Source organism: Mycolicibacterium sp. lyk4-40-TYG-92 (assembly GCF_030209435.1).
Taxonomy (GTDB): domain Bacteria; phylum Actinomycetota; class Actinomycetes; order Mycobacteriales; family Mycobacteriaceae; genus Mycobacterium.
The window spans coordinates 630659-719883 of sequence record NZ_JARVRX010000003.1; the positions used below are offsets into that span (position 1 = coordinate 630659).

Consider the following 89225-nt stretch of genomic DNA (forward strand, 5'->3'; position numbering starts at 1 on the left):
GTGCCCGGCGCCGTGTGAGGCGTCGTGCGTCCTCGGCATCAACCAGGACCCGGTGACCATCAAGCAGGTCGAGGTCGAGCTGATCGACAACGCCTTCGACCAGGGCTGGGTCAAGCCGATGATCCCGGATGTGAAGACCGGCAAGAAGGTCGCCGTCGTCGGTTCCGGACCGGCCGGCCTGGCCGCTGCCCAGCAGCTCACCCGCGCCGGCCACGACGTGACCGTCTTCGAGCGGGCCGACCGCATCGGTGGTCTGCTGCGTTACGGCATCCCGGAATTCAAGATGGAGAAGCGGCACATCGACCGCCGCCTGGAGCAGATGGCGGCCGAGGGCACGCAGTTCCGCGCCGGCGTCAACGTCGGCGTCGACATCACCGTCGAGCAGCTGCAGGACGACTTCGATGCGGTGGTTCTGGCCGGCGGCGCGACCGCATGGCGTGACCTGCCGATCCCGGGCCGCGAGCTCGAGGGCATCTACCAGGCCATGGAGTACCTGCCGTGGGGCAACCGGGTCCAGCTCGGTGACGACGTCCTCGGACCCGACGGCGAGCCGCCGATCACGGCCAAGGGCAAGAAGGTCGTCATCATCGGTGGCGGTGACACCGGCGCCGACTGCCTGGGCACCGCGCACCGGCAGGGTGCCGAGAGCGTCCACCAGTTCGAGATCATGCCGCGTCCGCCGGAGGAGCGTGCCGAGTCGACCCCGTGGCCGACCTACCCGCTGATGTTCCGGGTGTCCTCGGCACACGAAGAGGGTGGCGAGCGCGTCTTCTCGGTCAACACCGAGGAGTTCCTGGGCGCCGACGGCAAGGTCTCCGCACTCAAGGTGCACGAGGTCGTCATGAAGGCCGGCAAGTTCGAGAAGGTCGAGGGTTCGGACTTCGAACTCCCGGCGGACATCGTCTTCCTCGCCATGGGCTTCGTCGGCCCCGAGCGTGAAGGCCTGCTGACCGAACTGGGTGTCGAGCTCACCGATCGCGGAAACGTGGCCCGGGACAAGGACTTCCAGACCACCGTGCCCGGCGTCTTCGTCGCCGGCGACATGGGCCGCGGCCAGTCGCTGATCGTGTGGGCCATCGCCGAAGGTCGCGCCGCGGCCGCCGGGGTGGACCGCTACCTGATGGGCGAGTCGGCACTGCCGAAGCCGATCAAGCCGACGGCTGCACCGCAGCGCTGATCTGACAATCAACCGAGGCCCGGTGGTGCGATGCACCGCCGGGCCTCGGTTTCTGCGAGATTGGTGACGGGCGTCTCGTGCACTGCTCGGTAAAATCGGTCGGTGGATAGCGGGGGAGGGCAGACGCGGCTGCCGCGTCTTGTGGTGCTGGGTGCGGTCGCTGTCGCGATATTGGCGTTGGTGGCACACAACCAACTGGTGCCGTTCGACGTCAAGTTCTTCGGATTGATGGAGAACGACTTCGACCTGTCGACGTACCGTGCTGCGGTAGATGGGCTTTGGGACGGTAAGCCGCTGTACGAGACGCCGGCGTTGAAAGAGGCTTGGTTCGTCTATCCGCCGTTCGCGACGGTGTTGCTTGCTCCGCTCGCGTGGGCCAGTTTTGAAGTCGCGAAGTGGTCGCTGGTGGTCCTGTCGGTGGGGCTGTTGGCGTTGTTGGCTTGGCGCATCATGCGATTGGCAGGCGTTCGTGCTGACTGGAGACTGGCGACGGTCAGCGCCGCACTCGGCGTGACGGTCATGGATGTCGAGCCGGTGCAGGCCACGCTCTGGTGGGGCCAGATCAACGTGGTGCTCATGGCGATGGTGCTGCTGGATCTGTTGCGGCCCACAGGTTCCCGTGGACGAGGTTTCGGGTTGGGCCTGGCGGCAGGTATCAAGCTGACTCCGCTGGTGTTCCTACCGTACCTGCTGCTGACGCGGCAATGGCGCGCTTTTGCCGTTGCCACAGGGACTTTCGTTGCGACCGTGGTGGGTACCTGGCCGTTCCTCGCGAGGGACAGTGGCTGGTTCTGGGCTCATCTCGGAGATACCACGCACATCGCCCATATCGATCACCTGGCGAACCAGTCGATCAATGGCTTCCTCGCTCGCTTCTTCGCACCCCTTCCACGGCCTGAGTGGTTGTGGATCATCTTGAGCCTCTTGGCCCTTGCTGCCGGACTGGCGGTGGCGTTCTGGGCCCACCGCCGCGGCGAACAGGCACTCGCGCTGGTGGCGGTGGGCCTGACCGGTTGTGCCGTCTCGCCGTTCAGCTGGGCGGCGCACTGGGTGTGGTTCGCACCGGCGATCTTCTGGCTCGTCGGGAAAGCCTGTACGACGCAGGGTGGTTGGGCTCGCGGCTGGGCGTACCGTGCTGCTGGTTTGTTCGCCATGGTATTCATGTGGACACTGCACAAGCCCGGCCGAAACAACACCACGATGTACTTCAGCGGCGTGTACTGGAATTTCCTTGACCTGCGGCCGTTCTGGATCGGCCAATTGATGAGCGGATGGTATCCGCTGGTGTATCTGTGCTTCCTGATCGGTGCGGTCGGCTGGTTGCGGTTGAGCACGTCGGAGCCGCCTGTGGTGGGCGCGATGCCCATGACTGCCGACGATCTCGGGGACTACCCGCCGGACTTCCTTGACGACGAGGTGGCTGCTCGCGCGTAGAGAGGTGCGGTTATGGTCGCCCTTGCGTGCATTGTCGACGAGACTGACCCCGTCCTTGACCCCGTTGACCACGCCGCTGGCGATCTTGAACGGCGCCTCGAATACCTCGGTCAGGCTCTCGACCATGCCCATGGCAAACACCCCTGAATTCCCCACAGCGAGCGTGACCGGGTCGCGGACAGCTCGCGAACGGCAAGTTCACAGCTGCCTCGTGCGCCCCCGGGACGGCGTTGGTAACGACTCGATACCGCCGGGTGTGTCGCATGAGGCTGGTGTTACTGAAGTTGCACAATTGATCGGTTCAGGTCCTGATCGACCAGAACTGAATACTTATGGCGAACTACTCCACTACACCCGGATCCCTGTTCGCCGGCTCCGAGCTGAGCCGGCGACGCTTTCTCGTGGGCTTGTCGGCCTCGGTCGTGGCCGGCGTGGGCCTGGCGCGGTGTGCTGTCGACGGGCCGTCGGCCACCGTGGCCGCGGCGCCACCGAAGCCTCTGAAGGAACCGGCGAAGCAGGGCATGGGGTTGGCCTTGCCCGGGGGCGGCGAGCTGAGCAGCCTGCCGGGCGTGGCCGGAAACCGCGTGGCGATCACGCTCGATGACGGTGTGAGTTCTGAGGTGGTGCGTGCATACACCAAGCTCGCACGGGACACCGGAATGCGGCTCACCTACTTCGTCAATGGTCGGTACCAGTCGTGGACCGAGAACCGGGACCTGATGTTGCCGCTGGTGGAGTCGGGGCAGATTCAGCTGGGCAACCACACCTGGTCGCATCCGGACCTGGCGAAACTGTCCAAGGACGAGATCGTCGACCAGCTGGAGCGCAACCACAAATTCCTGCAGTCGACTTTCGGCGTCGACTCGCGGCCGTACTACCGGCCGCCCTACGGCAGTCACAACGCGATCGTCGACCGGATCGCGGCGGAACTCGGCTACTCGACGCCGACCATGTGGACGGGATCGCTGGGCGACGAAAACATCGTCAGCGAGGACTACATCCTCAAGATGGCGGGCAAGTACTTCACGGAGCAGACGGTGGTCATCGGTCACCTGAACCACTTGCCGGTGACGCACGTCTACGGCCAATTGGTCGAGCTGCTGAAGGAACGCAATCTGCGGACCGTCACGCTCGACGACGTGTTCCGGAAGCCGCGCGAGTTGCCTGTCTGAAGTGGCCAAGTGACGTAGCTCATATTGTCTCGTGGGTCACTTGGCCCGAGGGTGCGCTCTTAAATTAAGAGGACTTTAAGGGCTTCTCGCGCAACAGGAATCACACCAGTCACATCCGACACGCCGACGTTACTTACGGCGCGCCTCCAAAGGTTTGCCGATGCCCGGCGTTGTAATGAAAACGCGAGGGCCGTGCGATAGTCTGGCCCCACGGTGCAACCAATCGCCGACCGCAGGAGTGATCACCGTGTACAACAACCCGCTTTCACGTTCGCGCATGGGACGTATTGCCTGGTCCCTGTTCCGGCACCCGGTGAAGAGCCGCGAGTTTCCGGCCAAGAACGAGCGCCTGGTCACCGCCGCGGACATGGTCCGCTTCGGCGTCTAGCGCCCGATCGACCGCGCCGGCCGACGGTATTCGGCGGTAACGTCAGCTGATTTGCTGACCGTTATCGATTTGTGACCTCCGCGATAATTAAGAACGCACGCCCGCCCGGAACCGAATTTTCGGCTCCGGGCGGTTGCCGTATCTCACGCGGTCAGTAGCCCCGAGTCCCGGATGGCTTCTGCCAATGGCTCCAGCACAGCCGGGTCGTGCGGTTGCGGGATGTAGATGATCGCCAAGTCCAGTCCTTCAGCGCCCAGGCCGGCAGCCTCGTCGACGACCTTGCGGTAGTCCCGGTCATGACCGAGCCGAACGTGCGCCGACAGGGTGATCTCCTTGGGATCGCGGCCGATGTCGGCGCAATGCGCGGCGAGCACGTCACGCTTGCGGGCAAACTCCTCCGGCGTTCCGCCGACGAAGTTCCAGTGATCGGCGTACTTGGCGGTGATCTTCAGGGTGCGCTTCTCGCCGCTACCGCCGATGCAGAACGGCGGATGCGGCTGTTGCGGGCCCTTCGGCTCGTTGCGGGCGTCCTTGAGCTGATAGAACTTGCCGTCGAAGGTCGTGGTGTCCTGGGTCAGTAGGCCTTTGAGTACTTCGCAGGCCTCTTCGAAACGGTCGAACCGCTCCTTGATGGAGCCCAACTCGATGCCGTAGGCGCCGGACTCTTCTTCGTTCCAGCCGGCGCCGATGCCCAGCTCGAGCCGGCCGTTCGACACGATGTCCAGCGCGGACGCCATGTTGGCCAGCACTGCCGGGTGCCGATAGTGAATGCCGGTGACAAGAACGCCGACCCGCAGCCGTTTGGTGGCCTGCGCCAGCGCGGTCAGCGTGACCCAGCCCTCCAGGCACGGGCCGGTCGAGTCGGAGAAGATCGGATAGAAGTGGTCGAAGGTCCAGCCGGACTCGAATGCGTCGATGTCGTCGGCGGCCTGCCAAACGGCGAGCATGTCCGACCAGGTGGTGTCTTGCGGTGAGGTTTTGAAGGCGAATCGCACGTTTATTGAAACTAGTCACGCCCGGCAACTAATTCCTGTGAGTTTCCTCGGCGCGTTGGCAGACTGGACGCCATGGACCCAGTGGCCGCGCTGCGGGAGATCGCCTTCTACAAGGACCGCGCACGTGAGGAATCCCGTCGCGTCATGGCCTATCGCAAAGCCGCGGACGTGGTGGAGGCGCTGACACCGGAACAACGCGAGAAACTGGGCCGGACCAACGGCTGGCAGACACTCGCCGGCGTCGGCCCCAAGACCGCCGCCGTGATCGCCCAGGCCTGGGCCGGTCGCGAGCCCGACACATTGGCCCAACTCCGCACGGCGGCAGCCGATTTGGGCGGGGGAGAACTGCGCACGGCGCTGAAGGGCGACCTGCATCTGCACTCCAACTGGTCCGACGGATCGGCGCCCATCAGCGAAATGATGGCCACTGCACAGCGTTTGGGCCACGAGTACTGCGCACTCACCGACCACTCGCCGCGGTTGACCGTGGCGAACGGCCTCAGCGCGGACCGGCTCCGTCAGCAGCTGGACGTCATCGACGAAATCCGTGACCGATTCGCGCCGATGCGCATTCTCACCGGCATCGAGGTCGACATCCTCGAAGACGGCTCGCTCGATCAGGAACCCGAGCTGTTGGAGCGGCTGGACGTGGTGGTGGCCAGCGTGCACTCCAAGCTGTCCATGGACGCTGCCGCGATGACGCGGCGCATGGTGCGCGCGGTGTCCGATGGCCAGGCGAACGTTTTGGGCCACTGCACCGGTCGCCTGGTCGAGGGCTCTCGCGGCACCCGGCCGGAATCGAAGTTCGACGCGGCCGCGGTATTCGCGGCATGTGTCGCCAATGATGTTGCCGTGGAGATCAATTCACGTCCCGAACGGCGCGACCCGCCGACGCGTCTGCTGAATCTGGCGTTGGAGACCGGGTGTCTGTTCTCGATCGACACCGATGCGCATGCTCCCGGCCAGCTGGACTTCCTGGGCTACGGGGCGCAGCGGGCACTGGATGCCGGTGTGCCGCAGGAGCGGATCGTCAACACCTGGCCGGTCGAGCGACTGCTGTCATGGGCCGCCGCGTAGCGTCTGGCCCATGGTTCTCGGTACCGCAGCCGCCATCACACTTTTTGCCGCCGGCCTGATCTTCCTGCTGGCATTGATTCTCGGCATCTGGAAGTACCGGCAGATGGCCGTCAATCCGGACCATCTGGCGCACCCTTACGTCGACATCGCGCACCGCGCCGCACTGATGTACTCGTTCGCGACCCTGCTGGTCGCGGTGTTCGTGCAGCTCAGTGCCTGGCCCGGGTGGGTGAACCTCACGGCCGCAATGGTTTTGGTGTTCTTCTTCGTCGCTGCGATCGCCGCGTACATTCAGCACGGCTTCCGACAGGACACCACCAACCAGTTCGCGCACCCCAGTGGTGGTCTGCACGCCGGCATGGCGGCACTGATCCTCGGTGAGGTGGGCGGATTCCTGGTGCTGTTGTCGGGTTTCGTGGTTGCCCGGTTCTGAACTCGGCGCGCGGGCATACTGATTCATCATGGCTGGTCGATCGACGCCGCGATGGGCCGCACTGCTCACGGCGGCATGCTTGCTGACCTCGTGCTCGGTGCACGTCGGCGGCGGGGTGACCACCATGTCCAAAGGCCAGTTGGAGACGGCCGTCAAGAACAATCTGGGCACCAAGACCAGCTCGACCATCGACTCCGTGGTGTGCGACGGCGGTCTCGAAGGCAAGGTGGGAGCGGCTCAGATGTGCACTGTCGTCACCGGCGCGAAGTCTCGCCGGGCGACGGTGAGAGTCGCTGACGTCCGCGGATCCGACATTGCGCTCAGCGTCGAAATCATTCCCGGTCAGTGACGCTTCGCGATCGTCTGCTGCAGCTGAATGTGCCGGCACGGCCGTGGCTGATCCGCGACGGCGCTCCGGAGGGCGTCGACCTGGTGGCCGAGTGGAAGTCCGGTGACCCGGACTGGCGACAGGTGCTCGAAGACCTGGCGGTGGCGCTGACCTTCCAGATCCATCTACGACTGGATGCCGAGAACCGGCTTCTGCACGCGGTGGATCACCTCGTCGAGTGGCGCCAAGATGCCGAAGGTCAGTGGATCGAATGTCACGACACCGGCGACCTGCAGCTGTTCTGGTCGGGCAATTCGAATTGCATGCATCACCTGATCACGACCGACGACATCAAGGTCCCTATACAGCAGTGCGTCGCCGACGCGGGATGGACGTACCGGACCGGTTAGTACTCGCCGCGCAGGTAACGCGCGTTCGCCTCAGCCTCGGCCCCGGCTGCTTGATCCGACGTCGGCAAGTTCATGTATTCGTCCACGTAGTCACGGGCCGTGTGGCTATCGGCGCCTTGCCACATCAGCATGTCCTCAACGAGGGTCCGCTGACTGGCCTGGCCCTTCAGTCTGGCCAGCTCGGCGGTGGCGATGATTTCCCGAGCCAGTTCTGCCTCGTCGATGGACGTCACGTGTGGTGCCAGCTCGATACTTTGTAGCCAGCCGCTGATGGTCGCTGTCGCGGTGACGGTCTCCGCGGCATTGGTCACGCTGACGGTGAGGACGATCGGGGCTGTGGTGTCGTCGACTGGCATGGGAGCGCGTGCCGAGTCGGACATGTTGTCGGACTTTGCCGTCTGACGGTCGGTGTCGTCCGCTACGACATCGAAGTAGCTGGGAGGGGCGACGTAATCATCGAGGTCTCCGTCGATGTCGTCGGCCCAGTCGTCGTACTCGCCGGATCGGTCACTTTGCAACGTGGACCCCTGAGTGCTTTTTCGAATCCGAAGAGATTCTCCTGCCTGACATGACATTAGCAGCGCTGACAATTGCGGATCGCGGCGAATTTTGTGCTGATCAGGTATACGCGGCGGCGTTAATGTTGATGAGTGGAGGCCGCAGAAGTGGTTATGGCGCGCAAGGGGGACGCATGAGCGAATTGAAGGTCGATCCGGCCGAGATTCACTCATCAGGTGTCGAGGTGGGTGAGATTGCCGCGAGGACGAGATCGGCATTCGCCGACAGTGACACAGCGATTGCGTCCGCGCAGTCGGGTTGGGTAGGCAGATCCGCCGGCGCACTTACGTCGTTGGCCGCGGATTGGCGGGAAGCGACGGCGTTGTATCCCAAGAACCTTGTCGAGCACGGTGAGAAGTTCGTCGACGCCGCAGAGAAACACGTTCAGTCCGACGAATCGGGGGCGGCCTTGGTAAGGAAAGCGGCCCCGGATATTGGGACCCGTTCGCGTAGCTGAACACCTTGCTTTGACCGGCCGCCTCGATGCCGGTCAGCGGACGGGCGTCAGCCTGAAGTAGCCATAGATATGGACCTGCTCATCGATCGGCCCCGGCGTGACGGGCTGCTGTAAAGCGACGGCAAGGATTCGGTCGTTGGTGTTCGGTCGCCAGAACTTGCTGTCGCGTCGCCATAGGATGTAAGCAAAGTCGATTTCACGCTCGGGGGTTTGGCCGGCGCGATCCACCGAGTAGCCTGCCCTCTGCAGATATCCGCCGGCCTCGCTGCGAATCGAATCCCAGGCAAACCCGCCCTTGCCGGCCAGGAATCGGTTGTCGGCGACGACGTAGCCGGAATCGACTGTCGAAGCAAACTGCGTCAACGCCTGCTCGGCGCGGGTCCGGACCGCTGAATCAACACTGTCGATCGGAAGCGACGCTCCTCGCATCTGATATTTTTCGTACGGATAGGCGGGAATGTCCGCTAATGGCATGACCGGCCGCTGCGCAATTCGATACATCGTGATTCCTCCGGCGACAATAACGATGAATGCTACAACGGTGAAAACTGTCCACATCTTTTTCGTCGACCGTTTCATCCTAGTGATCCAATATTGACGACGTTAGTGGGATGATGCCCGTTGATGCCAGGTATTCCAGAACCGATGAGATCGCCAAGCCTTACAGTGACGATTGGATTCTCATTGTCGCTGTTCCATGGATTGCGTAGCGTGACTTGAGCGTCACTGCCTGTTCCGGTGATTTTTTCGACCATATATGCGTGGCTATTGTGTATCGGGCTGCCATCCGGCGTGCTTCCAATTGTTACCCTCCCACTATCGGCCTCCGCGGCCGCATTCGCGCGTGCGGTACTTGCCGCACCTACTGCAGTGAGCGAATCCGGATTCCATTTATCAACGTCTGCAATCGATAACCCCATCGTGCAGCCGGCCTAGGAGATGTTCTCAGCCGTTTTGCCGATTGGACTCGCCCCAAAATCAGCAGCTATGTCGCAGACCGCCGCTGTGGAGATGAACTTCTCACCCACACGCCCCCAGTGCAGTCGACACTAGACCCTCAACCGAGCCTAACCCGGCCCGTTGGGCCCGACTTGCACCAATTTGGGACCAGTCGGCAGACCCTTCGGCCACATATCTCTTGACGCAAATAGTTTCTGAGGCTGCGTCTTTCACTCCATCAAGGATCCGGTTGTCAGACCTCGTCGGAGAAATCGGCCGTGAGCCACCGGTCGGGGCGGATGGTGAACAAGACGGTGGGAACGCCGGCCATCGAACGGACGAACTCGCGCCCGGCTTCTTCGCCCAGATAGCGGATCGCGATGGCTTCCCGCGCGTCCTCCGGCGCGGGTGTGGCGGTGTCGACGACCGAGCCTTCGACGATCACGTACTGGTACGGCGGCTCTTCCCGCTGGACCACCAGGGAGACCACGCCTGCCTGCTCGATCAACTTCGCCTTGCGGCTGCCGGCGCCGGTGTTGACCCGGATCAGTCCGTCGGGGGTGTAGTCGTACCAGATGGGGACGCTTGACGGCGGTCGGCCGTCTCCGGCGGCCACGGACAGCACCGCTACGTGCTTGTCGGCGAGGAACTGTTCGCGCTCTGCTTCGGTCAGGTTTCTCGGCATGAACCCGGCAACATCGCGTCGTCCCGCGCTATTCCGGCAGCATCGGCATTTCCCAGCCGGGGTCCTTGCCGACGAGCACCCCGCGGGTCAGGCAGGCGTTGCCGAACTTCTGACGCACCAGGTCGACGGCGCAGTCCACCGCGGCGGTGTCGGGCTCGCCATCGAAGGGCAACTCGAGCTGTTCGGTACCGGCCGTGTCGACATTCGACACCGCGAACCCCATCAACGTCAGTCCGTGTTCGGCGATGAGCGGCCCTGCCGCGGCCACCAATCCACGTGCGGCCGTGAGGATTTCCTCGGTCGATGCGGTGGCCCGGCGCATGGTGTGGGAACGCGTGGCGCGGCTGTAGTCGTCGAACCGCAGCCGCAGGACCACTGTGCGGCCGGTCCGCCCGCTGCTGCGCATGCGGCGGGTGATGCGGTCGACCAGGTTGATGATCATGGCATCGATGTCGTTGTCGGACATGGTGTTTCCACGACGCCCGACCGCGCGCTGGGCGCCGACAGAGCGACGTCGCACACCGGTGGTGACGCGTCTGCGGTCGATGTTGTGCGACAACGCGAACAGTTGGCGTCCCATGGCCGCGCCCACCATGGCGCCCAGTGCCGACTCGGTCAGGGCCGCGACGTCGGCGACGGTCTCGACGCCGTGTTCGCGGAGTTTCTCCGCGGTCTTGGCGCCGACGCCCCAGAGGTGTTGCACGGGAAGCGGATGCAGGAACGCCAGCTCGCGGTCCGGTGGTACCAGCAGTAGTCCGTCGGGCTTGGCTTCGCGGCTCGCGACCTTCGCCAGAAACTTGGTGCGGGCGATTCCGACGGTGATCGGCAGTCCCACGCGCTCCCGGACCGCCTCGCGCAATGCCGCGCCGATCTGCACCGGGGTGCCGGACACCCGGCCGAGACCGCTGACGTCGAGGAAGGCCTCGTCGACCGACAGCGGCTCGACGAGCGGCGTGGTGTCATGGAAGACCTTGAAGACCTCACGGCTCGCCTCTGAATAGGCAGACATCCGCGGGGGCACAACGATGGCCTGGGGGCACAGGCTCCGCGCCTGGTGCCCACCCATCGCGGTGCGCACGCCGAACGCCTTGGCCTCGTAGCTGGCGGCGAGCACGACGCCGGCGCCGACGATCACGGGGCGGCGGCGCAGCGCAGGATCGTCGCGCTGCTCGACCGAGGCATAGAACGAGTCGAGGTCGGCGTGCAGGATGGCTGCCCCGGCGTGTGCTTGGACGTCCAACACCAGCCTAGTTTCGCACACATGTTCGATGTGCGAAAGGTCAGCTGCCGTAAATGCTGGTCAACCAGATGTGGGTGAGGGTGTTGACGACGTCGTCGTGCGCGACGGCCCCGGGCTCGCCGGTCAGGGTGGCCATGATCATGCGTTCGTTCATCAGGTTCAGCGAAGTTGCGAGGTCCCGGGCGGGCAGGGTGTCCGGTGCGGCGCCGCGTGAGCGCTCCGCGGCGATCAGTGCGGCGGTGAGGTTGATCCACTTCTGCATCAGGCCGGCCCAGAACTCCCGAAGTTCGGGCACTGCCCGCACCGCTTCGACGCCGGCCCGCGCGGTGGCCGGGTGGGACCCGAATGAGCTGAAGAAGATCTCGATGCCGTGCCGGATGGCCTTCTTGGGGTCGGTCGGCATGTCTTCCAGCGCGCCGTCGAAGCCGGTGTCGGCGCGCTTGATCAGTGGATCGAGCAGCGACAGCAGTACCGCTTCCTTGGACGCGAAGTAGAAGTAGAAGGTCGGGCGGGAGATGCCGGCGCCTTTGGCCAGGTCATCGACGGAAATTTCCGAGAAGGAGCGCTGCTCCAGCAGGGCGGTCGCGGTGGCCAGGATGGCCGCTTCGCGCTCGTCGCCAGAAGGTCGTGCCGCGCGTCGGCCGCGGGGTGCGCGGCTCGCGCTGGCGGTGGTCATAGCGTCGATGGTAGCCGGAAGGCGCAGTTTTCGACAGACCGTTGACGTTGTCGACACTGTGTTGATACCGTCGGTACCATGATCGAACACTTCGATGTTGTCATCGTCGGTGCCGGTATCTCCGGCATCAGCACCGCCTGGCACCTCCAGGACCGCTGCCCCACCAAGAGCTACGTGATCCTGGAGCGCCGGGAGAACATCGGTGGCACCTGGGACCTGTTCAAATACCCCGGCATCCGCTCGGACTCCGACATGTTCACCCTCGGCTTCCGGTTCAAGCCGTGGGAGTCGGCCAAGTCGATCGCCGACGGCCAGTCGATCTGGAACTACATCAACGAGGCCGCCGACGAGAACGGCATCCGTCAGCACATCCGCACCGGTCAGCACGTCACCTCGGTGGACTGGTCGGACGCCGAGAACCGCTGGACCATCAACATCACCGCCGGTGGCGAGGAAAAGCAGATCACCGCGTCGTTCCTGTCGGTGTGCAGCGGCTACTACAACTACGACGAGGGCTACTCGCCCGAGTTCCCCGGCGCGGCCGACTTCAAGGGTCAGATCGTGCATCCGCAACACTGGCCCGAGGATCTGGACTACACCGGCAAGAACGTCGTCGTGATCGGTTCCGGCGCAACGGCTGTCACGCTGATCCCGTCACTGGTGAACGGCGGCGTCGGGCACGTGACCATGCTGCAGCGCTCGCCCACCTACATCGGCGCGCTGCCGCTGGAGGACCCGGTGGCCAAGCAGACGAACAAGTACCTGCCGAAGCACCTGGCGCACTTCGCAAACCGTTGGAAGCAGATCGGTTACAGCACCGCGCAGTACCAGCTGGCCCGCAAGTTCCCGGCCGTGTTCAAGAAGGCGCTGCGCCAGATGGCGACCCGCCGCCTGCCTGAGGGCTTCGACTACGACAAGCACTTCAGCCCGCGCTACAACCCGTGGGACGAGCGAGTCTGCTTGGCGCCCAACGGCGATCTGTTCAAGGCCATCCGCTCCGGCAAGGCCGGCGTCGTCACCGACACCATCGAGACCTTCACCGAGAACGGCATCAAGCTGACCTCCGGCGAGGAGCTGCAGGCCGACATCATCGTCACCGCAACGGGTTTGAACATGCAGCTGTTCGGTGGCGCGACCGCCAACCGCAACGGTGAGCCGATCGACCTGCCCTCGTGCATGACCTACAAGGGCCTCATGCTGTCGGGCGTACCGAACATGGCGATCACTTTCGGCTACACCAACGCGTCCTGGACGCTCAAGGCCGACCTGGTGTCCGAGTTCATCTGCCGTGTACTGAACTACATGGACGCCAACGGATTTGACCGCGTCGAGGCGCAGCACCCCGGCGACAGCGTGGACGAGCTGCCGTTCATGGACTTCACCCCCGGCTACTTCAAGCGCGCCATGGACAGCCTGCCCAAGTCGGGTTCGGAAGCGCCCTGGAAGCTCAAGCAGAACTACTTCTTCGACATGCGGACCATCCGGTACGGCAAGGTCGACGAGCAGGCCCTGCAGTTCACGAAGCACCGGGTTGCCGTGAACGCCTAATTCACTGCCGAGCAGACGCGAAAACCCCCAAAATCGCTGCATTTTGGGGGTTTTCGCGTCTGCTCGCGGGGCGATACGGGCTGGAAGGTTCCCGCGACAAGGACACGCCAGTAGCCCGTCAGGGCGTCACGACGACGATGCCGTCTTCGTCGCAGTAGGCGATGTCGCCGGGGACGAAGGTGACGCCGCCGAAGGTCACCTCGACGTCGCGTTCACCCGCGCCGGTCTTGGTGCCCTTGCGGGGGTTGGTGCCGAGCGCCTTGATGCCGACGTCGATGGTGCGCAGTGTCGACGCGTCGCGCACCGGTCCATTGACGATGACGCCCGACCAACCGTTGTCGTGGGCCAGGCCGGCGATGATGTCGCCGACGAGGGCGGTGTGCAGTGAGCCGTCGCCGTCGACCACCAGGACGCCGCCGTCGCCCGGCGTCGACAGGATCGACTTGAGCAGAGCGTTGTCCTGGAAGCACTTCACCGTGGTGATGCGGCCGGCGAACATGATCTGACCGCCGTAGTTCTGCAACTGCAGATCGCAACTGCGGACGTCGGGATAGATCTCGTCGACGAGGTCGGCGGTGGCGCGGGGTTCGATGGTCACGCGCCGATTATCTCAGGGGCGGTGTCAGCCTGCGGCGCGGCGTCGGGCCAGCAGCACGACGAGCAGAGCCAGCACGCTCGCGGCGAGCACCACGGTGACCGGCACCGGCGAGCGCTGCGGTACGGGCGGAGTCAGGTTGAGCACGGGCAGCGGTGCGGGCGCTTGGGGCTCGGGTGCCGGGGGTTGGGGAGCAGGAGATTCGGAAGCCGGAGGCGCGGGTTGCGCTGGTGGCGCGACCTTCGGGGGAGCCTTCTTCGCGGGCGCTTTCTTGGCCGGGGCAGTGGTGGCGGCCTTCTTGGCCGGCGTTTTCTTCGCCGGCACCTTCTTTACAGCGGCCTTCTTCGCCGGGGTTTTCTTCGCCGGGGCTTTCTTGGCTGGAGTCTTGTCGGCCGGCGTCCCCTTGGCGGGGACGCGGGGCTCCGACTCGTCCGGGGGACTCTGCTCGTCTGCCATGCGGGTGCTCCTCCGGGTTACGACACTCCGAGGCGGGCCAGGACGTCTGCGTCGATGCCGTTGAGCTGGCTCTCGATGGCTGCGTGTGCGGTCCGCCGCTGCGGGGCCGGCATGTTCTCCGCGGCAGTCACCGCGGCGGACAGGTCGGCCAGCTTGCTCGACAGCGATGCCACGAACTGTTTGGTCTCGGCATCCTTGGGCTTGTTCTCGGCCACCTGGCGCAGCGAGCGCTCAGCGCCGGCGATCCGGGCGGACAGCGCGCCGCCGGCGCCGGAGAACTGCCCGATCTGGCTCAGCGGAACACCCAGCTGATCCGCGCGGCGCTGGTCGATGAGGCCGCGTGCGGCAATGGCGGCGCGGTACGCCACAGGCACGACAACAGGGGTGAGGATTCGTGAGACCAGCAGCAGCCGGCGAATCTTGGTCGGCGACAGGAGCTTGCCCTCACGGACGGTCTGCAGCTGCGCTTCAGCAACCTTGAGTGCCATCTTGTCGCTGTCCCGCTGTGCTTTGACGCCGGCGCGGTCCCGTTTCGTTTGCCGACGGCCGTCAGCCTTGATGCGCCGGGCCTCATTCTTGGCAGACAGCCGGGCCTCGAGTTTTGCCTTCGCCTTGATCGCCTTCGCCTCGGCGCGGCGGGTTGCCCGGCTCTTGCGTCGCTTGAACAGGCCCATTCCGGCTGACCTCCCGGTCGTCTCGACACGTGTGCACGATCTTGCTGCGATGGTGACGTCACCTTATCGTCCGTGGCCCGGAATCGGGCACCGGGTCGCGGGTCGAATTCCGCCACAATTCCAGGGTGGAATTTCCCACAATTCTGGCTACTTTATCCAGCAAACAAAGTCCGGCGGCTGTGCGACAATTATTCCGAATTCATCGGAGCGGGTTTTTCATGCCATGAAAGCGGAGGGGACGATGGCGCCACGCCAACGAATAGCTACAGCTGCCGCGCTGATGGCATCTGGGCTGTTGATCGCTGGCCTGGGCGGCGCGAACGCCTTCGCTGATACAGCAGCTTCCGGTAGTGGCTCGAGTGGCCACGGAGGCGGAGCGTCCCACGAGGGTACGAAGCCCGGTGGCAGCTCAACCGCTGGTGGCGGGCAGAAGTCCCCCGCGCGGCCCGCCAAGCCGACGGACGGCCAGTCGCAGACGTCGTCGACCGGCAGTACGGGTTCGGGCGCGAAAAAGGATAAGCGCGGCGCATTCGGCGGCGTTGCCAAGAGTGGTTCAGAAGCCGGTGGTAATGACCCCGGCAAAACCGGAGAATCCGGCAAGAATACATCTGAAGGCAATGCCCCCAGCAAACAAAACAATGCCGATTCTCCGGGGCGATCCGAAGATTCTGGGCCGTCAAACCCGGTGGCTGGCGAACATCAGCCGTCCACCGGCTCGGCGACCCAGCAGCCGGCGGCCGGTACGACGACCGGCACCACGGCGCCCGGGGCGACCGGCGGGACGAGCCAACCGGAACCGGCCGCCGCAACCGGCCCGTCGACCGCGATGACCATCCCCGGCATCCGGCTCCCCAGCCTGCCGAACATTCCAAACCTGTTGGGTCTGCCGGCTCTCTCCGGCCTGCCCAAGCTGCCGGGCCTGCCGGCTCTGCCGACCGGCGGCGTCAAGCCCGGCAGCGGTTCGGACAGCCCGGCATCACCGACAACGTCGCCGACCAAGACGCCCGTCAAGGCAACCCCGACCGGAGCGACCACCAGCATCAACCTCATGGGGCTGACGTTCTCGCTGCCGAAGGCAGCCGTCCACACGTCGCCGACCGGTGCCGTACAGAGCATCGATCTGACGAAGATCCCGCTGGCATCGCTGGTACCGCGGTTGCCGCGGTGGGATCAGCTCCCGCAGCTGCCCGACATGTCGAACATCCCGGTGCTGGCGCAGCTCGCCGCGATCCCGGTTTTCGTCCTCGCTCACATCGAGCCGGTCTATGACTTCGTCGCCGGGCTCACCAACGCGACGCTCGACGCCGCGACGTCGCTGCCGTTCATGCAGACATCGCTGTCGATGCTGAGCGCGCAAGTCGTACCGACCATGAACGTGAATCTCGGGCGCCCCAACCGCATGCCCGTGCCGGAGGCAAGCCTGCCGATAACACCGGCACAGGAGGCGCCGGCGTTCTCCGCGCTCAAACTGGACAACCCGGTCGTGGTCAGCGCCCCGGCGGAAGTCCCGGCGGTCCGGTCACCGCAGCCGACGACGTTCGGTGCCAAGAACGAGATCATCGCTGAACCTGCGTTCCGCGCCGGATATCCTGACTACCTGCGCGCGGCCGGTCTCAGTGAGGTGGCGGCGGTGGCCGTCCCCGGCTTCACCGGCATCCTCATCCTGACCGGTGCCGGTGGCCTGGTCGGGTACCGGCAGGCGCGCGCTGGTCACGTGGTCCGCCGCAGCGGCACTGCACGTTTTATGACCTGACGGAATGGTCTGCGGCACAATTGATGGCAACCGTGCCAATCGCAGCGAAAGGGGGTTCGGCATGCCCGCGAGCCGCCGTGTCACACGCGCAGTCAATTCGGTGCTGGATCTAGCCCCGCGACGTGGTGAAGTCTCACTTGCCCGTCTCGTCGACGCGGTCAGCGAGGATCGTGGCCGCCCGATCGAGGTGACCATGGCCGACCTGCCGCCCGGGGTCTGCGGGCAGTGGCGCCAGTACAACGACCGCGACGTGTTTCTTCTCCAGAAGGGTCTCCCAGCCGGAGATCGGACGCTTGCCCATGAGCTCGGCCACCTGGTTCTCGGTCATGAGGGCGTCTCGGTCGTCGAAGCCGCCCGGGATTCCATGGAACTGGCGAGTTCCGACCTCATCGGTTACATGCTGAATCAGCGGACCGGCTGTATGGGGCCGGCCGGAGAGGAAGCCGAACAGGAGGCCGAGGACTTCGCCGCGTTGCTGATCCACCGGCTGGGCCGGCTGCCCTCCGACCGCTCCTCGATTGTCCAGATCCGTCTCGGCGAGGCGTTTGGTTGATCATCTGGGTAATCGCCGGCCTGCTCGGCCTGGCGACCGGCCTGCGTATCGGTTGGGCACTCGTCAACAAACAGTCGCTCGTCAGCGCAGCGATGATCGTCGCTCTCGGCAGTCTTGGCTTGGTCGCGGCACTGAACTGGGAGCCGCTCACGCTGCTACTCGACACGATCCTGCACTGGCCGAACGTGTCCAGCATGCTCAGCCAGGTCGCGCTGATCGCCTGCGCCGCCGGCAGCTGCGTCATGATCACATCGGCGTCGTCGAGCCGTAAGCCGCTCGCGATCCGCCGGATTGCCTTGGCGCAGTACAGCGTTGCCGCGGCGATCGCGGCACTCACGCTGGTGCTGTTCTTTCTGACGCCGCGACAGCCTGAAATGGCGCCCGAGGAGTACCTACGCCGCAATCTCGGTTCGGGCGGCAACTCGTTGTCGTGGCTGCTGCCGTTGTTGTATGTGCTGCTGGCGCTGACGCTGGTCGCGTGGGCCGGTGTGCGTAACTCCAACCGGACCCGGCGGGGCCGGGCCCTGTTCGTCTTCAGCGTCGGCATCGTGCTGATCGTGTTGGCCAGCGCCTTCATTTTGTTGCGGGCTGTGGGCAGCACCCAGTTGGTCGGCGTCGGCGCGGCAGCGACCATCCTCGGCTGCGCCATGCTGGTCGTGGCCAGTGGCTCGCTGCTGCCGAGCGTCGAAGACTGGTTCGGGGCGCGGCGCGAGCTGCGGACCATCGCTCCGCTGCTGGCCGAATTGAGCCGCCGTCATCCGAATATCGGGATCGGCGTGCGCCCCCGCGGTCCGCTGCTCTTCCGGGTGGCCGAGCAGATGTCGCTGATCTCCGACGCGCTGTACCTGGAGGCCACCGAGGTTCTGGACGGCGGTGCTGGGGACGGTCAGCGCGTCGATGTGGCGCCGGATGTCCAGGCGCGGCGGGTGGCCAGCTGGATTTACGACGGACGCAGCGGCCGGCCGAAGGGCGGTTCGCGAACGAGGTTCCCCGGGCCGAGCTGGCTCAGGCAGCCCGCGACGTATTCGGACCGGGAGTGGATCCTGGCGATTGCCGCGCAGTACCGCGAGCTGGATCGGCAGGGTAAGGCTGACGCGACCGGAACCGCCGCCAAGGCGTCCGTCGGTCGGGTGAAAGCAGTACGACCAGCGGATTAACGGCATCCGCTGGTCGCAATGTGGTCGAGCCCGGTCGGGCTAACCGATTCAGCTGTCGAGGTTCTCCTGGCGACGCAGCTCGTCGACCTTGTCGGCGATGTCCTTGCGGGCTTCCGGGGACAGGCCCACGGTGCGAGCGGCAATGCGGCGGATGCCCTCGTCGCGCATGTTCGCGAGCCAGGTCAGCTCCTTGTCGAGCTTCTCGTAGTACTCGTCGTCGGTGAAGTAGGCCGGCTTGATCCGGAAGAAGTTGGCAAGCGCGGCCATGGTCGCGACAGACGGGTTGGTCCGGTTGCCCGAACGCAGCTGCGAGAGGTACGGGGCGGACATGGTCACACCCTCGGCCTTGAGTGCGGCGATGACCTCTGCAGACGTGTGGGGGCCGCGTCCGGGCGGGTAGACGGTGTCAAACAGCCGGTTCAGCCGGGCGGCGAACGTCATGCTCATCGGTTATTCCTCCACTTAGCGATATCTGCAGGCGTCAGTGTCACTATTTGCTGACTATCGTAGCGAGAGTTGCGCCGAGAGCCAAGTGCAAACCACGGAAAACTCGGTTCAGCTACCAAATTTGTCGGTTCAAAGGGCTGCGAGCTGGGGTTCTGAGGGGGATCCCCGTGCCTGACCCGCAGCCTGATGAGGCAAATTTTGACGCATATGCTATTTTGCCCGGACCTCGACTGCACGTCGCGTCACAGGCTCGGTCGGGCAGTGGGCGATTCAGCAATCCGGGTACGGGGCGGTCGGTGTCGTCCAAAGTGTTTGCCGTCAGCGTACCGGCGGTTAACCGGAGTGGCGGGATGCGGCAACCGCCCACGCTGCAAGGACGGCGCGCAACGCCGCGGGGCGGTGACGTGCGGAAATGGCCGACTTCTTTGCTGTTAATCCGCTGTTGGGTCAGGCGGCAAGCAGCATCGCCAGAATCGCCGTATCGGGGTGGCTGATGGGATCCACGCCCACCCTGCTGACCATCGAGGTGATTGTGCCGTCCGCTTCGGCCTCGACCCAGGCGGCTCGATGATCCAGTCCCAGGTAAGGCAGTCCCGGCAAGAGCAGGCATCCGGACGCGGCGCCCCGGCACTCGGGGAGGGACGGTGTCGTCTCGGCGGGCGGGTGGAGCATCAGCAGCGCCGTCGGCTGGTGATCGGCGAAGTATCCGGGTGGCACCGCTGCTTCGCCAACAACGGGACCTTCGGCCAGAACGAGACCGACGGTTCCTGGCTGTGGATGTTCTGGCAGTTCTTCCCGCGTGCCGAAGATGGTGGTGGTTGCCAGCAAGCCGGGCAGTGAGGCGACCCGAACGGCGACCATCAGTAGCTGGGCCCACTCTTTGGTGGAATCCGGCCACCGACCGGAGACCACGAACCCCTTCAACGCGCCGCCGGAATGGAACGGCGCAATCTCAACGGCTTGGCCAGACCCGCTCTCCATGGCTGCCTCCGGTGCTCAATCAGCAATCGTGCCGATACGACAGTGGATCGCTGATTCCAGGGTGCGGCAGTGACGGGTTAGCACGCAAGAGCGCCCGAGTGCCAGAAGTGTCACGTGAGCTGGAAGTGGCTTTCGGCTCGCGCGGTGCGGGCTTCGGTGGTAACGAGAACGGGGCGCCGCGCACAAGCGCGACGCCCCGTTGCCCGGAAACGCGAGATCAGCCGAAGATCAGACCGTTGGTCTTGGTCGTCGCCGCGGCGAAGCGCTCCTGCACGTCGGCCCAGTTAACGACGTTCCAGAAGGCCTTGACGTAGTCCGCCTTGACGTTCTTGTACTGCAGGTAGAAGGCGTGCTCCCACATGTCGACCTGCAGCAGCGGGATGATGCCGAGCGGCACGTTGGCCTGCTGGTCGTACAGCTGGAAGGTCAGGAGGCGGCCGCCGAGGCTGTCGTAGCCCAGCACTGCCCAGCCCGAGCCCTGCAGGCCATTGGCGGCCGCGGTGAACTGCGCGCGGAACTTGTCGAACGAGCCGAACTGGTCGTCGATGGCCTGCGCCAGTTCGCCGGTCGGCTTGTCGCCACCGTTGGGGGACAGGTTCTTCCACCAGATCGAGTGGTTGACGTGGCCGCCGAGGTGGAAGGCCAGGTTCTTCTCGTTCAGAAAGATCGCGGCGTGGTCGTCGCCGGCCCGCGCCTCTTCAAGCTTGGCCACCGCATCGTTGACGCCCTTGACGTAGGCCGCGTGGTGCTTGCTGTGGTGGATTTCGTTGATCTGACCGGAGATGTGCGGCTCCAGAGCGCCGTAGTCGTAGTCCAGTTCCGGCAGGGTGTACTCAGCCACAGGATTCCTTCCTTAGATGATCGCGTGCGGGATCAACGACCCTAGTTGGGGTTCGTCCACAGATCCGAGACCACATTGCTCCATCCCCGCGCGCACCGCAAGGACACCCCCGTAACAGGGGTGGGAACAGCGCCTGTTGGGCCTTTAGACCAGAACGATCAGAACGAGCACGACGAGCAGGAACAACGCGATGATGCCGGCGCGGACACACGCGACGAGTTGGCTGTGGGTGCGCGATGGAAACGCGGATTGCCACTCCGGCGATGCGCCCGATCCCGGACGCAACGGATGTGCCGCCATTGCATACTCCCTGACCTGCCAGAACAACCCTGAGTTCCCGATTTCGAGCGGAGTGAGGATTGTCACAACCCGATGTTGTGACGCCGATCATAGCCGTTTGCCAGCGGGGCGGGGAAATCGGGCGCCATCGGCGGCGGGTCCGGTCTTCGGCCCCAGAAGTACTTAGCTCGCCAAGCTTTTTCGCTCACGCCGCGTGTCGCCCTGTTGATCAACAGGGACCAATGGCCCTTGTTTATCCCCAGTCAATATCCCGTTCGGCGCGCTGTGGCCGGTACGGCCGCCAGCGGGCGTCACGCCGCCCTGTGGATGAACCTGTGGAAACTGTGGATAGTTCTCCGATTGCTGTCATGGCGTGCTGTGGTCGCGCGAGTGCTACCCGTGCCAGCATGTACGCATGGACGATGTGCACGTGCCCCAGATTGACGTCGATCAGTTGCCCACCGAGTTCGACTCGGCGGCGGTCCTGCTCGACGTGCGGGAAGACGATGAGTGGGCCCGTGGCCACGCCGCAGGCGCGCAGCACATCCCGATGAGCGAGGTGCCCGCCCGGCTGGGGGAGATCGACGGCGATGCCGCGCTGTACGTCATCTGCCATGCCGGTGGCCGGTCGCTGAAGGTCTCGCACTACCTGGCACGCAACGGGTTCGAGCCGACCAACGTCAACGGCGGCATGCTGGCCTGGGCCGGGGCCGGTCGCGCGATCGTCACCGACGACGGCGCCCCCGGCGCAGTCTGACTGGCCCGTAGGCTGGTTCCGTGATCCAGGTCTGTTCCCGGTGCTCGACGCGTTGGAACGTGCGTGATCGCCAGCGCCAGTGGTGCCCCCGCTGCCGCGGTCCGCTGCTGGCACCCGCCGCGGAGACGCCGGCCGCCGGGCAGACGAAGTCGGCGCGCGGATATCGCTGGATCGCCGTCCGGCCGGGTCCGGCACCGAAGCCGCGGCGGCACCAACCGCCGCTGGGGCCGACCCCGCATTACGACCACATTCCGCGCTGGGGCCTGACCGAAGAGTTCGCCGAGGCCCCCGGGCAGGCCGTCGAGCAGGAGCAGGCGCATCGTGGCCCGTCGACCGCCGTGGTGCAGACGGTTGCGGCCATCACGATGATCGCGCTCGGCGCCGCCGCGCTGATGCACGTCGTGCGCTACGTCCTGCTGCTGATCAACCGCACGGTGCTGCTCAACCCGTGGGTGGCACTCGCGGGCAGCTGGCTCGGTGTCGCGGCCAGCGTCGTCGCGTTGTTCGCGGTACTGGCGACGGCGATCGTGTTCACCAACTGGCTGATCGCCCGCCGCGCGGCGGCCTACCACCGCGCGGGCACCACCGAGCCCCGCCGCCGCTGGGTGCTGTGGGTCGGCTGCCTCGTCCCGGTGGTCAACATGTTCCTCGCGCCGGTGTTCGTCACCGAGATGGCCACAGCCGAGAACCGCATACGCACGTTGCGCCGCCCGATCGGCATCTGGTGGGCGATCTGGGCCGTTTCGGGTCTGGTCGTCGTCTGGTCCATCGTGGGCATGTTCGCGACCGACCCGCAGGGCATCGCCGACAGCACCGAGGTGACGGTCCTCGCGTACCTGATGGGCATGCTGGCGCTGGCGCTGGTGCTGCGCGTCTATCACGCCTTCGAACGGACGCAGGCCGACGCACCCGCACAGCGTTGGGTCGTCGTGGGCGCCGAGCAAACCGAAGAATCAGGTGCCCAATCGGCGGTTCCGGTTGAGCCCACACCGGAGGAACCGGCAGCATAGGACCATGGGCTCGGACGGGCAGGACGGCACACTCGGTCACCCATTCGTGGTGGCACACCGTGGCGCATCGGCCGAGCGGCCCGAGCACACGCTGGCGGCGTACGAGCTGGCCCTGAGCCAAGGCGCCGACGGCCTCGAATGCGATGTCCGGCTGACCAGGGACGGCCACCTGGTGTGCGTGCACGACCGCAAGGTGGACCGCACGTCCAACGGCACCGGCCTGGTCAGCGAGATGAGTCTGGCGCAGCTGCGCGAATTGGATTACGGCGCATGGCATCCCAGCCGGGCCGACGGCGGCCAGAGTTCGGCCGGGCTGCTCACCCTCGACGACCTGATCCGGCTGGCGCTGGACTGGGGCCGGCCGGTGAAGCTGTTCATCGAGACCAAGCATCCCGTGCGGTACGGCGCGCTGGTGGAGAGCAAGGTGCTCGCACTGCTGCACCGGTACGGCATCGCGGCACCGGCGTCCGCCGATCTCGCGCGCGCCGTCGTGATGTCGTTCTCGGCGGCGGCGGTGTGGCGGATCCGCCGTGCCGCACCGATGCTGCCGACGGTGCTGCTCGGCGAGACGTCCCGGTACCTGGGCGGCAGCGCGGCGACGACGGTCGGCGCGACGGCAGTGGGCCCGTCCATCACCACGCTGCGCGAGCACCCCGAACTGGTCGACCATGCCGCCGCGCACGGGCGTGCGTTGTACTGCTGGACCGTCGACCACTACGAGGACGTGCGCTACTGCGCGGATCTCGGTGTCGGATGGGTCGCCACCAATCACCCCGGCCGGACCAAGGACTGGTTGCAGAACGGGTTGACCGGCGCGGGCCGGGACGCCGGCCAGGACGCGGAGGCCTGACGGCTAGAGGTTGCCGCCGGCGGCTTCGGGCGCGGTCGGGTCGGCGGCACCCGTGCCGGCCAGCTCACGGGCGACGAAATCCTCGAGATTGAACAGGTTTTCGCCGGCCCGGTCGGCGATCTTCACCAGGGTGTTGATGGTGGCGACCTCTTCGACCTGTTCCTTGAGGAACCACTGCATGAACTGCTCGCCGAGGTAGTCGCCCTCTTCCCGGGCCACGCTGGCGAGCCGGCTGATCTGCTCGGTGACCACACGCTCCTGGGTGAGCGCGAGCTTGAGGGCCTCGGTCGGCGAGGCGAACAGGTTCCGCACCGGGTCGACGCCCGGGATCTCGACCTCGATGTCGCGGTCGAGTAGATACTTCACCAGCATCATCGCGTGATTGCGTTCTTCGACGGCCTGCGCATAGAAATGCTTGGCGAGCTGAGGGAGGTCTTCTCCATCGAAGTAGACGGCAACCGCAATGTATTGCTGAGACGCGCCGAATTCGCTCCGAATCTGTTCCTGCAGGAGTTGGTGGAATTTCGTTTCGAGGCGCGTCACTTCGGTCATGAAAATGAAGATAGTGCAGGTCAAATGGCCTTGTCATGCAAGGTCAACCTAATTCAGGAAAGCATATCCTTACCCGATGTGACGCATGCAATATCCATTAATTCGAATTGTCGAATACGAATAAAGGTAAGGCTTGGCTGCTGCGGGCCGAATTACGCCGGGTGTAGCCAACCCAAATGGCGGGCGGCCAACGCGTAACCCACGAATGCCACCGCATCGATCACGCCGTGCCCGATGATCAACGGCCACAGCCGGCCGGTGCGCCGCCAGGTGTACCCGAACACCAGGCCCATCGCGACGTTGCCCAGCCCGGCGCCGAAACCCTGATACAGGTGATAGGTGCCGCGCAGCAGAGCCGACAGGATGAGTGACTTGGTCGCGGAGACGTCCAACTGGCGCAGCCGGGTCAGCAGGAATCCGACGACGATGATCTCCTCGGCCCAGGCGTTCGCGAACGCCATCAGCAGCAGGACCGGAATGCGCCACCACGTGTCGCCGAGCGTGCTCGGCACGACGTCGACGCCGATGCCCAGCGCCCGGCCGGCGACGTACAGGCCGAGGCCGGGCAGGCCGATCAGCGCGGCCAACCCCAGGCCGCCCAGCAGATCGGGACGCCAACGGAAGCGGCCCAACCCGATCGCCGCGGGCCGGAAGCCGGTGCGCCACAACAGGTACAGCGCCAGGAAGCCCCAGCCGACCAGGGTGAAGACCGGGCTGAGGTTGAGCAGGAAGTCGATGAAGTCGATCGGGGAGCGGCGGTGGTTGAGTGCGACCTTCTGCCCGGACAACCCGAGGATGACGGCCTCGGCCAGGCTGACCACCGCCGTGTAGGCCGACAGGCCGAACGTCACCGCCAGCACCACGGCGATCTCGATGCGCACCGCGCGACGTTCGGTGTGCTCCTGCTGCGGCCCGGTCATCGCAGCTACGGTAACCGGCGCTTGTCTACTGCTCTTCGCGCAAGCGGCTCATCGGCGCCGTCAGATCTTGCGCGCGCGGAGCCCGTTGAGGAACGGGCAGCCCATCAGGGTGCGGATGGCCCGGCTGAGCGCGGTGACGTCGTCGACGGGCTTGGTGAACGGCAACCGGACGTCGTGGTCGCCGTCCTCGCGTTCGATGCGCAGCTGGACGCCGTAGCGGTCCAGGCCGAGCGGCCGCACGTGGCCGTGGCGCAGCGGCACCGGCAGCCGGCTGGCGAGCCGGTCGACCATGTCGCGGTGCGCGCTCTCCATGTGCTGCACCCAGTGCGACTCCATGGCACAGAACGGATCGGGCCGGGCTTCCAGGAGCGCGCCGACGGGCACTGACTCGGCGCCGGTGGCGTCGGCCACCACGACGGATTCGATCTCGAGGCGGACGAGCGTGTAGGGCGTGTCGGTTTCGGCGGCCCCCGATCCGGTGTTGACCTGGAGCAGTGCCGGGTGCGGGTTCTCGGATGCGACCAGGTCGAGCATGGCCGGGACGCGAGCCGCGGGTACGTCGTGGACGCGGCCGCGGAACCAGACCAGTGCGCGCACCCGTTCGCGCAGCGGCAGCGCGGCCAGATCGGTGAGCTCGAGCATGGCGGCGACGCCGCCGGTCCCGGCGGCCGTGACGGTGGCGGCCAGCAGGCCCGAGGCGGGCACGGTCAGGACGACGGAGCCGTCGGCCAGCAGGTGGTGCACCGGCGTGGTGGTCGGCGTGACGCCGTCCGCGGCCAACGTCGCGTCGGCAGCCCGGGCGCACGCGCTGCGGACGCGTTCGGCTGTGGTCGGTGCTGCGATGGTCGTCGTGAGGTCGCGCATGTCCCGCCTTCGCTAGTAAGTGAGGTAAGCCTAAGTTAACTACCGGGCGGTGTCGGCGCAAGGCCTATCGAAAGGTCCGCGTCGCGGGCCCTGGCCGACCGGCAGCCAGTAGGGTTGCGGCGTGGCACGCATCGCCTATCTCGGGCCGCAAGGCACCTTCACCGAAGCGGCCATGCTTCAGTTGGCCGCCGGCGACCCGGATTTCGAACCGGTCGCCTGCGACAGCTCGAGCGCAGCCGTGGAAACCGTCCGGACCGGCGCCGCGGACTACGCGTGCGTGCCGATCGAGAACTCCATCGAGGGCTCGGTGCTGCAGACCATGGACAGCCTGTCGTCCGGCAGTGGGGTGCAGATTTTTGCCGAGCACACGCTCGACGTCGCGTTCAGCATCGTCGTCCGGTCTGGGGTCACCGCCAAAGCGGTGTCGACCATCGCGGCGTTTCCCGTGGCCGCGGCCCAGGTTCGCCGCTGGCTGGCCGACCGGCTGCCGCACGCCACCGTGGTGCCCGCCATCTCCAATGCCGGTGCGGCGCAGCAGGTTTCCGAAGGTCTGGTGGACGCCGGTGTCAGTACCGCGCTCGCCGCCGCGCGGTGGAGACTGGACTCATTGGCCGACGGTGTGGTCGACGAGCCCAACGCCAGAACACGTTTCGTGCTCGTCGGCCGTCCCGGTCCGCCGCCGCCGCGCACCGGTGCCGACCGGACGTCCGTCGTACTGCGGTTGCGCAACGAACCGGGGGCCCTGGTCTCCGCGATGACCGAGTTCTCGATCCGGGACATCGATCTGACGCGTATCGAATCTCGGCCCACCCGAACGGAATTGGGTACCTATATCTTTTTTCTGGATTGTGTCGGACACATCGATGACGCGCCGGTCGCCGAGGCGCTGAAGGCGTTGCACCGGCGGGTGGCCGACGTGCGGTACCTGGGGTCGTGGCCGACCGGGGTGGCTGCCGGTGCGGTGCCGCCGGTCACCGATGAGGCGACGCAGTGGTTGGCGGGGTTGAGAGAGGGGCAACGCGGATGAGTGGCCGTTTGGTTCTGGTGCGGCACGGGCAGTCGGAGGCGAACGTCGCCAAGCGGCTGGACACCCGGCCGCCGGGGGCGTCGCTGACCCAACTCGGTCGTCAGCAGGCCCGTGATTTCGGGATCGACTGGGCGCATCCCGTCGGCCTGGTGGTGCATTCGGTCGCGGTGCGCGCGCAGCAGACCGCCGCCGAGATCGCGGACGGGCTGGGCCTCGATCCGGTCGAGGCACACGGCATCCACGAGGTGCAGGTCGGCGATCTGGAAGACCGCAGCGACGCGGCCGCCATCGAGCAGTTCGACGGCATCTACGAGGAGTGGCAGCGGGGCAAGCTGGATGTCGCCATGCCGGGCGGCGAGACCGGCCGCGAGGTGCTGGACCGGTATGTGCCGGTGCTGACCAACCTGAGGGTGCGCAGCCTCGACGATCACGACTGGGTCGGCGACATCGTCGTGGTGAGCCATGGTGCGGCGATCCGGCTGGTGGCCGCCCACTTGGCCGGGGTGGACGCCGATTTCGCGTTGGAGCACCATCTGCTCAACGCCGAATGCGTCGTGCTCAGCCCGATCACCGACGGGCGGTGGAGCTGCGTGCAGTGGGGCGCGAAGACGCCGCCGTTCTACCCGGGCCACGACCCCGAAGCGCCGGCGGCGCCCGACCCGATGGCCTGATCAGCCCGCGACGCGCAGGCCCGTCGCGGGCTCCGCGCAGCCGCATCCGACCACGTCGCAGTCGATGCGCAGGGTGTGCTCGGATTCGGGCAGCGCACACGTCTCGTCGGTGCATTCGGCCGGCAGGCCGGCGTGCACGATGACCGTGCCGTGGCAGTGCGCCAGCCCATCCACGCAATTGCGGCAGGTGGTGCTCATGAACTCTGTTGTAGCACCGCGATCCGACAAAACCATGGTGCCGCGCTGCTCAGCCCCAGCCCAACTCGTGCAGCCGCTCGTCGTCGATGCCGAAGTGGTGGGCGATCTCGTGGATCACCGTGATGGCCACCTCGTCGACGACGTGCTCCTCCGAGTCGCACATGTCGAGCAGGGCGTCGCGGTAGATCGTGATGGTGTCGGGCAGCGCGCCCGCGTAGAACGAATCGCGTTCGGTGAGGGCGATGCCTTCGTACAGCCCCAGGATCTCGGGATCGTCCGGGTTCCGCGGCTGCACCAGCACCACGACGTTATCGAGCGCCGCGGCGAGCCGGGGCGGGATCAGATCGAGCGCGTCGGACACCAGTTCCTCGAACCGCTGCTGCCCCATGCGTACGGGCATGACTACGGAGCGGGCGGCGGCGCCACCGGCCCGGGGGGCGCACCCCCGCCCACCGGCCCGGCCGCCGGCGGCGGTGCCGGCGCCTCTTCGAGCGGAGGGCCGTCGAGCGGCGCGCCGAACCCGGGCGGCGGCGCGGGAGCGGGCGGCGGGCCGTTGAGGAACGTGTTGCCCTGCTGCTGCTGAGGGGTACCGGGGGCGGTGTTGCCGTGCTGGCCGGAGCTGTCGGTCTGGCCCGGCATGTGCTGGTTGCCCTGCGGCGACTGCGACGTCTGCTGGCCGCGCTGGTTCTGGCCCGACTGGCTCGACTGACCGGACTGCGAACCCTGCGACGATGACGACGACGAGCCCTGCGACGACGTGTCCACCGGCGGCTCGATGACCGGGATCGGCGGCAGGTTCAGCCGTTCCTCCGGGATGGCCGGCGGCGCGACGGGCGACTGCCCGTTGACCAGCAGCGGACCCTTGGCACTGTTGACCAGCGTCGACCAGCCGCCGTTGCCGAGCGACGAGCCGATGCTGCACGACACCTGGCGGCTGCCGGCGGTCCAGCTGGGCAGCGCGATCGAGCTGTAGATCAGCGTCAGTGTGGTGCCCCGCAGCTGAACCGGGGCCAGGTACTCATCGGTGGTCTTGGTGCAGCTGTCCTTGATGTACGCCAGCTGGTCGGGCTCGGCCGGCATGGCGTCGTGGTACTTGTCGGCCAGGTTGACCGCGCCGGTGACCTCCATGGCGTGCGGCGCCGAGCAGTCGACCGGGATGTCGATGGGCTGATTGGTCGCCGGGTCGATGCCGAGGCAGGTGCCGGCCGGCCACACCTTGGACTGGTCGACGTCCGCGACCTTGCCCTTGTAGGCCAGCTGCTGGCTGTTCGGGCCGAGCAACTGCAGGCCGCACAGCATCCGGCGCTGCCCCTTGGTCTTCCACGCCTTGTCGCCGGACCAGACCAGGCTGACCGCGAACTTGCCGTTGGGGTCGTAGCGCGGGCCGAGGTAGTCGCGCGCCGCGTTCTGGCACTGCTCCTGGCTGATCTGCTTGATGCGGGCGTCCGACGGCGGCGCCGCATCGGGACCGTATTCGCTGCCCGGGAACGTCCGCATGTCCAGGGACTCGGCGACCTCGAAGCGGTGTTCGTTCTTGCAGTCGACGATCTCGACGGCGTCCGGCGAGCGGTCCGGCCAGTTCAGGCAGTCGCCGGGCTTGGCGTGGTCGAGGGTGTCGCTGACGCGACCGGCGTTGACGCGGCCGGTGCCGAAGCCGAGCCCGGCCGGGCCGAGCGAGCCGTCCGGCAGGACGGTGAGGACACCGGCGATGAGCAGTCCGCCGAGCGCGGTGAGGACGAGCGCGCGCTGCGTCCCGGTGACATGCATGCCGTGCATGCGCTGTCGCCAGGTGGTCGTCGTCTTCGGCGCGTCTGGGGGCGTGTCCAGGCCCTGTTCGACCGCCGGGGGTGCGTCCAACATCGGCTCCATTGTGACAGCCGCGGCTGGAGCTGTGACAAGAGTTGCAGTTGTACTGTTATGTGGTTGTGGCCAGGCACCGCTACGGGCCCTCGACATTCCACAGCCGCGGCGACAAAAGTAGTGTGACGCCCGTGATCGACCTCAAGCTGTTGCGCGAAGATCCGGACCGGGTGCGGGCATCGCAGCGATCCCGTGGCGAAGACCCCGGCCTCGTGGATGCGCTGCTGGATGCCGATGCGGCCCGGCGCGCCGCCATCTCCGAGGCGGACACCGCACGTGCCAACCAGAAGGCGGCGAGCAAGCTCGTCGGTGCGGCCTCCCCGGAAGAGCGGCCGGCACTGCTGGAGAAGGCAAAGGAACTCTCCGCGGCGATCAAGGACATCGAGGCCAGGCAGGCCGAGGCGGAGGCGGCGTTCACCGCGGCACACATGGCCATCGGCAACGTCATCATCGACGGCGTCCCGGCCGGTGGCGAGAGCGACTTCGAGGTGATCGAGGTGGTCGGCACACCGACCACCCTCGAGGCTCCCAAGGACCACCTCGAGCTGGGCGAGGCCATCGGCCTGCTCGACATGGAGCGCGGCGCCAAGGTGTCGGGCTCGCGGTTCTACTTCCTGACCGGCCAGGGTGCCCTGTTGCAGCTCGGTCTGCTGCAGCTCGCCGTCCGGCTGGCCACCGAGAACGGCTTCACCCTGATGATCCCGCCGGTGCTGGTGCGTCCGGAAGTCATGCGCGGCACCGGATTCCTCGGCGCGCACGCCGACGAGATCTACCGCCTCGAGGCCGACGACCTGTACCTCGTCGGTACGTCGGAGGTGCCGCTGGCCGGCTACCACGCCGATGAAATCCTGGACCTGTCGGAAGGCCCCCTGCGGTACGCCGGCTGGTCGTCGTGCTTCCGCCGGGAGGCCGGTAGCTACGGCAAGGACACCCGCGGCATCATCCGCGTGCACCAGTTCGACAAGGTCGAGGCCTTCATCTACTGCAAGCCCGAGGATGCCGAGGCCGAGCATCAGAAGCTGCTCTCCTGGCAGCGCCAGATGCTCGCCATGATCGAGGTGCCCTACCGCGTGATCGACGTCGCCGCAGGCGATCTCGGCTCGTCGGCGGCCCGCAAGTACGACTGCGAGGCCTGGGTGCCGACGCAGCAGGCTTACCGCGAGCTGACGTCGACCTCGAACTGCACGACGTTCCAGGCCCGGCGCCTGTCCACGCGGTACCGCGACGAGAACGGGAAGCCGCAGACGGCGGCGACCCTCAACGGGACGCTCGCCACCACCCGCTGGCTCGTCGCGATCCTGGAGAACCACCAGCAGCCCGACGGCAGCGTCCGGGTGCCCGATGCGCTGGTGCCGTACGTCGGCACCTCGGTGTTACAGCCCAAGTAGGAACCACGTCGGCGGGGGCATGACGGTGGCACAACCGGTGCGGGTGACGGTGCTCGGTCCGGTGCGCGCGTGGGTCGGTGATGCTCCGGTGGACCTGGGCGCGCGCATGCAGCGCGCGCTGCTGGCCCGGTTGGTGGCCGCGCGCGGGCACACGGTGTCCGTCGACCGGCTCATCCACGACCTGTGGGAGGGCGAACCGCCGCCCAAGGCGCTGTCGGCGCTGCAGGTCTACGTCTCGCATCTGCGCCGGGTGCTCGAACCCGATCGGCTGCGCCGGGCGCCGGCCAGGATTCTGGTCAGCGCCGCGCCCGGGTACTGCCTGCGGTTGCCGGACGACGCCGTCGACGCCTGGCACTTCGAAGCGAAAGTGGCTGCGGCGCAAGATGAGTCGAACCCGCGGCGACGTGCGCAGCTGCTCGACGAGGCACTGGCCGGCTGGGCGGGCGAGCCGTTCGCCGGCGCCGGTGACGCCCTGTGGGCGGCGCCGGAGGTCTCGCGGCTGACCGAGCTGCGGCTGGCTGCGGTGGAAAGTCAGGCCGCCGCGCACGTCGACCTCGGGCGGTACGGCACCGCCGTCGCGGCGCTCGAAGGACACGTCGCCGCGCATCCGGGGCGCGAGGGCGCCGCCGCGGTCCTGGCGAGCGCGCTGTACCGGACGGGCCGGCAGGCCGACGCGCTCGAGGTTCTGCGGCGCACCCGTGAGCATCTGATCGATGAACTGGGGTTGGAACCCGGCCGGGCCCTGCGCGACCTCGAACGCGACATCCTGCGCCAGGCCGACCATCTGGAGCCCTCGCGGACGGCGCCGCTCACGTCGCCGCCGCAGGTCGCCGTGGACGCACCGCGGGACCGCACCGGCCAGGCGGCCTACGGCCGGGCCGAGGAGCTCGCGACCATCGATGCGGCCGCGCGGGGCGTCGCCGCTGGTGCCAGCGCGGTGCTGTGGATCGGCGGCGAGGCGGGCTCGGGCAAGACCACGCTGGCGGCGGCCGCCGCGGCCAGGCTGCGCGCGGCCGGCTGGCGGACCGTCCACGGCCGATGCCAGGAGGTCCACGGCGCGCCGGCGGGCTGGGCATGGACCGAGGTGCTCCGGGAACTGGTCGATGCGACGGATCCGGACCGGCAGGCACTGGCTCCGCTGCTGCACGACGACGCCGCGGCCGATCAGGGCACGTTCTGGCTGGGACAGGCGGTCGCCGACGCGCTGGGCGCCGCCGCCGGCCAGCAGCCCCTCGCTGTCGTCCTCGACGACCTGCACCGCACCGACGGCCTCACGCTGGAGCTGCTGCGCCTGGTCGCCGACCGCATCCAGGACCGCCCTGTCCTGGTCATCGCGACATACCGCCCGTCGGAGGACCGCGGCGAACTCGAGGTGGCGCGGGCAGCGCTGACGGTCCATACGTCCGCGCACCTGATCCTCGGTGGCCTGGACGCCGCGGCCACCGCCGCCGTCGCCGCCGACTGCGGACTGACGACCAGCGGCGAGGCGCTGCGCCTGCTACGCGAGCGGACCGGCGGCAACCCACTTTTCGTGCGGGAGTTGGCCCGGTTGATGGCCGCCGAAGGACCCGACGCGGTGTGGGCATCGGTGCCTGTCGGGGTGCGTGACGTGCTGCGGCGCCGGCTGGCCCGGCTTCCGGGCCCGACGGTGACCGTGCTGCGCCAGGCCGCCGTGCTGGGCCGCGACATCGATGTCGACCTGCTGGCCGAGCTGGGCCGCGGCGACCCCGACGATCTGCTCGACGCCCTCGAACCGGCCGTGCTGCTGGGCCTGCTCGACGAGCCGACGCCCGGCCGGCTGCAGTTCGCGCACGGGCTGGTCCGCGACACGCTCTACGAGGACACCTCGAAACTCCGCCGGTCGCGGCTGCACGCCGCGGCGCTGGAGCTGCTGCGCGCACCCGGTCGCTCGGTCGACCGGGCCGCCCTGGCCCACCACGCCGTCGCCGCCGCGACCGCGGAAACCGCTTCGGCGGCAGCAGAATTCGCCACCGCCGCGGCGCGCGACGCGAGTTCGGTCGGGGCGCACGCCGAAGCCGCGCGGCAGTGGCGTGCGGCGCTGCAGATGCTCGAACTGGCGGCCAGCCGGCAGCTGGCGCCGAGCATCGAGGCGCTGGATCACGACATCGAGGTCCGCTGCGGCCTGATCGCGGCACTCGCGCAGTCGGGCGATGCCGTCACCGCGCGCAGCGAGATGAAGTGCGCGCTGCAGTTGGTGTCGGGCCGGTCGCGCGACGACCTGGTGGTGCGCATCCTCACCGCGTGGGACACCCCGCTGGTGTGGCGCGACCGCGAGTACGACGAATCCGACGGCCAGATGATCGGGCTGCTGCGGCACGTGCTGGCCGGCGACGTTTCCGCGGCGGACCGGATTCGGCTGCTCAAGGCGCTCTATGTGGAACTTGAGGGCAACGACCCCGACGGCGCGCTGGCCGCGAGCACCGAGATGCTGGCGCTGGCACGACAGGTGTACGCCGACGACCCCGGGACCGGCCGCCTGCTGTGCACCGCGCTCAACGTGCACGCCTTCTGCGCCCTCGGCCCCGATCTCGACTCCGAGCGCGACGTGCTCGCCGCCGAGCTGCTGCGGACCGCCGAAGCCGCCGAGCAGGCCGACTACCAGGCGGTGGCGCACTGGCTGCTGTCACTGGCCGCCGGCAACCGCTCCGACCTGGCGACGGCCAAGCGACACGTCGACCTCGCGGTGGCGCGCGCGAGCACCGGCCAGCTGGTCCACCTGCTCGGCGTGCTGGGCCTGTTCCAGGCCCGGATGTATCTGCTCGCCGGCCGGCTGGCGGACGCGGTCAGCGCCTACACCGATCTCGCCGCACGGATGGCCGAGAACGGCGCGGCCAATGGCGCGAAGCTGGCGATGGTCGGCCGGGTGACGGGTGAGTTCTGCCTCGGCGACCTGGGCACGTTGGCCGATGAGCTGGTGTTCTTCTACCGCGAGATTTCTGTCGCCGCGTTGGACGCGGCGGTGCTGGCGCTGGTCGCGCGGGGCCGTGACGCCGAGGCGCGGGCGCTGTGGCCGGACCGCAAACCGATCGAGCGGGCCTATTTCTGGGTGCCCTTCACCGTGCTGCGGGTCAATGCCGCGGTGGCGATGGGTGACCTCGACGAGGTGCGGGCCCGCGCGGCCGAACTCGAACGGTACTCCGGCGGCATCGCCGGGCTCGGCGTCGACGGGCTGATGGTGGGCCCCGTCGACGACGCGCTGGCCGCCGCCGCCGAGGCGCTGGGCCGGCCCGACGACGCCCGCCGGTACCGCAAGGCCGCCGAGCTGCTGCGGGAGCGGCTCGCGGCCGAGGCGCTGGGCTTCATCGACTAGCCGGCCAGGGCCTCGAGCCGGCTCTCCGCGAGGTCGCCGAAGACTGTGCGCATCACTCGCCGGTGCCGGAGTGCGAGCACCGCGAGGAAGGCGCGCAGCCCGATGCCCAGCTGCCCCGCCATCGACGCCCGCTCGTCGTCGGTCATCACCGCGAACGAGCGCGGGCCGTCGAACGACATCCGGCTGCCGCCGCGGGCGGCGGTTTCCACGGCCTCCCAATCCGCGACCGACACATGCTCGGTGATCAGCGGGAACAGGTCCCGTTCCTCGTCGTTGATGTGCTCGGTCAGCAGCGCGGTGAGTTCGGCCAGTTCGAACGCCATCAGGAACGCGACCTTGCGGTCGCCGTTGGACAGCCGGAACGCCGCGGCGCGAGCCCTCAGCTGATCCAGGCGCGGGTCCAGCGCCGCGTGGTCGTCGGTGAGCTCGCTCAGATCGAGGTGATCGCCGACGCTGGCCTGGATGACCGGCCACAGCACGTTGTCCTCGGTGCTGTGGTGGTGATGGATCGAGTCGCACAGCAGCTCGATGTACTGCGAGATGGCGCGGGCCCGGGCGGGTGTGCAGATGATGTCGCGGTCGCGCACGGCTTTGGCGAGCTCGGTGAGCCGGACCAGGTCGACGAGCATGGCGCGGTGCGCCAGCGTGATGCCCAGCAGGTCGGGCTTGGGTTCGCCGGCCTGACGGGGTGCGACGGTGACGGCTTGGACGGAGGTGGGCACAGCAGACTCCTCGTGATCGGTTGCGCACAGCCTGGTGCCCGTGACTTAAGCGCGACTTGGTTGTGGCTTGTCGGTGCTGGTCACGGCCGCAGTAGGGTGGCAGCCATGATCGATCTCGACCTGGACGACATGCGTGGCTGGTTCGGCTTCGGGGTGGCGGGCAACTTCGCCGGGCACCTCGAACAGGCCGGGGAGGCAGTCGATTTCGTCAACGTCAGGTCCGAGGGCGGGGCACCCAAGGGCATCTTTCCCTGGTATGCGCCGGGCAGCGACACGTTCCTCGGCGAGTTCCCGCTGTCGACGGATGCCGTCCAGCTGCCGGTGAGTGACACCCCGCTGAACCTCCAGATCGAACCCGAGGTCGGGCTGGCGTGCGAGGTGTCGTGGTCGGGCGACCGGGTGGTCGGGCTGCGGCCGTTCGCGCTGGGTGCGTTCAACGACTGCTCGATCCGCCGGCCGAACGCCCCGAAGATCAGCCACAAGAAGAACTGGGGCCCGGCGTCCAAGGGGGTGGCCCCGCAGTTCTTCGCGATCGACGACTTGAGCCCCGACGGTCCGACGTCGTCGCTGCGGCTGGCCAGCTTCCTCGACGACGGCAGCGGCGATGGGGCCGGCGTCGAGCAGGCATACGGCCAGGACAGCCCGCTGCTGGGCTACTCGTACTACGGGACGCAGCTGCTGGACTGGATCGTCGACCGGCTGGCCAACCAGAACGGTTCGGATGACACGCCGCTGGAGGATGTCGGCGCCCTGATGGTGGCCGCGGGCCGCCCGTCGCACCTGCTGGTCGGCATCGGCGCGACGCGGTACACCGAGCTGGGGGAGTCCACCTACCTCAAGCCGGGCGACCGGGCCATCGTGCGCGTGTACGACACCGCATCCGACGACGTCTCCGAGCTCCGGCAGACGGTGCGCGCCGCGAATCAGCCCTGATCACCTCGCCGATTTGCGCGTAGCATGGGTGCACGTCGGGGCCATCGGCCGGAGGTATCGATCATGTTCGACTCAACCCGCTCGTTCGCCGTCACGTCCGCGGCCATCCTTGCGTTGAGCTTCAGCAGCGCCGTTGCCGCAGCCGATCCCCCGGGTCCGGGGACCCCGTGCGGACAGGACAAGGTGATCACGTCCATCAACACCTGCGAGCCACTCAACGCGTCGTGCACCGGCTATGACGGGATGCTCATCGGCCGCGTCGCCGCGGACGGCCGGTGCGTGATTCCGGGACTCTCGGGCACCAGCTGGTAGCGGCGACTGTCAGCGGCCTGCTTGATCTTTCAGCAGCACGTCCAGCGTGGCCAGAAACTCCTTGGGCCGCAACGGGGTACACGCCGGCGCCGGTGTGGTGCCGGCGACGTCGAGCGTCACCAGCGTCGATTTGATGGGCCGCCAGATGTCGAGCGGCAGCCACCGGCGCGGATCGGTGCCGCCCCAGATCAGGAACCGGTCCAGGATGAAGCCGAGCGACTCGGACTTGTAGCCGCGGACCGCGCTCAGCGGGATGATCTTCGACGTGCCCGACGGAAAGTGGTAGCGCCGCAACGTGATCGCCTGCCGGTCCAGGAAGATCTGCCCGTCGTCATAGTGCGCGTCCGAGCGAGCGCCGGAGTGGTGGGCGCTCGTCACCGCTTGGCGCTCCGCAACTCATGACCCTTGGAGGTCAGGCAGCGGCCGTTGTCCAGGTTCCACTGCCAGCCGTGCAGGTTGCAGGTCAGGGTGTTGCCTTCGACGATGCCGAACTTCGACAGGTCGGCCTTCAGGTGCGGGCACCGCCGCTGAATCTCGTAGCCGCCCAGCTCGATCGATGCGGAGGTGTCGTGCGCCTCGGCGAACCAGCCGTCGGCGTAGGCGATGCGCTCGTCGGTCAGGCACTTGAAGAACGTGTAGAGGTATTCGTTGTAGCCGCCGACCCGCCATGCCTCGAAGCGGGTGGACAGGAAGATGGTGTTGACCCAGTCCGGTTCGTCGTCGCGCAGTACGGTGCGCACCAGCTCGGGTGCGATACCGAAGCCGTAGCGGAACTTCTCGTCCGGAATCGGTTCGCGCACAGCCCGTTTCGGGAAGTCCAGGACCACGGTTTGAGAATCGGGTCCGGAGCCGATCTTCAATTCCACGGGGTAGCCGATGCCGTCGCAGATCTGGTCGCTCGCCGCCATGATCGGCTCGAATCTGGCCCGCAGCGGCTCCAGCAGCGAATCGCCGGAAGCCGGTGCCCACGAGGCCTTTTCTGCGGCCAGCACCGGCGCCATGCGCTGGGCGTAGGCCTCGATGTAGTCGGCCTTGCCGGTGGTGAAGATCGCCTCGGCCTCGGCTTCGGGAATCGGGTGCACCAGGGAGTCCAGTGCCGACCCGGTGAACGTGGCCACCGTGCCGGGGATCATCAGCAGACCGCCGTCGTGGCCGTGGCTGCGCAGCTGGTCCAGGAACACCGCCTGGTCGGGGAAGATGTTGGCCGGATCGCCGTGATCGTCGTTGAGCCAACGTAATTCGGGGTCGAGGAAGCATGGCGGGCCGGCCGACGGCACCACCCAGGTGGCCCCGACCTGCGCGATGTACTGGCGACAGCGGTCCATCTGCCGCTGCCGCTTCTGGGTGCCGAAGGCCTCTTTGGCCCGGGCCGGCATGTCGTAGACCATGGGGTACCAGATGGCGCCCGAGTACTGCAGCATGTGTACGTCGACGTCGCCGAACTCGGTGGCCACCATGTCCAGGTCGATCGGGCGGGCGTCGTTCATGTTGAACGCGACGGTCTCGCCGTCGGACACCACCAGGCCCGAGTCGCCGATCGGGCCGTCGGCCGGGGCGCGCAGCGCGATGATCATGACGTCCAGGTCGCCCTTGGGCCCGCTGACGCGGTGCTTCACCGAATCGGTGGTCTCGAAGAACGTGTGGAAGCCGAGGGCCTCGAGTTCGCGGCGCAGGTCCGGCACCGGGTAGTCCGGCAGCAGCACCGTCGCGTCCTTGTTGACGTGGGCGCGCAGGTGCTCGGGGTCGAAATGGTCCTTGTGCAGATGGCTCACGTACAGGTAGTCGCAGTCGCCGAGGGCGTCCCAGTCCAGCCCGCTGTTGTCCGGGAACGGGAACCACGACGCGAAGTAGGCAGGGTTCACCCACGGGTCGCACAGAATGCTGCCCGCGGCGGTATCGATCCGGAATCCGGCGTGTCCAACGCTTGTGACCTGCACAAATGCCCCTTTTGGCGGTGGAGAGTTCGCCAGCGAGTCTAGCTGGATTCCGGAGCGTCCCAGAGCGCGCGGTAGTAGGCGATGCGTTCGTCGTCCCGCGTCACCCCGTAGGCGTCCAGCAGGGCGGCCTCGTAGTTGCCGGGGTAGTTCCAGTCGAGCGACATCGTGGCGATCGCCAGGTCGGCCCACCGGTCGGCCACCCCGAGGTCCCCGATGTCGACGTGCCCGACGAACGCACCGCCGTCGCCCATCAGGGTGTTCGGCGCGCACGCGTCGCCGTGGCAGACCACGAGCCGGTCGGGGTCGGGGACGTCCATGACCCAGGAGGGCCGCCCGAACGGGCAGTCCGCGACGGGCAGGGTGTCGTGCATGGCCCGCAGTCCGGCCCCGATCGCGCGGGCCGCGGTCTCGGGATCGTCGGACCACCGTGGGTCGACGGCGGAGCGGCCGGGCAGGCCCGCGGTGTGCAGCCAGCCCGCGCCCTCGCCGAGCACCGGCGGGACGGCGATGTACCGGCCGGCCCAGCGCAGCCGGACGGCCTCATCGGTCAGCAATGGCGCATGCTCGGCGGGATAGGTCTTCACGTACTCGTCGCCGGCGCCGATCGCGAACGTCACGCCGCCGAGTTCGTTCTGCCAGACCGCGGTCACGGGACGGCCGGCGGCCAGCCTGTCGACGACGTCGGGAACGGGTACCGGGCCGCTGGGAAATGTCACCTGACCGACCTTTCCATGCTTGGTACCGGCGGTCCGCACTAGGCTGATGCCCGTGGAACCGGTATATGGCACCGTGATCAAGCTGGCGCGCACGGTGTGGCGGGCGCAGGGCCTGAAATTCACCGTGACGGGCGCGGAGAATCTGCCGGTCAGCGGCGGCGCGGTGGTCGCGATCAACCACACCAGCTACTTCGACTTCACGTTCGCCGGGTTGCCCGCCGTCATGCAGAAGCGCGGCCGCAAGGTGCGGTTCATGGCGAAGAAGGAAGTCTTCGACAACAAGTACGGCGGCTGGCTGATGCGCAAGATGCGCCACATCCCCGTCGACCGCGGCAGTGGTGCCGACTCGTACGCCGAGGCGGTCAAGCAACTCAAGGCAGGCGAGCTCGTCGGCGTCTATCCCGAAGCCACCATCAGCCGCAGCTTCGAGATCAAGGCGTTCAAGTCGGGCGCGGCCCGCATGGCCATCGAGGCCGACGTGCCGATCGTCCCGCACATCATCTGGGGGGCCCAGCGGATCTGGACCAAGGGTCATCCGCGCAACATGCGCCGCCCGAAGGTGCCGATCTTCATCCACGTCGGCGAGCCCATCTATCCGACGCTGCCGGCCGCCGAGCTGACGGCGCTGCTGCACGCCCGCATGCAGCATCTGCTGTCGGAAGTCCAGGACCGCTACCCCGAACACCCCGCCGGCGAGTTCTGGGTACCGCACCGGCTGGGCGGCGGTGCGCCGACACTGGCCGAGGCCGACCAGATGGACCTCGACGAAGCGCGCGAGAAGGCGGCTCGTCGGGCGGCGCAGCATGCGGAAGGTGCGCCGGAGTAGCGCCATGGAGCCAGTTTTCCGCGGCATCGAGATCGCCGCAAAGGCGGCGGTCGCCGCCACGGGAACCCGCATCACTTACCAAGGGCTGGAACACATTCCGGATACCGGCGGGGCCGTGATCGCGATCAACCACACCGCTTACGTGGACTTCCTGCCGGCCGGTTTGGCTGCCACCCATCGGCGTCGTCGGGTGCGCTTCATGCTCAAGGCCGAGGTGCAGCAGGTGCCGATGGGCAATTTCCTGGTCAAACGGGCCGGGCTCATCCCTGTCGACCGCAGTTCCGGTGGCGACGCGTACCCCGTCGCCGTCGAGCGGCTGCGCGCCGGGGAACTTGTCGGGGTATATCCGGAGGCCACGATCAGCCGCAGTTTCGAGCTCAAGGAGTTCAAGACCGGCGTCGCGCGGATGGCGCTCGACGCGCAGGTCCCGATCATCCCCGTGATCGTCTGGGGCGTGCACCGGATGTGGACCAAGGACCACCCGAAGCGGTTGGGACGCAAGAAGATTCCGGTCATCGTCCGCGTCGGTGCGCCGATCGAGGCGACTGGTCCCGTCGCCCAGGTGATGGCGACGTTGCAGCAGACCATGACCGATCAGCTGCATGCTGTCCAGGAGGAGTACCCGCATCCGCCGGGTGAGTACTGGGTACCGAGCCGACTGGGCGGCGGCGCCCCGACGCCTGAGGAGGCCGAAGTGCTGGAGAAGGCCGAGCGGGCCCGCCGCGAAGCGGGGGACCGGTGATGCTGCCTGCCCTGATCGCCACCGACGTCGACGGCACGCTGCTCGACACCCATGAGCGCGTGACGCCACGGACCCGCGCGGCCGTACAGGCCGCCGTCGCGAACGGTGCCAAGTTCGTGCTCGCCACCGGCCGGCCCCCGCGCTGGATACCACCGGTGGTGGACGCGTTGGGTTTGGCGCCGATGGCGGTGTGCGCCAACGGCGCAGTGCTCTACGACTCCGCGACGGACCGCATCGTCTCGGCCCACACCCTGAGCCCGGATGCGTTGGGCGAGTTGGCCGAGATCGCCACCCGGGTGATCCCGGGCGTCGGGCTGGCGGTCGAACGGGTGGGCCGCACAGCATTCGACGAGTCGATGCCGCAGTTCGCGAGTTCGCCCGGCTACGAGCATGCCTGGCACAACCCGGACAACACCGAGGTGTCGGTCGAGGACATGCTCAGCGTGCCGGCGGTCAAGCTGTTGATCCGCAAGGCGGGTGCACACAGCGCCGATCTGGCCGCGGCGCTGGCGCCGCACGTCGGCGTCACCGGCGACCTGACCTATTCGACCAACAACGGGCTCATCGAGGTGGTGCCGCTGGGGATCAGCAAGGCCACCGGAGTGGCCGAGATCATCCGCCCGTTGGGTCTCACCGCCGAGGACGTCGTGACGTTCGGCGATATGCCCAACGACATCCCGATGCTGACCTGGGCCGGCCTGGGTGTGGCGATGGGCAATGCGCATCCCGAGGCCCTGGCGGCCGCCGACGAGGTCACCACGACCAACAGCGACGACGGCGTGGCGCGGGTCCTCGAACGCTGGTGGCTTTAGCCCGTCAGCTCTGCATCTCGATGCGGCTGAACCGCTCGAGCTGCACCGGCTCCTGCTTCGGTGGCGGCGGAAGTTCTTGCGGCACACCGTCGATGACGCGTGTGACGATCCCGTTCTCGCGGTCGAAGTTGAGGGTGCCGTGCTGGAAGTTCTGCACGATCCACTGCGGTTCGGCAATTTCGCCGCTGGTTGGCAGTCCGAGGGCGCCGCGTTCGAATCCCAGTGCGCCCCAGGCGTCGTAGAGGGATCCGGTCAGCGGCTGGGCGCCGGTGGCGGGCGACCAGTACATGGCGCCGTGGTCGAACGTCGCGTAGCGGGTGTGACCGTCGGCCGCGGCCTCCGGTGAGGTGGCGACGCCGAGCGGGCCGGACGCGCCGCCCATGGCCTGCCACTTGTCGAAGATGGCACCGCCGCGCAGCATGTCCATCGCGCTGAGGGCGCCCGGCGGGGCGGTGAAAGATGCTGCGATGTCGCGCAATTCGCCCATGGCGGCGTAGGCGGCGTTGCCCGGGCAGTCGGTGTTGCCGACGTCGCGGTGGGTGAAGATCGTCGGCAGCGTGGGCGTCGCGCCGGCGGGGAAATGGGTGAACGAGCCGCCGCCCGACGTCAGTACCACGCTGCCGAGGGGGTTGACGTGGTCCAGGCTCAGCCGCCAGCCGATCAGCCGGCCGGTCATCTTGAGCTGCAGCGGGGTCGGGGGCACGGCGTCGAAGTCGCCGAGCATGGCCACACCCCAGGTGTCGACGTTGAAGCCGCCGGTGTGCGAGCCCTCGACGGGCCGCGTCATCCCGCCGAACCGGCCCTCGAAAACCTGCCCGTACTTGTCGACCAGGGCGTTGTAAGCGATGTCGCACCAACCCAATTCGCGGGTGTGGTACTCGTAGATCGACCGGACGATGCCCGCGGAATCCTCGGGCGCGTAGTCGTTGCTGCCGGCGGTGTGGTGCACGATGGCCGCGCGCACACCCGGGTCGTAGACCGGCTGTCCGCAGCGGACACTCTCGTTGGCGCCCCACTGGGCCCGGCTGATGATGTTCGGCGGCTGGTTCGGCGCCGACACCGCGGTCGGCTGGAACTGGACGTCGGCCGGTGCCTCCGGCGGACTGATGAGCACCGCTTTCATGCTGGGGCCGAGCGGCTTTTCGACGTCGACGGGGCGGTATCCCAGGCCGGGACCCTGCGGCCGGTCGCCGGCGGGCGGCGTGGCCGCGGCTTCGGCGGGCCGGGTCACCGCGATCTGGACGGTCTTGGTGCGGCCGACGAACACGGGCTCGGTGCCGCGCGTGGTGGCGCGCGCCTCGCCGACGCCGTCGGGCGCCTCGACCTCGTACCAGGGTCCCCAGGAGCCGTCGGCCTTCTGGGCGCGCACCCGGGCCGAGGTTCCGGTGAAGTCCGACGCCGTGAGCGCGACCAGGGAGAACGGAGTGTCCTGGTGGATTTCCCGGACGGTCTGTCCGCCACCGACGCCGGCCAGTGGCTGCGTGTGGAGCTCCGGCGCCGACGGCTTGTCGTCCGTCAGACCGGGGATACCGGGAATGCCGCCGACGGCCAACGGCACCATCACGACGGTCGCCGCCACGGCGGACAACAGTATTGACGGTGCGGGACGACGGCGCGGCACAGCGCGAATGTTACGTATGTGTCAGCTGTTACCCGTGTTTCGACACGGGTTGCCTGGCTGTCAATTCTCTGCGAGACGCCGCAACGGCACCGCAGAGCCTTGTGGCTTCTGCGGTGCCGTCTCGGTTACAGGTCTTCAGTTATGTGATGGATGTCAGACCGCGGGGGCCGGCAGGGCCGGTGCCGCCGCGGCGGCTGCCGCGGGGGCAGCCTGAGCGGACTTCACCGCTGACGTGATGGCCGGTACGACCATGCCCTTCAGCAGATCGATCGCCTGGGTCGCGCCCAGCTGGTTGGCCGCGCTGGTCAGGTCGCTGATCAGTCCGCCGCCACCGCTGCTCGGGGCCGCGCCGAGGCCGAGGCCGTCGCCGCCACCCAGACCGACCGACGGATCGCCGAGGATCGGGTAGCTGCCACCGAGGCCCTGGCCGGGGCCGAGGCCCAGGCTTGCGTTGGGATCGGTCATCGGCATGCCGGCGGCGCCGAGCCCCGCCGGGTTCGCGCTGATCGACGGCGTCGTCAGACCCGTGGCGTTCAGGCCGGGAGCGGTCAGCCCGGGCGTGCTCACGCTCGGGAGGGTCGCGCCCTGGGTCGTGAGACCGGCGCTGGGCAGGCCGCCCAGGCCCGGGGTCAGCGCCGACGGGCTGGTGGTGCCCAGACCGGCCGGCGGGGTCAGGCCGGGCGCGGTCGCCCCGGTCGGCGGGGTCAGTCCGGGTGCGGTCAGACCGGTCGACGGGGTGGTGCCCAGACCCGGGGTCAGGCCCGCGGGCGGAGTGAGCCCACCCGCTGCCGGCGTCAGGCCGGTCGGCGGCGTGAGGCCGGGGGTGCCGAGGCCGGGGGTGGTGCCGAGGCCGGGGGTCAGGCCGGTCTGCGGCGACAGGCCACCGGTCAGCGGGCTGGGGGAGCTCGCGGCCCCGCCCATGAGGTTCGGCAGGTTGACGCCGAACTGGGACAGGCCCTGCGACAGCGCGGACATGACCTCGTTGGGGAGGTCGGTCACGAGCGCGGCCTGGACGAATTCCCGGTGCTGCGGAGTCGGGGTTGCCGGGGTCATCTCGGCGACCGCCACGAGTGCGATCGGACTTGCGACGGCCACGGCGGCGACTGCGCTCATGGCTGTCGAGAGCTTGCGTCGACGTCGGTTAGGCACGGAAGTCTCCTCAATCTGTGGGGTACGGCTCGAGCTGGCTTGCCGAGTCGTCGGTACTGACGCAATCGATGTTAAAGCTGTGATTGGTGGGATTAGAGTGACGATGCGGAATCGTGAGCGAATTGCGACCGGCTCGCGCACTGCCCGACCCGACCGGGTGTTTTCGGGCCGAACGGCCTCTGTCGGATACCCTGAACGCCGATGACCTCCGCTGATTCCCGGGGCGCTGCGACCCAGTCCTCCGGCCCTTATGACCTCATCGTCGTCGGCTCCGGATTCTTTGGCCTGACGATTGCCGAGCGCGCGGCAACCCAACTCGACAAGCGGGTGCTGGTCGTCGAGCGCCGTCACCATCTCGGCGGCAACGCCTACTCCGAAGCCGAGCCCGAAACCGGCATCGAGGTGCACAAGTACGGTGCCCACCTGTTCCACAACTCCAATCAGCGGGTGTGGGACTACGTGCGGCAGTTCACCGACTTCACCGGCTACCAGCACCGCGTCTTTGCCATGTACGACGGCCAGGCCTACCAGTTCCCGATGGGGCTGGGCCTGGTGTCGCAGTTCTTCGGGCGCTATTTCAGCCCGGACGAGGCCCGCGCGCTGATCGCCGAACAGTCGGCCGAGATCAACACCGACGACGCGCAGAACCTCGAAGAGAAGGCCATCTCGCTGATCGGCCGGCCGCTCTACGAGGCCTTCGTCAAGGGCTACACCGCCAAGCAGTGGCAGACCGATCCCAAGGACCTGCCCGCGTCGATCATCAGCCGCCTGCCGGTGCGCTACAACTTCGACAACCGCTACTTCAACGACACCTATCAGGGTCTGCCGGTCGACGGCTACACCGCCTGGCTGCAGAACATGGCCGCCGACGAGCGCATCGACGTCGTGTTGAACACCGACTGGTTCGACGTCCGTGACAGCCTGCGCGCCGAGAGCCCCGACGCCCCGGTGCTGTACACCGGCCCCCTCGACCGCTACTTCGGCTACTCCGAGGGCCGGCTGGGCTGGCGCACGCTGGACTTCGAGATGGAAGTGCTGCCCATCGGAGACTTCCAGGGCACGCCTGTCATGAACTACAACGACCCCGACGTGCCGTTCACCCGCATTCACGAGTTCCGGCACTTCCACCCCGAGCGGGATTACCCGACCGACAAGACCGTCATCATGCGGGAGTACTCGCGCTTCGCCAACGACGACGACGAGCCGTACTACCCGATCAACACCGATTCGGATCGCGCCATCCTGGCGGCCTACCGCGCCAGGGCGAAGGCCGAAACCGAGGAGAACCGAGTGCTGTTCGGGGGCCGGCTGGGCACCTATCAGTACCTCGACATGCACATGGCCATCGCCAGTGCGCTGAACATGTACGACAACGTGCTGATGCCACATCTGCGTGACGGCGCGGCACTCGGCGACGCCGGTACAGAAAGTAGCTGAAGACCATGAGCGACATCCCGTCCGGCGCGTTGGCGTCGGGAGAGTCCCGTGCGGTGAGCCTGCTGTCGCGGGTCATCCTGCCCCGTCCGGGTGAGCCCCTCGACGTCCGCAAGCTGTACATCGAGGAGTCGTCCACCAACGCCCGGCGCGCGCACGCCCCGACCCGCACCACGCTGGAAATCGGTGGGGAGTCCGAGGTTTCGTTCGCCACCTACTTCAACGCGTTCCCGGCCAGCTACTGGCGTCGCTGGTCGATCCTGACCTCCGTGGTGCTGCGCGTCGAGCTGACCGGCAGTGCCCGTGTCGACGTCTACCGGTCGAAGGCGACCGGTGCGCGAATCACGGTGGGCGGCAGCGAAATCGCCAGTGGCGACGACGGCCTCCCCGCGGTGGTGGAGTTCGAGATCGGCCTGGAGCCGTTCGAGGACGGCGGCTGGATCTGGTTCGACATCACCACGGACAGTGCGGTGACGGTACACAACGCCGGCTGGTACGCCCCCGTGGAAGCGCCCGGGCGGGCGAACATCACGGTCGGCATCCCGACCTTCAACCGTCCCGCGGACGCCGTCAACGCGCTCGCGGCGCTGACGTCGGATCCGTTGGTGGACCAGGTGATCGGTGCGGTCATCGTGTCCGATCAGGGTGCGAACAAGGTCAAGGACCATCCGGACTTCGCGGCCGCGGCGGCCCCTCTGGCGGACCGGCTGGCCATCCACAACCAGCCGAACCTCGGTGGCTCCGGCGGCTACAGCCGCGTGATGTACGAAGCGCTGAAACACACTGACTGCGAACAGATTCTGTTCATGGACGACGACATTCGCGTCGAGCCGGACTCGATCCTGCGGGCGCTGGCCCTCAGCCGTTTCGCCAAGAAGCCGACGTTGATCGGTGGGCAGATGCTCAACCTGCAGGAGCCCTCGCACCTGCACGTCATGGGTGAGATGGTCGACGCGGCGAACTTCATGTGGACGCACGCCATCAACGCCGAGTACGACCACAACTTCGCGAAGTATCCCCTCGCCGACGAGGAGGAGTACCGCAGCCGAATCCTGCACCGCCGCATCGACGTCGACTACAACGGCTGGTGGATGTGCATGATCCCGCGCGCGGTGGCCGAGGAACTGGGGCAGCCGCTGCCGCTGTTCATCAAGTGGGACGACGCGGACTACGGACTGCGTGCGGGCGAGCACGGCTACCCGACGGTGACGCTGCCCGGCGCGGCGATCTGGCACATGGCGTGGAGCGACAAGGACGACGCCATCGACTGGCAGGCGTACTTCCACTTGCGCAACCGCCTCGTCGTGGCAGCGCTGCACTGGGACGGCAACATCCGTGGCCTGGTTGCGAGCCACTTCAAGGCGACCATGAAACACCTTCTGTGCCTTGAGTATTCGACGGTGGCCATCCAGAACCGGGCGATGGACGACTTCCTCGCCGGGCCGGACAACCTGTTCACGATCCTCGAGTCCGCGCTGCCCGAGGTGCGGGCCATGCGTACCGAGTACCCGGACGCCGTGGTGCTGGAGAGCGCGACCACATTGCCGGCGCCGTCGGACAAGAAGTGGCGCCGGAAGGTCAAGATTCCCACCAGCCTGCCGTCGATCGCGGTGCGGCTGAGTCGCGGCGTCATCCACCAGCTCAAGCCTCACGATCCGGAACACCATGTGCGGCCGCAGATCAACGTCGCCACCCAGGACGCCCGGTGGTTCTCGTTGTGCATGGTCGACGGTGTCACCGTCACCACCGCCGACGGCCGCGGCGTCGTCTATCGCCAGCGTGACCGCGAGAAGATGTTCGAGTTGCTGCGCGAATCGGTCAAGCGCCAGATTCAGCTGACCCGGAAGTTCAACCGCATGCGGAAGGTCTACCGCAACGCGTTGCCGGAGCTGACGAGCAAGGAGAAGTGGGAGACCGTGCTGTTGGCCTCCCAGCCCGAATCGGCTGGTGCCCGGTGAGCCTCGAAGGCGCCGGAGGCATTGAGGACGAAGTCATTGCTGACGCCCCGCGCGGTGAGGACGCCATCCTGGTCGGCGTTCAGTCCGCGCTGACCGGTCGTCCCGGTGTCCTCGCCGGTGCCCGGGTGCTGTCGTACTTCGGTGAGCACAGCCTGGGCTGGTTCGCGGTCTGCGGTCTGGGCGCGCTGCTGCAACCGCAGCGCCGCCGGGCCTGGGTGACGGCCGGTGTCGGCACCTTCTTCGCGCATGCGGCTGCCGTGCTGATCAAGCGGGTGGTGAAGCGGGAACGCCCGCAGCACCCCGCCATCGCCGTCAACGTCGGCACCCCGAGCCGCCTGAGCTTCCCGTCGGCGCACGCGACGTCGACCGCCGCCGCCGCGATCCTCATCGGCCGGGCCACAGGCCTGCCGCTGCCATGGTTCCTGGTACCGCCGATGGCGTTGTCGCGCTTGGTTCTCGGCGTGCACTACCCCTCTGACGTGCTCACCGGTGTCGTGGTGGGAACCGTGGTCGCCGAATCGGTCGGGGCAGTCTCCGATCGATCGGCCAAAGCGCGAGCTGCAGGGGTGAAGGCATGACCGAACAGACGCAGGAGCTGGGTCCGCCCAAGAATCTGGCGGCCGGCATCGTCAAGGCGCTGCGGCCGCGGCAGTGGGTGAAGAACGTCCTGGTCCTGGCTGCACCGCTGGCGTCGCTCGGCGGCGGGGCGCACTACAGCTACACCGAGGTGTTCAAGGCCGTCGGTGTCGCGTTCGTGGTGTTCTGTATGGCCGCTTCGTGTATCTACCTCATCAACGACGCCCGGGACGTCGAGGCCGACCGGGTCCATCCGACCAAGCAGTACCGGCCGATCGCCGCCGGCGTCGTCTCGGTACAGCTGGCCTACTCGCTGGCCATCGTGCTGGGCGTCGCGTCGCTGGCCATCTCGTGGTGGCTCACGCCGAGCCTGGCGATCGTCATGGCGGTGTATCTCGCGACGCAGCTGGCCTACTGCTTCGGCCTCAAACACCAAGCGGTGCTGGACATCTGCATCAACTCGTCGGGCTTCCTGATCCGTGCCATCGCCGGTGGCGCGGCCGCCGGGATCCCGCTGTCCAAGTGGTTCCTGCTGGTGTTCGCGTTCGGCTCGCTGTTCATGTCGGCCGGAAAGCGTTACGCCGAACTGCAACTCGCCGAACGCACCGGCGCCAAGATTCGCAAGGCGCTGGAGTCCTACACCAGCAGTTACCTGCGGTTCGTCTGGACGCTGTCGGCGACCGCCGTGGTGCTTTGCTACGGCCTGTGGGCCTTCGAGGGCAACAAGGGCCCGTGGTTCGCCGTGTCGATGGTGCCGTTCACCATCGCGATCCTGCGCTACGCCGTCGACGTCGACAGCGGCGCCGCCGGTGAACCCGAGGAGATCGTGCTGAACGACCGCGTGCTGCAGCTGCTGGGCGTCGCCCTGGTCGCGACGCTCGTCGCCGCGATTCTGCCCGGACTGATCCGGTGATCGACTCGCCCGCTCGGCAATTGCTGCGCGGGCCGGTCTTCCCGTATGGCCGGGCCGCGCGGATCAGCCTGTGGTCGAGCGTCGTGGTGTCCGCCGCGCTGTTCGGCTGGGGCGCCTGGCAGCGCCGCTGGATCGCGGACGACGGCCTCATCGTGTTGCGCACGGTGCGGAACCTGTTGGCCGGCAACGGTCCCGTCTTCAACGTCGGTGAGCGCGTCGAGTCCAACACCTCGACGCTGTGGACCTATCTGGTCACCGCCGGGGCCTGGATCGGTGGCTCGGTGCAACTCGAGTACGTGGTCCTGGTCCTGGCTCTGACGCTGAGCGTGGCGGGCCTGGTCTTCGCGATGCTCGGCACCGGCCGGCTGTACGCCCCTGGACTGCGGGGCCGCCGCGCGCTGTTGGTCCCGGCCGGCGCCCTCGTCTACATGGCCGTGCCGCCCGCGCGCGACTTCGCCACGTCGGGCCTGGAGAACGGCCTGATCATGGCCTATCTGGGGCTGCTCTGGTGGATGATGGTGTGCTGGGCACAGAGTTCGATTGTTCCCCGCGTGCCCGGACCCGAGGGCCGCGAGGCCGACGACAACGTCACGAGTGCCTGGTTCGACGGCGCCCTGGCCTGTCTGGCCGGCCTGTCGGTCCTGGTGCGTCCGGAGCTGGCGCTCATCGGGGGCGTGGCGTTGGTCATGTTGCTGGTTGCCGCTCGTGGCAAGCGCCGTCGCCTGATCGTGCTGGTGGCCGGGGGTTTGCTGCCGATCGCCTATGAGATTTTCCGGATGGGCTATTACGGCCTGCTGGTGCCGATCACCGCGCTCGCAAAGGACGCCACCGGCTCCAAGTGGCAGCAGGGCTTCGTCTACCTCAGCAACTTCAACGGGCCCTACCTGTTGTGGATCCCGGCGGTGCTGGCCGCCGCGCTCGCGATTGTGTTGTTCGTCACTCACAGCCGGCCGTGGTGGGGCCAAGCCGCGCCGCGCGGCTACAGCACGTTGGCGCGCCGGATTCAAAGTCCTACTGCCGTAGTGATTTTCATGGCCGGCAGCGGCCTGGTGCAGGGGCTGTACTGGCTGCGCCAGGGCGGTGACTTCATGCATGGCCGGGTGTTGTTGGTTCCGCTGTTCTGCCTGGTCATCCCGGTTGCGGTGATTCCGATCGTGCTTCCCGACGGCAGGAACATCGCCCGCGAGGTCGGCTACGCGCTGGCCGGTACGACGACGGCCCTTTGGCTGGCGGTGGTCGGTTGGTCGCTGTGGGCAGCCAACTCGCCGGGGCTGGGGTACGACGCCACCCGGGTCACCTACTCCGGCATCGTCGACGAACGGCGCTTCTACTCGCAGGCCACCGGCCATGCGCATCCGCTGACGGCGGCGGACTACCTCGACTACCCGCGCATGCGGGCGGTGCTCACTGCCATCGACAACACCCCGGTGGGTGCGCTGCTGTTGCCGTCGGGCAACTACGACCAATGGGACGTGGTTCCGGCCATGCCGCCGCCGGTCCCGGACCCGAAGTCGCCACCGCCGCCAAACTGGTTCGAAAAAGGGCCGCACACGGTCTTTTTCACCAACCTGGGCATGATGGGCATGAACCTGCCGCTCGAGGTCCGGGTGATCGACCAGATCGGTCTGGCGAACCCGCTGGCCGCTCACACGGCACGGCTGGATGACGCCCGCATCGGTCACGACAAGGACCTGTTCCCGGACTGGGCGGTCGCCGAGGGGCCGTTCCTGCGCAAGCGCCCGTGGATTCCGACGTACCTGGACGAGGACTGGGTGGCCCAGGCTGCGGTCGCCCTGACGTGCCCGGAGACCGAGACGATGCTGAGCTCGGTGCGCGCGCCGATGGGGTTCCACCGGTTCATGTCAAATCTGGTACACGCGTTCACATTTACGCGTTACCGGATCGATCGCGTGCCGTTATACGAGCTGCACCGGTGCGGACTCGATGTGCCTCCGAGGCTGTCGACCCCTTACACTGGCTTACCGGCTACCGGTCCGTAGTTTCAGCGCATGAGCGCTGGCACGGTCTGAAGCGTAGGTAACGCCGGTGAACCATGCGGCGATAACCACTCGGGCGTGTGCGCCCGGCCTGATCGTCACCTCAACGGCAGAGGCGGGGATGAGGGTTGTCCGTACGCCGTCATAGGAAAGATTAGGGAGCGGTATGAGTTTCGTTGGGAAGATGCGGTCGATGGCCAAGGCCATGCCGCGCCGGATGGCGGTTGCGGCCGTTGCCGCGGCAGCGCTGCCCGGTCTTGTCGGTGTCGCCGGTGAAACGGCGACTGCAGGGGCTTTCTCGCGTCCCGGTCTGCCGGTTGAGTACCTGCAGGTTCCGTCCGCGGCCATGGGTCGCGACATCAAAATCCAGTTCCAGAGTGGTGGCGCGGGCTCGCCGGCCGTCTACATGCTGGACGGTCTGCGTGCGCAGGACGACTACAACGGCTGGGACATCAACACCGCAGCCTTCGAGTGGTACAACGGCTCGGGCATCTCGATGGTCATGCCGGTCGGCGGCCAGTCCAGCTTCTACAGCGACTGGTACAAGCCGGCTTGCGGTAAGGCCGGTTGCTCCACCTACAAGTGGGAGACCTTCCTGACCCAGGAGCTGCCCGCTTACCTGCAGGCCAACAAGTCGGTCAAGCCGACCGGTGGCGCTGCTGTCGGTCTGTCGATGGCCGGTTCGGCCGCGATGACCCTCGCCATCTACCACCCGCAGCAGTTCATCTACGCGGGCTCGATGTCGGGCTTCCTGAACCTGTCCGAGGGCTGGTGGCCGTTCCTGGTCAACATCTCGATGGGTGACGCCGGCGGCTACAAGGCCGACGACATGTGGGGCTCCACTGGCGACCCGAACAACGCCTGGAAGCGCAACGACCCGTTCGTGAACATCGGCACCCTGGTCGCCAACAACACCCGCCTGTGGGTCTACTGCGGCGACGGCAACCCGAGCGACCTGGGCGGCGACAACGTGCCGGCCAAGTTCCTCGAGGGCCTGACCATCCGCACCAACCGCACCTTCCAGCAGACCTACCTGGCTGCCGGTGGCACCAACGGTGTGTTCAACTTCCCCAACAGCGGTACCCACGACTGGGGCTACTGGGGCCAGCAGCTGCAGGCCATGAAGCCTGACCTGCAGCGTGTGCTGGGTGCTTCGGGACAGGCGTAAGCGTCCTGACTTGAGGTAAGACCTCTGGCAACAACTCGCACTGGCGGCGGCGACCTTCACGGGTCGTCGCCGCCAGTCGTTTACGCGGGGGTAGACGAAAATCACCCCTTCTGCCGGCAACGTTCCCCCCGCTTGTCCGGGACATCCGTCGAGGTGATGTGGTTCACTACAACGCGGGTTCAGGACGCTCGACGACACACGACAGGTGAGGTTGGTTATGGGGCTGCAGGCAATGCGGAGAACTATGCGGACGCTGGCTACATCTGCTTCCGCGCTGGCGGCGGTCACCGTCCTCGCCGGTGGCCTGCTGACCGGCACCGGCACCGCCCGGGCCGCGGGCGTCGAGACGCTGATGGTGCCCTCGGCCGCGATGGGCCGGGACATCCCGGTGTCGTTCCAGGCCGGCGGTCCGCACGCGGTCTATCTCCTCGATGCCTTCAACGCCGGCCCGGATGTCAGCAACTGGGTCACCGCCGGCAACGCCATGGGCACGCTGGCGGGTAAGGGCATCTCGGTGGTCGCACCCGCCGGCGGCGCGTTCAGCTTCTACACCAACTGGGAGCAGGACGGCAGCAAGCAGTGGGAGACCTTCCTGAGCCAGGAGCTGCCCGACTACCTGGCCGCCACCAAGGGCCTGGCCCCGAACGGCCACGGCGTCGTCGGTGCGGCCCAGGGCGGCACCGCGGCCCTGGCCCTGGCCGAGTTCCACCCGGACCGGTTCCGCTTCGCGGGCTCGCTGTCGGGCTTCCTGACGCCGTCGTCGACGACGTTCAACGGCGCCATTACCGCCGGCATGCGTGAATTCGGCGGCGTGGACACCTACGGCATGTGGGGCGCCCCCCAGCTGGGCCGCTGGAAGTGGCACGACCCGGATGTGCACGTCAGCCTGCTGAACCAGAACAACACCCGGATCTGGGTGTTCAGCCCGTCGACGGTCACCTGCAGCGACCCGGCGGCCATGATCGGTTATTGCGACCAGGCGCAGGGCAGCAACCGCGCCTTCTACGCGCATTACCGGAGCGTGGGCGGCCACAACGGGCACTTCGACTTCCCGGACGGCCCGCAGCACGACTGGGGCAGCTGGAGCGGTCAGCTCGGCGCCATGTCGGGCGAATTGGTGAGCGTCATCCGTTAGCCGGTGTGGCTGCGGTCTGCACGCGATTTCCATGATTTCGCGCACAGGGTCGTGGCCCTGACCAGCGCAGAAGCGGTCGGCGTGACCTTGGTGTGACGAGCGCTGAGTACATTCGGATCGCAACCGGACCGACTCAGCCCGCAGGAGACTTCACACCACATGGCCACCAACAATCGGCGCCGCCGCCATCGCATCCTTGCCATCGCCGCGGCGGGTGCGGTGGCACTGCTGGTCATCGTGGTCGTCTTCGCGATCGTGGTGTGGCTGCGTCAACCCGGTGCGATTCCGGGACCCCAACCTTCAGGACAGCCGCCCACGGCGTCCCCCACGGGGCCCACCACGAAGCCGTCCAAGCCGCGGCCGGCGTACCAGTCGGCCGACTGCCCCGATGTGCAGCTGATCTCGATCCCGGGCACCTGGGAGTCGTCGCGGGCGCTCGACCCGCTGAACCCGACGCCGTCGTTCCCGATCGCGCTGCTGCTGAATGTCAGCAACCCGCTCGGCCAGCAGTTCGGCGCTGACCGGTTGGCGCAGTACACGGTGCCCTACACCGCGCAGTTCCATAACCCGCTGGCCGCCGACAACCAGATGTCGTACAACGACAGCCGCGAAGAGGGCAAGAAGAAGGCCGTCGAGGCCATCACCGACATCAACAACCGGTGCCCGCTGACGAGCTTCGTGATCATCGGCTTCTCGCAGGGCGCGGTGATCGCCGGCGATATCGCCAGCGACATCGGAAACGGCCGCGGGCCCATCGACCAGGACCTGGTGCTCGGTGTGACGTTGATCGCCGACGGCCGCCGCCAGCCCGATGTCGGCAAGGACATCGGTCCGAACCCGCCGGGGCAGGGCGCCGAGATCACGCTGCACGAACTGCCGCTCGGCATGCTGGGGCTGAACATGACGGGACCGCGCGTCGGCGGCTTCGGTGAGCTCAACGACCGGGTCAACGAGATCTGCGGAAAGGGCGACCTGATCTGCGCCGCGCCGACCGAGGCGTTCAACGTCGTCAACCTGCCGAGCACGCTCGCCACGCTGTCCGGCAGTGCCGCCGGACCGGTGCACGCGCTGTACAACACGCCGCAGTTCTGGACCCTTGACGGGCAGACCTCCACGCAGTGGACACTGAACTGGGCCAAGCAGCTCGTCGACGACGCGCCGCACCCCAAGCACGGCTGACATCGCGGGTTGGCTACTGGTGAGTACAAAACCGGTGGGGCGATTTGGCCTGCGAATTCGCGTCACCTAACATTAAGAGATAACTAAGAGCACGGTCTGATCATCGACCGGACAATCTTGGGGTGGCATATCGCTACTGCCCGGTACCATTTGCCGGGATTTGGCGTGACTGGCTGCAGACGATGTAGCCGGCGCGGCAGGCTGTGACAGGAGAGTTTGATGGCGTTCCACAACCCGTTCGTCAAGAACGGGAAGATCAACTTCCCGGACGGTGCCGGCATCGTGAAGCACGTCGAACGCTGGGCGAAGGTGCGTGGCGACCGGCTGGCCTTCCGGTTCCTGGACTATTCCACGGAGCGTGACGGCGAGGCCAAGGACCTGTCCTGGGCGCAGTTCAGCGCCCGCAACAAAGCGGTGGCCGCGCGGCTGCAGCAGGTCACCCAGGTCGGCGACCGCGTCGCGATCCTGTGCCCGCAGAACCTCGAGTACCTCGTGGCGTTCTACGGCGTCCTGTACTCCGGCCGCATCGCCGTGCCGCTGTTCGACCCGTCCGAGCCGGGCCACGTCGGCCGCCTGCACGCTGTTCTCGACGACTGCAAGCCCGCGGCCATCCTGACCACCACCGCCGCCGCCGAGGGCGTGCGCAAGTTCTTCCGCAGCCGGCCGGCCAATGAGCGTCCGCGCGTCATCGCCGTCGACGCCGTCCCGGACGAAGTCGCGGCCACGTGGATCCCCTTCGACGACGTCGATGAGCACACCGTCGCCTACTTGCAGTACACCTCGGGTTCGACCCGCATCCCGACGGGCGTGCAGATCACGCACCTCAACCTGGCCACCAACGTGGTGCAGGTCGTCGAGGCCCTCGAGGGCGAAGAGGGCGACCGCGGTCTGTCCTGGCTGCCGTTCTTCCACGACATGGGCCTCATCACGGCCCTGCTGGCGCCGATGATCGGCCACAGCTTCACGTTCATGACCCCGGCCGCGTTCGTGCGTCGCCCGGAGCGCTGGATCCGGGAGATGGCGCGCAAGGAAGGCGACACCGGCGGTGTCATCTCCGTGGCCCCGAACTTTGCGTTCGACCACGCCGCCGCCCGTGGCGTGCCCAAGGAACCGATCGACCTGTCGAACGTGAAGGCCGTCCTGAACGGCAGCGAGCCGATCTCGGCCGCGACCGTGCGCCGCTTCAACGAGGCGTTCGGCCCGTTCGGCTTCCCGTCCAAGGCCATCAAGCCGTCGTACGGTCTGGCCGAGGCCACGCTGTTCGTGTCCACCACGCCGTCCTCCGACGAGCCGACCATCGTGTCGGTGGATCGCGACGCCCTCAACACCGGCACCTTCGTGGTGGTTCCGGATGATTCGCCGAAGGCCGTCGCCCAGGCCGGCGCCGGCAAGATCGGTGTCGACGAGTGGGCCGTCATCGTGGACGCCGAGACCGCCACCGAGCTGCCCGACGGCCAGATCGGTGAAATCTGGATCAGCGGCGCGAACATGGGCACCGGCTACTGGGGCAAGCCGCAGGAGACCATCGAGACGTTCCAGAACACCCTCAAGTCGCGCACCAACCCGTCGCACGCCGAGGGTGCCGCCGACGACGCCACCTGGGTGCGGACCGGCGACTACGGCGCCTACCACGACGGCGAGCTGTACATCACCGGTCGCGTCAAGGACCTGGTGATCATCGACGGCCGCAACCACTACCCGCAGGACCTCGAGTACTCGGCGCAGGAGGCCAGCAAGGCGCTGCGTGTCGGGTACGTGGCGGCGTTCTCGGTGCCGGCCAACCAGCTGCCAGAACACGTCTTCGCCGACGCCCACGTGGGCCTCAAGCATGATCCCGACGACAGCTCCGAGCAGCTGGTCATCGTCGCTGAGCGGGCCCCGGGTGCGCACAAGCTCGAGCCCCAGCCCATCGTCGACGACATCCGGGCGGCCATCGCGGTGCGCCACGGCGTCACGGTGCGCGACGTGCTGCTGACCGCGGCCGGCGCCATCCCGCGTACCTCCAGCGGCAAGATCGGCCGCCGGGCCACGCGTGCGGCGTACCTGGACGGCACGCTGCGCAGCGGCAAGGTGGCCAACGCCTTCCCCGACGATCTGAACTGACCTCCACCCGGCTCCCTGTCCGGCGGCGAAAGTGAACAGTGAAAATGACTGACACCGAAGACAATTCGAACGAAATCGACACTTCGCCGCAGGAGGGTGGCAGTGCGCCCGCGTCGCGGGCCAACGGCATCTCCGTGCCGGAGATGCGCGAGTGGCTGCGCAACGCGGTCGCGAAGGCCACCGGTCAGTCGCCGGACACGATCGACGAGAGCGTCCCGCTGGTCGAGCTCGGCCTGTCGTCGCGCGACGGCGTGGCCATGGCCAGCGATATCGAAGACCTCACCGGGGTCACGCTGAATGCCACGGTTCTGTTCCGGCACCCCACCATCGAGTCGCTCGCGCAGGTCATCGTCGAGGGCGAGCCCGAGGAAGACACCGCCGCCGCTAACGCCGAGGACTGGTCCCGAGACGTCAACGAGGACGTCATGAACATCGCGGTGGTCGGCCTGGCCACCCGCTTCCCGGGTGACATGAACACGCCCGACGAGATGTGGCAGGCACTGGTGGAGGGCCGCGACGCCATCACCGATCTGCCCGAGGGCCGCTGGGAAGAGTTCCTGTCCGAGCCGCGGATCGCCGAGCGGGTGGCCAAGGCCCGCACGCGTGGCGGTTACCTGTCGGACATCAAGGGCTTCGACGCCGAGTTCTTCGCGCTGGCCAAGATGGAAGCCGACAACATCGATCCGCAGCAGCGGATGGCGCTCGAATTGACCTGGGAGGCACTGGAGTTCGCGCGCATCCCGGCGTCGTCGCTGCGCGGCGAGACGGTCGGCGTGTTCGTCGGCAGCTCGACCAACGACTACAGCTTCCTGTCGGTCTCGGACCCGTCCATCACGCACCCGTATGCCATCACCGGCACCGCGAGTTCCATCATCGCCAACCGGGTTTCGTACTTCTACGACTTCCGCGGGCCGTCGATGACCATCGACACCGCGTGCTCCTCGTCGCTCGTCGCGATCCACGAGGGCGTCAAGGCACTGCGTTCCGGCGAGGCCGACGTGGTGTTGGCCGGTGGCGTCAACGCCCTGGTGACCCCGATGGTGACGGTCGGCTTCGACGAGGTCGGCGGCGTGCTGGCGCCGGACGGCCGCATCAAGTCGTTCAGCTCCGACGCCGACGGTTACGCCCGCTCCGAGGGTGGCGGCATGGTTGTGCTCAAGCGCGTCGCCGACGCCCGCCGCGACGGTGACGAGATTCTCGCCGTCATCGCCGGTTCGGCCATCAACCACGACGGTCGCTCCAACGGCATGCTGGCCCCCAACCCCGATGCGCAGGAAGCGGTGCTGCGCAAGGCCTACAAGGACGCCGGCGTCGACCCGAAGACCGTCGACTACATCGAGGCGCACGGCACCGGCACCATCCTGGGTGACCCGATCGAGGCCGACGCTCTCGGCCGCGTCGTGGGCCGCGGTCGCGCCGCCGACAAGCCGGCGCTGCTGGGCGCCGTGAAATCCAATGTGGGACACCTGGAGTCGGCCGCCGGTGCGGCCAGCGTCGCGAAGATGACGCTGGCGCTGTACCACGACAAGCTGCCGGCGTCGATCAACTACGCGGGCCCGAACCCGTATATCGACTTCGACAAGGAACACCTCAAGGTCAACGCCGAGCTGTCGGACTGGCCGCGCTACAGCGGTCACGCCGTCGCCGGTGTCTCCGGCTTCGGTTTCGGTGGCGCCAACGCGCACCTCGTCATGCGCCAGGTGCTGCCCAGCGACCTCGTCGAGCCGGAGCCCGAAGAGGTTGTCGCCGAAGACAAGCCGGCTTCCGACGCGGGCGCCGTCTACGTCGGCGGCGTCAAGATGGACGAGTACGGCGAGTTCATCGACGACGACAACGACACGCGTGGTGACGCCGAGTTCTACGGCTACCAGACCGACGACGAGCCCGAGCTCCCCGGCCTGACCGAGCGGGCGCTCGAGCTGATCGAGGCCGGCCGCGCCGAATTGGCAGCCGCCGAGCCGGTCAAGCGCATTGTCCCGCTTGCGGTTTCGGGTTTCCTGACCTCACGCAAGAAGTCCACTGCCGCTGAGCTGGCGGACTGGATCGACAGCGAAAAGGGCCGGTCCTACTCGCTGGAGTCCATCGGCCGCTCGCTGTCGCGCCGCAACCACGGCCGTTCGCGCGCAGTGATTCTGGCGCACGACCACGACGAAGCGGTCAAGGGTCTTCGGGCGCTGGCCGAGGGCAAGCAGAGCCCGCTGGTGCTGGCCGCCGACGGCCCCGTCACCAACGGTCCGGTGTGGGTGCTCGCCGGTTTCGGTGCGCAGCACCGCAAGATGGGCAAGAGCCTGTACCTGAACGATCCGATCTTCGCGGAGTGGATCAACAAGGTCGACGCGCACATCCAGGACGAGCGTGGCTACTCCGTCGTCGAGCTGATCCTCGATGACGCCATCGACTACACCAACGAGACGTGCGAATACCCCATCGAGGTCGTGCAGACGGTGATCTTCGCCCTGCAGATCGCCCTCGGTGAGCTGCTCAAGGCGCACGGCGCGAAACCCGGTGCGGTGGTTGGCCAGTCGCTCGGTGAAGCGGCCGCGGCCTACTTCTCCGGTGGTCTGTCGCTCGCCGACGCCACCCGCACCATCTGCTCGCGCGCCCACCTCATGGGTGAGGGCGAGGCCATGCTGTTCGGCGAGTACATCCGCCTGATGGCGCTCGTCGAGTACTCGGCCGAGGAGATCAAGACGGTCTTCGCCGATTTCCCGGGCCTCGAGGTGTGCGTCTACGCCGCCCCGACCCAGACTGTCATCGGCGGTCCGCCGGAGCAGGTCGACGCGATCATCGCCCGCGCCGAATCGGAGGGCAAGTTCGCCCGCAAGATGCAGACCAAGGGCGCCAGCCACACGCAGCAGATGGATCCGCTGCTCGGCGAACTGTCCGCGGAAATCCAGGGCATCGAACCGCACCCGCTGCAGACGGCGTACTACTCGACGGTGCACGAGGGTCAGCTGATCCGTGCCGGCGCGGAGCCGATCCACGATGTCGACTACTGGAAGAAGGGACTGCGCCACAGCGTCTATTTCACCCACGGCATCCGCAACGCCGTCGACAACGGGCACACCACGTTCCTGGAACTGGCCCCGAACCCGGTGGCGCTCATGCAGGTTGGATTGACGACGGCTTCCGCCGGGCTTCACGACGGCCAGCTGATCCCGACCCTCGCCCGCAAGCAGGACGAGGTCGACTCCATGACAAACGCCATGGCCCAGCTGTTCGTGCACGGCCATGACCTGGACTTCCGGACGCTGTTCTCGCCGGCCGTGGATCCGGCCGTTGATTACGCGCCGATCCCGCCGACGCGCTTCAAGCGCAAGCCGCATTGGCTGGATGCACACTTCACCGCCGACAGCTCGGCCATCGAGCCGGGCAGCCACGTCGCGACCCCGGACGGCCGGCACGTGTGGGAGTATGCCCCGCGCGGCGAGGTCGACGCCGCGGCGCTGGCCAAGCTGGTGAAAGCCGCTGCGGCACAGGTGCTTCCGGATGCGGCGCTGACCGCTTACGAACAGCGCGCCATCCCGGGTGAGGGCTCGCGCCTGGTCACCACGCTGACCCGGCACCCCGGCGGCGGCACGGTACAGGTGCACGCCCGCATGGGTGAGTCCTTCACCCTGGTGTACGACGCGGTCGTCACCCGTGGCGGTGACGGCGCGGCGCTGCCGGTAGCGATGGGTGGCACCGCGCTGCCGGCCGCTGTCGGTGCCGGCGCGGTAGCCGAAACCGCCGTTGCCGCACCGGAACCCGAAGACGACGCCGCGATCCTGCAGGACAACCTGACCGCGGGCGCCGGCCTGGCCGCCGGTTTCAAGAAGTGGTCGCCGGATTCCGGTGAGACCGTCGCGGACCGGTTGGGTGCCATCGTCGGCGGCGCCATGGGCTACGAGCCCGAGGACCTGCCGTGGGAGGTCCCGCTGATCGAGCTGGGTCTGGACTCGCTCATGGCGGTCCGGATCAAGAACCGCGTCGAGTACGACTTCGACCTGCCGCCGATCCAGCTGACCGCGGTGCGTGACGCCAACCTGTACGCGGTGGAGAAGCTGATCCACTACGCCATCGAGCACCGCGACGAGGTCGGCCAGCTGGCCGAGGCGCAGAAGGGGCAGACCGCCGAGGAGATCGCCGCGGCGCAGGCCGAATTGATGGGTGGCGCGACGACTGTCGCCGAGCTGGAGGCCAAGCTGGCCGAGGCCGGACATCCGCTGGCCGACACCGACGACGCCAAGCCGGCGGCGGCCGAGATCGCCACGGATTCCGCTGCCGCATTGTCGGCGCCGCCGACCGAAGCCGCGCTGGAGGTTCCGCCGCCGCCGACCAACCCTGCCGGCCCGGCCGTTCCGCCGCCCCCGACCAACCCGTCGGGACCGGCTGCGGCGCAGCCGGCGCAGAGTGCGACCGCGGCTGCCGCCGAGGTGCTGAACCAGAAGGCTGTTGCCGAGGCGCTGAATTCCGATGTGCCGCCGCGTGATGCGGCCGAACGCGTCACGTTCGCGACGTGGGCGATCGTCACCGGCAAGTCGCCGGGCGGCATCTTCAACGTGCTGCCGTCGGTCACCGACGAGCAGGCCGAGAAGATGGCGACACGCCTTTCGGAGCGCGTCGAGGGCACCATCACGGCCGACGACGTCAAAAAGGCGCAGAACATCGAGGAGCTGTCGACGACGGTCCGCGAGTTCCTGGAGTCCGGTGAGCTGGACGGCTTCGTCCGCGTGATCCGCGCCGCCGAAAACGACGATCAGGTCCCGGTTTTCGTGTTCCACGCGGCCGGTGGCTCGACCGTCGTCTACGAACCGCTGCTGAACCGCCTGCCGGCGGGCACGCCGATGATCGGCCTGGAGCGTGTTGAGGGCACCATCGAGGAGCGCGCGGCGCAGTACGTGCCGAAGCTGTTGGAGCTCAACGGCTGGGTCGACGCCGACGGCAACAAGAAGAAGGGCAAGCCCTTCATCCTCGCCGGCTGGTCGCTGGGCGGCGCGCTGTCCTACGCCTGCGCCGTCGGCCTGAAGCAGGCCGGCGCGGACGTGGAGTTCGTCGGCCTGATCGACACCGTGCACCCGGGTACGCCGATCGACACGTCGAAGGAAGGCACGCGTCAGCGCTGGGACCGCTACGCCAAGTTCGCGGAGCGGACGTTCAACGTGCACATCCCGGCCATCCCGTACGAGGAACTCGAAGTCCTCGACGACGCCGGCCAGGTGCAGTTCGTGCTCAACGCTGTCAAGGAAGCGGGCGTCGAGATTCCGGGCGGCATTATCGAGCACCAGCGCACGTCGTACCTGGATCAGCGCACGCTCGACCTGGCTACCCCGCAGGCGTACGACGGCCACGTCGTGCTCTACATGGCGGACCGATACCACGATGACGCCATCACGTTCGAACCCGCATACGCCACCCGTCAGCCCGACGGTGGTTGGGGCGAGTTCGCTCCCGATCTGGAGGTCGTGAACATCGGCGGCGAGCACATCCAGGCCATCGACGAGCCGTACATTGCCAAGGTGGGGGCGCACATGAGCCAGGCCATCAACCAGATCCAGGCCGGGAAGTAGTAGGAGAACCGTGACTGAAGTTACCGAACAGCGCAGCCCTGCCACTACGGCAGAGAAGCTCGCAGAGCTTCGCCGAAAGCTGGACCTGGCAGCCGATCCCGGTGACGAGAAGGCCAAGGCGCGGCGCGACAAGAAGGGCATTCCGTCGGCCCGCGCCCGCATCCACGCACTCGTCGACCCGGGCAGCTTCTTCGAGATCGGCGCGCTGGCCAAGACGCCCGGTGATCCGAATGCGCTGTACGGCGACGGCGTCGTGACCGGACACGCCACCATTGACGGCCGCCCCGTTGCGGTGTTCAGCCACGACCAGACGGTGTTCCAGGGTTCGGTCGGCGAGATGTTCGGCCGCAAGGTCGCCAAGCTGATGGAGTGGGTCGCCATGGTCGGCTGCCCGATCATCGGTATCAACGACTCTGCCGGCGCCCGTATCCAGGACGCAGTGACCTCGCTGGCCTGGTACGCCGAGCTGGGCCGCCGGCACGAGATGCTGCGCGGCACCGTGCCGGAAATCTCGATCATCCTCGGTAAATGTGCTGGTGGCGCGGTGTATTCGCCGATCCAGACCGACCTGCTGGTGGCGGTGCGCGACCAGGGCTACATGTTCATCACCGGCCCGGACGTCATCAAGGACGTCACGGGTGAGGACGTCACCTTCGACGAGCTCGGTGGCGCGGACGTCCAGGCCCAGCGCGGCAACATCCATAAGGTCGTCGAGGACGAAGCGGCCGCGTTCCAGTACGTCCGTGATTACCTGAGCTTCCTGCCCGCCAACACGTGGGACGATCCGCCGATCGTCAACCCGGGCCTGGAGCCGGAGCTGACGCCGAGCGACTTCGAGCTGGACAAGATCGTGCCGGACGCCGACAACGCCGGCTACGACATGATGGACATCCTGTTGCGCATGTTCGACGACGGCGACATCTTCGAGATCGCCGAACAGCGCGCTCCGGAGATGATCACCGCGTTCGCGCGTGTCGACGGCCGGCCGGTCGGCGTCATCGCCAACCAGCCGCTCTTCATGGCGGGCGCGATCGGCAACGAGGCCTCCGACAAGGCCGCCGGGTTCATCCGGTTCTGCGACTCCTTCAACCTGCCTTTGGTTTTCGTCGTCGACACCCCCGGCGCCCTGCCGGGTGTCGCCGAGGAGACGGGCGGCATCATCAAGCGCGGTGGCCGGTTCTTCAACGCCATCGTCGAGGCCGATGTGCCGAAGGTGACGTTCGTGATCCGCAAGGCCTACGGCGGTGGTTACGCCGTCATGGGCTCCAAGCAGCTGTCGGCCGACCTCAACTTCGCCTGGCCGACCGCCCGTATCGCGGTGATCGGTGCCCAGGGCGCGGCACAGCTGCTGGTGAAGCGCTTCCCGGATCCGACTGCGCCGGAGGTGCAGAAGATCAAGGCCGACTTCATCGAGGGCTACAACGCCAACATGGCGATTCCGTGGACCGCTGCCGAGCGCGGCTACATCGATGCGGTGATCCAGCCGCACGAGTCCCGGCTGCTGCTGCGCAAGTCGCTGAAGTTGTTGCGCGACAAGCAGAAGCACGACCGCATCGCCCGCAAGCACGGCCTGACTCCGCTGTAATTTCTCTCGCGAGACGGCGTAGATGTCCCCCGACACAACGTGTTTGGGGGACATTTGCGTCTGGTGGGTGGTGACACATGACTGAGCCCGCTGCGCCGCCGAATCCCGCGGTGCTGCTCGTCGCCGGCGTGGCAGCGACGGCGGTCGGTGGCGCGGTGGCGGTATATCGCGGTGCCGAGCGATTGCCGATTGTCGGAGATCTGATGCGCCGCGGCCATACCGAGATGGTGGCGCGTGGTGAGCTGGCGTTGGTGCCCATCAAGGCGCTGATCGCCGATGTGGCGGCGGAGGTGGTCGAGCTCGTTCTGGACGAACTCGACCTCAACGAATTGGTCCGCCGGCGCGTCGATCTGGTCGGGCTGGCCAATGAGGTGGTCGACGGCATCGACCTGGAAGCCATTATCAGCCGATCCACCGACTCGATGACGGCCGAGGTCATGACCGATGTCCGCACCCAGGGGGAGCGGGCGGACGACGCGATCTCCGGGTTCGTCGACCGGCTGCTGGGCCGGAACCGCACATGAGTGACCGCTCCGCCGGGATCGTCAGCCGGGGCGTGGCGGCCGTCATCGACCTGCTGGTGGTCGGTGCCCTGCTCGGCCTGACATACGGCGGACTCCGGTTGTGCGAGTTCATGTTTCGGCCCATCATGTTCCACGTGCCGCCGCTGTCGTTCGTCTACTCGACAGCGGCGACGTGCGCCGTCTCGGTGCTGTATCTGACCGCGTGCTGGGCGGTATCGGGTAGTACGGTGGGCGCTGTGGTGATGGGGCTGCGGGTCACCGGTCTGCGGCGGGAGCGGCTGGCCCCGGTGCGCGCCTGCCTGCGGGCCGTGGCGTGTGTGCTGTTTCCTGTGGGACTTTTGTGGGTAGTGGTAGATCGGCGGCGAAGGTCCTTGCAGGACATAATTTTTGGTACCAAGGTGGTGTACGCATGGCGTTGACGGAATCGCGTGCCGGTCAGCCCCGGGCCGGGGACACCGGGACCGACAACGATGCCGGTGTGCTCCCGCCGGTCCCGGATGGAACGCGGCGGGCCTTCTGGTGGCTCGAACGGTTCGCGCCGGCGATCGGCGCCCGCTGGGCCACCGAATTATGGTGCACGGTGCCGGATGTCGACCTGAGCACCAAGATGCCGCCCGGTCTGCCGGACAGCACGCCACTGGAAGCGTCGTGGGACGGGCATCGCGTCGCCGGGCAGTCGTGGGGCGCGGGTCCGCTGGTCTACCTGGTGCACGGTTGGGGCGGGTGCCGCGCGCACATGGCAGTGTTCGTCAAACCTCTTGTCGCGGCCGGATATCGGGTCATCGCCTTCGACCTCCCCAGCCACCACGACTCGGAGCCGGGGGCGCTGGCGCCGGGCCGCACCACCATCGTCGAGTGCGCGGAAGCGGTGCGGGCCGTCATCGCCCAGCACGGTCCGGCGCATGCCGTCATCGGTCATTCTCTGGGTGCGAAGGCGGCCGCGCTGGCGGCCGCGCGGGGTGCGCAGACCGGGCGCTTGGTATTCCTCGCGCCGATGGGCGACTTCACCTGGTATCTGGATGCTTTCGCCGAGCGTCACAACTTCGGACGGCGGATCCGGGACCGTCTGCACCAGCGTCTGGACCGACGGCTCGGGATGCCGCTGCTGGACACCGACATCACGGCGTCGGCCACGCATGCCGGCGACCGTCCACTGCTGCTCATCCACGACCCCGACGACCCGGACAGCCCGTACTCGGCCAGCATCGAGATCGCGGAGGCCTGGCCCGATGCGCGGCTCGAGACGACGAAGGGTCTGGGCCGGCTCGCGCACTACCGGATTCTTCGGCACCGCCCGGCGATCGTCGCGGGTGTCGACTTCATCGGCGCGCCGTAGTCGACTAATTACTGTGCGGGTCAGCGGAGTTCAGTACGGCCACCGCGTGTTCGTACTCGCCGCGCACTTCCGCGTATCGGAGAAACTTCACGTTCTCCACCTGAATCTCGTCGGCATCCGGCTGGTTTTCGAGAATGCCCACGACTTCGCTGACGAATTGGTCGAGCGGCATGGCCCATTGGCTGTCGCGCTGCCCGGGCACCAGATCGGTCTGTACGGCAGGCGGCTCGAGTTCCTTGAATTCGACGGAGGAACCGGCGAATTGCAGCCGCAGTGTCTCGGTCAGGAGATGGATGGCCGCCTTGGAAGCGTTGTAGCTCGGGGTCACCTTGAGCGGGGTGAATCCCAGGCCTGATGACACGGTGATGATGGTGGCAGCGGGTTGGGCCTGCAGATGTTCGATGAACGCGGCGATGAGCCGGATCGGACCCAGCACGTTGGTGGTGATGGTGGATTCTGCTGCAGCCAGGAAGCTTTCCGGGGCGTGCCAGTCTTCGATCTTCATCACGCCGGCCATGGTGATCACCACATTCAGATCGGGGTGCTCGGCCAGGACCTGCGAAGCCACGATCTGGATGCTGTCGGCATCCGCCGTGTCGATGCGGACCGCGGCGATGCCGGGATGTTCGGCGGTGATCTGGCGGAGCAGCTGTTCGCGACGGCCGCCGATGATCACCTTGTTTCCTTTGTCCCGCAGCGCGATTGCCAAGGCGAGGCCGATGCCGCTCGTGGCGCCCGGGATGAAAATGGTGTTGCCGGAGATCTTCATGCGTCAAGCCTGCTCGCGGCCTGATCATTTGTCACATGCATATCTATGATGAGTCGTATGCTCACCACGCATATCGAGCGGGCAGATCTGAATCTGCTGGCACCATTGGTCGCGCTGCTCGAGGAACGGCAGGTATCGCGCGCGGCGTCCCGAGTGGGGCTGAGCCAGCCTGCCATGAGCCGCGCCCTGCAGCGCCTGCGCAGACTGCTCGATGACCCGCTGCTGGTTCGTGATCCGGACGGATTCCGGCTGTCGGCCCGCGCCGAGGACATTCACCGCCAGCTCACCACGCTGATACCGCTACTCGAAACCCTCCTGTCGCCCGCGGAGTTCGATCCCCGTGCATCAACGCAGCCGGTGCACATTGCCGGCAGTGATTACGCTGTCCACACTTACGGTCCCGCCATCGCTCGCCTGATCCGGTCGCAGTCACCTGACACGGCGGTACGTTTTCACAGCTGGCGCGCCGATGGGATCGAGGATCAGATCCGCCGAGGCGCGGTCGATCTGGGTCTCTTCGGTGGTCATGCGCCGGACGACCTGAACGTCACCCGGCTCGTCACCGAACACTTCAAGTGCGTTGTGTCCGAGGGGCATCCGCTCGCCAGCCGGGGCGTGCTCACCTTGACGGACTACCTCCGGTTCGGCCATGTGGTCGTCGACGTGGCGGACGGGAAGCAGCCCGACATCGACTACCGCCTCGCGGAGCTGGGCCGGCCCCGCCGGGCGGTGGTCACCGTGCCGTATCACACCGCGGCACTGCCGATGCTTCGTGGAACCGATTGGGTGGCAACACTTCCCGGTCGATTCGTCGAGGCCTGGGTCGCCGGCTCCGAGCTATGCCTGCTGCCCGCACCGGCCGAGATCGCGACGATGCCCTACCGGATGATCTGGCATCCGGCGTTCGAACTCGATCGTCGGCACCAGTGGTTGCGAGGGTGCGTGCGCAGTGCGGTCATCGACGGTGGGTGACGCGAACGCGGTCAGCGGAGTCTGTGGCTATTCGCCGCTCGCGGCAGCCAGACCGGCCCGCCGGGCCTCCCGGCGCTTGGATGTACTCAGGTTGCCGGCTGCGCGAGGATCTGAAATGCCCAGCGCGGAGAGACGTTCGGATTCAGATACCCCGCCCCAGATGCCGTACGGCTCGCCGGACAGCAGCGCGAAGGCGGCACACGGCGCTTTCACCGGGCATTGGTGACAAATCTCTTTGGCGCGTTGTTCGCGTTGTCTGCGCGCCCGGCCCCGTTCGTTGTCAGGGTGAAAGAAGATGCTGGAATCCATTGAGCGGCAACGGGCCGACTCCTGCCATTCCCATTCGTCGGCCACCGGCCGGATAGCCGGCGCGGGCAGTGGCAACGCGGTTCGCTTTCCGGTCATGTTCTACCTCGTGCTTCCTACTCGGTTGTTGGTCACGCGGTGACCCGTTGGCCTTTACCGACTACCGTCACACCGCCGTCGGATATGACGAAGCCGCGGGCCCGGTCCTGCTCTTTGTCGACGCCGACCTGTGCGCCCGGCGGGATCGCGACGTTCTTGTCGACAATGGCGTTGCGTACCACGGCATGTGCGCCGACCACGGTGTTGTCCAAGATCACCGAGCGATCCACGGTGGCGTGCTCCTCCACACGGACACCAGGTGACAGAACGGATTCGCGGACCAGCGCACCGGAGATGATCACGCCGTTCGAGATGACGCTGTTGACGGCGCGTCCGACGCGGTCGCCGTCGTCGTGCACGAACTTGGCCGGTGGGTGCGGCGGAATATGCGTCAGGATCGGCCACGCGCTGTTGTACAGGTCGAATGCCGGGACCACGGCACACAGGTCCATGTGGGCGTCGTAGTACGAGTCCAAGGTTCCGACGTCGCGCCAGTAGCCGCTGTTCTCGGCATGGGAGCCCGGGACCTTGTTGCTCTGAAAGTCGTAGACCTGGGCGAGGCCCTGTTCGACCATCATCGGCACGATGTCGCCGCCCATGTCGTGCTTGCTGAACTCATCGGCGGCGTCGGCGTGTAGCGCATCGATGAGCGCCTCGGTCGAGAACACGTAGTTGCCCATCGAGACGAACGATTCGCCGGGACTGTCGGGCAGTCCGGGCGCGTCGGCCGGCTTCTCCAGGAACGCCTCGACCTGCCGGCCGTCGGGTGCGGTCTTGATCACGCCGAACGCACTCGCCTCGCCGCGCGGCACCCGGATGCCGGCGACGGTGGCGCCGGCGCCGCCGTCGAGGTGCTGCTTGATCATCTGTCGCGGGTCCATGCGGTACACGTGATCAGCGCCGAAAACGACGACCAGGTCGGGTTTTTCGTCGTGAATGAGGTTCAGTGACTGGTGAATGGCGTTGGCGGAGCCGGTGTACCACTGCGGGCCCAGGCGCTGTTGTGCCGGCACCGGGGTGACGTAGTTGCCGAGCAGGCTGCTCATCCGCCACGTCGTCGTGATGTGGCGGTCGAGGCTGTGGCTCTTGTACTGCGTGAGGACGGCGATCCGCAGTACTCCGGCGTTCACGAGGTTCGACAGGGCGAAGTCGATCAGTCGATAGAGCCCGGCGAACGGCACCGCGGGCTTGGCCCGGTCGAGCGTCAGTGGGGACAGTCGCTTGCCCTCGCCTCCGGCCAGGACCAGGCCGAGGATCTTCGGGTCGGCCATGTGGATTCTCCTTCTGGGCAGCGGGCGATGCCGCGACGGGTCACCGACGGCAGACCGGTATGGATTCGTGAAAGCTGTTGCGGTGTAGGTGGATATCAGGCCTGCTCCACACTCACGCCGGCGGCGGAGAGTTCGGAGAGCTGACGGCTGTCGACGCCGGTGTCGGTGATCAGCAGTTGGATGTCTTCCAGCCGGCCGTACTGGGCGCCGCTGATGGCCCCGAACTTGCTGTGGTCGGCGAGCAGGATGCGGCGGTGCGCGCACGCGAGCATGCGTCGCTTCACGGCGGCTTCGGATGGGGCTGGGGTGGTGAGCCCGCGGTCGGTGCTGACGCCGTTTGCGCCCAGGAAGGCGACGTCGACGTTGATCTCGGCGAGCGCGCGGGCAGCCCAATCGTCAACCTCGGCAAAGGTTTTCGACCGGACCCGGCCACCCAAGGTGTAGACCGTCAGCTGCGGCCGGCTGAGCAGGGTCAGGGCCTGCGTCAAAGAGTTGGTGTACACGGTGAGTTCGCGATCACCGGGAAACAGTTCGACCAGTTGCGCGGTCGTGGAGCCGGCGTCGATCAGAACGGAGCCGCGCTCCGGAAGGTGTGCCAGCGCGGCCTTTGCGATGCGCGCCTTCTCGGCGAGGAACTCGGTCCGGGTCTCGACGGCCGGCTCGTAGGAGAGGTAGTCGACGCGCACCGCGCCACCGTGCACCCGCCGCAACAGGCCCTGGCGCTCGAGAAGGATGAGGTCCTTGCGGATGGTCTCGCCCGTCACGCCGAGCTCGGACGCGGTGCGGGCGGCGTCGATCCGACCGTCGCGGCGCAGCGTCTCGAGCAGTTGCTGTTTGCGCTGGTCGGCGTAGAGGGCGCCGGCAGCATCTCGGGAAGCTGGTCCGGGGTATGCCACGACACCTCCTCCTCGGTCTGTGATCTGCACCACTTGGATTTGATTGCTAATAATTGCGTTTAGTTGGGAATCTGTCAAGGGTGTGTGGGCATGCCGGTGGCCCCACATCGCCCCAAAAGACGAATGGCCAGCTACGACGCCTTTCGAGAAGGTGTGTCGTAACTGGCCATTCGGCGCAGCGATCTAGGGCTTGATGCGCATCTTGCCCGGTGACCACAGGCCGCTGTGGACCGCGGTGCCCAGGTCCAGCTCGGCCGTCGTGGCGTCCACAACCGGTGTGAACTGCCGCAGCGAGCCCCAGTCCCGGCCCCAGTCGTCGGACAGGTACGTCGACATCACGTGGGCCTTCAGCAGCACGTCGGTGATGCCCAGCAGGCCGCCGTTGATGCCGTCCTGCCAGGTATCGGTGTCCTGCTTCTTGGCGGTGTAGTCCGGCGTGATCCGGAACTTCGGCACCTCGGTCACGCCGTTGCGCACCAGCATCGGCTGCTGGCACGGGAACGCCAGGCCGACGGCCCAGTCCATCAACACCGGCTGGGTCTTGCCGATGTATTGCTGGACGGTCTTGAGCTCGGGCACGCGCGGCGGAGTGACGGCGATCCAGTCACCTTCGTTGAGCGAAAGGTTCACTGCCACAACGCGAACGTACGTGGCGTCGGCCGGAATCTCACGACGGTCGAAGCGGAGGTTGCGCCACGACGGCGTGGGGCCGATGTCGTAGGGCACGACGCGTCCGCCCGCGACGGGGTGACCGTCGGGTCCGGTGCGGCCGTACTCCAGCTCGACGGTCTGCCCTTCGGTGTGGCCTTTCAGTGAGCTGTTCCCGGTGATGGTGCCGGCGGCGGTGACGACGACCAGAGGATGCGCGGCATCGGCGGCGGGCAGGCCGTACCAGGCCGACGTCAGCTTGGCCTGCGAGTGCGGGCCGGTGGTGTAGGTCCCGGCGACGGGTACCCGCGCGGGGTCCAGGCCGTAGGGCAGCGGCACCGTCGACCCGTTGATGCCCGGTGTCTTGAGCTTGGTCGCGGCGTCCCAGTCCGAGTCGGTGCCCGGCATCGGGAAGTCGAGGCGAATCGCCTCGGCGACAATGCGATCCGGCACGCCGTTGGGCGTGAATCCGGCCGGACCGACGCCGCCCAAGGCACCCAGCGGTCCGTAGTCGCCGGGTTGCGGCGTCAGGAACCCGGCGTTCGCGTCAGGCTCCACCAGCACGTTGTCGGCCAGCCCGCAGCCGCCCTTCAGCGCCCGCAGGTTGCTCGCCAGGTTCGAGTACGTCGGGTATTCGCGCACCGCACCGATGGCCATAGATGCCACACACACCACGACCATGAACGCGGCGGCCAAGGGGATCGGTGCCGCCGTGACCAGCCGGGTGAGGCGGCCTTCGGGGCGGTCGCTGTTGAAGTGCAGCCAGAACGCCCACAGCGCGGTGATGACGAACAGCACCAAGAAGATTGTGCTGAGCTTGATTCCACCGACGGCAACCATGTCGTTGTTGAACGGCACGCCGTAACTCGACACGTACCACCAACCGTTGGTGGTGGCCGAAACCAGCGCCAGCAGGAACAGCACCGCCGAGGTGACGGCCATGCGGTTGCGCGCCGACTTCAGTACCGAACGCGACACCAGCACGGTGGCCACCGCCGCCATGGCGGCGCCCACGGCCGCGAACAGGCCGAAGTGGTGCACCCACTTGGTCGGGGTGAACATCAGGCAGAACATGGTGGCGAAGATGATGCCCATCAGGCGCCACACCGGTCCGCGGGCGATGCCGGGAACCCGCTTGCGCCGCAGGATCATGAACATCGACGTGAAGAGGCTGAGCGCGGTGAGCAGGAAGCCGAAGCGCCGGGTCATCGAGCCGTCGACCGTCGGCAGGAACAGGTAGTAGTACCGCAGATTCTCGGTGTACCAGGCCTGGCTGGGGCCGATGGCGGTGCGAATCCTGGTGGCCTCCAACACCCCTGCCGCAGTCTGGTTGACGAACACCACGGTCAGGACCACGAAGCCGGCGGCCAGCAGCGGCATCAGCAGCGGCCAGGTGCCGACCTCGCGGCGCCGCTTCACCAGGATGCGCAGGATCGGGCGGCCACCGGCCAGCAGTGCCGCGACGGCGATCAGGCCGGTTGGCTGGATGCCCAGGGTGAATGCCGCGCTGATGATGGCCAGGGCGGCCGGGGTCAGCCGGCTGGTGCCGATGGCCCGTTCGATCAGGACGTAGGTGATCAGGGCGCCGGTGGCGATCTGGCCTTCGGGGCGCAGACCGTTGTCGAACGGCATCCACGCGGCCATCAGGACCAGGCCCGCGGCCCACATGGCGGCCTTGCTGCCCGCCACCGCGGGTCCGAGCCGGGGGAGCACTTCGCGCGACAGAAGCAGCCAGCAGATGAGCGCACAGATCAAGTCCGGCAGGCGAATCCAGATGCTGGCGTCGCTGACGTGCGTCATCAGGGCCAGCACGTTGTAGTACCAGCCGAACGGATCCTCGGGGCTACCGAACCAGCGGAAGTAGTTGATCATGTACTGGGCGTGCGGTGCGACGCGCGCCATGCCCAGGATGTAGCCGTCGTCAGATGACCCGGCGCCCAACACATGCCACAGCAGGAACCCGCCGATCACGACACCGTCGACGATGTTGAAGGTCCGCCAGCGGCTGGGGATGAGCCGCTGCATGCGGCGCCCGTCGAGCCGGTCCAGCCGCCAAAGGGCCAGCAGCGCGACGATGGTCGCGGCGATGCCGCCGAACATGGCGGTGTACTTGATGATGGTCGGCCGGTTGATGAACCGGGTGTCGATCGTCGCGGACACCGAAAGGCCCTGCGGAGCAGCGCCCTTCAGGTCGGTGAAGATGCCGACGACGGTGGGCCGCAGGTTCGGGTCGGCGAACCCGGTGCGCAGTTCCTTGCCGTCGGTGCCGGTCAGCCCGACGAACGTCGCGAACGTCCCGTTCTTGTCGGAGATGATTTCGATGCGCGAACAACCCGGGGCGCCAATGGCTTTCAGTCGCGGAACGCTGGCGATCACCACGTTGCGGTCGGTGATGTCGACGCGACTGCTGGAGACGTTGACCAGCAGGCCATTGAGCGCGGCCTGCTTGCCGTCCTTGGGCACCGTGCCGAACACCAGCCCGCCCGAGGGCGGCAGCGTCCGCAGCACGTCGCACGGGATCGTCGCCTTCATCGTGACCGGCGTCTGCGAGATCAGCGGCGCGGTCACGTTGCCGAACTGGCCCTGCTGCGGCCAGTTCAGCTGCGCGGTCGTCTGCACCACCGGCAGCAGCGGCGTCAACGCCGACAGCACGAAGCCGATCAGGCCCGCGACGATCGCCACCCACCGGGTGACCTTGACTTGCTGTGCGTTCATTCCCGTCCCGGTCATGGCAGGGCCCGGATCGGGCCACGGCGGCTCCAGCCGTTGACGGTCATGGTGCCTTGGTCAATCGCTGCAGGCGGGGCCACGGACGGCGGCACCACCGGGTCGTACCGCTCGATGGAACCCCAATCTCGGTACCAGTCATTGCGCAGGTAGGTCGGGATGGTCGACGTCCGCAGCAGTGCCTGGATGAACAGGAACGGACCACCCTTCTGCGCGGACTGCCACATGTTCGACGACACCACGACCTGCTTGGTGTTGGGCAGGATGCGGTACTTCGGCAGCTCCGCCACGCCGAGGTGCTCGGAGAACGGGCGCTGGCAGGGGAAGTTCGCGGCGGTGGCGATGTCCATCAGGATCGGCGTCTGCGACCCGAGGAACTGCTGCGCGCTCTGCAGCGTCGGGACCCGCGGCGGCGTGAACCCGAACCACTGGTCCTCGGACAGGTTGGGATCGTCGGCGACGATGCGCGCGACGTTGGCCTCCGGCGGCGCCCACTTCAGCGGGAAGCGCAGGTTGCGCCAGGCGTACTGGGCGAAGGTGTCGATGGGCTGAACCTCGGCGAGGGCCTGGTAGCTGCCGTCCGGCCGGTGCACGCCCCACTGCAGCTTGAGCGACTGGCCGTAGTGGAACTCGTGCTCTTCGTCGTAGTACCAGATGGCGCCGGCAGCTGCGACGGTCACCAAGGGACGGTCGGCGGTCCGCGGCGGCAGTTGGTACCAGGCGGAGGTGGCCTTGGCGGCGACGCCGTTCTCCTTGAAGCTGCCCATCACCGGGGTGCGGGCCGGATCCAGGCCGAACGGCAGGAACACGTTGGAGCCGTTGACGCCCGTCGGCCCGTAGCCGCCGCCGGTGCCGGCCGCGAAGGCGACGCCGACGTTGGGCTTGTTGGGTGACCCGTCGGAGTTGACGGTGCCGGGGTTGGCGACCACCGGGTGCGGCGGTGCGAGTGAGTCGCTGATTCCGTTCGGCGTGAAGCCGACGGGGTTCTCGCCGCCCAGCGGTCCGTACTTACCCCAGGTCTGGCCGGGCACGGGTTGCAGCGTCCCGGCGTTGGTGTCGGCCTCGACGAGCACGTCGTCGGCCATGGCGCAGCTCTTGTCGGACAACCCGAGTGCGTCCAGGTTGGCCCGCGCGGTCGTGTATTGCGGGTAGCGCTGTACGAAGCCCTTGGCCATCGAGCCCACTTCGAGCACCACCATGATCACCGCGACGATCAGCAGCGGCGTCGATGCCAGCGCCCGGTTCCGGCGGGTCTCGGCGACCTCGGTGTGCCCGGCGTAGTCGATGCGGAAGTGCAGCCAGCCGGCGAGCAGCGCGGAAATGATCGCCAGGACCAGGAACATCGAGGTGACGGGGTGGCCGGCGAGCACGGGCTGCCGGTCGAACCACGGCACGCCGTAGTTGCCGACGTAGAACCAGCCGTTGATGCCGGACGTCGCCCAGGCCAGCACGAACAGCAGGGCCGTCACGTACAGCGCGAGGTTCCGTCGGCTGTGCAGCCCGACCGTCGCGAACGCGAAGGCGATGATCGCGCCGAACGCACCCGAGAGCCCGGCGAACGCACCGAACTGCACGGCCCACTTGGTCGGGGTGAAGTGCATGAGCAGCAGGCCGAGCATGGTGCTGCCCAGCAGGCGCCACACCGGCCCGCTGGCCAGACCCGGGACGCGGCCCTTGCGCAGCAGCAGCGCCAGGGTGGCGAACAGGCACAGCAGCAGGATCAGGACCGAGAAGCGGCGGGTCATCGAGCTGTCGACGCTGTCCTCGACAGTGAGGAAGTAGTAGCGCAGGAATTCCTGGTACCAGGAGATGGTCGGGCCGACGGTGTACTTGATGCGCGCCGATTCGGCCACGGTCGCCAGGGTCTGGTTCCGGAAGATCACCGTCAGGATCAGTGACGCCGACGCGGCCAGCGTCGCGATCGGGGCCAGCAGACCGGTTCCGGCCCGGCGGCTGCGGATCGTGCGGACCAGAGCGCGGGCGCCGACGAGCAGCGGGGCAAGCGCGATCAGGCCCTGGGGCGCCGTCGTCGCGGTGAACGCCGCCACGATTATCGCGACGGCCGCGGGGGCCAGGCGCCGGGTGGCGATGGAGTATTCGATGAGCACCCAGGTCGCGATCACACCGAAGGCGATCAGCGGCTCGGGGCGCAGGCCGTTGTTGAACGGATACCAGGCGGCCAGGAAGACAGCGGCCGCGGTCCAGATCGCAATGGCGTTCGAGGACACCCCGCGGGCGCCCGGGCCGAGCCGCGGCAACACCCAGCGCGACAGCAGCGTCCAGGTGGCAATGCCGGCCAGCAGCGCGGGCAGGCGCATCCACACGCCGGCGGTGCTGACGGTCGCCATGTGCGCGAGCACCGACTGGTACCAATCGAACGGCGCCTCGGAGGTGCCGAAGTAGCGGAAGTAGTTGGCGACGTAACCGGCCTGGCTCGAGACCCGCGCGATGGTCAGGTTGTAGCCGTCGTCGGAGGAGATGGCGCCGATCAGGTGCCAGCCCACCAGGCCGAGGAACACCGCGATGTCAGCGAGCCAGTGCCAGCGACTCACCTTCCAGAAGCGCTGCCAGCCATCGTGCACGCGGCGGCTGTCGAGGCGGTCCAGCAGCGCCAGCGCGGCGATCGAGACCAGTGTCAGCAGCACACCGAGCGCCATGGCGGCCGACTTCACGAACGTCGGGACCACGATGAACCGGGTGTCGACGTCGACGCGCGCGGACAAGCCGGGCTGTGCGGGGACCTTGAGACCGGTGAAAATGCCGGCCACCTGAGGCTTCTTCTCCACGCTGCCGGTGCCGGCGGCGCCGGGCAGGCCGATGAAGTCGGCGCCGACGCCGCTGTTGGTCGCCCAGAGGTGCAGGTTGCTGCACTTCCCGATGTCGGCGCGCTTGGCGACCGCGGCCACGGTGTCCCGGAACGCGACGACGACGTCGGTGGCGTTGGCCCGGACGAACAGACCGTTGCGGCTGGCGTCGATGCCGTCGGGCGGGATCGTCGAGAAGACCAGACCCCCCTCGGCGGGAAGGGTGGCGATGGCCGCGCACGGGATGGAGACATCCAGCGCCAGCGGCGCACCCGACACCAGCGGGGCGGTGAGATCAGAGACGTTTCCGCTGGCATTTGGGGCCTGGGGCCACAAGATGGTCGCGGTCGTCTGCTTGACGGGCAGCAGTGGGGTCAGCGCGCAGAGCAGCAGACCGGCAAGGCCCGCGATGATCGCGACGAGACGGGCAGTCCTGGCAGGCACGAGGCTCAAGACTAGGCGACAGTTATATGTGGCCTGGGCCACTGACGGGGAATGTCGAGCTAGTTGGCCGGAATGTGACCCTCAGTAGAGCTTGCTGCCCTGGGCAGATAGCCGGAAGCCGTGGGTCTTGAAATCCTCGAACTCGGGATGTTTTGGCATCGAGCCTGACCGCACGGCGATTTCCGCGCCGGTTCACCGCCGCCCAGTCAGGAACGGGCGCACCAGCAGAGATCCGGCCGAGGCTACTAGGAATGCCGTAGCGGCGCCGGGGCCCACCAGCCACTGCGGGTGGCGGTCCCGAGGTCGATCTGGGCCGGGCGCGCGTCCGGGTAGTACTGGGTGAACTGCTGCAGCGAGCCCCAGTCCCGGAACCAGTCGTTCTTCAGGTAGGTCGGCACCGGGGTGGCCTTGAACAGCAGTTCGGTGATGCCCAGCGGCCCACCGCCGAGGTAGTCCATGACGGGCGAGTTGGCCTCGGCGCCGAAGCGGTCCGGCAGGATGCGCCACTTGGGCACCTCGGTGACGCCGTTGTCGTGGCCGAACGGGCGCTGGCACGGGAACGCCAGGCCGACGAGCCAGTCCAGCATCACCGGGTCCTTGGAGCCGACGACGTCCTGCAGCGTGCGCAGCTTCGGGATACGCGGCGGGGTCAGGGCGATCCAGTGCTGGGGCGCGAGGTCGTCGTCGGTGGCGACGACGCGGATCAGGGTGGCGTCGGGCGGGATGGCGGCCATTGGGGCGCGCAGGTTGCGCCAGGCGGGTGCGGCACCGACATCGGCGAAGCCCACGGCCCCGGCGATCTTGCCGGCCGCGGCCTGGGCGTCGTTGGCGTACTCGACGCGCACCTCGCCCTGGTTGAAGCGGCCTGCGGCAGCGGCGACCAGCAGTGGGCCGGCCTGATCGCGCGGCGGCAGCCGGTACCAGCCCGAGCGCATCCGCGCCGGGATCTGGACGCCGGGGCGCCAGCTGCCCAGCACCGGGGTGGTGGCCGGGTCCAGGTTGTAGGGCAGCTTGGCCCGGGATCCGTTGACGCCCATTCCGGCGGTGGTGCCGCCTTCGGTGCCCGGCTCGGCGCCGCTGACGGGGCCGCCGTCGTTGTCGGCGAAGTTGGTGCCGCCGGGCGGTTCCATGACGGGGTCCGCGGACACGTCCGCGGGAATTCCGTTGGGCGTGAAGCCTTCTGCGCCGCCTGCGCCGAGCGCGTCACCGACTGTCCCGGACTGCGGGACGAGCTTGCCGGCGTTGGGGTCCTGCTCGACCATGACGTCGTCGGCCAGGCCGCAGGTCTTACCGGTCAGCGCCTGCAGGTTCGAGCGACCGACGGACCAGGCCGGCCACTGCTGCGTCATGCCGAGGGTCAGGGACAGAACCTCGAAGAACACGATGATCCACGACGCAATTGCCAACGGCGCCTGGGGAATCCGGCGACTGACGGCCCTCTCGGGATCGTGGTCGTAGAAGTGCAGCCACGCGGCCCACAGCAGGGTCAGGAACGACAGGCCGAACAGGAAGGTGGTGAAGCCGAAGTGCCACTCGGGGAACTGATTCGACCACGGCACTCCGAAGTTGGAGACGTACCACCAGCCGTTCACCGTGGCGAATGACAGTGCCATGACGAACAGCACTGTCGCGGCGAACATCGCCCGGTTGCGGCGTGACCGCATCGCGACTGTGCCGACCGCGATGGCAGCCAGTGCGCCCAGCGAGCCGGCCAGCCCGGCGAACACCCCGAAGTGGTGCGTCCACTTGGTGGGCGTGAACATCATGGCCAGGAACGAGATGATGGTGATGCCGACGATGCGGCGGGCCGGTCCGGCGGCAGTGCCCGGAATTCGCCCCTTGCGCAACGACATTGCGAGCGACACCGCCAGCGCCAGCAGCAGCGTCAGCACCGCGAAGCGGCGCGCCACCGAGCCGTCGGGGCTGGTGGTGAACAGCCGCTCGTAGCGGATGTGCTCGTCGAACCAGCTCAGTGCGGGGCCTACGGTGGTCTTGAACGAGCTGGCGTCGAGCTCGGCGGCCAGCGTCTGGTCGCGGAAGATCAGGATGGCCGTCACCGTGCCCGCCGCGAGGATGGGCGCCAGCAGGGCCAGATAGCCGAAGCGCGAAGTATGCCGCGCCACAATCGTTTTCAGCGGGCCGACGGCGACCAGCAGGGCACCGATCGCGGCGATACCCGTCGGGCCGGAGAACAACGTCAGGGCACCGATGATGATGGCGATGGCCACCGGCAGCAGCCGGCTGGTGGCGACGCCGCGCTCCACCGAGCACCACGTCAGGAGGATGCCGAGCGCGATGATGGGTTCCGGCCGGATGCCGTTGTTCAGCGGCAGCCAGAACGCCAGGAACATGCCCGCCGCGGTCCAGGCGGCGGCGCGGCTGTTCTTGACAGCGTGACCGAGTCGGGGGAGCACTTCGCGGCTGATCACCCACCAGCACGCCAGGGCCATCAGCAGTGTGGGCAGGCGCATCCAGATGCTCGACGTGGAGACGTGCGCCCACAGCGCCAGCAGGTCGTAGTACCAGCCGAACGGCGCCTCCGGCGTGCCGAACCAGCGGTAGTAGTTGGCCATGTAGCCGGCATGCTCGGAGACCCGGGCCATGGTCAGGATGTAGCCGTCGTCGGAGGTGTTGGCGCCGACGAAGTGCCACCACACCAGGGTCACGATCACGACGCCGTCGAGCGGCTTGACCGACCACCAGCGCGACGGCAGGAACCGCTTGTGCGGGACGCCGTCGGCGCGGTCCAGCACATGCAGGGCGCCCAGTGCGACGACGGTCAGCACTACGCCGAAGATCATCGTGAGCATCTTCAGCAGCGTCGGGGACGTGCTGTAGCGCGAGTCGATGGTCGCCGAGAACGTCAGACCCGGCGGGGCCGCGCCGGACAGGTCGGTGAAGACGCCGACGATCTGCGGGCGGAAGTCGTAGCCGCTCAGCTCGCCGCGCACCGGCTTGCCGGGGTTCCTGTCCTTCGGTCCTTGCACGAGGCCGACGAGCTCGCCGGTGACCTTGTCGGCGTGCGCGCTGAACTTCAGTTCCTTGCACGCGGGGCTGAGCACCTGGGTCAGCGGCGCGCTGACGACCGGCGTGTTGCGCACGATAACCAGCAGGTCGCCGCCGACGCGCTCGATCAGCAGACCACGGTCGACGGCCTTGGGTGCCTGCTTGGGCACCGTGGACAGCAGCACGGTCTTACCGGGTGCGGTGGGGTCCAGCAGTCCCTCTGCTGCCGAGCACGGGATGGTGATGTCGAGGTCGGTGGCCACGTAGCCGATCAGCGGCGCGTCGACGCTCTTGAGGACGCCCCCCTGCGGCCAGTTCAGCTGCGCCGTGGTCTGGTTGACCGGCAGCAGCGGCGTCGCCATTGCCAGGAACGCGCCGAGAAGTCCGGCGACGATCGCGATCCACCGCGCTGTGCGGTGATTGCGCTCTACCTCAGGTTCCCCGGCCACGGGGCTAGATGTTAGTGGCCGCTACGGATGGCCAGCACAAACGGGCCGACATCGGTGACCTGCCAGTGCTTGCTGTCGAACAACCGCTCGTCGAGTGCCACCTGGTAGCGGCGCACGTTTGGCTGGTTGGGGTAGACGTCCTCGGCCAGTCGCAGGGTGTAGGTGCCGGTGCCGCCGTGACGCATCAGGAACACCGTCGGCGCCTGCCAGGGCAGCGTGTCGAGGGCCTTGACGAAGTCGTCGGGGCTGGTCATGGTCGCCCAGCTCTCGATGGCGCCGGAGCGTTCCTTGAACTGCGCCAGCGGGTTGGCGTAGTGCGACGTCAGTCCCTGGAACCCGTAGTAGGGGTAGTAGGACAGGAAGCTGTAGTCGGCGGTCATCACGACGGTCTCGTTGCGGGGCTTGCCCGTCGTCGCGGTGATCTTCCGGTCGATCTCCTGGTAGAAGCGCTCCGAGCCGGGGGGACGACGGTCGGCGCGCTGGCCGTAGCCGTCGGTGTCGGTGTAGGCGACAGCGATGTCGGGCCGCAGGATGTCGGGGATCGCCTGGCTGAACGACACCGCGCCGATCGCGCCGATGACAGCGGCCACCGCGATGATCCGGTTGGTGGTCGGCTGGGCGTACCGGTTCGCGAGCCCGCGGGCGGCCTCCAGGAAGCCGAAGGTTCCGGCCGCGACTAGCAGCACCAGCAGAGTCGGCTGCAGCCGGAACGACAGCAGCGTGGTCCGGGCCAGCGTGGCCAGCATCGACAGCAGCGCCCACGCGTACACCGAGACGACCGCCATCCCCAGAGCGGCAGCGCGGGTCGAGGTGCGGCCCTTGACCACCAGCCACAGCGTGCCGACGAGGCACATGACGCCGAGGAGGGTGGCGTCGAGCATCGGGAAGGTCAGCTGCGCGCCGGACATCGGCAGGTAGTGCTGCGCGGTGCCCTTGTCGGCGGGGTGGCCCTTCAGTACGGCCAGGTAGTACGGCGCCCAGTGGATGGCGGCGATGACGCCGGAGATGACGGCGATGACGGCGACCCGGATCAGCGGTTGGATCTGTCGTCGGGACGCGGCCAGCAGCAGCGCCATCAGCGTGAGAGTGAACGCGGCAAAGCCGAACAACAAGGTGTAGAACAGTGCGGCGATGCCGAGGAAAATCCCGGTACCGAGGATCGCGGCCCAGCCCCGGCCGGTTGCCCTCAACCCGGACCACGCGAGCACGAACACCGGCGGCAGCAGTACGACGAGAACAGCTGAGTACGGCTCGGTGGCGGAGTACGCCAGCGTGACGGCCGCGGTCGCTGTAGTGACGGCCAGGGCGTACTCGAAGCGAATCATGGCCGCCCACAACACGAATGCGGCCACGATCGCCGCGGTTATCGTGACGACTGCCCACGGCTTGAACATCTCCCACGCCGGGGTGCCGGTCAGTGCGGCCACCCGGCCGCCGAGCCAGAACCAGCCCGACGGGTAGTACGGCGGCAGCCCGAGGTACGTCATGTCGTGCGGCACAGCGGTATCCGCGAGCCGCGTCAGGTACTCGGTGCGGAACTGCTGGTCGACCGAGATGCCGAACAGGTACAGCTTGGTCGCGCCCAGCGGCATGCCGAGGGTGACGACGGAGAACGCGGCCAGGAACGACGTGGCCGCGACTTTGGCGCTCCTGCGCCAGCCGCGGCGCCACGCCCAGCCCGCGAGCAGCAATCCGATCAGCACGGCGCACTGGCCGGCGGTGGTCAGGGCGTGCAACTGGTTCGACGAGTTGAACGCCGGCCACTGCACGCGTGCAATCGCTTGCAGCGCAACGACCGCGATGATCACCGCCAGTGCCATGGCGGCCAGCATCTGGCCGCTCACCCTGGCGCTCGCGGCCAGTGCGCTGCGCATCAGAGCGGGAGTTTGCGGAAGATCGACCGCGGGATGTGCCGGATGACGGCCATCAGGTAGCGCACCGGATTGGGGGCCCAGATGAGCTCCTTACCCTTGGCGGCGGCAGCGACGGCCTGGTTGGCGACGTCTTCCTTGTCGACCGTGAACGGCGCCTCCTTGGCGCCGGTGGCCTTCCAGTGCTCCAGCGTCGTGGTGGTGCGAACCTGGCCGGGACGGATGACCAGCACCCGAACCCCGAACTCCCGCAACGCCTCTCCGAGGCCCAGGTAGAAGCCGTCGAGGCCGGCCTTGGTCGAGCCGTAGACGAAGTTGGAACGACGGACCCGTTCACCGGCGACCGATGACATCGCGATGATCTGGCCGAAGCCCTGCGCCTTCATCTTGTCGCCGACCAGCACGCCGACGGAAACCGCTGCGGTGTAGTTGATCTGGGCGGTCAGCACGGCCTTGGACTGGTTCTGCCACAGCTCCTCGGCATCGCCCAGGACACCGAACGCGACGATCGCGACGTCGACATCGCCCTGCTCCCAAGCGGATTCGATGACCGCGGGGTGCGACTTGGTGTCCAGTGCATCGAAGCCGAGGTACACGACCTCCTTGGCGCCGGCCGCCTCGATCTGGGCGATGGCGGCGTCGCGCTTCGGGGCGTTCGGCAGGTCGGCGAGGATCACGCGGGCCTTGGCGTTCTTGAGGTAGCGCTCGACGATGGCCAGGCCGATCTCCGAGGTGCCGCCGAACAGCAGAATGGTCTGCGGGTTGCCGGTTGCGTCAATCATGGGTTTCCTTTTCAAGATTCAGAGGAGCTCGAGCCGGCGGGCCATGTCGGAGGCGAACACGCCGTTCGGGTCGGCTTTGCGGCGGGTGGCGATCCACTCGTCGATCCGCGGGTACATCTTGTGGAAGCTCTCGGCGCTGACGCGGGAGTCCTTGGCGGTGTACACGCGACCGCCGAATTCCATTGCGCGCTTGTCGAGTTCGTTGAGGAACTCGTTGACGCCGGGCCGGTTCGGGAAGTCCAGGGCGACGTTCCAGCCCTGCATCGGGAAGCTCAGCGGCGCCTTGTTGCCCGGGCCGAACAGCTTGAAGACGTTCAGCGCCGAGTACTGCTTCTGGGTGTGCATCCAGCGGATGATGCCCTTGAATTCTTCGAGCGCATCTGGGGGAACCAGGAACTGGTGCTGCGCGAAACCTGCTGGTCCATAGGCATATTGCCAGCCCGAGGTGATGTCGAGCATGTGGTAGAACTGCGTCAGGTTGACGATCTTGCCCTGGTAGTTGCCGCTCATCCGGTAGAACGCCTCGCCGATCATGGAGAGCGAGAGCTTGTTCATGAAGCTGACCGGGAACAGGTTGGGGATCGACGGCAGCTGGGGCGCGGTGAACTTCAGCGGATCCTTGGCCAGCTTGGCGGGCAGCTGATCCACCTTGGCCAGGCTGCCGCGGCTCACCGCGGCGCGGCCGAGCTTGGGCTCCGGGCTGATCAGGTCGAACCAGGCGCTGGAGTACGTGTAGTTGTCCTCGCTGCCGTCCTGGTGGACCGCGACGGTCTCTTCCAGATCGTGCGTCGCGATGCCGTCGGCGATGAAGTATGCGCTTTCTGTGCGCGTCATCTTGATGCGCGCGCGGATCACGATGCCCGTCAGCCCGTTTCCGGCGACGGTGGCCCAGAACAGCTCGCTGTCCGGTCCGTCGGGGGTGAGGGTGTGCACCTCACCGTCGGCCATCAGCAGGTCCAGCGAGAGCACGTGATTGCCGAAGCTGCCCGCGCTGTGGTGGTTCTTGCCGTGGATATCGGAGGCGATCGCACCGCCGACGGTGACCTGCCGGGTACCCGGCAGCACCGGTACCCACAGCCCGAACGGCAGCGCGGCCTTCATCAGCTGGTCGAGGCTGACGCCGGCGTCGACGTCGGCGATGGCGGTCTCGGAGCTGATCGAATGGATCCGGTTCAGCGCCGTCATGTCGACGACGATGCCGCCGCCGTTGCACGCCTGGTCGCCGTAGGACCGGCCGAGACCGCGGCCGAGGATGCCTCGGCGCAGGTGGGCGGGGCTGGAAGAGTTTGCGTCCGCGACCCGCTTGACCGCCTCGGCGATCACCGACACGTCGGGCGTGGACAGCACGTTTGTCACGGACGGTGCCGTGCGGCCGAACCCGGTGAGGGCGCGGCGCGTCAGGGGCAGCGTGACGTCAGGCTGGGTAGACATAACGGTCAAAGGGTACCGGCCAACGTCACTTCAGCCGGAAAATCACGGCTCGCTGCACCACGAAGTTGATCACTGTCGCCGTGCCCTGGGCGATGACGAAGGCCACCGGCCGCCGCCAGGATTCGCCCGCGAATTGCAGATAGAACAGCTGATTGATGCCGACCTGCAGTCCGAAGGTGACTGCGTACAAGGTCACAACCGCGATGAAGCGCGCCCGGCTCGGTTCGGCCTGGAAGGTCCAGCGGCGGTTGATCAGGTAGGCCGTCGTCGTGCCCGCGATGAAACTGAGCGTCTTCGCGATGAGCGTGGCCCGCGCGTCCGGCATGCCGTTGGCCACGAAAACGAAGCTGAGCAGCACGTACAGCCCGTAATCGACCACCGCGGACAGGCCGCCGGTCACGATGAACCGCCACGCCTGCGTCACCAGGCCCAGCGACGCCTCTACGGCTTTCTCGGCACTGTGTTCGGCGTGGTGTTCGGCGGGGATGTCCACTGGCTCGGCCACCCGGGCAGCTTACGTGCACCATGGACACGTGACCGATTTGCTCCAGGCATGGCACACACTGCTGGCGCGGCATTCGTCGTCGCCGCGCGTCGACGACGTCGGGGCGGCTCTACTGGACCGCTGGGCCGAGCCGCACCGCAGTTACCACGACCTGAGTCACCTGCGCGGCATCCTGTCCGGTGTGGACGCCCTGGAGGAGTTCGCGGACGATCCTGACGCGGTCCGCCTGGCGGCCTGGTACCACGACGCGGTGTACGCGGGGCAGTCCGACGACGAGGAGAACAGCGCCCTGCTCGCCGAGTCGGATCTGACCGAGCTGGGTGTGGATGCGGCATTCGTGGCGGAGGTGGGCCGCTTGGTGCGGGTGACCATCACCCACGATCCCGCGGTCGACGACCACAACGGCCAGGTGCTGTCCGACGCCGACCTGGCGGTGCTGGCGGTGCCGCCGGCCGATTACCAACACAACACCGCCCGCGTGCGGGCCGAGTACGGCCACGTCAGCGATGCGGATTTCGGTCTGTGGCGCGGCCGGATGATCGCGGCGATGCTGGCCGGGCCGTCGCTGTACCGCACGGATGAGGGGCGACGGCTGTGGGAGGACGCGGCTCGGACCAATCTGAAGGCAGAGCTCGCGGCGCTCAGCGGCTGACGGCCTTCAACACGTCGTGCAGCGCGTCGATCGCCGCGTTGAACTCGTGATCGGCGGGCGTGCCGAAACTCACCACCACGCCGTCCTGATGTGGGGTGTCCGCGGCGTCGGGGTGCCGCAGGAGCGCCAGCCCGGACAGCGCGATGCCGGCGTCGGCCGCGCGCCGCATGACCTCGTGTTCGGTGCCGGCCGGCAGCCGGATCAGCGCATGCAGGCCGGCGGAGAGTCCACTGATCTCGACATCCAGACCGGACAGTTTGGCCGCCAACGCATCTCGCCTGCGGCGGTAGCTGTTGCGCATCCGGCGAATGTGCTTGTCGTACTGGCCGGATTCGATGAAGTCGGCCATGGTCAGCTGGTCGATGGCGTTGACGTAGAACTGCTGCCCGCCTGCGGCGGCGAGTACGGGGTCGATCAGGTTGTCGGGCAACACCATCCAGCCCAACCGCAGCACCGGTGCCAGGCTCTTGCTGGCGGAGCCTAGATAGGCCACCCGGTCGGGGTCCAAGCCCTGCATCGAGCCGATCGGCTGCCGGTCGTAACGGAACTCTCCGTCGTAGTCATCCTCCAGGACATAGCTTTTCGTGCGGACAGCCCATTCGAGGGCGCGCGTGCGCCGGGCGGGGTGCAGCGGTACGCCGTGTGGGAAATGGTGCGCCGGCGTGAGTAGAACCGCTGCGGCGCTGCTCTGTTCGAGATCGTCGACGACGGCACCGTGGTCGTCGATCCGGATCGGCACGGTGCCGGCGCCGTTCTCGGCGATGGCGTCCCGGAACAGGAACAGGCCGTAGTTCTCGACCGCAATGGTGTTGGGCGCCAGCGCTTTCGACAGCAGCTCGACGGCGTGGCGGGTGCCGGCGCAGATGACGATCGATTCGGCCGTGGTGCGGACGCCGCGGGCCCGGGCCAGATAGGTGGCCAGCGCGGCGCGCAGTTCCGGGCGCCCGCGGGCGTCGCCGGTGCGGAGCGCTTCGGTCGGGGCGTTGGTCAGGGCCCGTCGCGCCGAGGCCAGCCAGGCCTGCTGGGGGAACGCCGCGACGTTTCCCGAGCCCGGCATGAGGTTGTGCGTGGGAGTGCCCGGTTGGGCGCGTTGGATGATCGGCGCCGATTCGGTGTGCGAGCCGATGACCCACGTGCCCGCGCCCTGGCGCGAGCTCAGCCAGCCCTCGGCGACCAGTTCGGCGTAGGCCTCGGCGACGGTGTTGCGGGCCAATCCGAGGTCGGTGGCCAGCGATCGGGATGGCGGCAGCATGGTGCCGGCCGCCAATCGGCCCGACCGGACCGCGTCTCGTAGTGCCTGGATCAGGTGGTCGCGGGTGCCGCGCCGGCCCGGCTGGACGGTCTGCCCGAGGTCCAGATGCAGGTCCAGCCCGGCACTGTTCGCTTCAGAATTGGCCCATGAAACCACGTCTGAATTGAACCATGTTCGCGGGTTTTTGATAGCTAACGTGGACACCATGACCGAGACACTGAACGCACCGACCACCACCGCCCACGCCAAGCGCATCGATATCTACGAGGCCGCTCCCGAGCTCTACGCCGGGATGATGGCCTTCAGCAACGCCGCGTCCAAGGAGCTCGATTCGACCATCGGCGAGCTCATCAAGATTCGCGCCTCGCAGCTCAACCACTGCGCCTTCTGCCTCGACATGCACGTCCACGACGCGCGCCGTTTCGGCGAGACCGAGCAGCGCTTGGCCCTCGTCGCGGCCTGGGAGGAAGCCGGTGACCTGTTCACCGAGCGCGAGCGGGCCGCGCTGGCGATCACCGAGGCCATCACCGATCTGAGCCATGGCCCGGTTCCCGACGATGTGTACGCCCAAGCGGCCGCCGTGTTCACCGAGCGCGAGCTCGCTCATGTGGTCGGCATGGCCGCCGTCATCAACTCGTGGAACCGGCTGAACGCCGCTACTCGGAAGGCTGTCCCGCGCCGCCGCTGAACGCGCGGATCGCGGCGGCGAATTCTTCGGGGGCGTCGGACTCGACATAGGTTCCGGCGCCCTCGACGATCACGGTCGTGTGGTCGGGGAACGTCGCTTCCAGCCGTTCGCGCTCCTGGGTCCGGAAGGCGATGTCGGCGTCGCCCCAGATGATGAGCGTCGGCAGGTGGGCGAGGTCCGGCAGCCCGGCCTCGACCTCCGCGAAGAAGTTCCGGCTCGTCAGCACGCGGCCCGGAAGTACCGCGGACGCCTGACGCCGGTCCGCGGTGTCCAGCGCACGACGGTAGTGGTCCATCTCGGCGTCGGTGAGCTTCCGCCTGCGGTGGCCGGTGGGGATGAATGCGTTGACCAGCAGATTGAACTGCCGGACCAGGAAGCGTGTCGGAAGTCCGCCCATGATGCGGCCGAAAGCTTCGAAGTGCAGGTCCCCGTTGACCGGCCAGGCCCAGGTGTTCGCCAGCGCCAGCTGATGGAAGACCCCCGGCCGCCGCTGCGCCACTGCGAGGCCGATCATGCCGCCCCAGTCCTGTCCGACCAGCGTGACGTCCTTCAGATCCAGGGCTTCGACAAACGCCGTGACGACATCGGCGTGCTCCTCGGGCAGGTAGCGGTAACCGGGCCTCGGCGTCGAGAGCCCGAAGCCGGGATAGTCGAGGGCGATGCACCGAAAGTCTTTGCGCAGCAAGCTGATTACGTTGCGGAACAGGAATGACCAGGTCGGGTTGCCGTGCAGCATCAACAACGTGGGGCCTGACCCTTCGTCCACGTAATGCACGGTGTTGCCGTCGATCTCGATGAAGTGGCTCTCGAACGGGAACAGTTCGTCGTCGACCCAGGCGGGCCGTGTGCTCTGAGCGGTGTCGGTCATGGCAACCCCTGTCGGATCAGCTTCCGGGTATGCTTGAACATCTCATAATCACTTGAGAAACTCAAGTAATAGGAGGGTGGATGCGCAGCTACGACCAATACTGTGGGCTCGCCCGTTCGCTCGAAATCGTCGGCGACAGATGGAATCTGCTGATCGTTCGGGAACTTCTCATCGCACCCGGTCGCTATCGCGATCTGATCGCCCGGCTGCCCGGGATCGCGACCAACCTGCTCGCGGATCGGCTCCGGGACCTCGAGGCCGCGGGTGTCGTCGAGCGGCGGCTGGCCGGCGAGGGCAGTGCGGTCGAGTACACCCTGACCCCGTGGGGCGCAGAGCTGCGTCAGCCGATCGAGAGCCTGCTGCGCTGGTCCACGCCGTTGATGATCAGCGGTCCCGCCGACAGCGATTCCTTCCGGCCGGAGTGGCTGACCCTCGCCGTCCCGGCCCTGCTCGACGGCCGGGTCAAGGTCCGCTCCGCCGTGACGCTCGGCCTCGTGATCGGCGACCAGACCCTGCAACTGCGCGCGACCCGCTCCGGCTTCGACGTCGCTCCGCATGACGGTCGCAAGCTCGACGCTTCCGTCACGGCCATCCCCGCCTGCATCCTCGGTCTTGCCGCGGGAGCTCTCAGCCTCAGCGATGCCCGTGCCCTCGGACTCGTCGAAGTCGACGGCGATGAGGCCGCCGTCCGATCAGTTTTCGTCGCCTGAGGTTGACGCTGCCGGCGGCGGGATGTCTTGCCGCTCTGCGGATTCGGCGGCCTCTGCGGCTTCGCGGGCGGCTTCGCGTTCTTGGCGTTCTTTGCGTTGGCGCTCGAAGGCCTCTTGCGCGGCCTGCTGAGCGTCGATGTCGGCTTGGTTGAGGGCGCGCTCGTAGG

General features: G+C 67.5%; 82 protein-coding genes (1 of these 82 cut by a window edge). 42 read left to right on the top strand and 40 right to left on the bottom strand.

Features of this window, described 5'->3' with window-relative positions; translation table 11 throughout:
- The 3 genes from QRN63_RS09175 to QRN63_RS09185 all read left to right on the top strand — a co-directional run.
- Positions 1–1177, top strand: the 3' portion of a protein-coding gene (locus QRN63_RS09175) for a glutamate synthase subunit beta (RefSeq protein WP_267319657.1). The gene continues 290 nt to the left of window position 1, outside the view; only the last 1177 of its 1467 coding nucleotides appear in the window; the start codon falls outside the window, past its left edge; it ends in the stop codon at positions 1175–1177.
- A gap of 102 nt (positions 1178–1279) precedes the next feature.
- Positions 1280–2611 carry a glycosyltransferase 87 family protein gene (locus QRN63_RS09180; RefSeq protein ID WP_285030488.1) on the top strand — a complete coding sequence of 444 codons (1332 nt, stop codon included), beginning with the start codon at positions 1280–1282 and terminating at the stop codon, positions 2609–2611.
- 380 nt (positions 2612–2991) lie between these two features.
- Positions 2992–3783 (top strand): polysaccharide deacetylase family protein, encoded by a 792-nt coding sequence (locus QRN63_RS09185; RefSeq protein ID WP_285030570.1) that lies wholly within the window; start codon positions 2992–2994, stop codon positions 3781–3783.
- Positions 3784–4314: 531 nt separating this feature from the next.
- Here the strand turns inward: QRN63_RS09185 and QRN63_RS09190 are convergent.
- Complete coding sequence (locus QRN63_RS09190; RefSeq protein WP_267319655.1) at positions 4315–5166, bottom strand: LLM class F420-dependent oxidoreductase; 852 nt, start codon at positions 5164–5166, stop codon at positions 4315–4317.
- Positions 5167–5238: 72 nt separating this feature from the next.
- On the opposite strand from QRN63_RS09190, the gene QRN63_RS09195 reads away from it, so the two are divergent.
- Genes QRN63_RS09195 through QRN63_RS09210 form a run of 4 tightly spaced genes read left to right on the top strand, consistent with a single transcriptional unit; the run spans position 5239 to position 7414 of the window.
- Entirely contained in the window at positions 5239–6243 is a 1005-nt protein-coding gene (locus QRN63_RS09195; RefSeq protein ID WP_267319654.1) for a PHP domain-containing protein, read from the top strand.
- Between the two features lie 10 nt (positions 6244–6253).
- Complete coding sequence (locus QRN63_RS09200) at positions 6254–6676, top strand: hypothetical protein (protein WP_267319653.1); 423 nt, start codon at positions 6254–6256, stop codon at positions 6674–6676.
- A gap of 28 nt (positions 6677–6704) precedes the next feature.
- Positions 6705–7025, top strand: a complete 321-nt coding sequence (locus QRN63_RS09205) for a DUF4333 domain-containing protein (protein WP_285030489.1) — start codon at positions 6705–6707, stop codon at positions 7023–7025.
- Positions 7022–7414, top strand: coding sequence for a hypothetical protein (locus tag QRN63_RS09210; RefSeq protein WP_285030490.1), 393 nt, complete (start codon positions 7022–7024; stop codon positions 7412–7414). The genes QRN63_RS09205 and QRN63_RS09210 overlap by 4 nt, the downstream gene beginning before the upstream one ends.
- Here the strand turns inward: QRN63_RS09210 and QRN63_RS09215 are convergent.
- On the bottom strand, positions 7411–7932 hold the full coding sequence (locus QRN63_RS09215; protein ID WP_285030491.1) for a hypothetical protein: 522 nt from the start codon (positions 7930–7932) through the stop codon (positions 7411–7413). The genes QRN63_RS09210 and QRN63_RS09215 overlap by 4 nt on opposite strands.
- A gap of 173 nt (positions 7933–8105) precedes the next feature.
- Between QRN63_RS09215 and QRN63_RS09220 the strand changes: the two genes are divergently transcribed.
- Positions 8106–8429 carry a WXG100 family type VII secretion target gene (locus QRN63_RS09220; RefSeq protein WP_285030492.1) on the top strand — a complete coding sequence of 108 codons (324 nt, stop codon included), beginning with the start codon at positions 8106–8108 and terminating at the stop codon, positions 8427–8429.
- Positions 8430–8462: 33 nt separating this feature from the next.
- On the opposite strand, the gene QRN63_RS09225 is transcribed toward QRN63_RS09220, so the two are convergent.
- From QRN63_RS09225 to QRN63_RS09245, 5 genes are all read right to left on the bottom strand, one after another.
- A complete protein-coding gene (locus QRN63_RS09225) occupies positions 8463–9008 on the bottom strand; it encodes a hypothetical protein (RefSeq protein WP_285030493.1) in 546 nt (181 codons plus the stop codon).
- The gene (locus QRN63_RS09230) at positions 9005–9184 is read right to left on the bottom strand and encodes a hypothetical protein (protein ID WP_285030494.1); all 180 of its coding nucleotides are present in this window, start codon (positions 9182–9184) and stop codon (positions 9005–9007) included. The genes QRN63_RS09225 and QRN63_RS09230 overlap by 4 nt, the downstream gene beginning before the upstream one ends.
- 437 nt (positions 9185–9621) lie before the next feature.
- Positions 9622–10053, bottom strand: coding sequence for a pyridoxamine 5'-phosphate oxidase family protein (locus QRN63_RS09235; protein ID WP_267319647.1), 432 nt, complete (start codon positions 10051–10053; stop codon positions 9622–9624).
- Between the two features lie 28 nt (positions 10054–10081).
- On the bottom strand, positions 10082–11296 hold the full coding sequence (dinB, locus tag QRN63_RS09240) for a DNA polymerase IV (RefSeq protein WP_285030495.1): 1215 nt from the start codon (positions 11294–11296) through the stop codon (positions 10082–10084).
- 37 nt (positions 11297–11333) lie between these two features.
- Positions 11334–11969 (bottom strand): TetR/AcrR family transcriptional regulator, encoded by a 636-nt coding sequence (locus QRN63_RS09245; protein WP_285030496.1) that lies wholly within the window; start codon positions 11967–11969, stop codon positions 11334–11336.
- 78 nt (positions 11970–12047) lie between these two features.
- Here QRN63_RS09245 and QRN63_RS09250 point away from each other — a divergent pair, with 78 nt between their 5' ends.
- Positions 12048–13517, top strand: a complete 1470-nt coding sequence (locus tag QRN63_RS09250) for a flavin-containing monooxygenase (RefSeq protein ID WP_285030497.1) — start codon at positions 12048–12050, stop codon at positions 13515–13517.
- A gap of 118 nt (positions 13518–13635) precedes the next feature.
- Here QRN63_RS09250 and rraA read toward each other — a convergent pair whose 3' ends face one another.
- The 3 genes from rraA to QRN63_RS09265 are packed head-to-tail and all read right to left on the bottom strand — an operon-like array spanning position 13636 to position 15242.
- Positions 13636–14115, bottom strand: coding sequence for a ribonuclease E activity regulator RraA (gene rraA, locus QRN63_RS09255; protein ID WP_285030498.1), 480 nt, complete (start codon positions 14113–14115; stop codon positions 13636–13638).
- 24 nt (positions 14116–14139) lie between these two features.
- Positions 14140–14568, bottom strand: coding sequence for a hypothetical protein (locus tag QRN63_RS09260; protein WP_285030499.1), 429 nt, complete (start codon positions 14566–14568; stop codon positions 14140–14142).
- A 17-nt stretch (positions 14569–14585) separates the two neighbouring features.
- Complete coding sequence (locus QRN63_RS09265; RefSeq protein WP_267319641.1) at positions 14586–15242, bottom strand: DUF6474 family protein; 657 nt, start codon at positions 15240–15242, stop codon at positions 14586–14588.
- Positions 15243–15927: 685 nt separating this feature from the next.
- Here QRN63_RS09265 and QRN63_RS09270 point away from each other — a divergent pair.
- The 3 genes from QRN63_RS09270 to QRN63_RS09280 all read left to right on the top strand — a co-directional run bounded on the left by QRN63_RS09270 (position 15928) and on the right by QRN63_RS09280 (position 18705).
- The gene (locus tag QRN63_RS09270; RefSeq protein ID WP_285030500.1) at positions 15928–16995 is read left to right on the top strand and encodes a hypothetical protein; all 1068 of its coding nucleotides are present in this window, start codon (positions 15928–15930) and stop codon (positions 16993–16995) included.
- A 61-nt stretch (positions 16996–17056) separates the two neighbouring features.
- Positions 17057–17548, top strand: a complete 492-nt coding sequence (locus tag QRN63_RS09275) for an ImmA/IrrE family metallo-endopeptidase (protein WP_267319638.1) — start codon at positions 17057–17059, stop codon at positions 17546–17548.
- Positions 17545–18705: a hypothetical protein gene (locus QRN63_RS09280; protein ID WP_285030501.1), complete on the top strand. Its 1161-nt coding sequence runs from the start codon at positions 17545–17547 to the stop codon at positions 18703–18705. The genes QRN63_RS09275 and QRN63_RS09280 overlap by 4 nt, the downstream gene beginning before the upstream one ends.
- A gap of 48 nt (positions 18706–18753) precedes the next feature.
- Here QRN63_RS09280 and QRN63_RS09285 read toward each other — a convergent pair whose 3' ends face one another.
- The 4 genes from QRN63_RS09285 to QRN63_RS09300 all read right to left on the bottom strand — a co-directional run bounded on the left by QRN63_RS09285 (position 18754) and on the right by QRN63_RS09300 (position 21274).
- Entirely contained in the window at positions 18754–19152 is a 399-nt protein-coding gene (locus QRN63_RS09285) for a helix-turn-helix domain-containing protein (RefSeq protein ID WP_267319636.1), read from the bottom strand.
- Positions 19153–19599: 447 nt separating this feature from the next.
- Entirely contained in the window at positions 19600–20133 is a 534-nt protein-coding gene (locus tag QRN63_RS09290) for a peptidase (RefSeq protein WP_267319635.1), read from the bottom strand.
- Positions 20134–20350: 217 nt separating this feature from the next.
- Positions 20351–20974: a superoxide dismutase gene (locus QRN63_RS09295; RefSeq protein WP_043402473.1), complete on the bottom strand. Its 624-nt coding sequence runs from the start codon at positions 20972–20974 to the stop codon at positions 20351–20353.
- Between the two features lie 144 nt (positions 20975–21118).
- On the bottom strand, positions 21119–21274 hold the full coding sequence (locus tag QRN63_RS09300; protein ID WP_267319634.1) for a hypothetical protein: 156 nt from the start codon (positions 21272–21274) through the stop codon (positions 21119–21121).
- Between the two features lie 394 nt (positions 21275–21668).
- On the opposite strand from QRN63_RS09300, the gene QRN63_RS09305 reads away from it, so the two are divergent.
- Genes QRN63_RS09305 through QRN63_RS09315 form a run of 3 tightly spaced genes read left to right on the top strand, consistent with a single transcriptional unit; the run spans position 21669 to position 23870 of the window.
- Positions 21669–22010, top strand: a complete 342-nt coding sequence (locus QRN63_RS09305) for a rhodanese-like domain-containing protein (protein ID WP_285030502.1) — start codon at positions 21669–21671, stop codon at positions 22008–22010.
- A 59-nt stretch (positions 22011–22069) separates the two neighbouring features.
- Entirely contained in the window at positions 22070–23020 is a 951-nt protein-coding gene (locus QRN63_RS09310) for a DUF4328 domain-containing protein (protein WP_285030503.1), read from the top strand.
- Between the two features lie 4 nt (positions 23021–23024).
- Entirely contained in the window at positions 23025–23870 is an 846-nt protein-coding gene (locus QRN63_RS09315) for a glycerophosphodiester phosphodiesterase (protein WP_267319631.1), read from the top strand.
- Positions 23871–23873: 3 nt separating this feature from the next.
- On the opposite strand, the gene QRN63_RS09320 is transcribed toward QRN63_RS09315, so the two are convergent.
- The 3 genes from QRN63_RS09320 to QRN63_RS09330 form a co-directional block, all read right to left on the bottom strand.
- On the bottom strand, positions 23874–24422 hold the full coding sequence (locus tag QRN63_RS09320) for a ferritin (RefSeq protein WP_285030504.1): 549 nt from the start codon (positions 24420–24422) through the stop codon (positions 23874–23876).
- 152 nt (positions 24423–24574) lie between these two features.
- Entirely contained in the window at positions 24575–25342 is a 768-nt protein-coding gene (locus tag QRN63_RS09325; protein ID WP_285030505.1) for a CPBP family intramembrane glutamic endopeptidase, read from the bottom strand.
- A 60-nt stretch (positions 25343–25402) separates the two neighbouring features.
- The gene (locus QRN63_RS09330) at positions 25403–26206 is read right to left on the bottom strand and encodes a DUF2470 domain-containing protein (RefSeq protein ID WP_285030506.1); all 804 of its coding nucleotides are present in this window, start codon (positions 26204–26206) and stop codon (positions 25403–25405) included.
- 121 nt (positions 26207–26327) lie between these two features.
- Between QRN63_RS09330 and pheA the strand changes: the two genes are divergently transcribed.
- Positions 26328–27233, top strand: a complete 906-nt coding sequence (gene pheA, locus QRN63_RS09335; RefSeq protein ID WP_285030507.1) for a prephenate dehydratase — start codon at positions 26328–26330, stop codon at positions 27231–27233.
- Positions 27230–27904 carry a histidine phosphatase family protein gene (locus tag QRN63_RS09340; protein WP_285030508.1) on the top strand — a complete coding sequence of 225 codons (675 nt, stop codon included), beginning with the start codon at positions 27230–27232 and terminating at the stop codon, positions 27902–27904. Before pheA ends, QRN63_RS09340 begins: the two co-directional genes overlap by 4 nt.
- Here QRN63_RS09340 and QRN63_RS09345 read toward each other — a convergent pair whose 3' ends face one another.
- The 3 genes from QRN63_RS09345 to QRN63_RS09355 are packed head-to-tail and all read right to left on the bottom strand — an operon-like array spanning position 27905 to position 29971.
- Complete coding sequence (locus tag QRN63_RS09345) at positions 27905–28102, bottom strand: hypothetical protein (RefSeq protein ID WP_285030509.1); 198 nt, start codon at positions 28100–28102, stop codon at positions 27905–27907.
- A 49-nt stretch (positions 28103–28151) separates the two neighbouring features.
- Complete coding sequence (locus tag QRN63_RS09350; RefSeq protein WP_285030510.1) at positions 28152–28502, bottom strand: metallopeptidase family protein; 351 nt, start codon at positions 28500–28502, stop codon at positions 28152–28154.
- Between the two features lie 2 nt (positions 28503–28504).
- Complete coding sequence (locus tag QRN63_RS09355; RefSeq protein ID WP_410506139.1) at positions 28505–29971, bottom strand: septum formation family protein; 1467 nt, start codon at positions 29969–29971, stop codon at positions 28505–28507.
- A 122-nt stretch (positions 29972–30093) separates the two neighbouring features.
- Between QRN63_RS09355 and serS the strand changes: the two genes are divergently transcribed.
- Positions 30094–31350 carry a serine--tRNA ligase gene (gene serS / locus QRN63_RS09360; RefSeq protein WP_267319623.1) on the top strand — a complete coding sequence of 419 codons (1257 nt, stop codon included), beginning with the start codon at positions 30094–30096 and terminating at the stop codon, positions 31348–31350.
- Between the two features lie 19 nt (positions 31351–31369).
- Positions 31370–34681, top strand: a complete 3312-nt coding sequence (locus QRN63_RS09365; protein ID WP_285030511.1) for an ATP-binding protein — start codon at positions 31370–31372, stop codon at positions 34679–34681.
- On the opposite strand, the gene QRN63_RS09370 is transcribed toward QRN63_RS09365, so the two are convergent.
- Complete coding sequence (locus QRN63_RS09370) at positions 34678–35403, bottom strand: hemerythrin domain-containing protein (protein ID WP_285030512.1); 726 nt, start codon at positions 35401–35403, stop codon at positions 34678–34680. The two genes, QRN63_RS09365 and QRN63_RS09370, sit on opposite strands and share 4 nt — an antisense overlap.
- Positions 35404–35508: 105 nt before the next feature.
- Here QRN63_RS09370 and QRN63_RS09375 point away from each other — a divergent pair, with 105 nt between their 5' ends.
- Together QRN63_RS09375 and QRN63_RS09380 are read left to right on the top strand one after the other, a co-directional pair.
- The gene (locus QRN63_RS09375; protein WP_285030513.1) at positions 35509–36336 is read left to right on the top strand and encodes a DUF5718 family protein; all 828 of its coding nucleotides are present in this window, start codon (positions 35509–35511) and stop codon (positions 36334–36336) included.
- A 63-nt stretch (positions 36337–36399) separates the two neighbouring features.
- Complete coding sequence (locus QRN63_RS09380; protein ID WP_267319619.1) at positions 36400–36648, top strand: hypothetical protein; 249 nt, start codon at positions 36400–36402, stop codon at positions 36646–36648.
- Between the two features lie 9 nt (positions 36649–36657).
- Here the strand turns inward: QRN63_RS09380 and QRN63_RS09385 are convergent, their stop codons facing one another.
- The 3 genes from QRN63_RS09385 to QRN63_RS09395 are packed head-to-tail and all read right to left on the bottom strand — an operon-like array spanning position 36658 to position 39301.
- Positions 36658–37026 carry a hypothetical protein gene (locus tag QRN63_RS09385; protein WP_285030514.1) on the bottom strand — a complete coding sequence of 123 codons (369 nt, stop codon included), beginning with the start codon at positions 37024–37026 and terminating at the stop codon, positions 36658–36660.
- Positions 37023–38585: a Rieske 2Fe-2S domain-containing protein gene (locus QRN63_RS09390; protein ID WP_285030515.1), complete on the bottom strand. Its 1563-nt coding sequence runs from the start codon at positions 38583–38585 to the stop codon at positions 37023–37025. The genes QRN63_RS09385 and QRN63_RS09390 overlap by 4 nt, the downstream gene beginning before the upstream one ends.
- A 38-nt stretch (positions 38586–38623) precedes the next feature.
- Positions 38624–39301, bottom strand: a complete 678-nt coding sequence (locus tag QRN63_RS09395) for an aminoglycoside 3'-phosphotransferase (protein WP_267319616.1) — start codon at positions 39299–39301, stop codon at positions 38624–38626.
- Positions 39302–39353: 52 nt separating this feature from the next.
- On the opposite strand from QRN63_RS09395, the gene QRN63_RS09400 reads away from it, so the two are divergent.
- From QRN63_RS09400 to QRN63_RS09410, 3 genes are read left to right on the top strand one after another with little or no spacing between them, the layout of a single operon-like run.
- Positions 39354–40127 (top strand): lysophospholipid acyltransferase family protein, encoded by a 774-nt coding sequence (locus tag QRN63_RS09400; RefSeq protein WP_267319615.1) that lies wholly within the window; start codon positions 39354–39356, stop codon positions 40125–40127.
- A gap of 4 nt (positions 40128–40131) precedes the next feature.
- Positions 40132–40869, top strand: a complete 738-nt coding sequence (locus QRN63_RS09405; RefSeq protein ID WP_267319614.1) for a lysophospholipid acyltransferase family protein — start codon at positions 40132–40134, stop codon at positions 40867–40869.
- A complete protein-coding gene (locus QRN63_RS09410) occupies positions 40869–41681 on the top strand; it encodes an HAD family hydrolase (protein WP_267319613.1) in 813 nt (270 codons plus the stop codon). The genes QRN63_RS09405 and QRN63_RS09410 overlap by 1 nt, the downstream gene beginning before the upstream one ends.
- A gap of 4 nt (positions 41682–41685) precedes the next feature.
- Here QRN63_RS09410 and QRN63_RS09415 read toward each other — a convergent pair whose 3' ends face one another.
- Both QRN63_RS09415 and QRN63_RS09420 read right to left on the bottom strand, forming a co-directional pair.
- Positions 41686–43302 carry an N-acetylmuramoyl-L-alanine amidase gene (locus tag QRN63_RS09415; RefSeq protein WP_285030516.1) on the bottom strand — a complete coding sequence of 539 codons (1617 nt, stop codon included), beginning with the start codon at positions 43300–43302 and terminating at the stop codon, positions 41686–41688.
- 153 nt (positions 43303–43455) lie between these two features.
- Positions 43456–44451 (bottom strand): hypothetical protein, encoded by a 996-nt coding sequence (locus tag QRN63_RS09420; RefSeq protein ID WP_267319611.1) that lies wholly within the window; start codon positions 44449–44451, stop codon positions 43456–43458.
- 201 nt (positions 44452–44652) lie between these two features.
- Here QRN63_RS09420 and glf point away from each other — a divergent pair, with 201 nt between their 5' ends.
- The 14 genes from glf (at position 44653) to QRN63_RS09490 (ending at position 65908) form a co-directional block, all read left to right on the top strand.
- A complete protein-coding gene (gene glf / locus QRN63_RS09425; RefSeq protein ID WP_285030517.1) occupies positions 44653–45888 on the top strand; it encodes a UDP-galactopyranose mutase in 1236 nt (411 codons plus the stop codon).
- Between the two features lie 5 nt (positions 45889–45893).
- Entirely contained in the window at positions 45894–47843 is a 1950-nt protein-coding gene (locus QRN63_RS09430; protein ID WP_267319609.1) for a glycosyltransferase, read from the top strand.
- A gap of 35 nt (positions 47844–47878) precedes the next feature.
- Positions 47879–48421 carry a phosphatase PAP2 family protein gene (locus QRN63_RS09435; RefSeq protein WP_267319815.1) on the top strand — a complete coding sequence of 181 codons (543 nt, stop codon included), beginning with the start codon at positions 47879–47881 and terminating at the stop codon, positions 48419–48421.
- On the top strand, positions 48418–49332 hold the full coding sequence (locus QRN63_RS09440; protein ID WP_267319608.1) for a decaprenyl-phosphate phosphoribosyltransferase: 915 nt from the start codon (positions 48418–48420) through the stop codon (positions 49330–49332). Before QRN63_RS09435 ends, QRN63_RS09440 begins: the two co-directional genes overlap by 4 nt.
- Positions 49329–51332, top strand: a complete 2004-nt coding sequence (gene aftB / locus QRN63_RS09445; RefSeq protein WP_285030518.1) for a terminal beta-(1->2)-arabinofuranosyltransferase — start codon at positions 49329–49331, stop codon at positions 51330–51332. The genes QRN63_RS09440 and aftB overlap by 4 nt, the downstream gene beginning before the upstream one ends.
- Positions 51333–51495: 163 nt before the next feature.
- The gene (locus QRN63_RS09450; protein WP_285030519.1) at positions 51496–52497 is read left to right on the top strand and encodes an esterase family protein; all 1002 of its coding nucleotides are present in this window, start codon (positions 51496–51498) and stop codon (positions 52495–52497) included.
- Positions 52498–52741: 244 nt separating this feature from the next.
- Positions 52742–53632 (top strand): alpha/beta hydrolase-fold protein, encoded by an 891-nt coding sequence (locus QRN63_RS09455; RefSeq protein WP_285030520.1) that lies wholly within the window; start codon positions 52742–52744, stop codon positions 53630–53632.
- A gap of 159 nt (positions 53633–53791) precedes the next feature.
- Complete coding sequence (gene culp6, locus QRN63_RS09460) at positions 53792–54811, top strand: carboxylesterase Culp6 (protein WP_285030521.1); 1020 nt, start codon at positions 53792–53794, stop codon at positions 54809–54811.
- A 219-nt stretch (positions 54812–55030) separates the two neighbouring features.
- Entirely contained in the window at positions 55031–56914 is a 1884-nt protein-coding gene (gene fadD32 / locus QRN63_RS09465; protein ID WP_285030522.1) for a long-chain-fatty-acid--AMP ligase FadD32, read from the top strand.
- A gap of 44 nt (positions 56915–56958) precedes the next feature.
- Positions 56959–62463, top strand: coding sequence for a polyketide synthase Pks13 (gene pks13 / locus QRN63_RS09470; protein WP_285030523.1), 5505 nt, complete (start codon positions 56959–56961; stop codon positions 62461–62463).
- Positions 62464–62473: 10 nt separating this feature from the next.
- The gene (locus QRN63_RS09475; protein WP_267319603.1) at positions 62474–64048 is read left to right on the top strand and encodes an acyl-CoA carboxylase subunit beta; all 1575 of its coding nucleotides are present in this window, start codon (positions 62474–62476) and stop codon (positions 64046–64048) included.
- Positions 64049–64125: 77 nt separating this feature from the next.
- The gene (locus QRN63_RS09480) at positions 64126–64572 is read left to right on the top strand and encodes a hypothetical protein (RefSeq protein WP_285030524.1); all 447 of its coding nucleotides are present in this window, start codon (positions 64126–64128) and stop codon (positions 64570–64572) included.
- On the top strand, positions 64569–64991 hold the full coding sequence (locus tag QRN63_RS09485) for an RDD family protein (RefSeq protein ID WP_267319601.1): 423 nt from the start codon (positions 64569–64571) through the stop codon (positions 64989–64991). Before QRN63_RS09480 ends, QRN63_RS09485 begins: the two co-directional genes overlap by 4 nt.
- Positions 64982–65908, top strand: coding sequence for an alpha/beta fold hydrolase (locus tag QRN63_RS09490; protein ID WP_267319600.1), 927 nt, complete (start codon positions 64982–64984; stop codon positions 65906–65908). Before QRN63_RS09485 ends, QRN63_RS09490 begins: the two co-directional genes overlap by 10 nt.
- A 4-nt stretch (positions 65909–65912) precedes the next feature.
- Here QRN63_RS09490 and QRN63_RS09495 read toward each other — a convergent pair whose 3' ends face one another.
- Complete coding sequence (locus QRN63_RS09495; RefSeq protein WP_285030525.1) at positions 65913–66677, bottom strand: SDR family oxidoreductase; 765 nt, start codon at positions 66675–66677, stop codon at positions 65913–65915.
- Positions 66678–66734: 57 nt separating this feature from the next.
- Between QRN63_RS09495 and QRN63_RS09500 the strand changes: the two genes are divergently transcribed.
- A complete protein-coding gene (locus tag QRN63_RS09500) occupies positions 66735–67649 on the top strand; it encodes a LysR family transcriptional regulator (RefSeq protein ID WP_285030526.1) in 915 nt (304 codons plus the stop codon).
- Between the two features lie 27 nt (positions 67650–67676).
- Here the strand turns inward: QRN63_RS09500 and QRN63_RS09505 are convergent, their stop codons facing one another.
- From QRN63_RS09505 to QRN63_RS09550, 10 genes are all read right to left on the bottom strand, one after another.
- Positions 67677–68033 carry a WhiB family transcriptional regulator gene (locus QRN63_RS09505; RefSeq protein ID WP_410506148.1) on the bottom strand — a complete coding sequence of 119 codons (357 nt, stop codon included), beginning with the start codon at positions 68031–68033 and terminating at the stop codon, positions 67677–67679.
- 53 nt (positions 68034–68086) lie between these two features.
- Positions 68087–69325 carry a glucose-1-phosphate adenylyltransferase gene (glgC, locus tag QRN63_RS09510; RefSeq protein WP_285030527.1) on the bottom strand — a complete coding sequence of 413 codons (1239 nt, stop codon included), beginning with the start codon at positions 69323–69325 and terminating at the stop codon, positions 68087–68089.
- Positions 69326–69420: 95 nt separating this feature from the next.
- On the bottom strand, positions 69421–70221 hold the full coding sequence (locus QRN63_RS09515) for a DeoR/GlpR family DNA-binding transcription regulator (RefSeq protein WP_285030528.1): 801 nt from the start codon (positions 70219–70221) through the stop codon (positions 69421–69423).
- 183 nt (positions 70222–70404) lie between these two features.
- Positions 70405–73584: an arabinosyltransferase domain-containing protein gene (locus tag QRN63_RS09520; protein WP_285030529.1), complete on the bottom strand. Its 3180-nt coding sequence runs from the start codon at positions 73582–73584 to the stop codon at positions 70405–70407.
- A gap of 11 nt (positions 73585–73595) precedes the next feature.
- Positions 73596–76844, bottom strand: coding sequence for an arabinosyltransferase domain-containing protein (locus QRN63_RS09525; protein WP_285030530.1), 3249 nt, complete (start codon positions 76842–76844; stop codon positions 73596–73598).
- Positions 76845–77089: 245 nt separating this feature from the next.
- The gene (locus tag QRN63_RS09530) at positions 77090–80299 is read right to left on the bottom strand and encodes an arabinosyltransferase domain-containing protein (protein ID WP_285030531.1); all 3210 of its coding nucleotides are present in this window, start codon (positions 80297–80299) and stop codon (positions 77090–77092) included.
- Positions 80300–80310: 11 nt separating this feature from the next.
- Complete coding sequence (locus QRN63_RS09535; RefSeq protein WP_285030532.1) at positions 80311–82173, bottom strand: galactan 5-O-arabinofuranosyltransferase; 1863 nt, start codon at positions 82171–82173, stop codon at positions 80311–80313.
- Positions 82173–82952 carry a decaprenylphospho-beta-D-erythro-pentofuranosid-2-ulose 2-reductase gene (gene dprE2 / locus QRN63_RS09540; protein WP_267319590.1) on the bottom strand — a complete coding sequence of 260 codons (780 nt, stop codon included), beginning with the start codon at positions 82950–82952 and terminating at the stop codon, positions 82173–82175. The genes QRN63_RS09535 and dprE2 overlap by 1 nt, the downstream gene beginning before the upstream one ends.
- A gap of 18 nt (positions 82953–82970) precedes the next feature.
- Complete coding sequence (dprE1, locus tag QRN63_RS09545) at positions 82971–84383, bottom strand: decaprenylphosphoryl-beta-D-ribose oxidase (protein ID WP_285030533.1); 1413 nt, start codon at positions 84381–84383, stop codon at positions 82971–82973.
- Positions 84384–84408: 25 nt separating this feature from the next.
- Positions 84409–84870 (bottom strand): GtrA family protein, encoded by a 462-nt coding sequence (locus QRN63_RS09550; RefSeq protein ID WP_410506147.1) that lies wholly within the window; start codon positions 84868–84870, stop codon positions 84409–84411.
- Between the two features lie 46 nt (positions 84871–84916).
- Between QRN63_RS09550 and QRN63_RS09555 the strand changes: the two genes are divergently transcribed.
- Complete coding sequence (locus QRN63_RS09555; protein WP_267319589.1) at positions 84917–85540, top strand: HD domain-containing protein; 624 nt, start codon at positions 84917–84919, stop codon at positions 85538–85540.
- Here QRN63_RS09555 and pdxR read toward each other — a convergent pair.
- Positions 85530–86948: a MocR-like pyridoxine biosynthesis transcription factor PdxR gene (gene pdxR, locus QRN63_RS09560; protein WP_285030534.1), complete on the bottom strand. Its 1419-nt coding sequence runs from the start codon at positions 86946–86948 to the stop codon at positions 85530–85532. The genes QRN63_RS09555 and pdxR overlap by 11 nt on opposite strands.
- Before the next feature lie 49 nt (positions 86949–86997).
- Here pdxR and QRN63_RS09565 point away from each other — a divergent pair, with 49 nt between their 5' ends.
- The gene (locus QRN63_RS09565; RefSeq protein WP_267319587.1) at positions 86998–87480 is read left to right on the top strand and encodes a carboxymuconolactone decarboxylase family protein; all 483 of its coding nucleotides are present in this window, start codon (positions 86998–87000) and stop codon (positions 87478–87480) included.
- On the opposite strand, the gene QRN63_RS09570 is transcribed toward QRN63_RS09565, so the two are convergent.
- Positions 87449–88348 (bottom strand): alpha/beta fold hydrolase, encoded by a 900-nt coding sequence (locus tag QRN63_RS09570; RefSeq protein WP_285030535.1) that lies wholly within the window; start codon positions 88346–88348, stop codon positions 87449–87451. The genes QRN63_RS09565 and QRN63_RS09570 overlap by 32 nt on opposite strands.
- Before the next feature lie 80 nt (positions 88349–88428).
- Here QRN63_RS09570 and QRN63_RS09575 point away from each other — a divergent pair, with 80 nt between their 5' ends.
- Positions 88429–89058, top strand: a complete 630-nt coding sequence (locus tag QRN63_RS09575) for a winged helix-turn-helix transcriptional regulator (protein ID WP_285030536.1) — start codon at positions 88429–88431, stop codon at positions 89056–89058.
- On the opposite strand, the gene QRN63_RS09580 is transcribed toward QRN63_RS09575, so the two are convergent.
- Positions 89041–89225: hypothetical protein (locus tag QRN63_RS09580; protein ID WP_285030537.1), on the bottom strand; the 185-nt coding region annotated here is incomplete at its 5' end. The genes QRN63_RS09575 and QRN63_RS09580 overlap by 18 nt on opposite strands.

What these genes read in the sequence shown, in the direction of transcription:
- QRN63_RS09195 (WP_267319654.1), top strand. Translation starts at nt 5,239, where the DNA reads ATGGACCCAGTGGCCGCGCTGCGGGAGATCGCCTTCTACAAGGACCGC.
- QRN63_RS09200 (WP_267319653.1), top strand. Translation starts at nt 6,254, where the DNA reads ATGGTTCTCGGTACCGCAGCCGCCATCACACTTTTTGCCGCCGGCCTG.
- QRN63_RS09205 (WP_285030489.1), top strand. Translation starts at nt 6,705, where the DNA reads ATGGCTGGTCGATCGACGCCGCGATGGGCCGCACTGCTCACGGCGGCA.
- QRN63_RS09220 (WP_285030492.1), top strand. Translation starts at nt 8,106, where the DNA reads ATGAGCGAATTGAAGGTCGATCCGGCCGAGATTCACTCATCAGGTGTC.
- QRN63_RS09225 (WP_285030493.1), bottom strand. Translation starts at nt 9,008, where the DNA reads ATGAAACGGTCGACGAAAAAGATGTGGACAGTTTTCACCGTTGTAGCA.
- QRN63_RS09230 (WP_285030494.1), bottom strand. Translation starts at nt 9,184, where the DNA reads ATGGTCGAAAAAATCACCGGAACAGGCAGTGACGCTCAAGTCACGCTA.
- QRN63_RS09235 (WP_267319647.1), bottom strand. Translation starts at nt 10,053, where the DNA reads ATGCCGAGAAACCTGACCGAAGCAGAGCGCGAACAGTTCCTCGCCGAC.
- QRN63_RS09245 (WP_285030496.1), bottom strand. Translation starts at nt 11,969, where the DNA reads ATGACCACCGCCAGCGCGAGCCGCGCACCCCGCGGCCGACGCGCGGCA.
- QRN63_RS09250 (WP_285030497.1), top strand. Translation starts at nt 12,048, where the DNA reads ATGATCGAACACTTCGATGTTGTCATCGTCGGTGCCGGTATCTCCGGC.
- QRN63_RS09260 (WP_285030499.1), bottom strand. Translation starts at nt 14,568, where the DNA reads ATGGCAGACGAGCAGAGTCCCCCGGACGAGTCGGAGCCCCGCGTCCCC.
- QRN63_RS09265 (WP_267319641.1), bottom strand. Translation starts at nt 15,242, where the DNA reads ATGGGCCTGTTCAAGCGACGCAAGAGCCGGGCAACCCGCCGCGCCGAG.
- QRN63_RS09275 (WP_267319638.1), top strand. Translation starts at nt 17,057, where the DNA reads ATGCCCGCGAGCCGCCGTGTCACACGCGCAGTCAATTCGGTGCTGGAT.
- QRN63_RS09285 (WP_267319636.1), bottom strand. Translation starts at nt 19,152, where the DNA reads ATGAGCATGACGTTCGCCGCCCGGCTGAACCGGCTGTTTGACACCGTC.
- QRN63_RS09290 (WP_267319635.1), bottom strand. Translation starts at nt 20,133, where the DNA reads ATGGAGAGCGGGTCTGGCCAAGCCGTTGAGATTGCGCCGTTCCATTCC.
- QRN63_RS09300 (WP_267319634.1), bottom strand. Translation starts at nt 21,274, where the DNA reads ATGGCGGCACATCCGTTGCGTCCGGGATCGGGCGCATCGCCGGAGTGG.
- QRN63_RS09305 (WP_285030502.1), top strand. Translation starts at nt 21,669, where the DNA reads ATGGACGATGTGCACGTGCCCCAGATTGACGTCGATCAGTTGCCCACC.
- QRN63_RS09315 (WP_267319631.1), top strand. Translation starts at nt 23,025, where the DNA reads ATGGGCTCGGACGGGCAGGACGGCACACTCGGTCACCCATTCGTGGTG.
- QRN63_RS09320 (WP_285030504.1), bottom strand. Translation starts at nt 24,422, where the DNA reads ATGACCGAAGTGACGCGCCTCGAAACGAAATTCCACCAACTCCTGCAG.
- QRN63_RS09325 (WP_285030505.1), bottom strand. Translation starts at nt 25,342, where the DNA reads ATGACCGGGCCGCAGCAGGAGCACACCGAACGTCGCGCGGTGCGCATC.
- QRN63_RS09330 (WP_285030506.1), bottom strand. Translation starts at nt 26,206, where the DNA reads ATGCGCGACCTCACGACGACCATCGCAGCACCGACCACAGCCGAACGC.
- QRN63_RS09340 (WP_285030508.1), top strand. Translation starts at nt 27,230, where the DNA reads ATGAGTGGCCGTTTGGTTCTGGTGCGGCACGGGCAGTCGGAGGCGAAC.
- QRN63_RS09345 (WP_285030509.1), bottom strand. Translation starts at nt 28,102, where the DNA reads ATGAGCACCACCTGCCGCAATTGCGTGGATGGGCTGGCGCACTGCCAC.
- QRN63_RS09350 (WP_285030510.1), bottom strand. Translation starts at nt 28,502, where the DNA reads ATGCCCGTACGCATGGGGCAGCAGCGGTTCGAGGAACTGGTGTCCGAC.
- QRN63_RS09355 (WP_410506139.1), bottom strand. Translation starts at nt 29,971, where the DNA reads ATGGAGCCGATGTTGGACGCACCCCCGGCGGTCGAACAGGGCCTGGAC.
- QRN63_RS09365 (WP_285030511.1), top strand. Translation starts at nt 31,370, where the DNA reads ATGACGGTGGCACAACCGGTGCGGGTGACGGTGCTCGGTCCGGTGCGC.
- QRN63_RS09375 (WP_285030513.1), top strand. Translation starts at nt 35,509, where the DNA reads ATGATCGATCTCGACCTGGACGACATGCGTGGCTGGTTCGGCTTCGGG.
- QRN63_RS09380 (WP_267319619.1), top strand. Translation starts at nt 36,400, where the DNA reads ATGTTCGACTCAACCCGCTCGTTCGCCGTCACGTCCGCGGCCATCCTT.
- QRN63_RS09405 (WP_267319614.1), top strand. Translation starts at nt 40,132, where the DNA reads ATGGAGCCAGTTTTCCGCGGCATCGAGATCGCCGCAAAGGCGGCGGTC.
- QRN63_RS09410 (WP_267319613.1), top strand. Translation starts at nt 40,869, where the DNA reads ATGCTGCCTGCCCTGATCGCCACCGACGTCGACGGCACGCTGCTCGAC.
- glf (WP_285030517.1), top strand. Translation starts at nt 44,653, where the DNA reads ATGACCTCCGCTGATTCCCGGGGCGCTGCGACCCAGTCCTCCGGCCCT.
- QRN63_RS09430 (WP_267319609.1), top strand. Translation starts at nt 45,894, where the DNA reads ATGAGCGACATCCCGTCCGGCGCGTTGGCGTCGGGAGAGTCCCGTGCG.
- QRN63_RS09440 (WP_267319608.1), top strand. Translation starts at nt 48,418, where the DNA reads ATGACCGAACAGACGCAGGAGCTGGGTCCGCCCAAGAATCTGGCGGCC.
- QRN63_RS09450 (WP_285030519.1), top strand. Translation starts at nt 51,496, where the DNA reads ATGAGTTTCGTTGGGAAGATGCGGTCGATGGCCAAGGCCATGCCGCGC.
- QRN63_RS09455 (WP_285030520.1), top strand. Translation starts at nt 52,742, where the DNA reads ATGCGGACGCTGGCTACATCTGCTTCCGCGCTGGCGGCGGTCACCGTC.
- culp6 (WP_285030521.1), top strand. Translation starts at nt 53,792, where the DNA reads ATGGCCACCAACAATCGGCGCCGCCGCCATCGCATCCTTGCCATCGCC.
- fadD32 (WP_285030522.1), top strand. Translation starts at nt 55,031, where the DNA reads ATGGCGTTCCACAACCCGTTCGTCAAGAACGGGAAGATCAACTTCCCG.
- pks13 (WP_285030523.1), top strand. Translation starts at nt 56,959, where the DNA reads ATGACTGACACCGAAGACAATTCGAACGAAATCGACACTTCGCCGCAG.
- QRN63_RS09480 (WP_285030524.1), top strand. Translation starts at nt 64,126, where the DNA reads ATGACTGAGCCCGCTGCGCCGCCGAATCCCGCGGTGCTGCTCGTCGCC.
- QRN63_RS09485 (WP_267319601.1), top strand. Translation starts at nt 64,569, where the DNA reads ATGAGTGACCGCTCCGCCGGGATCGTCAGCCGGGGCGTGGCGGCCGTC.
- QRN63_RS09490 (WP_267319600.1), top strand. Translation starts at nt 64,982, where the DNA reads ATGGCGTTGACGGAATCGCGTGCCGGTCAGCCCCGGGCCGGGGACACC.
- QRN63_RS09495 (WP_285030525.1), bottom strand. Translation starts at nt 66,677, where the DNA reads ATGAAGATCTCCGGCAACACCATTTTCATCCCGGGCGCCACGAGCGGC.
- QRN63_RS09500 (WP_285030526.1), top strand. Translation starts at nt 66,735, where the DNA reads ATGCTCACCACGCATATCGAGCGGGCAGATCTGAATCTGCTGGCACCA.
- glgC (WP_285030527.1), bottom strand. Translation starts at nt 69,325, where the DNA reads ATGGCCGACCCGAAGATCCTCGGCCTGGTCCTGGCCGGAGGCGAGGGC.
- QRN63_RS09520 (WP_285030529.1), bottom strand. Translation starts at nt 73,584, where the DNA reads ATGAACGCACAGCAAGTCAAGGTCACCCGGTGGGTGGCGATCGTCGCG.
- QRN63_RS09535 (WP_285030532.1), bottom strand. Translation starts at nt 82,173, where the DNA reads ATGCGCAGCGCACTGGCCGCGAGCGCCAGGGTGAGCGGCCAGATGCTG.
- dprE2 (WP_267319590.1), bottom strand. Translation starts at nt 82,952, where the DNA reads ATGATTGACGCAACCGGCAACCCGCAGACCATTCTGCTGTTCGGCGGC.
- dprE1 (WP_285030533.1), bottom strand. Translation starts at nt 84,383, where the DNA reads ATGTCTACCCAGCCTGACGTCACGCTGCCCCTGACGCGCCGCGCCCTC.
- QRN63_RS09565 (WP_267319587.1), top strand. Translation starts at nt 86,998, where the DNA reads ATGACCGAGACACTGAACGCACCGACCACCACCGCCCACGCCAAGCGC.
- QRN63_RS09570 (WP_285030535.1), bottom strand. Translation starts at nt 88,348, where the DNA reads ATGACCGACACCGCTCAGAGCACACGGCCCGCCTGGGTCGACGACGAA.
- QRN63_RS09575 (WP_285030536.1), top strand. Translation starts at nt 88,429, where the DNA reads ATGCGCAGCTACGACCAATACTGTGGGCTCGCCCGTTCGCTCGAAATC.